This is a genomic window from Streptomyces sp. NBC_01171, assembly GCF_045039805.1.
Lineage (GTDB): Bacteria > Actinomycetota > Actinomycetes > Streptomycetales > Streptomycetaceae > Streptomyces.
Genome location: NZ_CP108609.1, coordinates 5,702,233 through 5,814,168, shown reverse-complemented (window position 1 = coordinate 5,814,168; position 111,936 = coordinate 5,702,233). Strand labels below are relative to the sequence as shown.

109 protein-coding genes, 1 pseudogene and 1 riboswitch (1 of these 111 only partly in view) are annotated in these 111,936 nt (G+C 72.6%); of the genes and pseudogenes, 59 read left to right on the top strand and 51 right to left on the bottom strand.

Annotation, left to right across the window (positions count from 1 at the left end; translation table 11 throughout):
- Nucleotides 1-53 precede the first annotated feature (53 nt).
- Nucleotides 54-563 (top strand): SRPBCC family protein, encoded by a 510-nt coding sequence (locus tag OG448_RS26865; RefSeq protein WP_405557547.1) that lies wholly within the window; start codon nt 54-56, stop codon nt 561-563.
- The gene (locus tag OG448_RS26860) at nt 556-2,187 is read left to right on the top strand and encodes a phytoene desaturase family protein (protein ID WP_405557545.1); all 1,632 of its coding nucleotides are present in this window, start codon (nt 556-558) and stop codon (nt 2,185-2,187) included. Before OG448_RS26865 ends, OG448_RS26860 begins: the two co-directional genes overlap by 8 nt.
- Nucleotides 2,188-2,208: 21 nt before the next feature.
- On the opposite strand, the gene OG448_RS26855 is transcribed toward OG448_RS26860, so the two are convergent.
- The 7 genes from OG448_RS26855 to OG448_RS26825 form a co-directional block, all read right to left on the bottom strand.
- Nucleotides 2,209-2,769 carry a type 1 glutamine amidotransferase domain-containing protein gene (locus tag OG448_RS26855; protein WP_405557543.1) on the bottom strand — a complete coding sequence of 187 codons (561 nt, stop codon included), beginning with the start codon at nt 2,767-2,769 and terminating at the stop codon, nt 2,209-2,211.
- A gap of 103 nt (nt 2,770-2,872) precedes the next feature.
- A complete protein-coding gene (locus OG448_RS26850) occupies nt 2,873-3,721 on the bottom strand; it encodes an STM4011 family radical SAM protein (RefSeq protein WP_405557542.1) in 849 nt (282 codons plus the stop codon).
- Between the two features lie 10 nt (nt 3,722-3,731).
- Nucleotides 3,732-5,072: an STM4012 family radical SAM protein gene (locus OG448_RS26845; RefSeq protein ID WP_405557540.1), complete on the bottom strand. Its 1,341-nt coding sequence runs from the start codon at nt 5,070-5,072 to the stop codon at nt 3,732-3,734.
- Nucleotides 5,069-5,881, bottom strand: a complete 813-nt coding sequence (locus tag OG448_RS26840; protein ID WP_405558982.1) for an STM4013/SEN3800 family hydrolase — start codon at nt 5,879-5,881, stop codon at nt 5,069-5,071. The genes OG448_RS26845 and OG448_RS26840 overlap by 4 nt, the downstream gene beginning before the upstream one ends.
- A gap of 46 nt (nt 5,882-5,927) precedes the next feature.
- Nucleotides 5,928-7,073 (bottom strand): STM4014 family protein, encoded by a 1,146-nt coding sequence (locus OG448_RS26835; protein WP_405557538.1) that lies wholly within the window; start codon nt 7,071-7,073, stop codon nt 5,928-5,930.
- 10 nt (nt 7,074-7,083) lie between these two features.
- Nucleotides 7,084-8,040 carry an STM4015 family protein gene (locus tag OG448_RS26830; RefSeq protein ID WP_405557537.1) on the bottom strand — a complete coding sequence of 319 codons (957 nt, stop codon included), beginning with the start codon at nt 8,038-8,040 and terminating at the stop codon, nt 7,084-7,086.
- 113 nt (nt 8,041-8,153) lie between these two features.
- Entirely contained in the window at nt 8,154-8,501 is a 348-nt protein-coding gene (locus OG448_RS26825; RefSeq protein WP_405557535.1) for a DUF1330 domain-containing protein, read from the bottom strand.
- 275 nt (nt 8,502-8,776) lie between these two features.
- Here OG448_RS26825 and OG448_RS26820 point away from each other — a divergent pair, with 275 nt between their 5' ends.
- On the top strand, nt 8,777-8,980 hold the full coding sequence (locus tag OG448_RS26820; RefSeq protein WP_007502648.1) for a cold-shock protein: 204 nt from the start codon (nt 8,777-8,779) through the stop codon (nt 8,978-8,980).
- An 87-nt stretch (nt 8,981-9,067) separates the two neighbouring features.
- Nucleotides 9,068-10,738, top strand: a complete 1,671-nt coding sequence (locus tag OG448_RS26815) for a DEAD/DEAH box helicase (RefSeq protein ID WP_405557532.1) — start codon at nt 9,068-9,070, stop codon at nt 10,736-10,738.
- A gap of 62 nt (nt 10,739-10,800) precedes the next feature.
- Here the strand turns inward: OG448_RS26815 and OG448_RS26810 are convergent, their stop codons facing one another.
- From OG448_RS26810 to kdpF, 8 genes are all read right to left on the bottom strand, one after another.
- Nucleotides 10,801-11,247, bottom strand: a complete 447-nt coding sequence (locus OG448_RS26810) for a response regulator (RefSeq protein WP_405557530.1) — start codon at nt 11,245-11,247, stop codon at nt 10,801-10,803.
- Nucleotides 11,244-12,785 (bottom strand): CHASE3 domain-containing protein, encoded by a 1,542-nt coding sequence (locus tag OG448_RS26805; RefSeq protein WP_405558980.1) that lies wholly within the window; start codon nt 12,783-12,785, stop codon nt 11,244-11,246. The genes OG448_RS26810 and OG448_RS26805 overlap by 4 nt, the downstream gene beginning before the upstream one ends.
- A gap of 138 nt (nt 12,786-12,923) precedes the next feature.
- Entirely contained in the window at nt 12,924-14,147 is a 1,224-nt protein-coding gene (locus OG448_RS26800; protein WP_405557528.1) for a PP2C family protein-serine/threonine phosphatase, read from the bottom strand.
- 165 nt (nt 14,148-14,312) lie between these two features.
- Nucleotides 14,313-14,999, bottom strand: a complete 687-nt coding sequence (locus OG448_RS26795) for a response regulator (protein ID WP_405557527.1) — start codon at nt 14,997-14,999, stop codon at nt 14,313-14,315.
- A gap of 109 nt (nt 15,000-15,108) precedes the next feature.
- The gene (locus tag OG448_RS26790; RefSeq protein WP_405557525.1) at nt 15,109-15,777 is read right to left on the bottom strand and encodes a potassium-transporting ATPase subunit C; all 669 of its coding nucleotides are present in this window, start codon (nt 15,775-15,777) and stop codon (nt 15,109-15,111) included.
- 2 nt (nt 15,778-15,779) lie between these two features.
- The gene (kdpB, locus tag OG448_RS26785) at nt 15,780-17,879 is read right to left on the bottom strand and encodes a potassium-transporting ATPase subunit KdpB (RefSeq protein WP_405558978.1); all 2,100 of its coding nucleotides are present in this window, start codon (nt 17,877-17,879) and stop codon (nt 15,780-15,782) included.
- Between the two features lie 53 nt (nt 17,880-17,932).
- Nucleotides 17,933-19,594, bottom strand: coding sequence for a potassium-transporting ATPase subunit KdpA (gene kdpA / locus OG448_RS26780; protein ID WP_405557523.1), 1,662 nt, complete (start codon nt 19,592-19,594; stop codon nt 17,933-17,935).
- 8 nt (nt 19,595-19,602) lie between these two features.
- Complete coding sequence (gene kdpF / locus OG448_RS26775; RefSeq protein WP_055523315.1) at nt 19,603-19,692, bottom strand: K(+)-transporting ATPase subunit F; 90 nt, start codon at nt 19,690-19,692, stop codon at nt 19,603-19,605.
- Between the two features lie 637 nt (nt 19,693-20,329).
- Between kdpF and OG448_RS26770 the strand changes: the two genes are divergently transcribed.
- The 8 genes and pseudogenes from OG448_RS26770 to OG448_RS26735 form a co-directional block, all read left to right on the top strand.
- A complete protein-coding gene (locus OG448_RS26770) occupies nt 20,330-21,622 on the top strand; it encodes an NUDIX domain-containing protein (RefSeq protein ID WP_405557521.1) in 1,293 nt (430 codons plus the stop codon).
- Nucleotides 21,619-22,203 (top strand): NUDIX domain-containing protein, encoded by a 585-nt coding sequence (locus tag OG448_RS26765; RefSeq protein WP_405557519.1) that lies wholly within the window; start codon nt 21,619-21,621, stop codon nt 22,201-22,203. The genes OG448_RS26770 and OG448_RS26765 overlap by 4 nt, the downstream gene beginning before the upstream one ends.
- Nucleotides 22,193-23,227 carry a bifunctional GNAT family N-acetyltransferase/NUDIX hydrolase gene (locus OG448_RS26760; RefSeq protein WP_405557517.1) on the top strand — a complete coding sequence of 345 codons (1,035 nt, stop codon included), beginning with the start codon at nt 22,193-22,195 and terminating at the stop codon, nt 23,225-23,227. Before OG448_RS26765 ends, OG448_RS26760 begins: the two co-directional genes overlap by 11 nt.
- On the top strand, nt 23,224-23,880 hold the full coding sequence (locus OG448_RS26755) for a M15 family metallopeptidase (protein ID WP_405557515.1): 657 nt from the start codon (nt 23,224-23,226) through the stop codon (nt 23,878-23,880). The genes OG448_RS26760 and OG448_RS26755 overlap by 4 nt, the downstream gene beginning before the upstream one ends.
- A gap of 36 nt (nt 23,881-23,916) precedes the next feature.
- Entirely contained in the window at nt 23,917-25,467 is a 1,551-nt protein-coding gene (locus OG448_RS26750; RefSeq protein WP_405557513.1) for a M1 family metallopeptidase, read from the top strand.
- A gap of 212 nt (nt 25,468-25,679) precedes the next feature.
- Nucleotides 25,680-27,665, top strand: coding sequence for an N-acetylmuramoyl-L-alanine amidase (locus OG448_RS26745; protein WP_405557511.1), 1,986 nt, complete (start codon nt 25,680-25,682; stop codon nt 27,663-27,665).
- 76 nt (nt 27,666-27,741) lie between these two features.
- The gene (locus tag OG448_RS26740; protein ID WP_405557509.1) at nt 27,742-28,089 is read left to right on the top strand and encodes a VOC family protein; all 348 of its coding nucleotides are present in this window, start codon (nt 27,742-27,744) and stop codon (nt 28,087-28,089) included.
- A gap of 71 nt (nt 28,090-28,160) precedes the next feature.
- Nucleotides 28,161-28,520 (top strand): annotated as a pseudogene (locus OG448_RS26735) (DUF779 domain-containing protein); the annotation flags it as partial.
- Between the two features lie 30 nt (nt 28,521-28,550).
- On the opposite strand, the gene OG448_RS26730 reads toward OG448_RS26735, so the two are convergent.
- The 5 genes from OG448_RS26730 to OG448_RS26710 all read right to left on the bottom strand — a co-directional run bounded on the left by OG448_RS26730 (nt 28,551) and on the right by OG448_RS26710 (nt 32,809).
- The gene (locus tag OG448_RS26730) at nt 28,551-28,745 is read right to left on the bottom strand and encodes a hypothetical protein (protein WP_030809112.1); all 195 of its coding nucleotides are present in this window, start codon (nt 28,743-28,745) and stop codon (nt 28,551-28,553) included.
- A 101-nt stretch (nt 28,746-28,846) separates the two neighbouring features.
- Complete coding sequence (locus OG448_RS26725; RefSeq protein ID WP_405557506.1) at nt 28,847-29,947, bottom strand: acyl-CoA dehydrogenase family protein; 1,101 nt, start codon at nt 29,945-29,947, stop codon at nt 28,847-28,849.
- Nucleotides 29,944-31,128 carry an acyl-CoA dehydrogenase family protein gene (locus tag OG448_RS26720; protein ID WP_405557504.1) on the bottom strand — a complete coding sequence of 395 codons (1,185 nt, stop codon included), beginning with the start codon at nt 31,126-31,128 and terminating at the stop codon, nt 29,944-29,946. The genes OG448_RS26725 and OG448_RS26720 overlap by 4 nt, the downstream gene beginning before the upstream one ends.
- On the bottom strand, nt 31,125-32,096 hold the full coding sequence (locus OG448_RS26715; RefSeq protein ID WP_405557502.1) for an NADPH:quinone oxidoreductase family protein: 972 nt from the start codon (nt 32,094-32,096) through the stop codon (nt 31,125-31,127). The genes OG448_RS26720 and OG448_RS26715 overlap by 4 nt, the downstream gene beginning before the upstream one ends.
- Nucleotides 32,097-32,194: 98 nt before the next feature.
- Entirely contained in the window at nt 32,195-32,809 is a 615-nt protein-coding gene (locus OG448_RS26710) for a helix-turn-helix domain-containing protein (protein WP_405557500.1), read from the bottom strand.
- A gap of 78 nt (nt 32,810-32,887) precedes the next feature.
- Between OG448_RS26710 and OG448_RS26705 the strand changes: the two genes are divergently transcribed.
- From OG448_RS26705 to OG448_RS26675, 7 genes are all read left to right on the top strand, one after another.
- Nucleotides 32,888-34,426, top strand: a complete 1,539-nt coding sequence (locus tag OG448_RS26705) for an ATP-dependent DNA ligase (protein WP_405557498.1) — start codon at nt 32,888-32,890, stop codon at nt 34,424-34,426.
- The gene (locus OG448_RS26700) at nt 34,423-34,896 is read left to right on the top strand and encodes an NUDIX domain-containing protein (RefSeq protein WP_405557496.1); all 474 of its coding nucleotides are present in this window, start codon (nt 34,423-34,425) and stop codon (nt 34,894-34,896) included. Before OG448_RS26705 ends, OG448_RS26700 begins: the two co-directional genes overlap by 4 nt.
- Before the next feature lie 75 nt (nt 34,897-34,971).
- Nucleotides 34,972-36,357, top strand: a complete 1,386-nt coding sequence (locus tag OG448_RS26695) for an NADP-dependent succinic semialdehyde dehydrogenase (protein ID WP_405557494.1) — start codon at nt 34,972-34,974, stop codon at nt 36,355-36,357.
- 25 nt (nt 36,358-36,382) lie between these two features.
- Entirely contained in the window at nt 36,383-36,616 is a 234-nt protein-coding gene (locus OG448_RS26690; protein WP_031181873.1) for a DUF6213 family protein, read from the top strand.
- Between the two features lie 250 nt (nt 36,617-36,866).
- Nucleotides 36,867-37,931 carry a type III polyketide synthase gene (locus OG448_RS26685; protein WP_405557492.1) on the top strand — a complete coding sequence of 355 codons (1,065 nt, stop codon included), beginning with the start codon at nt 36,867-36,869 and terminating at the stop codon, nt 37,929-37,931.
- Nucleotides 37,928-39,142 (top strand): cytochrome P450, encoded by a 1,215-nt coding sequence (locus OG448_RS26680; RefSeq protein WP_405557490.1) that lies wholly within the window; start codon nt 37,928-37,930, stop codon nt 39,140-39,142. Before OG448_RS26685 ends, OG448_RS26680 begins: the two co-directional genes overlap by 4 nt.
- A gap of 7 nt (nt 39,143-39,149) precedes the next feature.
- Entirely contained in the window at nt 39,150-39,671 is a 522-nt protein-coding gene (locus tag OG448_RS26675; RefSeq protein WP_405557488.1) for a cupin domain-containing protein, read from the top strand.
- Between the two features lie 110 nt (nt 39,672-39,781).
- Here OG448_RS26675 and OG448_RS26670 read toward each other — a convergent pair whose 3' ends face one another.
- Nucleotides 39,782-41,008 (bottom strand): acyl-CoA dehydrogenase family protein, encoded by a 1,227-nt coding sequence (locus tag OG448_RS26670; RefSeq protein WP_405557486.1) that lies wholly within the window; start codon nt 41,006-41,008, stop codon nt 39,782-39,784.
- Between the two features lie 169 nt (nt 41,009-41,177).
- On the opposite strand from OG448_RS26670, the gene OG448_RS26665 reads away from it, so the two are divergent.
- Nucleotides 41,178-41,822: a TetR family transcriptional regulator gene (locus OG448_RS26665; protein ID WP_405557484.1), complete on the top strand. Its 645-nt coding sequence runs from the start codon at nt 41,178-41,180 to the stop codon at nt 41,820-41,822.
- A 10-nt stretch (nt 41,823-41,832) separates the two neighbouring features.
- Here OG448_RS26665 and def read toward each other — a convergent pair whose 3' ends face one another.
- Nucleotides 41,833-42,372, bottom strand: coding sequence for a peptide deformylase (gene def / locus OG448_RS26660; protein ID WP_405557482.1), 540 nt, complete (start codon nt 42,370-42,372; stop codon nt 41,833-41,835).
- 160 nt (nt 42,373-42,532) lie between these two features.
- Here def and OG448_RS26655 point away from each other — a divergent pair, with 160 nt between their 5' ends.
- The 8 genes from OG448_RS26655 to rocD all read left to right on the top strand — a co-directional run bounded on the left by OG448_RS26655 (nt 42,533) and on the right by rocD (nt 49,854).
- Nucleotides 42,533-43,771 (top strand): MurT ligase domain-containing protein, encoded by a 1,239-nt coding sequence (locus OG448_RS26655; RefSeq protein ID WP_135791091.1) that lies wholly within the window; start codon nt 42,533-42,535, stop codon nt 43,769-43,771.
- Between the two features lie 23 nt (nt 43,772-43,794).
- Nucleotides 43,795-44,523 carry a type 1 glutamine amidotransferase gene (locus tag OG448_RS26650; protein WP_030809066.1) on the top strand — a complete coding sequence of 243 codons (729 nt, stop codon included), beginning with the start codon at nt 43,795-43,797 and terminating at the stop codon, nt 44,521-44,523.
- Nucleotides 44,524-44,735: 212 nt separating this feature from the next.
- A complete protein-coding gene (locus tag OG448_RS26645; protein WP_391297998.1) occupies nt 44,736-45,761 on the top strand; it encodes an ATP-dependent 6-phosphofructokinase in 1,026 nt (341 codons plus the stop codon).
- 105 nt (nt 45,762-45,866) lie between these two features.
- Nucleotides 45,867-46,817 (top strand): cytochrome c oxidase assembly protein, encoded by a 951-nt coding sequence (locus OG448_RS26640; protein WP_405557479.1) that lies wholly within the window; start codon nt 45,867-45,869, stop codon nt 46,815-46,817.
- A gap of 90 nt (nt 46,818-46,907) precedes the next feature.
- Entirely contained in the window at nt 46,908-47,093 is a 186-nt protein-coding gene (locus tag OG448_RS26635; protein WP_030809057.1) for a hypothetical protein, read from the top strand.
- 72 nt (nt 47,094-47,165) lie between these two features.
- Entirely contained in the window at nt 47,166-47,651 is a 486-nt protein-coding gene (locus tag OG448_RS26630) for an AsnC family transcriptional regulator (protein WP_391297994.1), read from the top strand.
- 167 nt (nt 47,652-47,818) lie between these two features.
- Nucleotides 47,819-48,631, top strand: coding sequence for a dimethylargininase (gene ddaH, locus OG448_RS26625; protein WP_405557477.1), 813 nt, complete (start codon nt 47,819-47,821; stop codon nt 48,629-48,631).
- Nucleotides 48,628-49,854 carry an ornithine--oxo-acid transaminase gene (gene rocD, locus OG448_RS26620; protein WP_405557475.1) on the top strand — a complete coding sequence of 409 codons (1,227 nt, stop codon included), beginning with the start codon at nt 48,628-48,630 and terminating at the stop codon, nt 49,852-49,854. The genes ddaH and rocD overlap by 4 nt, the downstream gene beginning before the upstream one ends.
- Nucleotides 49,855-49,905: 51 nt before the next feature.
- On the opposite strand, the gene OG448_RS26615 is transcribed toward rocD, so the two are convergent.
- From OG448_RS26615 to OG448_RS26600, 4 genes are all read right to left on the bottom strand, one after another.
- A complete protein-coding gene (locus OG448_RS26615) occupies nt 49,906-50,523 on the bottom strand; it encodes a DUF305 domain-containing protein (protein ID WP_405557473.1) in 618 nt (205 codons plus the stop codon).
- 81 nt (nt 50,524-50,604) lie between these two features.
- Complete coding sequence (locus tag OG448_RS26610; RefSeq protein ID WP_405557471.1) at nt 50,605-51,003, bottom strand: DUF6153 family protein; 399 nt, start codon at nt 51,001-51,003, stop codon at nt 50,605-50,607.
- 51 nt (nt 51,004-51,054) lie between these two features.
- Nucleotides 51,055-52,767: a cytochrome d ubiquinol oxidase subunit II gene (locus tag OG448_RS26605; RefSeq protein ID WP_405557469.1), complete on the bottom strand. Its 1,713-nt coding sequence runs from the start codon at nt 52,765-52,767 to the stop codon at nt 51,055-51,057.
- Complete coding sequence (locus OG448_RS26600) at nt 52,768-54,207, bottom strand: cytochrome ubiquinol oxidase subunit I (RefSeq protein WP_405557467.1); 1,440 nt, start codon at nt 54,205-54,207, stop codon at nt 52,768-52,770.
- A gap of 198 nt (nt 54,208-54,405) precedes the next feature.
- Here OG448_RS26600 and OG448_RS26595 point away from each other — a divergent pair, with 198 nt between their 5' ends.
- A complete protein-coding gene (locus tag OG448_RS26595) occupies nt 54,406-55,116 on the top strand; it encodes a lysophospholipid acyltransferase family protein (protein ID WP_405557466.1) in 711 nt (236 codons plus the stop codon).
- Nucleotides 55,117-55,184: 68 nt separating this feature from the next.
- On the opposite strand, the gene OG448_RS26590 is transcribed toward OG448_RS26595, so the two are convergent.
- The 8 genes from OG448_RS26590 to OG448_RS26555 form a co-directional block, all read right to left on the bottom strand.
- Nucleotides 55,185-56,780 (bottom strand): alpha/beta hydrolase, encoded by a 1,596-nt coding sequence (locus OG448_RS26590; protein ID WP_405557464.1) that lies wholly within the window; start codon nt 56,778-56,780, stop codon nt 55,185-55,187.
- A 114-nt stretch (nt 56,781-56,894) separates the two neighbouring features.
- Nucleotides 56,895-57,698, bottom strand: a complete 804-nt coding sequence (locus tag OG448_RS26585) for an urease accessory protein UreD (protein ID WP_405557462.1) — start codon at nt 57,696-57,698, stop codon at nt 56,895-56,897.
- The gene (gene ureG / locus OG448_RS26580; RefSeq protein WP_405557460.1) at nt 57,662-58,339 is read right to left on the bottom strand and encodes an urease accessory protein UreG; all 678 of its coding nucleotides are present in this window, start codon (nt 58,337-58,339) and stop codon (nt 57,662-57,664) included. Before ureG ends, OG448_RS26585 begins: the two co-directional genes overlap by 37 nt.
- Nucleotides 58,340-58,371: 32 nt before the next feature.
- Nucleotides 58,372-59,046 (bottom strand): urease accessory protein UreF, encoded by a 675-nt coding sequence (locus OG448_RS26575; protein ID WP_405557458.1) that lies wholly within the window; start codon nt 59,044-59,046, stop codon nt 58,372-58,374.
- Nucleotides 59,046-60,767 carry an urease subunit alpha gene (locus tag OG448_RS26570; RefSeq protein WP_405557457.1) on the bottom strand — a complete coding sequence of 574 codons (1,722 nt, stop codon included), beginning with the start codon at nt 60,765-60,767 and terminating at the stop codon, nt 59,046-59,048. Before OG448_RS26570 ends, OG448_RS26575 begins: the two co-directional genes overlap by 1 nt.
- Nucleotides 60,760-61,071: an urease subunit beta gene (locus tag OG448_RS26565; RefSeq protein WP_391297971.1), complete on the bottom strand. Its 312-nt coding sequence runs from the start codon at nt 61,069-61,071 to the stop codon at nt 60,760-60,762. The genes OG448_RS26570 and OG448_RS26565 overlap by 8 nt, the downstream gene beginning before the upstream one ends.
- Before the next feature lie 10 nt (nt 61,072-61,081).
- Nucleotides 61,082-61,384, bottom strand: coding sequence for an urease subunit gamma (locus OG448_RS26560; protein ID WP_031181897.1), 303 nt, complete (start codon nt 61,382-61,384; stop codon nt 61,082-61,084).
- A 162-nt stretch (nt 61,385-61,546) separates the two neighbouring features.
- The gene (locus OG448_RS26555) at nt 61,547-61,837 is read right to left on the bottom strand and encodes a type II toxin-antitoxin system Phd/YefM family antitoxin (RefSeq protein WP_405557454.1); all 291 of its coding nucleotides are present in this window, start codon (nt 61,835-61,837) and stop codon (nt 61,547-61,549) included.
- Between the two features lie 86 nt (nt 61,838-61,923).
- Here OG448_RS26555 and OG448_RS26550 point away from each other — a divergent pair, with 86 nt between their 5' ends.
- The 3 genes from OG448_RS26550 (at nt 61,924) to OG448_RS26540 (ending at nt 63,899) form a co-directional block, all read left to right on the top strand.
- A complete protein-coding gene (locus OG448_RS26550; protein ID WP_405557452.1) occupies nt 61,924-62,550 on the top strand; it encodes an ATP-dependent Clp protease proteolytic subunit in 627 nt (208 codons plus the stop codon).
- A gap of 7 nt (nt 62,551-62,557) precedes the next feature.
- Nucleotides 62,558-62,866, top strand: coding sequence for a hypothetical protein (locus OG448_RS26545; RefSeq protein ID WP_405557451.1), 309 nt, complete (start codon nt 62,558-62,560; stop codon nt 62,864-62,866).
- Nucleotides 62,867-63,198: 332 nt separating this feature from the next.
- A riboswitch (cyclic di-AMP (ydaO/yuaA leader) is annotated at nt 63,199-63,422 on the top strand.
- Nucleotides 63,423-63,425: 3 nt separating this feature from the next.
- Nucleotides 63,426-63,899, top strand: coding sequence for a C40 family peptidase (locus tag OG448_RS26540; RefSeq protein ID WP_030808998.1), 474 nt, complete (start codon nt 63,426-63,428; stop codon nt 63,897-63,899).
- A 60-nt stretch (nt 63,900-63,959) separates the two neighbouring features.
- Here OG448_RS26540 and OG448_RS26535 read toward each other — a convergent pair whose 3' ends face one another.
- Both OG448_RS26535 and OG448_RS26530 read right to left on the bottom strand, forming a co-directional pair.
- On the bottom strand, nt 63,960-64,430 hold the full coding sequence (locus OG448_RS26535) for an ATP-binding protein (RefSeq protein ID WP_405557449.1): 471 nt from the start codon (nt 64,428-64,430) through the stop codon (nt 63,960-63,962).
- Between the two features lie 222 nt (nt 64,431-64,652).
- Nucleotides 64,653-65,783, bottom strand: a complete 1,131-nt coding sequence (locus OG448_RS26530; RefSeq protein WP_405557447.1) for an 8-amino-7-oxononanoate synthase — start codon at nt 65,781-65,783, stop codon at nt 64,653-64,655.
- A gap of 164 nt (nt 65,784-65,947) precedes the next feature.
- On the opposite strand from OG448_RS26530, the gene bioB reads away from it, so the two are divergent.
- The 3 genes from bioB to bioD are packed head-to-tail and all read left to right on the top strand — an operon-like array spanning nt 65,948 to nt 69,150.
- Nucleotides 65,948-67,159: a biotin synthase BioB gene (bioB, locus tag OG448_RS26525; RefSeq protein WP_405557445.1), complete on the top strand. Its 1,212-nt coding sequence runs from the start codon at nt 65,948-65,950 to the stop codon at nt 67,157-67,159.
- On the top strand, nt 67,152-68,429 hold the full coding sequence (locus OG448_RS26520; protein ID WP_405557443.1) for an adenosylmethionine--8-amino-7-oxononanoate transaminase: 1,278 nt from the start codon (nt 67,152-67,154) through the stop codon (nt 68,427-68,429). Before bioB ends, OG448_RS26520 begins: the two co-directional genes overlap by 8 nt.
- 1 nt (nt 68,430) lies before the next feature.
- Nucleotides 68,431-69,150 (top strand): dethiobiotin synthase, encoded by a 720-nt coding sequence (bioD, locus tag OG448_RS26515; RefSeq protein WP_405557441.1) that lies wholly within the window; start codon nt 68,431-68,433, stop codon nt 69,148-69,150.
- Nucleotides 69,151-69,177: 27 nt separating this feature from the next.
- Here the strand turns inward: bioD and OG448_RS26510 are convergent, their stop codons facing one another.
- On the bottom strand, nt 69,178-70,392 hold the full coding sequence (locus OG448_RS26510; protein WP_405557439.1) for a hypothetical protein: 1,215 nt from the start codon (nt 70,390-70,392) through the stop codon (nt 69,178-69,180).
- A 298-nt stretch (nt 70,393-70,690) separates the two neighbouring features.
- On the opposite strand from OG448_RS26510, the gene OG448_RS26505 reads away from it, so the two are divergent.
- The 7 genes from OG448_RS26505 to OG448_RS26475 all read left to right on the top strand — a co-directional run bounded on the left by OG448_RS26505 (nt 70,691) and on the right by OG448_RS26475 (nt 79,847).
- Nucleotides 70,691-71,503: an ATP-binding cassette domain-containing protein gene (locus OG448_RS26505; protein WP_391297956.1), complete on the top strand. Its 813-nt coding sequence runs from the start codon at nt 70,691-70,693 to the stop codon at nt 71,501-71,503.
- A gap of 6 nt (nt 71,504-71,509) precedes the next feature.
- A complete protein-coding gene (locus tag OG448_RS26500; protein ID WP_405557437.1) occupies nt 71,510-74,077 on the top strand; it encodes an ABC transporter permease in 2,568 nt (855 codons plus the stop codon).
- A gap of 182 nt (nt 74,078-74,259) precedes the next feature.
- Entirely contained in the window at nt 74,260-75,957 is a 1,698-nt protein-coding gene (locus tag OG448_RS26495) for a DEAD/DEAH box helicase (RefSeq protein WP_405557436.1), read from the top strand.
- 72 nt (nt 75,958-76,029) lie between these two features.
- Nucleotides 76,030-76,455 carry a GNAT family N-acetyltransferase gene (locus OG448_RS26490; protein ID WP_405557434.1) on the top strand — a complete coding sequence of 142 codons (426 nt, stop codon included), beginning with the start codon at nt 76,030-76,032 and terminating at the stop codon, nt 76,453-76,455.
- 160 nt (nt 76,456-76,615) lie between these two features.
- Nucleotides 76,616-77,968 carry a hemolysin family protein gene (locus OG448_RS26485; RefSeq protein ID WP_405557432.1) on the top strand — a complete coding sequence of 451 codons (1,353 nt, stop codon included), beginning with the start codon at nt 76,616-76,618 and terminating at the stop codon, nt 77,966-77,968.
- Nucleotides 77,965-78,978 carry a hemolysin family protein gene (locus OG448_RS26480; RefSeq protein ID WP_405557430.1) on the top strand — a complete coding sequence of 338 codons (1,014 nt, stop codon included), beginning with the start codon at nt 77,965-77,967 and terminating at the stop codon, nt 78,976-78,978. The genes OG448_RS26485 and OG448_RS26480 overlap by 4 nt, the downstream gene beginning before the upstream one ends.
- A gap of 68 nt (nt 78,979-79,046) precedes the next feature.
- Entirely contained in the window at nt 79,047-79,847 is an 801-nt protein-coding gene (locus tag OG448_RS26475) for an SGNH/GDSL hydrolase family protein (RefSeq protein ID WP_405557428.1), read from the top strand.
- 19 nt (nt 79,848-79,866) lie between these two features.
- Here the strand turns inward: OG448_RS26475 and OG448_RS26470 are convergent, their stop codons facing one another.
- Complete coding sequence (locus tag OG448_RS26470; RefSeq protein ID WP_405557426.1) at nt 79,867-80,772, bottom strand: NAD-dependent protein deacetylase; 906 nt, start codon at nt 80,770-80,772, stop codon at nt 79,867-79,869.
- 110 nt (nt 80,773-80,882) lie between these two features.
- Here OG448_RS26470 and purB point away from each other — a divergent pair, with 110 nt between their 5' ends.
- Together purB and mug are read left to right on the top strand one after the other, a co-directional pair.
- Nucleotides 80,883-82,325: an adenylosuccinate lyase gene (purB, locus tag OG448_RS26465; protein WP_030808965.1), complete on the top strand. Its 1,443-nt coding sequence runs from the start codon at nt 80,883-80,885 to the stop codon at nt 82,323-82,325.
- Entirely contained in the window at nt 82,322-82,864 is a 543-nt protein-coding gene (gene mug, locus OG448_RS26460) for a G/U mismatch-specific DNA glycosylase (RefSeq protein ID WP_405558975.1), read from the top strand. Before purB ends, mug begins: the two co-directional genes overlap by 4 nt.
- Here the strand turns inward: mug and OG448_RS26455 are convergent.
- The 3 genes from OG448_RS26455 to OG448_RS26445 are packed head-to-tail and all read right to left on the bottom strand — an operon-like array spanning nt 82,861 to nt 84,922.
- On the bottom strand, nt 82,861-83,247 hold the full coding sequence (locus OG448_RS26455) for a hypothetical protein (protein WP_405557424.1): 387 nt from the start codon (nt 83,245-83,247) through the stop codon (nt 82,861-82,863). The two genes, mug and OG448_RS26455, sit on opposite strands and share 4 nt — an antisense overlap.
- 41 nt (nt 83,248-83,288) lie before the next feature.
- The gene (locus OG448_RS26450; RefSeq protein ID WP_405557422.1) at nt 83,289-83,999 is read right to left on the bottom strand and encodes an ABC transporter permease; all 711 of its coding nucleotides are present in this window, start codon (nt 83,997-83,999) and stop codon (nt 83,289-83,291) included.
- Nucleotides 84,000-84,001: 2 nt separating this feature from the next.
- Nucleotides 84,002-84,922, bottom strand: a complete 921-nt coding sequence (locus OG448_RS26445) for an ATP-binding cassette domain-containing protein (protein WP_405557421.1) — start codon at nt 84,920-84,922, stop codon at nt 84,002-84,004.
- 106 nt (nt 84,923-85,028) lie between these two features.
- Here OG448_RS26445 and OG448_RS26440 point away from each other — a divergent pair, with 106 nt between their 5' ends.
- The 3 genes from OG448_RS26440 to OG448_RS26430 all read left to right on the top strand — a co-directional run bounded on the left by OG448_RS26440 (nt 85,029) and on the right by OG448_RS26430 (nt 88,153).
- The gene (locus OG448_RS26440; RefSeq protein ID WP_405558973.1) at nt 85,029-86,174 is read left to right on the top strand and encodes a sensor histidine kinase; all 1,146 of its coding nucleotides are present in this window, start codon (nt 85,029-85,031) and stop codon (nt 86,172-86,174) included.
- 96 nt (nt 86,175-86,270) lie between these two features.
- Nucleotides 86,271-86,924: a response regulator gene (locus OG448_RS26435; RefSeq protein WP_405557419.1), complete on the top strand. Its 654-nt coding sequence runs from the start codon at nt 86,271-86,273 to the stop codon at nt 86,922-86,924.
- Between the two features lie 77 nt (nt 86,925-87,001).
- Complete coding sequence (locus tag OG448_RS26430; RefSeq protein ID WP_405557417.1) at nt 87,002-88,153, top strand: ROK family protein; 1,152 nt, start codon at nt 87,002-87,004, stop codon at nt 88,151-88,153.
- A gap of 85 nt (nt 88,154-88,238) precedes the next feature.
- Here OG448_RS26430 and OG448_RS26425 read toward each other — a convergent pair whose 3' ends face one another.
- Both OG448_RS26425 and OG448_RS26420 read right to left on the bottom strand, forming a co-directional pair.
- Complete coding sequence (locus OG448_RS26425) at nt 88,239-88,997, bottom strand: GntR family transcriptional regulator (RefSeq protein WP_405557415.1); 759 nt, start codon at nt 88,995-88,997, stop codon at nt 88,239-88,241.
- 155 nt (nt 88,998-89,152) lie between these two features.
- The gene (locus tag OG448_RS26420; protein WP_405557413.1) at nt 89,153-90,067 is read right to left on the bottom strand and encodes an RNA polymerase sigma-70 factor; all 915 of its coding nucleotides are present in this window, start codon (nt 90,065-90,067) and stop codon (nt 89,153-89,155) included.
- A 155-nt stretch (nt 90,068-90,222) separates the two neighbouring features.
- Between OG448_RS26420 and OG448_RS26415 the strand changes: the two genes are divergently transcribed.
- The 3 genes from OG448_RS26415 to OG448_RS26405 all read left to right on the top strand — a co-directional run bounded on the left by OG448_RS26415 (nt 90,223) and on the right by OG448_RS26405 (nt 93,588).
- A complete protein-coding gene (locus tag OG448_RS26415) occupies nt 90,223-90,990 on the top strand; it encodes an alpha/beta fold hydrolase (protein ID WP_405558971.1) in 768 nt (255 codons plus the stop codon).
- Between the two features lie 132 nt (nt 90,991-91,122).
- Nucleotides 91,123-91,968, top strand: a complete 846-nt coding sequence (locus OG448_RS26410) for an alpha/beta fold hydrolase (protein WP_405557411.1) — start codon at nt 91,123-91,125, stop codon at nt 91,966-91,968.
- A 198-nt stretch (nt 91,969-92,166) separates the two neighbouring features.
- The gene (locus OG448_RS26405; protein WP_405557409.1) at nt 92,167-93,588 is read left to right on the top strand and encodes a GNAT family N-acetyltransferase; all 1,422 of its coding nucleotides are present in this window, start codon (nt 92,167-92,169) and stop codon (nt 93,586-93,588) included.
- A 75-nt stretch (nt 93,589-93,663) separates the two neighbouring features.
- Here OG448_RS26405 and OG448_RS26400 read toward each other — a convergent pair whose 3' ends face one another.
- On the bottom strand, nt 93,664-94,854 hold the full coding sequence (locus OG448_RS26400; RefSeq protein WP_405557408.1) for a trans-sulfuration enzyme family protein: 1,191 nt from the start codon (nt 94,852-94,854) through the stop codon (nt 93,664-93,666).
- Nucleotides 94,855-94,913: 59 nt separating this feature from the next.
- Between OG448_RS26400 and OG448_RS26395 the strand changes: the two genes are divergently transcribed.
- From OG448_RS26395 to OG448_RS26370, 6 genes are all read left to right on the top strand, one after another.
- Nucleotides 94,914-95,399: an Lrp/AsnC family transcriptional regulator gene (locus tag OG448_RS26395; protein WP_376115083.1), complete on the top strand. Its 486-nt coding sequence runs from the start codon at nt 94,914-94,916 to the stop codon at nt 95,397-95,399.
- Nucleotides 95,400-95,452: 53 nt separating this feature from the next.
- Nucleotides 95,453-97,141 carry a DUF885 domain-containing protein gene (locus OG448_RS26390; protein WP_405557406.1) on the top strand — a complete coding sequence of 563 codons (1,689 nt, stop codon included), beginning with the start codon at nt 95,453-95,455 and terminating at the stop codon, nt 97,139-97,141.
- A gap of 90 nt (nt 97,142-97,231) precedes the next feature.
- Nucleotides 97,232-97,903: a hypothetical protein gene (locus OG448_RS26385; protein WP_405557404.1), complete on the top strand. Its 672-nt coding sequence runs from the start codon at nt 97,232-97,234 to the stop codon at nt 97,901-97,903.
- 107 nt (nt 97,904-98,010) lie between these two features.
- Nucleotides 98,011-98,271: a ferredoxin gene (locus OG448_RS26380; protein ID WP_405557403.1), complete on the top strand. Its 261-nt coding sequence runs from the start codon at nt 98,011-98,013 to the stop codon at nt 98,269-98,271.
- Nucleotides 98,261-99,652 carry an NAD(P)/FAD-dependent oxidoreductase gene (locus OG448_RS26375; protein ID WP_405557401.1) on the top strand — a complete coding sequence of 464 codons (1,392 nt, stop codon included), beginning with the start codon at nt 98,261-98,263 and terminating at the stop codon, nt 99,650-99,652. The genes OG448_RS26380 and OG448_RS26375 overlap by 11 nt, the downstream gene beginning before the upstream one ends.
- A gap of 43 nt (nt 99,653-99,695) precedes the next feature.
- Nucleotides 99,696-100,934 carry a cytochrome P450 gene (locus OG448_RS26370; RefSeq protein WP_405557399.1) on the top strand — a complete coding sequence of 413 codons (1,239 nt, stop codon included), beginning with the start codon at nt 99,696-99,698 and terminating at the stop codon, nt 100,932-100,934.
- Nucleotides 100,935-100,938: 4 nt separating this feature from the next.
- On the opposite strand, the gene OG448_RS26365 is transcribed toward OG448_RS26370, so the two are convergent.
- The 3 genes from OG448_RS26365 to OG448_RS26355 form a co-directional block, all read right to left on the bottom strand.
- Nucleotides 100,939-103,929, bottom strand: a complete 2,991-nt coding sequence (locus OG448_RS26365; RefSeq protein ID WP_405557397.1) for an AAA family ATPase — start codon at nt 103,927-103,929, stop codon at nt 100,939-100,941.
- On the bottom strand, nt 103,926-105,089 hold the full coding sequence (locus OG448_RS26360; RefSeq protein ID WP_405557395.1) for an exonuclease SbcCD subunit D: 1,164 nt from the start codon (nt 105,087-105,089) through the stop codon (nt 103,926-103,928). The genes OG448_RS26365 and OG448_RS26360 overlap by 4 nt, the downstream gene beginning before the upstream one ends.
- Before the next feature lie 79 nt (nt 105,090-105,168).
- Nucleotides 105,169-105,795, bottom strand: coding sequence for a YigZ family protein (locus OG448_RS26355; RefSeq protein ID WP_405557393.1), 627 nt, complete (start codon nt 105,793-105,795; stop codon nt 105,169-105,171).
- A 123-nt stretch (nt 105,796-105,918) separates the two neighbouring features.
- Between OG448_RS26355 and OG448_RS26350 the strand changes: the two genes are divergently transcribed.
- Nucleotides 105,919-107,901 carry an amino acid transporter gene (locus tag OG448_RS26350; protein WP_405557392.1) on the top strand — a complete coding sequence of 661 codons (1,983 nt, stop codon included), beginning with the start codon at nt 105,919-105,921 and terminating at the stop codon, nt 107,899-107,901.
- 4 nt (nt 107,902-107,905) lie between these two features.
- Here the strand turns inward: OG448_RS26350 and OG448_RS26345 are convergent, their stop codons facing one another.
- Nucleotides 107,906-108,643 carry a hypothetical protein gene (locus OG448_RS26345; protein WP_405557391.1) on the bottom strand — a complete coding sequence of 246 codons (738 nt, stop codon included), beginning with the start codon at nt 108,641-108,643 and terminating at the stop codon, nt 107,906-107,908.
- Between the two features lie 140 nt (nt 108,644-108,783).
- On the opposite strand from OG448_RS26345, the gene OG448_RS26340 reads away from it, so the two are divergent.
- Nucleotides 108,784-109,191: a CoA-binding protein gene (locus OG448_RS26340; protein ID WP_405558969.1), complete on the top strand. Its 408-nt coding sequence runs from the start codon at nt 108,784-108,786 to the stop codon at nt 109,189-109,191.
- On the opposite strand, the gene OG448_RS26335 is transcribed toward OG448_RS26340, so the two are convergent.
- From OG448_RS26335 to OG448_RS26325, 3 genes are all read right to left on the bottom strand, one after another.
- Nucleotides 109,188-109,742 carry a YbaK/EbsC family protein gene (locus OG448_RS26335; protein WP_405557390.1) on the bottom strand — a complete coding sequence of 185 codons (555 nt, stop codon included), beginning with the start codon at nt 109,740-109,742 and terminating at the stop codon, nt 109,188-109,190. The genes OG448_RS26340 and OG448_RS26335 overlap by 4 nt on opposite strands.
- 34 nt (nt 109,743-109,776) lie before the next feature.
- Nucleotides 109,777-110,349, bottom strand: a complete 573-nt coding sequence (locus OG448_RS26330; protein ID WP_405557388.1) for a helix-turn-helix domain-containing protein — start codon at nt 110,347-110,349, stop codon at nt 109,777-109,779.
- 163 nt (nt 110,350-110,512) lie between these two features.
- Entirely contained in the window at nt 110,513-111,277 is a 765-nt protein-coding gene (locus OG448_RS26325; RefSeq protein ID WP_405557386.1) for an acyltransferase, read from the bottom strand.
- Nucleotides 111,278-111,431: 154 nt separating this feature from the next.
- Here OG448_RS26325 and OG448_RS26320 point away from each other — a divergent pair, with 154 nt between their 5' ends.
- Nucleotides 111,432-111,936, top strand: partial view of a gamma carbonic anhydrase family protein gene (locus OG448_RS26320; RefSeq protein ID WP_376115059.1) — the 5' portion only. 23 nt of this gene lie beyond the right edge of the window; 505 of the gene's 528 nt are visible here — the first part of the coding sequence; the start codon lies at nt 111,432-111,434; its stop codon lies beyond the right edge, outside the window.

Below are 111,936 nucleotides of genomic sequence, written 5' to 3'. Positions count from 1 at the left end.
GCAGTGCGCGGGCGCTCCCGGCCCGCGCCGGGTGCTGCGCGAAGGAGGAAACCGTGGCCATCCGGTACCAGCTCATCCGGCGTCCGCCGGCTGCCGTGTGGAAGATTCTGAAGCGGCCTTCCAGCTATGCGGACTGGGTCGTCGGAACCCACGAGTCCGCTCCCCGCGAGGGCCGCTGGCCCGAGCTCGGTTCGTCGCTCACCTACACGATCAAGGTCGGCCCGAAGCAGTTCGAAGGCTGGACCGTGGTGCGCCGTTACGAGCCGCCCCGCTACCTGGAACTGGAGGCCCACGCCCCGTTCGGCACCGCGCGCATCGCCATCGACGTGCGCGAATGGGGTGACGAGAGCCTCGTCATCGTGGACGAGCACCCGCTGCGCGGGCTGGGCGGGAAGCTGCACAACGTCGCGCTCGACGCCGTGATCCAGCTCCGGCACCGGGACATGCTGGCCCGCCTGGCCCGGGTGGTCGAGGGGGAGACACCACGGAAGCCCACCGGCGGTGGAGCCCGGCGGGGGTCCAAGCCGGCGAAGTCGGCCCCAAAGGAGGCGAACCGTGAGTGATGCGGTGGTCATCGGGGCGGGCCCGAACGGGCTCGTCGCGGCCAATCTCCTCGCCGACCAGGGCTGGAGCGTGGAGGTGCTGGAGGCCCAGGAGCGGCCCGGCGGCGCCGTGTACAGCGACCGCGGGGTCCACCCCGACTTCGTCAACGACGTCTTCAGCTCCTTCTACCCCTTGGCCGCCGCCTCCCCGGTGATCGACGGACTCCGGCTGGAGGACGACGGGCTGCGCTGGACGCACGCCCCGCAGGTACTGGCCCACCCGCTGGCCGACGACCGCTGCGCGGTGATCGACCGGGACCTGGACGTCACCGCCGAGGGCCTGGAGAGACTCTGCCCCGGGGACGGCCGCTCCTGGCGCGCCCAGTACGGGACCTGGGACCGGGTCGGCCACGACCTGCTCCAGGCGCTGTTCACCACGATGCCTCCGGTCCGGGCGCTCGCCGGACTCGGTCTGAAGCTGCGCGGCGGCGGCGCCCTGCGTCTCGCCCGCTCCATGCTGCTGCCGGTGCGCCGCCTGGGCGAGGAGGAGTTCGACGGCGAGGGAGCCAGGCTGCTGCTCGCGGGCAACGCCCTGCACGCGGACCTGGGCCCGGAGTCGGCGGTCGGCGGCGGCTTCGGCTGGATCATGTCGATGCTCGGCCAGCAGTTCGGCTTTCCCGTGCCGGTGGGCGGCGCGGTGGGCCTCACGGACGCGCTGGTCAGGCGTCTACAGCGGCGGGGCGGCGTGATCCGCTGCGGGGAGCCGGTGACGGAGATCGTGGTCGAGCGCGGCCGGGCCGTCGCGGTCCGTACGGCGGGCGGCGACACGGTCCCGGCCCGGCGTGCCGTGCTCGCGGACGTCTCCGCGCCCGCCCTCTACGGCCATCTGGTCGCCCCCGAGCATCTGCCCTCGCAGGTCCTCGACGACATGCGGCGCTTCCAGTGGGACTTCGCCACCTTCAAGGTCGACTGGGCGCTGGATTCCACCATCCCGTGGCGGGCCGGTGCGGCGAGCGGCGCGGGCACCGTGCATCTGGCCGACAGCGTGGACGACCTCACCCGGTTCGCCGCCCAGATCGCCATGGGGCAGATCCCCGACAACCCGTTCCTGCTGGTGGGACAGATGACCACCGCCGACCCGACCCGGTCGCCCGTGGGCACCGAGTCCGCCTGGGCCTACACCCATCTGCCCCGCGTGGTGCGCGGCGACGCCGGGGACGCCGGGCTCACCGGCTCCTGGGACGCGGCCGAGCGGGAGATCATGGCGGACCGGATGGAGCAGCGGGTGGAGCAGTTCGCGCCCGGCTTCCGCGCCCGGATTCTGAGCCGGCGCGTGCTGTCGCCACTCACGCTCCAGTCCGAGGACGCCAATCTCAGCGTGGGCGCCCTCAACGGCGGCACCACCGCCCTGCACCAGCAGGCGGTGTTCCGGCCGATCCCCGGCACAGGCCGTCCCGAGACGCCGGTCCGGGGGCTGTATCTCGCGTCCGCCTCCGCGCATCCCGGCGGCGGGGTGCACGGCGCGCCCGGTGCCAACGCGGCGCGGGCCGCGCTGGGCATCCGCCGGTCCTTCGCGGACGTGATGTCCCTGGTGCAGCGGACCCTGACACGCGGAAGCGGGGCGGCCGCGGTGGGAAACCGCTGACCGCCCCGCTTCCGGCCGGGCTCAGTTCTTGTCGCCGCCCAGGCTGCGGATGATCGCGGAGGAGAAGGCGTCGAGATCACCGGGGTTGCGCGAGGTGATCAGGGTGTGGCTCCCCTCGGTGTCGACCACGACCTCCTGGTCCGTCCAGTTGGCGCCCGCGTTGACCAGGTCGTCCAGCAGCGACGGGTAGGAGGTCATGTCGCGGCCGTCGGTGAGTTCGCTGTTCACCAGCAGCCAGGGGCCGTGGCAGATCGCCGCCACCGGCTTGCCCTCCCGGGCGAACGCGGTGACCAGGCGCTGCGCGTCCTCGTCGATGCGGAGCTGGTCGGCGTTGAGGGTGCCGCCGGGGACCACCACCGCGTCGTAGCCGTCCGAGGTCGCCTCGGCGAGCGTGGTGTCCGGCTCGACCTTGTCGCCGGGGTCCTTGTCGGAGACGAGGGTGGCGATGACCTCCGGTTTCTGCGCGGCGACCACCACGCGGGCACCCGCGTCGCGCAGGGCGGCCACCGGCTTCGTCAGTTCGTCTTGTTCCGTCCCGTAGTTCGTCGTGAGGACGAGGACGCTCTTTCCGTCGAGAGCCATGGGTTCGTACTCCTCCCGTCTCCCCCTGTTTCCCGGTGCGGACCCGCTCGCGGCGGCGTCCGGCGCCGGTCTTACCTGCACCGGCTGCCCCTTTGGCCCCGGTTCATTCGACGGCGGCCGGAATCCTTTCCAGCACCCCGCCCGCGAACACGTCGTACAGCGGCAGGGTCTCCAGATGGACGTAGCCGATGTGGCAGTCGCAGCTCGTCAGCGGGCAGGGGCGGGGGCGGAGCGCGGCCCGGTAGGAGCCGTCGTAGAGGTTGCCGAGTTCCGCCGGCACGAAGTGGCAGCGCCGGACCGTGCCGTCGCCGTCCACCGAGATCACGGACTCACCGGTACGGCACGGCAGCCCGGCGCTGGCGTGCGGGTGCCGGCTGTAGGGGAAGAGCGGGTCCAGCCCGGTCCACACCTCGGCCTCCGCGTCGGCGTAGGTGTGCCCCTCGGCCGCGTTCACCCACAGGTACACCCGCTCCGGCAGCTCGGCCCGCAGCCGCCGGGCCGCCTGAAGGTGCTCGGGCAACCCGACGATGCCGACGCTGTACCGGACACCGAGCCGGTCCAGCTCCCGGCACTTGCCGAGGAACCGGTCGTACGGGGTCTGGCCTGGGTGGTACGTGCACCAGAGCGCCAGGGTGTCGCGGTCGGCGTCGGCCAGCCAGTCGGTGCGGCAGCTCAGGTTGGTCTGGATGGCGACGCGGCGGATGTGCGGCCGGTGGGAGAGGTCGGTCAGGGCGCGCCGGTACCAGGACCGCACCAGCCCCTCGCCCCAGGGCGTGAACAGCACCGAGAGCCGGTCCTCGGTCCGGTCTGCGGCCCAGGCGGCGAACCGCTCCAGGCTCGCCCGGTCGGCCCGCAACTGCTCCCGGCTGTCCCGGCGCTTGGCGAACGGGCAGTACGGACAGTCGTAGTCACAGGAGGCCAGCGGGCCCCGGTACAGCAGGGTCAGGTCCATGACGGGTGGCTCACTTGCGCTCGTAGGCGGCCATCGCGGCCCGCACGGCCGGGGAGAACAGCTCAGGGCCCAGCGCGTCGGAGTGGGCCAGCCCGTCCGGGGTCAGCCGCAGCACCGGGCCGGGCTCCAGCCAGCCCCGGTCCGCGAACCGCGCCAGCTCGGCCGGGAAGTCCTCGGCCGGGGTACGGCCGCCGAACCGCTCGCGGTAGTCGGCGACCGCCAGCCCGTCCGCCTGAAGGAGCGACTGGAGCAGATGGCGACGGCGCGCCTCGTCCCCGGTCATCCGGCGCCCGTACTCGGCGTGCGCGAAGTCGGCGGCGGGGCGGACGGTGTAGTCGTCGATGATCGCGCGGATCTCGTGCATGCCGACGGCGTAGTCGAAGGAGTAGTGCAGCCCGGAGGTGTACGAGCGGGCCCCGCAGCCCAGGCCGATCATGCCGTCGGTCTGGCAGGCGTAGTCGTCGGCGCCCTCGGCCGGGGCGTCGGCGCGGCGGAACATCCGCATGGACCGCTGCTCGTAGCCGTGCGCGAGGAGATGGTCGCGTCCGGCGCGGTACAGCCGGAGCCGCTGCTCGTCCCACTCCGGGTCGGCGGCGTCGGCACGCCGTCCGAGGCTGGTGAGCGGGCGTATGTAGAGCGGGTAGAGGTACAGCTCCTCGGGCCGCCAGGCGAGGGCGGCGTCCAGCGAGCGCAGCCAGGTGTGCTCGGTCTGCCCGTCGATGCCGTAGATCAGGTCGATGTTCAGCACGGGTATCCCCGCCTCCCGCACCCGCCCGAGCGCCGCCTCCACGTCGGCCCGGCGCTGCGGGCGTACGGCGGCCCGTGCCTCGGTGTCGTCGAAGCTCTGCACGCCGAGGCTGAGGCGGGTGGCGCCGCGCTCGGCGAGGACTTCGAGCCGGTCTGCGGTGGCCGTGGCCGGGGACGCCTCCACGGAGAGCGGGACGGCGCGCAGGTCGGCGCCCATCCGGTGCTCGGCGATGTCGCAGAGCCGGGTCAGCTCGGCGGCGGTGAGGAAGGTCGGCGTGCCGCCCCCGAAGGCGGCGGTGGCGAACCGGACCGGCTCCCGCTCCCCCAGCGCCTCCCGCACCGCGCCCGCCTGCCGCTCCAGCGCGTCGAGATAGGCGCCGGTGAGACCGTCCGGGGCGCCGATGCGGGTGAAGAGGTTGCAGAACCCGCAGCGCACCTCGCAGAACGGGATGTGCAGATAGAGCGAGAGCGCGTCCTTGGGCTCGCCCGCCCACAGCTCGCTCAGCCGCGGCCGGTCGGTGAGCTTCCGGTACGCGGTCTTGTGCGGGTAGGCGTACACGTAGCTCTGGTACGGGGCCGGGGCGGTCACGGTGGCCGAAGTCATCGGGCGGCCGCCTGGTCGAGCAGGAAGTGGGCGTACGGCACGGTCCACACCGACTCGTGGCCGATGCGGTGGCCGGTCCAGCCGTCGTCGCCGTAGGCGGTGCCGTGGTCGGAGCAGACGACGGCGAGGCAGGGCCGGCGGCTGCTCATGGCGGTGAAGAGGCGGCCGATGTGCCGGTCCACGTACTCCAGCGCGGCGGCGTGGGTGGCGCGGGAGTCGCCGTCCTCCCTGCGCGCGCCGGGCAGATGGAACCAGTTGGGCTGGTGCAGCGCGGAGACGTTGACGAAGAGGAACAGCGGCTGCTCCGGTGCCGTCCGGGCGGCGATCTCCTCGGCGCGGGCCACCTGGGACTCGAAGGAGGTCGGGGAGGCGACCCCGAACTCCGGCTCCCAGTGCGACTCCTCGAAGAGTCCGGGCAGCACCGAGCCGAGCGCGCCCTGCTTGTTGAAGAAGCCCACTCCCCCGACGCACGCCGTGCGGTAGCCCGCCTTGGTGAGGCCGGAGACCAGGTCGGGGGTGTCGTAGACGAAGGTGCCGCCGGCCGTGGTCTCGCTGCCCGCGAAGTCGGCGGCGAACAGGCGCGGGTGGCGGCCGGGTTCGGCCGGGGTGGGCAGGAAGCCCGCGAAGATGGCCTGGTGGGAGGCGTAGGTGAAGCTGCCCGGCGCGTGCCGCTTCTCCCAGCGGCCGCCGGGGAGATGGCGGGCGAGGTTCGGGATACGGCCGGCCGCCGCGAGTTCCGCGGCCACGTCGAAGCGGAGCGTGTCGAGGGTGACCAGCAGGATGTCGTGGCTGCCGACGATGCGGTTCATGTCCGGTACGCCGGGGGCCACTTCGGGCAGTCGGGCGGTGGCCGGGTCAGGCGCTGACATGGGTGGTTCCTGTTCTGTGCGGGTGGTGCGGGCCGGGCCGCCCGGTGAGCGGGGCCCGGCGCAGGGCGGCGGCGACCTGCGCCGCGTAGGTGTCGAGGCCCTCGGCGCCGCCGCCGGGCAGGCCGGTGAGCCGGGGCAGCAGATCGCCGAAGGCGTTGACCTCGCCGACGAAGGCGCGCCGCCAGCCGACGGCGGGCAGCAGGTCGACGCCGACGCAGAGGGTGTCCGGGAAGCAGGCCGCGGCCCGCTCGCAGATCCCGAGCACCTCCGGCCAGCGCAGGCCCGCGCTCTCGGCCGCCTGCCGGGCCCCGGCGAGGTCGCCCCTGCGGCCGCCGAGGTGGAGGTTGGTGAGCGGCCCGGCGCTGGTGCGGACCACGGCGTGGGTGGCACGGCCGTCCACCACGACCACCCTGAGGTCGGCGGCACGGCCGTCCTGGGACGCCTTGGGCACCCAGCGCTCCAGGTGCAGGCCGTCCGGGGCGAGCGCGTCCACGATGGCGGCGATGTCCCGCTCCCGCTGGTAGCGGCGCACCTTGAGGGAGTTGAACAGCCGCCCCTCGGGGTCGAGTTCGACGGAGGTGGTGGCCCTGATCCGGCCGCCCCCGGCCGAGTCGACGGCGAGCACTCCGGAGGCCGACGAGCCGTGCGCGGGCTTGACGAACAGCCGGGGCATCCGGTGCTCCCGCATCAGCGCCCGCACGTCGTCCCAGCCGCGCACCGGGGCACCGGCCGCGCCGGACGTGGGCGACTCCGGCACCGGTACGCCCGCCGCCGCGAGGACCGCGTGACAGCGCCGCTTGTCGAACATGACCGCCACGTCGTCGGCGCCGTCCAGCCGGATGCCGCCGCGCAGCGTGCCCAGGGCCGCGATGAAGCGCTCGTACCAGCGGGCCGTCCCCTCCACGCGGGTCGGGTCGGGCATACCCCGCAGGAGGAGGTCGACCTCGGGGTCCTCGCCGGGCGAGTCCACGCGGACGATCTCCTCCGCGCCGAACTCGGCCCCGCCCGCGCGCAGTACGTCCAGCCAGGGCACCACGCGGGGCGCCGGCAGCCCGGCGGCCCGGACGGCCTGGGCGAACAGGGTGATCCTGCGGCCCGCGGGGTTGCCGACCACCGCGAAACACCGGTTCATGGCAGGACGCTCACTCGCCGATGGCCACGAAGCGCTGCACGGTGCCGTCCTCGTTCTCGTAGGAGTCCGCGTCGTCCTCGTTCAGGTCGAGCCGGACGCCCGCCGGTTCCAGGGTCTCCCGGAGGCGCTGCTGGAGGGGCTCGGTGATGTAGTGGTGGTGCAGGTCGAGGAACGTGAGGTGGGTCAGCGGCCGGCCGGCGAGCAGCGCGGCGGCGCCCTCGTCGCCCAGGGTGCCCATGGAGAGGTCCAGCGTCTCCAGCCGGGCCACGACGGGTGCGGAGGCGACGGCGGCCGCGATCTCGTCCTGTATCTCGCTGTTGCGCAGCCCCAGATGACGCAGGGCGGGCAGCCGGGTGCCGGAGAGGATCGGCTCCAGGTCGGACACCGTGGTGTCGGCGCCGTACATCGAGTCGCCGAGCCACAGTTCGAGGTGCTCCAGCGCGGGGAGGTCGCTGCCCCCGACACCCCGGACGACCTCCACGGGCAGGCCGCCGGTCTCCACGACCAGCTTGCGCAGCGCGGCGTGCTCCAGCGCGGGGAACTCCAGCCCGGTGCCCCCGCGCACGCCGAACTCGGCCAGCTCCGGGAAACCGGTGAGCAGTCCGGTGACGTCGGTCTGCTGAATCCAGGAGAGTTCGGCCTCCTCCATCACGAGGTCGCCGAGGAACAGCGCGCGCAGGGCGGGCAGCCGGTCGCGGGCGGCGAGCAGCGCCGCTATGACCGCCGAGGAGTCCGTCTCGTACGCCTCCGTCCAGGCGCCGACGATCAGCGCCCGCACCCGCGTGGTGTCCACGGTGGCGAGGAAGCGGGCGAAGGCGTCCTCCCATTCCTCGTCCGCGTCGTACACGTCCCCGGCGACCCGCCAGGCCACGGCGTCGGGCTCGGGCAGCTCGGCCTTCGCGTCGGGGCCGGGAAAGGCGAACGCGGGGAGGCCGTACAGCTCCTCCAGGTGGTGACCGATGGTCATGCGGGCTGCTCCTGACGTGCGAGGGGCGCGAACGTGTGCGGTCCACGGCGTACGCAGGAAGTTCTACCAACTCGCACTGACAACCGGTCACGCGGTCGTGGACGACTACTCGGCTACTCCGCGGCCAGTGCGTCACGCAGCGTCTTCGCGGTGGTGCCCGGGTCGTATCCCTCGGGGACGCCGTCGACCAGGATGATGTCGCCCGCGATGTGCCGGGAGCGCAGCGGGGCGATCTCCTGGTAGGCGGGCGAGTCCCACCAGGCCCGCGCCTCGGTGATCCCCGGGAACCCGATGATCACGACGTGCCCGGCCCACTCCCCCTCCTTCACCTCGTGCTGGGTGCCGTGGACGAGGAAGCGGCCGCCGTACGGCTCGAACGTGGCGGTGATGCGCTCGATGTACTCCGCGATGTCGGGGTGCGGCGCGGCCTCACGGAGATGGGCTACGGCGTAGGCGGTCATACGTCCTCCACGGCGTCGGCGATCGTCGGATCTTCGCACCGGCGATGCTCCCACCCCCGCCGACCGGCGTCGATGGTCCGTCGAAGGTTCGACCCCCGACACGCCCGAAGATCACACCGACCCCCACCGACCCGCAGGTGTGCTAGTCTTTCCCTTGTTGCAGTTGTGGTACCCATGAACTTTATGTGCGCCTGACGGGAAATGTTTTCTCTTTGGGCGCATTTTGTTTTCCGGCATATTCCGGATGGGGCCTCTGCCATCAGAAGGAGAAAGTCATGGCACAGGGAACCGTCAAGTGGTTCAACTCTGAAAAGGGTTTCGGCTTCATCGAGCAGGACGGTGGCGGTCCGGACGTCTTCGCCCACTACTCGAACATCGCCACCCAGGGCTTCCGTGAGCTCCAGGAGGGCCAGCGGGTCAGCTTCGACGTCACGCAGGGCCAGAAGGGCCCGCAGGCCGAGAACATCGTTCCCGCCTAATTGCGGGACGCGTATTCCGCTCACCGGGGTCCGCACCGTCATGGTGCGGACCCCGGTTTGTGCTGTGTTGAGGAAGGCAGTAACCGCATGCCCCGCAGGTATCAGAAGCCGAACCGCGGCTCGTCGCCGTCCAGGCCCTCGTCTGCTCCCCAGGCTCCCCAGGAATTCCGCCTGCCGGAGAGCACGACGCCCGCACTGCCCGCCGTCGCTGAGTTCGCCGACCTCGACATGCCCGCGGCACTGCTGAAGACGCTCACCGCGCAAGGGGTGACCACCCCCTTCCCCATCCAGGCCGCCACGCTGCCCAACTCCCTGGCCGGCCGGGACCTCCTGGGCCGCGGCCGCACCGGCTCCGGCAAGACCCTCGCCTTCGGCCTCGCCCTCCTCGCCCGTACGGCGGGACAGCGCGCCGAGCCCAAGGCCCCCCTCTCCCTGGTCCTGGTGCCCACCCGTGAGCTGGCCCAGCAGGTGACCGACGCGCTGACCCCCTACGCGACGGCGGTCAACCTTCGAATGGCCACCGTGGTCGGCGGTCTGTCGATCACCAAGCAGGCCGCCACGCTCCGGCGCGGCGTCGAGGTGCTGGTGGCCAGCCCCGGCCGCCTCAACGACCTGGTGGAGCGCGGCGACTGCGTGCTGCACGACGTCCGCATCACGGTGCTGGACGAGGCCGACCAGATGACAGACATGGGCTTCCTGCCGCAGATCACCAGGCTGATCCAGCAGGTGCACCCCGACGGCCAGCGGATGCTGTTCTCGGCCACCCTGGACCGGAACATCGACAAACTGGTGCAGCGGTTCCTGACCGACCCCGTGGTGCACTCGGTGGACCCGTCCGCCGGTGCGGTCACCACGATGGAGCACCATCTGCTCCACCTCCAGGACGAGACCGACAAGAAGGCCGTCACCACGCGCATCGCGGCCCGTGACGGCCGGGTCATCCTGTTCCTGGACACCAAGCGCTCCGCCGACCGGCTCGCCAAGCGGCTGCTGTCGGTCGGCGTCCGCGCCGCCGCCCTGCACGGCGGCCGCTCCCAGCCGCAGCGCAACCGTGCCCTGGAGCAGTTCAAGACCGGTGAGATCACCGCGCTGGTGGCGACGAACGTCGCGGCGCGCGGTATACACATCGACGATCTCGACCTCGTCGTGAACGTCGACCCGCCGACCGACCACAAGGACTACCTCCACCGCGGCGGCCGCACCGCCCGCGCGGGTGGTTCCGGCAGCGTGGTCACGCTGGTGCTGCCCGAGCAGAAGCGGGAGGTCAACCAGCTCATGTCGGCCGCCGGCATCCGCCCGAAGACGGCCCGCGTCACGTCCAGCGCCCCGGAGCTGGCCACCATCACCGGCGCCCGCGAGCCCTCCGGCGTGGCCGTGGTCATCGCGGCCCCGGAGCCCACGCCGCCGAAGGCGCGTCCGGCCCGCAGGTCCGGTGCCGAAGGCGCCGGCCGTTCCGACCGCCGACGCCGTCCGGCTGGTGGCGGCGAGGGCAGCGGCGGTCAGAGCCGCAAGCCCGAGGGCCGGTCCAAGCCGGGCGCTGCGAGCGGCGGCACCGGTACATCCGGCGGGCGCGGTACGGGGCGCCGTACCAGCGCGGAGGGTGTCAAGGGCGGGGGCGCGTCCGGCCGCCGTACCGCCGGGGGCGCGGCTCCCGGCAAGGCGGCCGCGCGCGGCACCGCCCGCAGGGCGCCGGGTGAGCGCACGGCCGGCACCGGTGGCTCCGACCGCCGTGGCGGGCGCCGCCCGGCCGCGAGCTGAGCACAGCGCAACAGAACACCCCCCGACCGGGCCGGTCGGGGGGTGTTCTCGCGTACGGGGGCTTACCGCCGCCGGGGCAGGCGGACCACCTGGACGAAGAAGTCGTCGATCTGGCGGACGGCGGCGATGAACTGGTCGAGGTCGACCGGCTTGGTGACATACGCGTTGGCGTGCAGCCTGTAACTGCGGAGGATGTCCTCCTCGGCCGCCGACGTGGTGAGGACGACCACCGGGATGTCCGCGAGGTCCTGGTCGGACTTGATCTGCTCCAGCACCTGCCGCCCGTCGTACTTGGGCAGGTTCAGGTCCAGCAGGATCAGGTCGGGCCGGGGCGCGCCGGTGTGGTCGCCGCGCCGGTAGAGGAAGTCGAGCGCCTCCTCGCCGTCGCGGACCACGTGCAGCGTGTTGCCGATCTTGTTGTCCTCGAACGCTTCCCGGGTCATCAGCTCGTCACCGGGGTCGTCCTCCACCAGGAGGACGTCGATCGGGGTGGCGTCGGGAGTCGTCATGTGAGGGCCTTTTCCTCGCAGTGGGTTCCGGTCTCGTCCGGGGCGGTGGCCACGGGCAGGGTGAAGCGGAAACGGGTGCCGTCGGTGTACTCGGTGTCCAGCCAGATCCTGCCGCCGTGATGTTCCACGATCTTCTTGCAGAGTGCCAGACCGATCCCCGTACCGCCGTAGGCATCCCGGCTGTGCAGTCGCTGGAAGATGACGAAGACCTTGTCGGCGAACTCGCCGGGGATGCCGATGCCGTTGTCCGCGACGCTCACCTGGAGGCTGCCGGGCTCGTCCGGGTCGGGTTCGCAGGTGACGGTGACCTGCGGGGCGCGGTCGGGGTGGCGGAACTTCAGGGCGTTGCCGATCAGGTTCTGCCAGAGCATGGTGAACAGGGTCGGGTCGCCCACCACCTCGGGCATCTCCTGCGGCCGTTCGACGCGGGCGCCGGACTCCTCCACGGCGGCGGCGAGGTTCATCATCGCCTTCTCCAGGGCCTCGTCCAGACCGACGGGCACGCGGTCGTCGGTGAGACGGCCGACGCGGGAGAAGGTGAGCAGGTCGTTGATGAGCACCTGCATGCGCTTGGCGCCGTCCACCGCGAAGTCGATGTACTGCCGGCCGCGGTCGTCCAGCTTGTCGTAGTACCGCTTCTCCAGGAGCTGGCAGAAGGAGGCGACCTTGCGCAGCGGTTCCTGGAGGTCGTGGGACGCGACGTAGGCGAACTGTTCCAGCTCCACGTTGGAGCGGCGCAGTTCGACCGCCTGGGCGTCCAGGTCGGCGGCCTGGGTGGTGAGGATGCGGTGCTGGGCGTGGGAGGCGTCCAGCTCGGCCACGATCCGTTTGCGCATGCCCTCCACGTCGTCGGCCACGGCGGTCAGGTCGGCCGGGCCGCCGCCGGTGATGACGTGCTCGAAGTCGCCGGCGGCGACCCGGCGGGACGCGGTGCGCAGCCGCTCCAGGGGCCGGGTGACGAGCAGACGCACGAAGACGGCGAGGACCACGCCGGTCAGCAGGAACGCGGCGACCATGGCGACGAGCACCGAGTTGCGCAGGGTGCGCTCGTGGGCGATGCGCGCGCGGCCGTCGGCGACCGTACGCGTCATGTCGCCGTTCTGCTTGATCCAGCTCCTGCGCAGCTTGTCGAAGTCCGCCTTGCCGCCCTCCACCGTCCGCAGATCGACGGCCTTCGGCGCTCCGGGGGTGACGGAGGCGACGAGCGGTTCGGCGTAGTTGAGGCGCCACTGGGTCGCCTGACGCTCCACCGCGGTCAGGTCGTCGCGCAGCTGGGGCCGGTCCGCGATCAGGCGACGCAGCCGGGCGGCGGACTCCGCCTCGTTCTTCTTGCCCTCGGTGTACGGCTTGAGGAAGCGCTTGTCGGCGGTGATGGCGTAGCCCCGGATGCCGGTCTCCTGATTGACCATGGCGGACTGGAGCCGGTACGCCTCGGTCTGGGCGGGCTGTACGCCCTTCAGCAGGGAGTCGTTCGCCTCGGCCGTGCGATTGAGGAGGTTGGCGCCGACCACGGTGCCGACCAGCACCAGGAGACTCATGAGCGACAGCACCAGGTAGAACCAGCCCTGCACGGTCAGGCTGCGCCCGCTCCACGGCTTGCCCGCGAGGTTCCTCACCTTGTGCTCCGAACCGACTCGTCACTCACGCGTCCACTCGTTTCTCTCGTCCTACGTTTCTCAGTTCCAGCTCACATGGACGACGGCGACGTCGTCCGCGAGCCCGCCCTGTTCCTCGGCCAGCCCCTCGGCCTCGCCGATGAGCCGGTCCACGAACTCGTCGGGCGCCAGTCCGGCGGCCTCCCGGGCGAGTTCGAGCAGCCCTTCCTCGCCGAGGCGCTGCGGACCCCGGCTGACGTGCCCCTCGAAGAGCCCGTCGGTGAAGAGGACGACGGAGGCGCCCGGCGGCACCGGGAGTTCCGCGGTGGGCCAGCGGGCGCCGCCGGGGATGAGGCCCAGCGCGGGCCCGCCCGGCACCTCGACCCAGTCCACTTCCCGGGTGCCGCGCCGGAGCAGTCCGTGGTGCCCGGCCCGCACCACGGTGGCCCGCTGCTCACCGGGGACGGCGGACAGGCTGACCAGGGTGGCGAAGACCTCGTCCCGGGCGCGCTCGGCGACCAGGATCTCCTCCAGGCGGGCCACCTGCTCGACGCCGGTGATACCGCTGAGGACCAGTGTGCGCCAGGCTATCCGCAGGGCGACACCGAGGGCGGCCTCGTCCGGGCCGTGCCCGGAGACGTCCCCGACCACGGCGTGCACGGTGCCGTCCGCGCTCTGCACGATGTCGTAGAAGTCGCCGCCGAGCAGGGCCTGGGCGCGGCCGGGGCGGTAGCGGGCGACGACCTGGACACCGTCGGCGCGCAGCAGCGGGCGGGGCAGCAGGCCGCGTTCCAGGCGGGCGTTCTCCTGGGCCTGCATCAGGCTGGCCTGGAGCGCCACGGCCGACTGCTCCGCCTGCTTGCGCTGGATCGCGTAGCGGACCGCGCGGCCGAAGAGTTCGGGTTCGACCCGGCCCTTGACCAGGTAGTCCTGGGCGCCGGCGGTGACCGCGGCGAGCCCGGTCTGCTCCTCGGCGAGGCCGGTGAGGACGACGATGGCCACCCGGTCGGCGTGCGCCTTGACCAGGGAGACCGCTTCGAGGCCGCTCGCGTCCGGCAGGTGCAGGTCGAGCAGGACGCAGTCCGGGCGCTCGGTGGCGAGCACCCCTGCGGCCTCGGACATCGAACGCACCCAGCGCAGCCGCATCTTCAGGGCGCTGTCGGCGACCAGTTCCTCGACCAGCAGCGCGTCGCCAGGATCGTCCTCGACCAGGAGGACCGACGGCTGTCGCTCGTCCCACTCCGCGTCGATCCCGTCCACGGTCACCGGCATCAGCTCATCGGCATCAGCCCGCGACGTCACCATGGTCCCGCCCTTTCCGCTCCGCTCGTGCCGCCCGCCGTCAGAAGTTGTCGACCGACAACATTGGATGAGCATACTCAGTGCGAAGATCCGGGCGTGACCAGTCCGGGTGACATCATTCACCCATCCGGACTCGAACGCGACGACGCGGTGCTTGTCGTCGAGGGTTCAGCCCTCGAAGCGGTAGCCCATCCCCGGCTCGGTGATGAGGTGGCGCGGGTGGGAGGGGTCCGCCTCCAGCTTGCGGCGGAGCTGGGCCATGTAGACGCGCAGATAGTTCGTCCGGTCGCTCAGGGAGACTCCCCAGACCTCGCGCAGCAGGTGTGTCCGGCTCACCAGGCGGCCGGGGCTGGTGACAAGAATCTCCAGCAGATGCCACTCGGTCGGGGTGAGGCGGATGTCACGCCCGTCGCGCACGGCCTTCTTGGCGGCGAGGTCCAGGGTGAAGTCCGCCGTCCGCACCAGGGTGGTCTCCGGGGCCGCCCGGCCGGCCTCGGTGCGGCGGACGGCGGCGCGGAGCCGGGCCAGCAGCTCGTCCATGCTGAACGGCTTGGTGACGTAGTCGTCGGCCCCGGCGTCCAGCGCGGCGACCTTCTCCTCGGACGCCTGCCGGGCGGAGAGGACGAGGATCGGCACCCGGCTCCGGCCGCCGCACAGGGACCGTATGACGTCGGCGCCGTCCATGTCGGGCAGCCCGAGGTCGAGCACCACCACGTCCGGCCTGCGGTCGGCCGCGAGCCGGAGCGCGGTGGCGCCGTCCGGGGCCGCGTCGACGGCGTACCGGCGGGCCTGGAGGTTGATCACGAGGGCCCGCACGAGCTGCGGGTCGTCCTCCACCACGAGCACCCGTGTCATGGACGCGCGCCCTCCTGTCGTACGCCTCAGTGGATCGACGGCAGCAACCTACGGCATCGGGGCGGGAGTCGGCGGTCCAGGTGCGGCTTCCGGACATCGCTACGGCGGGTCAGTGCCGGGCCACCAGGTCCTTGAGGGCGATGTTCAGCTCCAGCACGTTGACGCGGGGCTCGCCCAGGAAGCCCAGGGTGCGGCCCTCGGTGTGGTCGCGGACGAGCCGGGCGACCTCGGTCACGGGCAGGTGGTGCCGGGCGGCGACACGGCGGATCTGGAGCCGGGCGTACGCCGGGGAGATGTCCGGGTCGAGGCCGGAGCCGGAGGAGGTGACCGCGTCGGCGGGGACGTCGGCCGGGCTCACCGGACGGCCGGGTACGGAGTTGTCCCGGACGACCGCGGCCTTGGCGGCCTGCACCCGCTGGACCAGGACCTTGTTGTCGGCGGCGAGATTGGTGGCGCCGGACAGCAGCAGTGAGTAGCGGGTGTTCTCGCTGTTGGTGCCGAGTCCGGCCGCCGGACGCCCCTGGAACCACCTGAGATCCGGGTCCGGCGTCTCCTGGCCCTTCTTCAGGGGCAGCGTGTACGACTGCCCGATGAGGGAGGAGCCGACGACCCGCCCGTCCGCCCGGACCTCGGAGCCTCCTGCCCGGCCGGGAAGGAGGAGCTGGGACACGCCGGTCACGGCGAGGGGGTAGAGCACGCCGGTGACGAGGGTGAGCACGAGCAGGGCGCGCAGACCCGCGCCCAGTGACCGGATCTTGCCGGTGAGGAAGTTGTTCATGGTCAGCCGATCCCGGGGATCAAGGAGATGAGCAGGTCGATGAGTTTGATGCCGACGAAGGGCGCGACAAGGCCGCCGAGGCCGTAGACGGCGAGGTTGCGCCGCAGCAGGCGGTCGGCGCTGACCGGCCGGTACCGCACCCCGCGCAGGGAGAGCGGGACCAGCGCGATGATGATCAGCGCGTTGAAGACGACGGCCGAGAGGATCGCGGAGTCGGGCGAGGCCAGCCGCATGATGTTCAGCCGGTCGAGCCCCGGATACACGGCGGCGAACAGCGCCGGAATGATGGCGAAGTACTTGGCCACGTCGTTGGCGATGGAGAACGTGGTCAGCGCGCCCCGGGTGATGAGGAGCTGCTTGCCGATCCCGACGATCTCGATGAGCTTGGTCGGGTCGGAGTCCAGGTCGACCATGTTGCCGGCCTCCTTGGCGGCCGACGTGCCGGTGTTCATGGCCACGCCCACGTCCGCCTGGGCCAGCGCGGGGGCGTCGTTGGTGCCGTCCCCGGTCATGGCGACGAGCTTGCCGCCCGCCTGCTCCCGCTTGATGAGGGCCATCTTGTCCTCGGGGGTGGCCTCCGCGAGGAAGTCGTCGACGCCGGCCTCCTCCGCGATGGCCTTGGCGGTCAGCGGGTTGTCCCCGGTGATCATGACGGTCCTGATGCCCATCCGGCGCAGCTCGGCGAACCGTTCCCGCATGCCGTCCTTGACGATGTCCTTGAGGTGGACGACACCGAGTACGCGGGCACCCCGGCCGTCCCGCACCGCGACCAGCAGCGGGGTGCCGCCCGCGCGGGAGATCCGGTCGGCGGCGCCTTCCGTGTCCTCGGCGACCGTGCCGCCCTGCTCCCGCACCCAGCGCAGCACCGAGGCCGCCGCGCCCTTGCGGACGCTGCGACCGTCCACGTCGACGCCGGACATCCGGGTCTGCGCGGTGAACGCGACCCACTCGGCACCGGCCAGCTCACCCTGATGGCGTTCGCGCAGGCCGTACACCTCCTTGGCCAGGACGACGACGGAGCGGCCCTCGGGGGTCTCGTCTGCCAGCGAGGAGAGCTGGGCCGCGTCCGCGAGCTCGGCCTCGCTCACGCCGCCGACCTGCACGAACTCCGCCGCCCGGCGGTTGCCGAGGGTGATGGTGCCGGTCTTGTCCAGCAGGAGGGTCGAGACATCACCGGCCGCCTCCACAGCCCGGCCCGACATGGCCAGCACATTGCGCTGGACCAGGCGGTCCATGCCCGCGATACCGATGGCGGAGAGCAGGGCGCCGATGGTGGTGGGGATCAGGCACACCAGCAGGGCGACCAGCACGACCAGCGTGAGATGGGTGCCCGCGTGGGCGGCGAACGGCGGCAGCGTGGCGCAGGCCAGCAGGAAGACGATGGTGAGCGAGGCCAGCAGGATGTTCAGCGCGATCTCGTTGGGCGTGCGCTGCCGGGCCGCGCCCTCCACCAGTCCGATCATCCGGTCGATGAAGGTCTCCCCGGGCCGGGTGGTGATCCGCACGACGATCCGGTCGGAGAGCACCTTGGTGCCCCCCGTCACGGCGCTGCGGTCACCCCCGGACTCCCGGATGACCGGCGCCGACTCGCCGGTGATCGCGGACTCGTCCACCGAGGCGACGCCCTCCACGACATCGCCGTCGCCGGGGATCACCTCGCCGGACTCGCAGACGACCAGGTCACCGACGCGCAGCTCGGTGCCGGAGACCTGCTCCTCGGTGGCCCCGGTCAGCCTGCGGGCGACGGTGTCCGCCCTGGCCTTGCGAAGGGTGTCGGCCTGCGCCTTGCCCCGGCCCTCGGCGACCGCCTCCGCGAGGTTGGCGAAGAGCACGGTCAGCCACAGCCAGACGCTGATCGTCCAGCCGAACCGGTCGGTGGGGTCGGTGAAGGAGAACGCCGTGGTCAGCACGGAGCCGATCCACACCACGAACATCACGGGCGACTTGACCATGACCCGCGGATCGAGCTTGCGGAAGGCGTCGGGCAGCGATCTCAGCAACTGCCGGGGATCGAACAGGCCCGCGCCGACCCGGCCCCCGCCGGACGCGACCCCGGCCGCCGCCTCGTCGTGCGGCGCGCGGGTGGGAGTGGCTGTGGACATGGCGGCCTCTGAGTGGTCGGTACGGGTGGTCGGCGCGTCGGTAGGGGGATGCGTCATGCCAGCCCCTCCGCGAGCGGTCCCAGCGCCAGCGCCGGGAAGTACGTCAGGCCGGTGATGATGAGGATCGCCCCGACCAGCAGGCCCGCGAACAGGGGTTTCTCGGTGCGGAGGGTGCCCGCGCTCTCGGGGACGGGCCGCTGCGCGGCGAGCGAGCCGGCCAGCGCGAGGACGAACACCATGGGCAGGAAGCGGCCCAGCAGCATGGCGAGCCCCGTCGTGGTGTTGAACCAGTCGGTGTCGGCGTTCAGCCCGGCGAAGGCCGAGCCGTTGTTGTTGGCGGCGGAGGTGAAGGCGTACAGCACCTCGGAGAACCCGTGCGCGCCCGGATTGAGCAGGGAGTGCGGCGGGGTCGGCAGGGCCAGCGAGGCCGCGGTGAAGACGAGGACCAGCGCGGGGGTGACCAGGATGTAGCAGGCGGCGAGCTTCATCTCGCGCGCGCCGATCTTCTTGCCCAGGTACTCGGGGGTGCGGCCGACCATCAGACCGGCGAGGAACACCGCGATCACGGCCATGATCAGCATGCCGTACAGCCCGGAGCCGGTGCCGCCGGGCGCTATCTCGCCCAGCATCATCCCGAGCATGGCGACACCGCCGCCGAGCCCGGTGAAGGAGGAGTGGAAGGAGTCCACGGCGCCGGTGGAGGTGAGCGTGGTGGACACCGCGAAGAGTGCCGAGCCGCCGACGCCGAAGCGGACCTCCTTGCCCTCCATGGCGCCGCCCGCGGCCTGGAGCGCCGGGCCGGGGTGGCTGAACTCGGCCGCCGCCATCAGGGCGGTGAAGCCCAGCCAGATGGTGGCCATGGTGGCGAGGATCGCGTAGCCCTGCCGGACGCTGCCGACCATCAGGCCGAAGGTGCGGGTCAGCGAGAACGGGATGACGAGGATCAGGAAGATCTCGAAGAGGTTGGTGAAGGGGGTCGGGTTCTCGAAGGGGTGGGCGCTGTTGGCGTTGAAGTAGCCGCCGCCGTTGGTGCCCAGCTCCTTGATGGCCTCCTGGGAGGCGACCGCGCCGCCGTTCCACTGCTGGGTGCCGCCCACGAACTGGCCGACCTCGTGGATACCGGAGAAGTTCTGGATGGCGCCGCACGCGACGAGGACCAATGCGCCGAGCACGGCCGCCGGGACCAGGACGCGCAGCGTGCCGCGCACCAGGTCGGCCCAGAAGTTGCCCAGTTCGCCGGAGCGGGACCGGGCGAAGCCGCGCACCAGGGCGACCGCGACGGCCATGCCCACGGCGGCGGACACGAAGTTCTGCACCGCGAGCCCTGCCGTCTGCACGACATGGCCCATGGTCTGTTCGCCGTAGTACGACTGCCAGTTGGTGTTGGTGACGAAGGAGACGGCCGTGTTGAAGGACTGCGCCGGGTTCACCGAGGAGAACCCGAGTGAGCCGGGCAGCACCCCCTGGAGCCGCTGGAGCAGGTAGAGGAGGAGGACACCGGCGAGGGAGAAGGCGAGCACCCCGCGCAGATACGCCGGCCAGCGCATCTCGGTGTCGGGGTCGGCGCCGATGACCCGGTAGATCCACCGCTCGACGCGCAGATGACGGCGCGAGGAGTACACCCTGGCCAAGTAGCTGCCGGCGGGCACGTGGACGAGGGCCAGCGCGCCTATGAGGGCGAGGAGCTGGAGCACGCCCGCGAGTACGGAACCCATGTCTGCTCTCAGAACCTCTCCGGGAAGATCAGGGCGAGGACGAGATAGCCCAGCAGGGCGACGGCCACGACCAGGCCGACGGCGTTCTCGGCGGTCACAGCTTCGTCACCCCCTTGGCGACGAGTGCCACCAGCGCGAACGCGGCGAGCACGGTGACGACGAAGGCCAGGTCGGCCATCTTGGGACTCCTGAACGGACTCGGGGTCGAAAGGGGAACCCTTCGAGGAAACCCCTGCTCCAAGGGGTCGGAGCCCCGCGTTGACGCCCCCCATACGGCTCGGGCGGCGGCCTTGACGGGACTCTGACGCCGGTGGGTCCCGTCCGGTACGCCGGTGGGTGTCACGGGCGTCGGTCAGGGGGCGCGAAAAGGCAGCCGCCGGAAAGCGGCTGCCTTTCGGGTGCGGGGCGTCGAGTCGGCGCCCAGGCACACCCCGGTACTCCAGCAGGCCGATGCCAACGGTGTCACCGTTTGCGGCGCCACTGAGGCCGAAGTTCCGGATGTCGTAGCAGAGGATGTTGTAGTCGGCGTCGTGCAGGGCCCTGAACTCGGGGAGGAAACTCACCTCGAATCCCTCGATCGAACGAGTTTGGGAACGGCGGCCCTTGGCGCGCCGGGGCGAGCGGGGGACGGGAACACGCGTTCCGGAAGTTGCCTCGCCGGAGCCGTAACAAGGCCGGTGTCCGGCGCGTTTTTAGAGCACCAGTTCACTTCCCACCCGCATGGAGGCCGACGACATGAGGACGTTCGCCCCCGGTTCCGCCCACCTCACCTGCCGTGCGCTCGTCGTCGACCGCGCGGGACGCGTCCTGCATGTGCGGGACCCTGCCGGGCTGCCCGGCGCGCGTGCCGAGGAGGGCGACCGCACCTTGCTGGGGACCGCGCTGCGAGCGGTGACCGAGCGGACCCGGCTCGCGCGGGGCGACCTGTGCCTGACCCCGGAGCTGCTGACCACCCCGGTCCATGTCGAGGCGATCGGACCGTCCCACTACGAGTTCACCTTCGCCCTGTACCTGGCCCGCGTCCTGCCCGAACCGCTGCCCGACGCGGAGTGGTTACCGGTCGAGCACCTCAAGTCGGTCTCATTGAAAGCCAAGTTGAGGGCCCTGAAGCTGGACGGGAGACCGGCGCCGGTGAACGCCTCGGCGCTGATCCACGACGGCGACGGCCGCTACCTCCTCCACCTGCGCGACAACATCCCCGGCATCTGGGAGCCGGGAACCTTCGCCCTGCTCGGCGGCGGCCGGGAGCCAGGGGACCGCACGCTGGAGGACACCCTCCGGCGTGAGCTGGCCGAGGAGGTGCCGGGACTCGACCCGGCCGGCCTGGAGCCGTACGCGGTCGAGGAGGCCACCGGTGCCGACGGGCTGTGCGTACCGGTGCAGGTCTTCTCCGGCCGCTGGACCGGCGATCCGGACGGGGTGGGGCTGGCGGAGGGGGTGCTGCTGCGCTGGTTCCGGCCGGAGACGCTGCACCGGCTGCGGCTCAGTCCCGGGACGCGTGAACTCATCCTGCGTCACGCGGCGGGCCCGGCGGCGCCGGCCCCGGTGATCCCCCGCCCGGCGAAGGCACCGGACGCGGGCGGCACGGAGCTGAACATCGTCGGCGTCCATCTGTACGCCGAGGACGATGACGGCCGCGTGCTGCTCGGGCTGCGCCATCCCGACGCGGCCTTCGCGGGCTCCACCTGGCACTTCCTGGCCGGGCACTGTGAGCGGGAGTCCGCCGTCGCGTGCCTGGTGCGGGAGGCGTACGAGGAGGCCGGGCTGGTCGTCGACCCCGCCGACCTGGAACTGGCCCATGTGGTGCACGTGCTGCACGGACCGAGCGCGCGGCCACGCATGCAACTGGTCTTCCGCGCCCGCCGCTTGCGGGGAACACCGCGGCTGAGGGAGCCGGACAAGTGCCTCGCCTGGCGCTGGTGGGACCCGGACAGGCTGCCGGAGCCGCTCGTGCCCTACGCCCGTACGGCCATCGACGGCATCCGCACGGGCCGGACCTATTCCGAGATGGGCTGGTGCCCGGCATGAGCGCGCGGCAGCGTCACACCGTGCCGGTGGATGTCCACCTGATCCTGCGCCGGGAGGGCAGGACCGGTCCGGAAGTGCTGGTGTCACGCCGGGCCGGGGCGGTGTACGCGGCCGGGCTCTGGCACCTGCCCTCCGGGCACCTGGACGGCCCGCACGAGGACGTGGTCGGCGCGCTGATCCGGGAGGCGCGGGAGGAGACCGGTGTCGTCGTCGACCGGGCCGATGTGCGCGCCGCCGTCACCGTCCACCACCGCGCCCCCGGCGGTTCGGCCCGCGTCGGCTTCTTCTTCGAGGTGCGGCGGTGGGTGGGCGAGCCCCACGTCATGGAACCGGACCTCTGCGACGCCATGACCTGGGCCCCCCTGGACGCGCTGCCCGCCGCGACGGTGGCGTACTGCCGGGCCGGTCTGGACGCGTACCGGGCCGGGGAGCACCTGGCCGTGCACTTCCAGCGGCCGGTCGACCCGATCGCCCACGCCCCGGCGGCCGACCGGCTCCAGTTCGTCCCCGGCGTCAACCCACTGCCCGCTCAGCGGAGTCCGGCCCCGCCACACCCCTTGGAGACGCATCGTGAGCGGTGAGGCCCTGCACACCCGCCCCCAGCACCCCGGCACCGCGCACGCCGCACGGCTCGCCACGCCGGCCGACGCGGAGGGCATCGTCCGGCTCCGGTCCGCCTTCGTCCTCGCCGAGCCGCTGCCGGAGGAGTGGATCGTCCGCTCCGGCGCCGAACTGGCCGCGCGACTGGCCCCGGGTGGCGACGCCCGGGCCTGTGTCGTCGACGCCCCGGACGGCTCCCTCGCCTCCTGCGCCCTCGCGCTGGTCCACCCCGTGCTGCCCGAACCGGCGTCTCCCAGCGGGCGGGCGGCGCGGGTGCACACGGTCGCCACGCACCCCTCGTCGCGCCGCCGGGGACTCGCCAGGTCGGCCCTGACCGCGCTGCTCGACCGGCTCCGGGCGGAGGGGGTGGCCCCCGTCGAGGCCGACACGCCCGGCGCCGCTGGGGCGCTCTTCCGTGCCTCGGGATTCTGCGGCAGCCTGGCGCCCATGCGGATGACATGGCCGGAGCCGGCGGTCCGGGGGCGGGTGGACGAGAAGACCGGCCGGGTCTGGCTGCCGCTGGAGCAGTACGCCGAGACCGTCATGAAGGCCACCGGCTTCGCCTGCGTTCTCTTCACCGACGTCCACGACCGGCCCGTGCAGCTCCACGGGGTCTACAGCGCGACCCACCCCTGGCAGTTGGCCGGCGGCACGATGGACCCCGGTGAGCGGCCGTGGGAGACGGCCGTGCGGGAGTGCCGGGAGGAGACCGGCATCGAACTCGACGGCCCGCCCCGGCTGCTGGCCACGGTGTACGGGCTGCCCGGCGCCGAGTGGCCGTACAGCACGATGGGGCTCGTCTTCGACGGCGGGCGGCTGGACGAGGGGCGGCTGCGGGACATCGTGCTGGACCCGCGTGAGCACGACGAGGTGCGGGTGCTGCCGCTTCCCGAGTGGCGGCCGCTGATGCCGCCGCGGGACTTCGCGCGGCTCAGCGCGGTGATGGAGGCCCGCCGCACCGGTGTGGCCGCCTACTTCGACACCTGGGACTGGGGGACGGAATGAGCGTCGTACTGATGTCGGACCGGCGGGTGGCGGCCGTCCCGGTGCGGGAGTGCGGTGAGCCGCTGGTCGACGTCCGGGCGCACGGCGCCCTGCGGGTCGACCAGCGCAAGGAGGATGCCTCGGGTGCCTTCGCGTATCTGCGCCAAGGAGTCCTGCACCGGCTGCTGCACGCCCAGTCGCTCCTGCCCCACGGCCTGCGGCTGCTGTATGTCGAGGGATACCGGCCGCCCGGCCTCCAGCGCCGGTACTTCGAGGAGTACGCCGGCGCGCTCGGCCGGGACAACCCCGGCTGGCCCCCGGCCCGCGTCCGGGACGAGGCCAGCCGGTTCGTCTCCCCGCCGGAGATAGCTCCGCACAGCGCGGGCGCCGCCGTGGATCTCACTCTGATGGACGCCGACGGCAACGAACTGGACCTGGGCACCCGGATGAACGCCGACCCGGTGGAGAGCGAGGGCGCCTGCTACACCTCGGCCACGAACATCGGCGCCGAGGCCGCGGCCAACCGGAACACCCTGGCCACCGTCCTCTCCGAGGCGGGGCTGGTGAACTACGCGACGGAGTGGTGGCACTGGAGCTGGGGCGACCGTTACTGGGCGCTCCAGACGAACAACCCGACCGCGCTGTACGGCCCCACCGAACCGGGAGCCATATAAGCCGCATATCGCCCAACCGCTGGCATAGTGCCGCCCATGACCCTCACGCCCGGTAAGAACGGCTCGCGGCGGGGCGGCGGCCGTCGTCGCGCGGTGCTCGCGCTGGCCTGTGTCCTCGGGATCACGGGCGGCGTCGTCCTCGCGCTGGACCTGTCCGAGGACGAGCCCCGCTCCCCCGCCGCTCTCCCCGGCCACCCCGCCCCCGGCCCCTCGGACGTCCCCTCCCCCGGCGCGCCCGGCCTCGGCGATCCCCTCATGCCTCTGGACGGGAACGGCGGTTACACGGTCCGCCGCTACACGCTGGACTTCGACTGGCAGGCACCGAGGACGCCGTTCGCCGCCGCCACCACGATCAACGCCACCGCCACCCAGCCCCTCTCCCGCTTCGACCTCGACTTCGCGGGCAACACCCTGCGCGGTGTCACGGTCGACGGCGTACCGGCGAGAACCGCACGCCGGGGCGACGAACTGGTCGTCACCCCGGCGAAGCCGCTGGCGCGGGGTCGTGCCTTCACCGTGCGCGTCGCCTACACCGCCGACCCCACGCAGCGGCGCCACCGCACCGACGCGATCCAGGACTACGGCTGGGTGCCCACGGCGGACGGTACGGTGCTCTCCCCGCAGCCGAACGGCGCCCGGATGATCTTCCCGGCGGACGACCACCCGAGCCTGCGCGCGCCGTTCACCTTCCACATCACCACGCCGCCCGGCCTGACGGCGGTGGCCAACGGACGGCTCGTCACCCGCGCGCCCCAGCGCGACGGCCGGGTCCGGTGGACGTACGACTCGGAGCATCCGGTCGCCCCGCAGTTGGTCCAGTTGGCCATCGGCAGGTTCGACGTGGTGGACGGCACCGGCCCGCACGGGCTCCCCCTGCGGGACGTGGTGCCTCAAGGGCTGGTGGCGGAGACGAAGGCGTACCGGGCGCTGACGCCGGACCACCTCGCGTGGCTGGAGCAGCGGCTCGGCCCGTACCCGTTCCGGCGCTACGGCGTGCTGGTGGGCGACACCGAGCTGCCGGTGGCGCTGGAGACGCAGTCCCTGTCGGTGGTGCCGAGCGCGGACCTGCTGGGGGATCAGGTCGCCGCAGAACGTAATCTCGTGCACGAGCTGACCCACCACTGGACCGGCGACAGCGTGGCGATCCGCCGCTGGTCGGACCTGTGGCTGAGCGAGGGTCACGCCCGGTTCTACGAGCTGCTGTACGCCGACACGCGGGGCGGTCCGAGCCTGGAAGAGATGATGCGTTCGGCCTACGAGCAGCACGACCAGTGGCGGCACGACGACGGCGCCCCCGCCGAGCCGCGCGAGGAGGGCCTGTTCCGGCAGATGCGCTACGACGGCTCGGCGCTGGTGCTGTACGCGCTGCGGGAGAAGGTCGGCGCGGAGACCTTCGAGCGCATCGAGAAAGCCTGGGTGACGACGTATCGGGGACGGGTGGCCGGGACCCGGGACTTCGTCAGCCTCGCCTCCGAAGTGGCCGGCGAGGACCTGACGGGCTTTCTGACCCCGTGGCTGTACGGGTCGCACACCCCGTCCATGCCGGGCCGGCCGGACTGGCGGGTGGACCCGGTGGAGGAGGAGTGAAACCGGCAGGGGTGAAGCGCTGCCCCCACCCGGCGGGGTCCGCTGCCGCCGACCGGGTGGCCTGAGCGCGGGGGCTGGTCCACGCCAGTGACGCTCGGCGCGACGCGGCGCGCGAGGCAAGGAAACGTGAGCGGGGTGACATGCGGGGCGCGCCCTGGTTCGCGCCCTGGCCGCATGTCCCGGCCGCGCCGAACCTCGTTGGAGTCACCCGTATGAGAAAACGCGTCGCCCCCCGCCTGTCCAGTGCCATGCGCGGGCATCGGCGGATCGTCTGCGTGACCGCCGCGTCGGCGGCGCTCCTGGTGCCCTTGCTGATCGACCGCTCGGAGGACTCCGGCGGTCCCACCGACCAACGCCTGCAGGACGACTACACCGCGGCGGCGAAGGAGTTCCATGTCCCCCGCAGTGTCCTGATGGGGGTGTCCTACCTGCAGTCGCGGTGGGACTCCCACCAGGGCGCGCCGAGCGTCATCGGCGGCTACGGGCCGATGCACCTGGTGGACTCCGCCGGGCCGCCGGCCGCCACCCCGCCGCACCATGTGACACCCCATCCGAAGGTCCAGAAGGCCAGTCCGTCCCCGGCGCAGAAGGCGGCCGAGGACGCCCAGCGCTCCGCCGACCTGCGGCGGGCGGCCGATCTGGTCGGTCTCCCGGTGGAGCGGCTGCGCACGGACGACGCCGCCAACGTGCGCGGCGGCGCGGCCCTCCTCGCGGCCGCGCAGAAGAAGCTCGGCAAGCCGCTCAGCACCGACCCGGCCGACTGGTGGGACGCGGTCTCGCGCTTCCCCGGCTCCACTGACGCGGGCTCGGCGGCCACCTACGCCAACGATGTCTTCGACATCATCCGCAAGGGCGCGAACCGCGTCACGGACGCCGGTCAGCACGTCGTCCTGGCCGCGAGCCCCCAGGTGCGCCCGCGCGCCGGGGCGGCGGGCGCGGCCCGCTCGAAGAACGTGGAGTGCCCGGCGGAGCTGTCGTGCTCCTGGCTGAGCGCGCCGTACGTACGGATCGACGACGATGCGTACGGCAACCACGACCTGGCCGACCGGCCCAAGGACCAGCGGATCGAGTACATCGTCATCCATGACACCGAGGCGCCGCTGGCCTCGATGCTGCTGACCGTCCAGGACCCGACGGAGGCGTCCTGGCACTACTCGATCCGGTCCAGCGACGGCAGTGTCACCCAGCACGTCAAGACCAAGGACGCGGCCTGGCACTCGGGCAGCCAGTTCGTGAACGGCCGCTCGATCGGCATCGAGCACGAGGGCTTCCTGCGGCAGCCGGACGCCTGGTACACGGAGCAGATGTACCGTTCCTCCGCCCGGCTGGTGAAGTACCTGACCAAGAAGTACGACATCCCGCTGGACCGTCAGCACATCTTCGGCCACGACAATGTGCCGGCGCCGACCGAGGACACCATCCCGGACATGCACGACGATCCGGGCCCGTTCTGGGACTGGCGGCACTACTTCGACCTGCTCGGCGCACCGCTGAAGGCGACGGCGGGGCCGGACAGCGACACGGTGATGATCCTTCCGGAGTACGCCAAGCACAGGCCGGTGTTCACCGGGTGCGTGGAGAGCGGCGAGAAGTGCGCGCCGCACGGGTCCAGCGCGGTCCGGCTGCACACCGAGCCGAGCGAGGACTCCGGGCTGATCCAGGACCCGGGCCGCAAGCCGGACGGCGACGACACCACGGTGGACATCAACGACCTGGGGTCGCGGGTGTCGGCGGGCCAGACGTTCGCGGTGGCGGGCCGCCAGGGTGACTGGACGGCGATCTGGTTCCAGGGACACAAGGCGTGGTTCAAGAACCCGAAGGACCAGCCGACCGCGGTGGGCGAGCGGGCCCGGACCATCACGCCGAAGGAGGGCCGCCACGAGATCCCGGTGTTCGGCCGGGCGCTCCCGGAGGAGTCGGCGTACCCCGACGGGATGGACGAGCAGCAGGAGGCGCCGCTGCCGTACACGATCGAGGAGGGTCAGCGGTATGTGACGCAGTCCGTGGTGCACGGCACCTACGTCGACCGGTCCTCGTTCGGCGACGCCCCGGCGCCGGTGGTGAAGGGGGAGGAGGAGTACTACGAGATCCAGCTCGACCACCGGCTCGCCTATGTGCGGGCGAGCGACGTGGATGTGAAGGAGCCTCCGGCGGCCGCCGGTGCACCGAAACCGGCCAAGCCGAAGGCCAAGAGCTGACACACTGCGGCCGGGACCGAGCTCTGAGGGCCGGCCCCGGCCGTTGGCGTGCCCCGACCGATGCAGGAGACGTGTGATGTCCGTACGGCGTGTGGTGCCCACCGTCCCGGCGGCCGCGCGGGAGCAGAGCGTGGCGTTCTACGGGGTGCTGGGGCTGGAGCAGGTCATGGACCACGGCTGGGTCACCACGCTGGGCTCCCCCGCGAACCCCACGGCGCAACTGAGCCTGATGGACGAGGACCGCACGGCTCCGGTGGCACCGGATCTGAGCATCGAGGTGGACGACGTGGACGCGGTGTACGCGGCGCTGCGGGAGCGGGGCGCGGAGATCGTGCATCCGCTGACCGACGAGGCGTGGGGTGTGCGCCGCTTCTTCGTCCGGGACCCCGGCGGCCGTGTGGTGAACGTCCTGAGCCATCGCTGACCGCTGGACTGCCTCCCGGCGAGCGCCCAGACTGAGGGTGTCGGACGCCCCGCTCTTCCTGGACGGTGACCGTGGAAACGCAAGAGAGTCAGCGTGTCGAGTTCACGCCCGAGGCGGCCGCACTGGTGCGGAAGCTGCGCGAGCAGCACGGTCCACTGATGTTCCACCAGTCCGGCGGCTGCTGCGACGGCAGCGCCCCCATGTGCTACCCCGAGGGCGAGTTCCGCACCGGCGCCTCCGACGTACTCCTGGCCGAACTGGCCCTGGACGGCGTCCCGGAACCCGTCGGCTTCTGGATGTCCAAGTCCCAGCACGACCTTTGGAGCCACACCCGCCTGATCGTGGACGTCGTCCCCGGCCGAGGCGGCGGCTTCTCCCTGGAAGCCCCGGAGGGCGTCCGTTTCCTGATCCGCTCCCGCGTGATCGGCGCCTGGCCCGAAGCAAGCCCTAGTGCGCGCGCCTCACGGCCGCAGCCCGCTCACCAGGTCCGCCGTGGCCGTGAGGCCGCTGCTGATGGTGGGGGCCATGCTGGTGCTGGCCAGGTAGAAGCCGAGCAGCATGCAGACCAGGGCGTGGGAGATCTTCAGTGCGCCGTTGCGCATGAAGACCACCGCCAGGATCAGGAGCAGCAGCACCACTGAGATGGAAACAGCCATCGGAACCTCCTCCGCCACGCCCGGTGTGCGGCGTTCGGCCGCAAGTGTGGCGTAGCGGAGGGTTGTTCCGGGGCGCTGACGTGTCCCCCGTAAGGGTGGTGTCAGCCCGACGTGGGACCCGGGAGGTCCGCCAGGCCGGCGAGGGCCTCGCGGTGGGCGCCCGCGCTGCCGTACGCGAGCGAGTCGGCCTTGGCCCGCTTGAGGTACAGGTGGACGGGGTGTTCCCAGGTCATGCCGAGCCCGCCGTGGAGTTGCAGTGCCTCCTCGGTGGCGTGGACGGCGACGGGAGAGGCGTAGGACTGCGCCACCGCGACGGTGAGGTCGGTGTCGTGGCCCGTGGTGAGCGCGTCGGCGGCGGCGCGGGCGGCCGCGCGGAGGTTGACCACCTCCAGCCAGAGCTGGGCGAGCCGGTGCTTGAGCGCCTGGAATCCGCCGACCGGCCGGTTGAACTGCTTGCGCTCCTTCAGATAGCGCACGGTCTCGGTCAACGCCCAGTCGGCAACGCCCAGTTGCTCGGAGGCGAGCAGCCCCGCACCGGCCCGCAGGGCGCGCCGTACGGCGGGTTCGGCGGGGCCTAGGCGGCGGCCGGGGGCGCCGTCGAGGGTGACGGTGGCGAGCGGACGGGTGAGGTCGAGCGGGATCTGCGGGGTGAGGGTGACCGCGTCGGCGGCAACCGCGTACAGGTCGCCGTCGTCGGCCGGGACGAGCAGTACCCCGGCCGCGACCGCGTCCGCCACGGAGGTCAACTCACCGTGCAGCGAGCCGTTCTCGACCCGGGCGGTGGCGAAGGCGGCGCCGGGCGCGGTGGTCAGGGAGACCGCGAGGGCGCCCACCGTGCGGCCGGAGGCGAGTCGCTCCAGCAGTTCGGCGTCGTCGCAGGCGAGCAGCGCCTCGGTGGCGACGACAGCACTGGTGAGGTAGGGCACCGGTGCCACGGCCCGGCCCAACTCCTCCAGCACGACGGCGGCTTCGCGATGCGTGGCGCCCTGACCGCCCTGCGCCTCGGGGATCAGCAGGCCCGCCAGGCCCATGCCCTCGGCGAGCTGCTTCCACAGGGCGGGGTCGTGCGGGGTGTCCGACTCGGTGCGGGCGATCACGGCGGCGGGCCCGCAGTGGTCGGTGAGCAGGTCGCGGACGGCGGCGCGCAGCGCCTCCTCCTCCTCGGAGTAGAGGAGGTCGGGCTCGGCGTTCGGCGTGCTCATCGGGCCAGGTCCTTCCAGGGGACGTCCTTGTCGGTGCGCGGTTCGGCGGGCAGGCCGAGGACGCGCTCGGCGACGATGTTCAGCAGGACCTCGCTGGTCCCGCCCTCGATGCTGTTGCCCTTGGAGCGCAGGTAGCGGTACCCGGCGTCGCGCCCGGTGAAGTCGACCAGCTCCGGGCGGCGCATGGTCCAGTCGTCGTAGAGCAGCCCCTCCTCGCCCCGGAGTTCGACCTCCAGGCCGCTGATCTCCTGGTTGAGGCGGGCGAAGGCGAGCTTCATGCCGGAGCCCTCGTAGCCGGGCTGGCCGGCGTTGAGCTGCTGGCGCAGCCGTTCGGCGGTGAGGCGGGACACCTCGGCCTCGACCCAGAGCTTGAGCAGCCGCTGGTGCAGGTCGTGGCTGCGCAGTTCGGGGCGTTCCCGCCAGGTGCCGGCGACCGGGCCGATCATGCCGCCCTCGCGGGGCAGGCGCATACCGCCGATGGAGACGCGTTCGTTCATCAGCGTGGTCTGGGCGACCCGCCAGCCGTCGCCGACCTCGCCGAGGCGGTGGCTGTCGGGGATGCGGACGCCGGTGAGGAAGACCTCGTTGAACTCGGCCTCGCCGGTGATCTGGCGCAGCGGCCGGACCTCCACGCCGGGGTCGGTCATGTCGCAGATGAAGTAGGTGATGCCCGCATGCTTGGGCGCGTCCGGGTCGGTGCGGGCGATGAGGATGGCCCAGCGGGCCAGATGGGCGCTGGAGGTCCACACCTTCTGCCCGTCGACCACCCAGTCTCCCCCATCGTCCCGGACGGCACGGGTGCCGAGGGCGGCGAGGTCGGACCCGGCGCCGGGCTCGCTGAACAACTGGCACCACACCTCCTCGCCGGTCCACAGCGGGCGCAGGAAGCGGGCCTTCTGCTCGTCGGTGCCGTAGCGCAGCACGGTCGGGGCGGCCATGCCGAGGCCGATGCCGATGCGGCGGGGGTCGTTGTCGGGGGCGCCGGCGGCGGCCAGCTCCTCGTCCACGACGACCTGGAGGGAGCGCGGGGCGCCGAGTCCGCCGAGGCCCTCGGGGTAGTGCACCCAGGCGAGCCCGGCGTCGAAGCGGGCCCGGAGGAAGTCGAGGCGGTCGGTGGTGGCGGGCGGGTGCGCGGCCAGCAACTCGTGGGTGCGGCGGCGCAGTTCCCCGGCGTCGGTCATGCGGTGGCTCCGTTCTGCGGCAGGACGGCGATCCGGCCGGTGGTCACGCCGTCGGCGACCCGCTGCACGGCGTCGGCCGCCCCGGCGAGCGGTACGCGCTCGCTGACCAGCGGCTTGATCGCGCCGCGCGCGGCCAGCTCGGTCAGCTCCTCGTGGCAGCGCAGCACCAGCTTGGGGTTCTTGGTGTTGTACAGGCCCCAGTGCAGGCCCATGATCGAGTAGTTCTTCACCAGGGCGTGGTTGAGCGCGGGGCTCGGGATGCTGCCGCTGGCGAAGCCGACGACCACGATCCGCCCCTCGAAGGCGACGAGCTTGGCGGACTGCGCGTACGCCTCTCCGCCGACGGGGTCGTAGATCACGTCGGCGCCCTTGCCGCCGGTGGCCTCCTTGACGGCGGCGACCACGTCCTCGGTGCGGCGGTCCACGACGACGTCGCAGCCCAGCTCGCGGGCGACGGCGGCCTTGCCGGCGCCGCCCACGACACCGATGACCCGAGCCCCGGCGGCCTTGCCGAGCTGGACGGCGGCACTGCCCACACCACCCGCGGCGGCGTGCACCAGCAGAGTCTCCTCCGCCTCCAGATACGCCCGGCGGTGCAGGCCGAACCAGCCGGTCTGGTAGCCGATGTGCAGCGCGGCCGCCTCGGCGTCGTCCAGCGCCTCGGGCGCGGGCAGCAGCGCGCGGGCGTCGGCGAGCGCGTACTCGGCGAAACCGCCGTAGGGCAGCGCCGGGTTGGCGATGACGCGGCGGCCGTCCTCGGTCTCGCCGCAGATCTCCACGCCGGGCGTGAAGGGCAGCGGGGGCCGGATCTGGTACTGGCCCCGGCAGAGCAGGGCGTCCGGGAAGTTGACGTTGGCGGCACGCACGCGGAGCAGCACCTGGCCCTCGCCGGGCGTGGGGCGCTCCACCTCCGCCAGGCGCATCACCTCGCGCGGCTCGCCGTTCTCGTGCACTTGCCATGCCTGCATGCCGGGCCTCCACGGGACTGCGTCGTCTGAACCGGGGTCCTGGGCATACTAAGCGGTCGCTTGCCGATCAGGGAACAGTCCACCGGCTCCGGAAACACTCAGCCGTCCCCCTCGGACCGCCGCCCCGCCCGCGCCCGCAGATGCATCCGCTCCCCCTGCGGCCCGAACAGGCTCAGGAACTCCACCGGACCGTCCCACGCCGACCCGAACCAGTGCGGCACCCGGGTGTCGAACTCGGCGGCCTCCCCCGGCCCCAGCACCACGTCGTGGTCCCCGAGCACCAGCCTGAGGCGCCCGGAGAGGACGTACAGCCACTCGTACCCCTCGTGCGTGCGCGGGTCCGGCTGCCGGTCGCGGCGCGGTTCGAGCACCTTGTACGCCTGGAGGCCACCGGGACGCCGGGTCAGGGGGTAGAAGGTACGCCCGTCGCGCTTGACCGGCTCGGTCCGCACCCTGGGGTCTCCGACCGGCGGGGCGCCGACCAGCTCGTCCAGCGGGACCCGGTGGGCCTGCGCGATGGGCAGCAGCAGCTCCAGGCTGGGGCGGCGCAGGCCCGACTCCAGCCGGGAGAGGGTACTGACCGAGATGCCGGTCGTCTCCGACAGCGCGGCCAGGGTCACGTCCCGTTCCTTGCGGATGCGGCGCAGTCTCGGGCCCACGGCGGCCAGCACCTCGTCGGTGCTCTCCGCGCCCGCGTCGCTCGTCCCACTCATGCCTGTATTGCAGATTCGGCAATGGCATTTGTCAATCCGGCAGGTGTGAGCGGGGCCTTCGCGGTGCACCATTGCTGCATGCTGCTCACCCGGCTCGCGGAGGTGTCGGGTCAGGTCGCCGCTACGGCGTCCCGGACCCGCAAGACGGATCTACTCGCGGAACTCTTCCGGGACGCGGGACCCGACGACGTGCCCGTGGTCATCCCGTATCTCGCGGGACGACTGCCGCAGGGCCGGATCGGCGTCGGCTGGAAGGTGCTGGGCCGCGAGGTCCCGCCCGCCGCCGAACCCACGCTCACCGTGCGGGGGGTGGACGCCCTGCTGACCGAGCTGGCCACGGTGTCCGGGGCCGGTTCGCAGGCCGAGCGGGCGCGGATCGTCGACGAGCTGATGGGCGCGGCCACCGAGGACGAACAGCGGTTCCTGCGGGGCCTGCTGACCGGCGAGGTCCGCCAGGGCGCCCTGGACGCGCTCGCCGTGGAGGGGCTGGCCCGCGCCACGGACGCCGACCCGGCCGCGGTACGGCGGGCGGTGATGCTGGCCGGCTCGCTCCAGACGGTCGCCCAGGCCCTGCTCGCCGAGGGCCCCGGCGCGCTGGACGCGTTCCGGCTCACGGTGGGCCGCCCGGTGCTGCCGATGCTGGCCCGCAGCGCCTCCTCGGTCGCGGAGGCGGTGGAGAAGCTCGGGGCGTGCGCGGTGGAGGAGAAGCTCGACGGCATCCGCGTACAGGTGCACCGGGACGGTGACGAGGTGCGCGTGTACACCCGGACGCTGGACGACATCACCGACCGGTTGCCGGAGGTGACCTCGGCGGCGCTGGAACTGCCGCGCGAGCGGTTCGTGCTGGACGGCGAGGTGATCTCCTTCGGGCCGGACGGCCGGCCCCGGTCCTTCCAGGAGACGGCCGGCCGGGTCGGCTCGCGGGTGGACGTGGCCAGGGCGGCCGAGGAGGTGCCGGTCTCCCCGGTGTTCTTCGACGCGCTCTCGGTGGACGACCGGGACCTGCTGGACCTGCCCTTCGCCGAACGGCACGCGGAGCTGGCCCGGCTGGTGCCGGAGCCGATGCGGGTGCGCCGCGCTCTGGTGCGCGGGCCGGAGGACGCCGCGGCGGCGGAGGAGTTCTCGGCCGGGACCCTGGCGCGCGGGCACGAGGGCATCGTGGCCAAGGGGCTCGGCGCCCCGTACAGCGCGGGCCGGCGCGGCGCGTCCTGGCTGAAGGTCAAGCCCGTGCACACCCTCGATCTGGTGGTGCTGGCCGCCGAGTGGGGGCACGGCCGCCGCACCGGCAAGCTCTCCAACCTCCACCTGGCCGCGCGCACGGCCGACGGGGGTTACGCGATGCTCGGCAAGACCTTCAAGGGCATGACGGACGTGATGCTCGCCTGGCAGACCGAACGGCTCGGCGAACTCGCGGTGGAGGAGAAGAGCTGGGGCGTGACCGTACGCCCCGAACTCGTCGTGGAGATCGCCTACGACGGTCTCCAGCGCTCCACCCGCTACCCGGCCGGGGTCACCCTGCGGTTCGCGCGGGTGATCCGCTATCGCGAGGACAAGCGGCCCGAGGACGCCGATACGGTGGAGGACCTGCTCGCGGCCCACCCGGAGGTCAAGGCATGACAGTGCGTGCGACGAAGCGCAGCGCGGGACTGCTGTTGTTCCGCCACACCAGCCGAGGGCTGGAGGTGTTGCTCGGCCATATGGGCGGCCCGTTCTGGGCCACGAAGGACGAGGGAGCCTGGTCGGTACCCAAGGGCGAGTACGAGGCGGACGAACCCGCCTGGGAGGCGGCCCGCCGGGAGTTCCAGGAAGAGCTGGGCATCGCCCCGCCGGACGGCCCGGCGCTGCCGCTGGGCGAGATCGCCCAGCGCAACGGCAAGATCGTCACCGCCTGGGCGGTGGAGGCCGACCTCGACCCGGCGACCATCACGCCCGGCACCTTCACCATGGAGTGGCCGCCCCACTCGGGCCGTATCCAGGAGTTCCCGGAGCTGGACCGGGTGGCCTGGTTCACCCCGAAGGAGGCCAGGGGGCTGATGGTCTCCGGACAGGGCACGTTTCTGGACCGTCTGGCGGAGCACTCGGGCTGAACAGGGGACCGAAGCGTTGCGGCACCGCATGCCCCGCGCGAAGGTCGACGCACACCCCGCACCAGGAGGTCAGCCATGCCCATCGCCACGGTGAACCCGGCGAACGGCGAGACGGTCAAGACGTACGAGCCGATGGACGACGCCGAGGTGGAGCGCCGGCTCCAGCTCGCCGAGGCCACCTTCCGGACCTACCGGACGACGTCCTTCGACGAGCGCGCCGAGCATCTGAACCGGGCCGCCGACCTGCTGGAGTCGGACAACGACGAGGTCGCCCGGATCATGACGACCGAGATGGGCAAGCCGCTCGCGCAGGCCCGCGCGGAGGCCGCCAAGTGCGTCAAGGCGATGCGCTGGTACGCCGAGCGGGCCGAGACGCTGCTCGCCGACGAGGTGCCGGACGAGGCGGACGTGAAGGACTCCGGCGCCTCACGGGTCCGCGTGGTCTACCGGCCGCTGGGCCCGGTGCTCGCGGTGATGCCGTGGAACTTCCCGCTCTGGCAGGTGATCCGGTTCGCCGCGCCCGCGCTGATGGCCGGCAACGTCGGCCTGCTCAAGCACGCCTCGAACGTGCCGCAGACCGCCCTCTACCTGGAGGACCTGTTCCAGCGGGCCGGGTTCCCGGTGGGTTGCTTCCAGACGCTGCTGGTCGGCTCGGCCGCCGTCGACGAGATCCTCCGGGACGAGCGGGTCAAGGCCGCCACCCTCACCGGCAGCGAGCCGGCCGGGCGCGCGGTCGCGTCCACGGCGGGCGAGATGATCAAGAAGACGGTGCTGGAACTGGGCGGCAGCGACCCCTACCTCGTGATGCCCTCCGCCGACCTCGACCGGGCGGCCGAGGTCGCGGTGACCGCGCGGGTGCAGAACAACGGGCAGTCCTGCATCGCCGCCAAGCGGTTCATCGTGCACACGGACGTCTACGACACCTTCCTGGAGAAGTTCGTCGCCGGGATGAAGGACCTGACCGTCGGCGACCCCATGGACGACCACACCGACGTCGGGCCGCTCGCCACCGAGCAGGGCCGGACGGACGTGGAGGAACTCGTGGACGACGCGCGCCACAGCGGGGCCGACATTCTGTGCGGGGGCGAGCGGCCCGGCGGCGTCGGCTGGTACTACCCGCCGACCGTGATCGCGGACGTCACCCGCGAGATGCGCATCCACCGCGAGGAGGCGTTCGGGCCGGTGGCGACCGTGTACCGGGCGGAGGACCTGGAGGACGCGATCCTGATCGCCAACGACTCCCCGTTCGGGCTGAGTTCGAACGTGTGGACGCGGGACGAGGACGAGATGGCGCACTGCGCGCGGGACCTGGAGGCCGGGGGCGTGTTCATCAACGGCATGACCGCTTCACACCCGGCGTTGCCCTTCGGCGGGGTGAAGCGGTCGGGGTACGGGCGTGAACTGTCGGCGCAGGGAATCCGGGAGTTCTGCAACATCACCACCGTTTGGCAGGGAGCGTGAGGATCGCACGGATACGATCCGCTCTGTGAACGGCGAAGTGACTCTGCCTCTGATCGTGGACGAGCGTGGTGCGCTGCGGGTTTCGGCGGGTGACGTCAGCAAGTTGCTGCGCAGCGTCGGGGCGCGGTGGGTGCATCTGGTGGAGGCTGGGGAGCGGGGGCTTGATGAGGACACCGTTGCCGAGTTGACCATCGAGTTGGCGAAGTTGGCAGATCGGATCGATGTGGCGTGCATTGCTCATAGCAGTGGGGCGCCATAGGGGTTCGGGGTGCGCTGTGGGTGCTGCGCCGTCGTGGTTTGTCGCGCAGTTCCCCGCGCCCCTTGGGTCGGAGCAGCCGGCCGGCGACTTACAGGGGGCCTGAGCTGCTGAAATCTGCTTTTGTCACTCTCTGTTCTCGCCGGTTCGGAGTAATTCGGCGCGAGATCGTCGGCCTTCCGGGTGAGTGTGGGTGGACCACCTTCTGACCGGCGGACGAAGGCCCGCCGGACGGCGAAAGCAGGGACCGCTCATGGCGACTTTGTGCAGACCCTCGGTGTCCGTGCCGGAACACGTGATCACCATGGAGGAGACCCTGGAGCTGGCCCGCACGCACCACGCGGACAACCCACAGCTCCCGCTGGCCCTCCGCCTGATCGAGAACACCGGAGTGCGCACCCGGCACATCGTGCAGCCCATCGAGGAGACCCTGAAGCACCCGGGCTTCCAGCAGCGCAACAAGCTGTACGAGTCCGAGGCCAAGGCCCGGGTTCCCGCGGTGATCCAGCAGGCGCTCGACTCGGCCGAACTCCTCACCTCTGACATCGATGTCATCGTCTACGTGTCGTGCACCGGCTTCATGATGCCGTCGCTCACCGCGTGGCTGATCAACGAGATGGACTTCTCCAGCACCACCCGGCAGCTCCCCATCGCCCAGTTGGGCTGTGCGGCCGGCGGTGCGGCCATCAACCGGGCGCACGACTTCTGTTCGGCCTACCCGGAGGCCAACGCCCTCATCGTTGCCTGCGAGTTCTGCTCGCTGTGCTACCAGCCCACCGACCTCGGCGTCGGCTCCCTGCTCTCCAACGGCCTGTTCGGCGACGGCATCGCGGCCGCCGTGGTGCGCGGCCGGGGCGGCACGGGTGTGCAGCTCGAGCGCAACGGCTCGTACCTGATCCCGAAGACCGAGGACTGGATCTCGTACGACGTCCGGGACACCGGGTTCCACTTCCTGCTGGACAAGCGGGTGCCGACCACGATGGAGCCGCTGGCCCCGGCGCTCCAGGAGCTCGCGGGCACCCACGGCTGGAACGCCTCCGACCTGGACTTCTACATCATCCACGCCGGCGGTCCGCGAATACTCGACGACCTCAGCAAGTTCCTGAAGGTCGAGCCGCACGCGTTCCGGTTCAGCCGGGCCACGCTCACCGAGTACGGCAACATCGCCAGCGCCGTCGTCCTGGACGCGCTGCGCCGGCTGTTCGACGACGGCGGTGCCGAGCACCGGGCGCGCGGGCTGCTGGCCGGCTTCGGGCCCGGTATCACCGCCGAGATGACCGTCGGCCGGTGGGTCGCCCGGGACCAGGAGGGGCGATGACCGACGAGACGCTCACCGGGACCCCACCACCCGTCCGGCAGTGGCCGGTCACCGACCTGGCGGGCACCGACTTCGACCCGGTGCTGACCGAGCTGATGAACGAGGGCCCGGTCTCCCGCATCCAACTGCCCAACGGTGAGGGCTGGGCGTGGCTGGTCACCGGGTACGACGACGTACGCATGGTGACCAACGACCCGCGTTTCGGCCGGGAAGCCGTGATGGACAAGCAGGTCACCCGGCTCGCCCCGCACTTCATCCCGGACCGGGGCGCGGTCGGCTTCCTCGACCCGCCCGACCACACCCGGCTGCGCCGCTCGGTGGCCGCCGCGTTCACCGCGAAGGGCGTGGAGCGGGTCCGGGAGCGCTCGCGGATCATGCTGGAGGAGCTGGTGGACGAACTCCTCCAGGACGGGCCGCCGGCCGACCTGACCAGGGCGGTGCTCAGCCCGTTCCCCATCGCGGTGATCTGCGAGCTGATGGGCGTGCCCGCCGCCGACCGGCACTCCATGCACGACTGGACCCAGCTCATCCTGTCCTCCGCGCACGGCAAGGAGGTCAGCGAGCGGGCCAAGCGCGAGATGAGCGCCTACTTCACGGACCTCATCGGGCACGGCGTACACGGCCCCGAGGGCTCGGTCTGCTCGCTGCTGAGCGCGGCCGTCGACGGGGACGAGATCACGCTGGTGGAGGCGGTCGGCCTCGCCGTACTGCTCCAGATCGGCGGCGAGGCGGTCACCAACAACAGCGGGCAGATGTTCTATCTGCTGCTGACCCGGCCGGAGCTCATGGAGCGGCTGCGCTCGGACCGGGAGATCCGGCCGAAAGCGATCGACGAGCTGCTGCGGTACATCCCGCACCGCAACGCGGTCGGCCTCTCCCGGATCGCCCTGGAGGACGTGGAGATCAGGGGCGTCCGCATCCGTGCGGGCGACGCGGTCTACATCTCCTACCTGTCCGCCAACCGGGACCCGGAGGTGTTCCCCGACCCGGACACCATCGACGTCGAGCGCAGCCCCAACCCGCATGTGGCGTTCGGCTTCGGCCCGCACTACTGCCCGGGCGGGATGCTCGCCCGGCTGGAGTCCGAGCTGCTGGTGGACGTCCTGCTGGACCAGGTGCCGGGGCTGAAGCTCGCGGTGCCGCCGGAGGAAGTCCCCTTCCGCAAGGGCGCGTTGATCCGGGGCCCCGAGTCCCTGCCGGTGACCTGGTGAGCCGGTCATGACGACGCCCGAGGGACTGCTCGTACCGCCGGGACACGGACGGGTCGTGGCGACGGCCGCCCAGCGGGTCACCTTCAAGGTCACCGGCACCCACTCGCGGACGGCCTCCACCTTCGAGGTGGAGGTCCCGCCGGGTTTCGACGTGGGCGCCCATGTGCACACACGCAGCGAGGAGTTGTTCTACGTCCTCGACGGAGAACTCGACGTCCTCGCCTTCGAGCCCCGCATCCGTACCCCCGACAACTGGCAGAAGTGGGAGTCGAGTTCGGGCACCAGGGTGGTACGGGCGACGCCGGGCACGGTCATCGTCGTCCCGCCCGGCTGCCCCCACGCCTTCGCCAACCCCACCGACGCCCCGGCCCGCATGTTCTTCCAGGCCTCTCCCCCACCGGACCACGAGCGCTACTTCGAAGAACTCCTGGAAATCCTGGACGCGGGGGGTCCGCCGGACCAGGCGGCCATAGAGGACCTGAGGAAGCGCTACGACATAGACCAACTCACCCCTCTGAAACACCGGTGAGCGAGTTGGCCTGAAGGGGCGCGGGATGTGTCCATATGCGGCTCCGCCGCGCGGGCGCGACAAGCCACGACGAACCGTGAGTCGCACAGCACCCCGCGCCCCCGAAGCGGCTAGCGTATGGGCACCCCGGCCAAGGTCCGAGCAATCACCAGCCGCTGGATCTCACTGGTCCCCTCGAAGATCGTGTAGATCGCCGCGTCCCGATGCATCCGCTCGACGGGATACTCCCGCGTATACCCGTTCCCCCCGAGAATCTGAATCGCCTGGCCGGTGACCTTCTTCGCCGTCTCACTGGCGAACAGCTTGGACATCGACCCCTCGGCCGCGGTGAACCGCTTCCCGTTGACCGCCATCCACGACGCCCGCCACACCAGCAGCCGAGCCGCGTCGATGGACGTCCGCATGTCGGCGAGCTGGAAGGCAACCCCCTGGTTGTCAACGATGGGGCGCCCGAACTGCTCACGCGTAGTGGCGTATTCGAGCGCGACCTCGTAGGCGGCGCGCGCCGTACCCACAGCCATCGCCCCCACGGCGGGCCGCGACGCCTCGAACGTGGCCATCGCCGCGTTCTTCACACGCTCGCCCCCGGTACGGGCCCGCTCCCGCGCCCGCGCCAGCCGCTCGTCCAGCTTCTCCTTGCCGCCGAGCAGGCAGGAGCCGGGCACCCGCACGTTCTCCAGGACGACCTCGGCGGTGTGCGAGGCGCGGATGCCGTGCTTCTTGAACTTCTGGCCCTGGCTGAGACCGGGCGTGCCCGGCGGGACGATGAAGGAGGCGTGGCCCTTGGAGCCCAGCTCCGGGTCGACCACGGCGACGACGACATGGACGTTGGCGATGCCGCCGTTGGTTGCCCAGGTCTTGGTGCCGTTGAGCACCCACTCGTCCTTGGCCTCGTCGTACACCGCACGCGTGCGCATGGAGGCCACGTCGGAGCCGGCGTCGGGCTCGGAGGAGCAGAAGGCGGCGACCTTGACGTCGTTCACATCGCCGTACATCTGCGGAATCCAGGTGCCGATCTGCTCCTCGGTGCCGTTGGCGAGGACGCCCACGGCCGCGAGGCCGGTACCGACGATGGAGAGGGCGATGCCCGCGTCACCCCAGAACAGCTCCTCCATGACCATCGGTATGCCGAGGCCGGTGGGGTCGAAGTACTGCTGGGCGTAGAAGTCCAGGGAGTAGACGCCGATCTTCGCGGCCTCCTGGATGACCGGCCAGGGAGTCTCCTCGCGCTCGTCCCATTCGGCGGCCGCGGGCCGGATCACATCGGCTGCGAAGCCGTGCAGCCAGTCCCGGACCTCCTGCTGTTCGTCGTTGAGCTCCATGGTGAACTCGGCCATGTCCCCTCCAGCGGCGCACGTACGATGTTACTAGCGGTAACCAGAGTATGTTACCGACCGGTAGGAAAGTCAACTCCGGATGACGGCTCGGTATCCCGTTCGATGTCAAGGCCGCGGTGAGTGTTAGTTTGCGCAGGCGTCACCGAATCAGCACGGGTGGGGAGACCACATGGACACCACACAGCGGACCGATCAGCAGCGGTCCGCCGACCGACGACGGCGGGAGCTGCTGGAGGCCGCCGACCGGGTGGTGCTGCGCGACGGCCCGCAGGCGTCGATGAACGCCATCGCCGCGGAGGCGGGCATCACCAAGCCGATCCTCTACCGCCACTTCGGCGACAAGGGCGGCCTCTACGCGGCCCTCGCCATGCGGCACACCGACGCCCTGCTCGACTCGCTGCGCGCCGCGCTGGACGCCCCGGCCGAACGCCGGGAGCGGGTGGAGTCCACGCTCGACACCTACCTCGCCGCCATCGAGGCCCGGCCACAGGTGTACCGGTTCCTCATGCACCCCTCCGAGGGCGGCCAGGGCGGCGAGGCCGGCTTCGACGTCGGCAAGCACAGCGCCCCGCTGCTGCGCCGGATGGGCGAGGAGCTGGCCCAGGTCATCGAGGAGCGGGTGGACCTCGGTCCGGGCAGTCAGCAGTTGGCCCGGGTCTGGGGGCACGGGATCGTCGGCATGATGCACGCCGCCGGGGACTGGTGGCTGGGCGAGCGCCCCTGTTCGCGGGCCGAACTGGTGCGCTCCCTGGCCGACTTGCTGTGGGGACGGCTCGCGGCCGCCGGTGACCGGGTGGGCGGTCCGGGCTTCTGAGCCGCCCGCCTCACCGGTGCCAGGGGGCCTTCCGTACCTGGCGGTCCAGCTTGCGCCGGCGGCGGCCCGTCACGCGGTCGGCGTAGACCGTGCCGGCCAGATGGTCGCACTCGTGCTGAAGGCAGCGGGCGAAGAATCCGGTGCCGTCGACGGTGACCGGCTCCCCCGTCATCGTGACGCCCTCGACCACCGCGTGGTCGTACCGCTCCGTGCCCGCCTCCAGGCCCGGCAGCGACAGACAGCCCTCGGGGCCCAGGAACTCGAGCCCGTCGGCGGTCACCAGCCGGGGGTTGACCACATGGCCGAGGTGGCGGACCTCGTCGTCGTCCGGGCAGTCGTACACGAACACCCTTAGGTTCACGCCGATCTGGTTGGCGGCCAGACCCACGCCCTCGTTGGCGTACATGGTGGCGAACAAGTCCGCCACGAGTGCCGCGAGTTCCGGGCCGAAGTCGGTGACGTCCCCGCAGGGTGCGTGCAGCACGGGGTCGCCGAGGAGGGTGAGGGGCCGGACGCGCCCGTGGGCGCCCGGTATCGAGCGGTGTCGCATGGCGGCAAGGGTACGGTTCGTTCGGCCCGCGCCGAGCGCGCGAGGGCGGGCCGGGCGGACCGGGATTCGGGTGTGCGAACGGTTCTCGATAGGCTGAGGCCCCCACCACGCTGCCGGATGGCCCCAGGCGCGGCGCGTACGCAAGGAGGATCGAGGACTGATGGCAGGCAACTCGGACCCGCTCTCGCCGCGGGCCAAGCTGGCCGTGACCGCGGGCAAGGCGGTCGCGGCGGCATCGCGCGCCGCGGGACGCGGCAGCGGGTCGGTGATCGGCGGGAAGGTCGCCCTGCGGCTCGACCCCGACCTGCTCGCCCGGCTCGCCACCCACCTGGACGTGGTCCTGGTGTCGGCGACCAACGGCAAGACCACCACCACCCGGCTGATCGCGGAGGCCCTGCGCGCCGCCGGTCCGGTCGTGTCCAACGCGCTCGGCGCCAACATGCCGGCCGGTATCACCTCCGCCCTCGCGGGCGGCTCGGACGCCAAGTTCGGCGTCATCGAGGTCGACGAGAAGTACCTGGCCGGTGTGGCACGTGACACCAGCCCGAAGTGCATCGCGCTGCTGAACCTCTCCCGCGACCAGTTGGACCGCGCGGCCGAGACCCGGATGCTCGCGGAGAACTGGCGCGAGGGCCTGTCCGGCTCCAAGGCCGTCGTCGTCGCCAACTGCGACGACCCGCTGGTGGTGTGGGCGGCCTCGTCCTCCCCGAACGTGGTCTGGGTCGCGGCCGGCCAGATGTGGAAGGACGACGCCTGGTCCTGCCCGTCCTGCGGCGGTGTGATGCAGCGCCCCGGCGACGACTGGTTCTGCGGCGAGTGCGGCTTCCGCCGTCCGACGCCGACCTGGGCGCTCTCCGGCGACCACGTCCTCGACCCGCACGGCTCGGCCTGGCCGATCCACCTCCAGTTGCCGGGCCGCGCCAACAAGGCGAACGCGGCCAGCTCGGCCGCCGTCGCCGCCGTGTTCGGGGTGCCGCCGCAGGTGGCGCTGGAGCGCATGTACCAGGTGCAGGCGGTCGCCGGACGCTACGACGTGGTCCAGTTCCAGAACCGCGACCTGCGTCTGCTGCTGGCGAAGAACCCGGCCGGCTGGCTGGAGACCTTCTCCCTGATCGACCCGCCGCCCACCCCGGTGATCCTCTCCGTGAACGCGCGCGGGGCGGACGGCACCGACACCTCCTGGCTGTGGGACGTGGACTACACCCGGCTCACCGGCCACCCGATCTTCGTCATCGGTGACCGGAAGCTGGACCTCGCCGTCCGTCTGGAAGTGGCGAACCAGCACTTCCAGGTGTGCGAGAACCTCGACGAGGCCGTCGCCGCGGCCCCGCCGGGCCGTATCGAGGTCATCGCCAACTACACCGCGTTCCAGGACCTGCGCCGCCGCGTCGGCAACTGAGCCAGAAGGGCGAACACCTCCCCATGAGCGACAACCAACTGCGGCTGGTGTGGATCTATCCCGACCTGCTGAGCACCTACGGCGACCAGGGCAACGCCCTCGTCGTGGAGCGCCGGGCGCGTCAGCGCGGCCTGGACGTGGCCCGTCTCGACGTGCGCAGCGACCAGCCGATCCCCACCTCGGGCGACATCTACCTGATCGGCGGCGGTGAGGACCGTCCGCAGCGGCTGGCGGCCGAGCGGCTGCGCCGCGACGGGCACCTCCAGCGTGCGGTGGAGAACGGCGCGATCGTGTTCTCCGTGTGCGCCGGCTACCAGATCCTCGGCCACGAGTTCATCAACGACCTCGGCCAGCGCGAGCCGGGCCTCGGCCTGCTCGACGTGATGTCGACGCGCGGCGAGGGCGAGCGGTGCGTGGGCGATGTGCTCGGCGACATCGACCCGCGCCTCGGTCTGCCTCCGCTGACCGGGTTCGAGAACCACCAGGGGGTCACCCATCTGGGCCCCACCGCCCGTGCCTTCGCCCAGGTCACCATGGGCCGGGGCAACGGCACCGGGGACGGCACGGAGGGCGCCTACAACGGGACCGTGTTCGGCACGTACATGCACGGCCCCGTGCTGGCCCGCAACCCGCAGATCGCGGACCTGCTGCTGAAGCTGGCGCTGGACGTGAACGCGCTGCCGCCGATCGACGACCGCTGGTACGAGGCGCTGCGCGACGAGCGCATCGCCGCGGCGCAGCAGCCGGCCTGATCGGCGCGTACCACCCCATATCAGTACACCCGTCAGGCGGGCCCGTGAGCTGTCGCGGGCCCGCCTGACGCGTCGTCCGCTCACCTGTGCGGGTGCGTCCAGCAGGCGGACGCCCGCTGGGTGAGGGGCCCCTGCCGCCGGTAGTCTGGCCGGGAACCCGCCGGACAACGTGGTCCGGCCTCCCGGCCCACGTCGAGAAGGTAACTCGGGCTATGCGCATTGGTGTCCTCACCTCCGGCGGCGACTGCCCCGGCCTGAACGCCGTCATCCGGTCCGTCGTGCACCGAGCCCTGGTCGACCACGGCGACGAGGTCATCGGCTTCCGCGACGGCTGGAAGGGTCTGCTGGAGTGCGACTACTTGAAGCTCGACCTGGACGCCGTCAGCGGCATCCTGGCGCGCGGAGGCACGATCCTCGGCTCCTCCCGCGTCCGTCCGGAGCACCTGCGCGGCGGGGTGGAGCGGGTCAAGGGCCATGTCGAGGAACTCGGGCTGGACGCGATCATCCCGATCGGCGGTGAGGGCACGCTGAAGGCGGCCCGGCTGCTGTCGGACAGCGGGCTGCCCATCGTGGGCGTGCCCAAGACCATCGACAACGACATCTCGGCGACCGACGTCACCTTCGGCTTCGACACGGCCGTGGGGGTCGCCACCGAGGCGCTGGACCGGCTGAAGACCACCGCCGAGTCCCACCAGCGGGTGCTGATCGTGGAGGTCATGGGCCGCCACACCGGCTGGATAGCGCTGAACTCGGGCACGGCGGCCGGCGCACACGCCATCGTGGTCCCGGAACGGCCTTTCGACATCGACGAGTTGACCCGTCGCGTCGGTGCCCGGTTCGAGGCGGGCAAGCGGTTCGCCATCGTGGTGGCCGCCGAGGGCGCCAAGCCGCGCGCCGGTTCCATGGAGTTCGACGAGGGCGGCCGGGACATCTACGGCCACGAGCGCTTCGCCGGGATCGCCCGCCAGCTCTCCGTCGAGCTGGAGCAGCGGCTCGGCAAGGAGGCCCGGCCGGTGATCCTCGGCCATGTGCAGCGCGGCGGCACCCCGACGGCGTACGACAGGGTGCTGGCCACCCGCTTCGGCTGGCACGCGGTGGAGGCGGTCCACCGCGAGGAGTTCGGCCGGATGACCGCGCTGCACGGCACGGACATCGTGATGGTGCCGCTGGCCGAGGCGGTCAGCGCCCTGAAGACGGTCCCGGCGGAGCGGTACGCCGAGGCGGAGTGCGTGCTGTAGGGACGCGCGGGGCTGGGCGGACCCCCCTCACGGCCGGGCGCGGGGGCGCCCGTACCCTGAGTGCGGACAGAAACCGCTCAACCCCCACGAACCAGGAGCCGCCGGATGGACCACAGCGGGCACGGCATGATGCCGGATCTGCCACCGTTCACGCTGGGACGGGGGCTCGTGTGGTCGACGGACCCCTTCTTCCTGATCGCCTGCCTGGCCGGGCTCGCCCTGTACGGCTGGGGGGTGCTGCGGCTGCGGCGGCGTGGGGACGCGTGGCCGGTCTCGCGGACGCTGTCGTACGTCGTCGGTGTGCTGACCATCGCTCTGGTGATGTGCACCCGGCTGAACGACTACGGCATGGTCATGTTCAGTGTGCACATGGTGCAGCACATGGTGATCAGCATGCTGTCGCCGATCCTGATCCTGCTGGGCGCGCCGGTGACACTGGCGCTCAGGGCGCTGCCGACGGCGGGGCGGGGCCGCACGGGCCCGCGTGAGCTGCTGCTGGCGCTGCTGCACAGCCGGTACATGCGGTTCATCACGCATCCGGCGTTCACGATCCCGCTGTTCATCGCCAGTCTCTACGCGCTGTACTTCTCGCCGGTCTTCGACTTCCTGATGGGGTCCAAGGCCGGGCACATCGCGATGATGGTGCACTTCCTGGCGGTGGGCGTGGTGTTCTTCTGGCCGATCATCGGCGTCGACCCGGGCCCGCACCGGCCGAACCACCTGATGCGGATGCTGGAGCTGTTCGCGGGCATGCCGTTCCACGCCTTCTTCGGCATCGCGCTGATGATGGCGTCCGAGCCGATGGTGGAGACCTTCAAGAACCCGCCCGCCTCGCTCGGCATCGACGCGCTCTCCGACCAGGGCGCGGCCGGCGGTATCGCGTGGGCGTTCAGCGAGATCCCCTCGGTGCTGGTGCTGATCGCGCTGCTGTTCCAGTGGTACCGCTCCGAGCAGCGGCAGGCCCGCCGCAAGGACCGGGCGGCGGACCGGGACGGCGACCAGGAGCTGGAGGCGTACAACGCCTATCTGGCCTCGCTGAGCGCGCGTAAGGGCTGACCCCGCGCGGATCGGCTAGGCCATCGGAGTGCCGGTGGCGGCGGAACCGGGGCAGGATGGTGGTGGACGGACCACGAGGAGGGTGTCGCGATGCCCGGTTCCATGCGAGGTTCCAGCAAGGCGGACGGTTCCACCAGGGCGATGGGGGCGCTGACCGTGGGCGGTCTGGTCGTCGTCACCGCGTACACGGTCGCGCTCGGCGGCAACGGCTGGCTGTGGTTCGGCTGGGTGGTGCTGGGGCTGCTGACGGTGGCACTGGCGGTCACGCAGTCGTGAGAACTCCGGGTCACCGGGGCTGAGCCGCGTCAGCGGTGCCGAGGCGCGGCCGGGGCTGATTACAGTGGCCGCGTGAACAGCAGGGCCGCGTCCTTCGACGACCTCGACCGCAAGATCATCACCGCGCTGATGGCGAACGCCCGCAGCAGCTTCGCCGAGATCGGCGCGGCCGTCGGGCTGTCGGCCACGGCGGTCAAGCGGCGGGTGGACCGGCTGCGGGAGACCGGGGTGATCACGGGGTTCACGGCGACCGTCAAGCCCGCCGCGCTCGGCTGGCGCACGGAGGCGTACGTCGAGGTCTACTGCGAGGGCGCGGCGCCGCCCCGGCGGCTGGCGGAGGTGGTCAGCAACCATCCGGAGATCACGGCCGCCATGACGGTGACCGGGGGCGCGGACGCCCTGCTGCACGTGCGGGCACGGGACGTGGAGCACTTCGAGGAAGTGCTGGAGCGCATCCGCGCCGAGCCGTTCATCCGGAAGACGATCAGCGTGATGGTGCTGTCCCACCTCCTCCCGGAAAGCCCGGAGGCGGGCGCCACCCAGGCCGCTCCGGAGTGATCGCCGCCCAAACCCGCCGAGCGCGCATGTGTCGTGCGTTCTTGCCGGTGAACACGCAACGATGGTGCGCGAGCACGCAGCTTTCGTCGCTTGTCGCGCCTCGCCCGGAGTTTCTACCGTGGTGTCACCCCCGTGAGTAACACAGTGGAAAGCGGAGGAAACCCTCTGTGGCCGAAACCCGTGTGCAGCGCCCCCGGCGCTTCCTGGTCTGCGAACCCAGGCACTTCACCGTGCAGTACGCGATCAACCCCTGGATGCGCCCCGACTCCCCCGTGGACGTCGACCTCGCCCAGTCCCAGTGGCGGGCGCTGATCGACGCCTACCGCGCCCACGGGCACACCGTGGACGCCGTCGACCCGGTGCCGGGCCTGCCCGACATGGTCTTCGCGGCCAACGCCGCCTTCGTGGTCGGCGGCCGCGTCTTCGGCTCGCTGTTCCACGCCCCGGAACGCCGCCCGGAGTCGCTCCACTACGACTCCTGGTTCAAGACGGCGGGGTACGACGTGTACCGCCCGCTGGCGGTGACCGAGGGCGAGGGCGACCTGGTGTGGACCGGCCGGTACGTGCTGGCCGGCACCGGGTTCCGCACCACCCGCGACGCCCACCGGGAGGCGCAGGAGTTCTTCGGCCACCCGGTGATCGCGCTGACCCTGGTGGACCCGTACTTCTACCACCTGGACACGGCGCTGTTCGTGCTGGACGACGACAACATCGCCTACTACCCGGAAGCCTTCTCGGCGGGCAGCCGCGAGGTGCTCCAGCGGCTGTACCCGGACGCGGTGCTCGCCACCCGTGACGACGCGATGGCCTTCGGCCTGAACTCCGTGTCCGACGGCCGGCACGTCTTCATCGCCCCTCAGGCCGAGGTGCTCGCCGAGCGCCTGGCGACCCATGGCTACGACCCCGTGCCCGTCGATCTGTCGGAGCTGCACAAGGCAGGCGGCGGCATCAAGTGCTGCACTCAGGAGATCCGCTCATGACCGCACCCGCGCACGCGCGCACGTCCGCCGACCTGATCCGGGCGGAGGAGCCGGTGCTCGCGCACAACTACCACCCGCTGCCCGTCGTCGTGGCACGGGCCGAGGGCGCCTGGGTGGAGGACGTCGAGGGCCGCCGGTACCTCGACATGCTGGCGGGCTACTCGGCCCTCAACTTCGGCCACCGCCACCCGGCGCTGATCCAGGCCGCGCACGACCAGCTCGACCGGCTGACCCTGACCTCCCGCGCCTTCCACAACGACCGGCTGGCGGAGTTCGCCGAGCGGCTCGCCGCGCTGACCGGCCTGGACATGGTGCTGCCGATGAACACCGGCGCCGAGGCGGTGGAGAGCGGCATCAAGGTGGCCCGCAAATGGGCGTACGACGTGAAGGGCGTCCCCGACGGGCAGGCCACGATCGTGGTCGCGGCGGACAATTTCCACGGCCGTACGACGACCATCGTCAGCTTCTCCACGGACGAGTCGGCGCGCGCGGGCTTCGGCCCCTTCACGCCCGGTTTCAAGATCGTGCCGTACAACGACCTGGCCGCGCTGGAGGAGGCGGTCGACGAGACCACGGCCGCGGTGCTGATCGAGCCCATCCAGGGCGAGGCCGGGGTGATCATCCCGGACGCGGGCTATCTGACCGGGGTCCGGGAGCTGACCCGGCGCAAGGGGTGCCTGTTCGTCGCGGACGAGATCCAGTCCGGCCTCGGCCGAACCGGGCGCACCCTCGCCGTCGAGCACGAGTCGGTCGTGCCGGACGTGCTGCTGCTGGGCAAGGCGCTGGGCGGCGGCATCGTGCCGGTCTCCGCGGTGGTGGCCCGGCGCGAGGTGATGGGCGTACTGGGTCCGGGCGAGCACGGCTCCACCTTCGGCGGCAATCCGCTGGCGGCCGCGGTGGGCACGGCGGTCGTCGGGCTGCTGGAGACGGGCGAGTTCCAGCGCCGGGCCGACGAGCTGGGCCTGGTCCTGCGCGAGGGGCTGGAGGCGCTGCGCGGGCGCGGGGTGACCGGGTTCCGGGCGCGCGGTCTGTGGGCGGGCGTGGACGTGGACCCGGCGCTGGGCACGGGCCGGGAGATCAGCGAGCGGCTGATGCGCGAGGGCATCCTGGTCAAGGACACCCACGGCTCCACGATCCGGCTCGCTCCCCCGCTGACGGTCACGGCCGACGAGCTGCGCTCCGCGCTGGGCACGCTGGAGAAGGTGCTGGAGCAGGCGGGCTGAGCCCGTGCGGGCGGGGCCGGGGCATTTCCAGCCTCGGCCCCGCCCGTCTGCTCAGTTCTCGCCGAGCAGGCCCTTCATCTGCTTGATCTCGGCGCTCTGCGCGGCGATCACGTCGTCCGCCATCCTGGTGGCCCGACTGTCCCGGCCCTTGGCCTTCTCCGTGTTCGCCATCTCGACCGCGCCCTGGTGGTGGGCGATCATCAGGGTCAGGAACTTCTTGTCGAAGTCGGCGCCCTCGCTCTTCTCCAGCGCGGTCATGTCGTCGGCGCTCATCATCCCGGACATGCCCGCCATGCCGCCGTGGCGCGAGTGGTCCATGCCGGCCATCGGGGGCTCCTCGCCCCAGGACTTCAGCCAGCCGGTCATGGTGCGGATCTCGGGGTCCTGGGCCTTCTCGATCCGGGCGGCGAGGGCCTTCACCGCGACGGAGGAGGCGTGGCCGGGGGCCAGCCGGGCCATCTCCAGGGCCTGCTGGTGGTGCGGGATCATGCCCTGCGCGAAGGTGACGTCCTGCGCGTTGTAGGCGTCCGCCGTGGCCGACGCTGCGGGGGCGCCGTGGGCCGCGTGGGCGCCGGTGTGCTTCTCCCCGCCGCAGGCGGCGAGGAGGACGACGGCGGAGACGGTGGCGACACCGAGCGCGGCACGGCGGATCGCGTGGGAGGTGGTCATGCTTGAACTCCTGCTGGTGAAAGGGGGTCTGGGCACACGTGGGGACGGCCGCGCTTCTCGGGCGCGCGGTCGTGGGTGCCTCTAGATCCGCAGGAGTTGGAGTTCTGCCAGGGAGGGCGGTGCGCGGCCGCCGTCCGGCGCGGTGGCGATACGGGTGCGGGGATCGCCGCACGGTTCCGGTGCGCCGCCCGGGCCCGCGAGCGGTTCCGGCAGCGTGGGCCCGTCGTTCACGGCACCGGAGGCGCAGGTCGGGTCGGCGTGATGGAGATGGTGGCCGCCGCAGTGGCCGTCGGGGCAGTCGTCGGGCGCGTCGATGACGACGCCCGCGTGGACGGCGTGGGCGTGCTCCGGGTGCCCGGTGCCGCCGACGGGTGCCAGCGCGTGCATCCCGAGCAGCCCGGCCAGCACCGCGAGCACGAGCAGCGTCAGCGAGCGCCGCAGGGGCGGTCGTGAGGTGCGCTGGTGGGCGGTGCCGGGCATGCCGGTCATCCTACGAGCGCCCCTCGCGCGGGCCGCGGCGGGACTCGCCGTTCAGCTCTTGGCCGGCCCCCGGTGCCGGGGTTCGTGGTTGCGGGCGACGATCGAGGCGTTCAGGCAGGTGGCGTACGCACACCAGGCCGCGTAGGGCAGCAGGGTGGCGGCCGCTTTGCGGTCCGTACGGGCGACGCGGGCGAGGAGGCGGATGTTGCTCGCGTCCAGCAGGAGGGTGCCCGCGAGGCCGGCGAGGGGGCTGCGGAGCCGGAAGAAGAGGTTGCTCCAGCCGGCGTTCAGGGCGAGGTTGGCGGCGAACTCCCCGGCGAGGGCCTTCCGTTCGGGGCCGCGAGCCGCGTTCAGGGCGCGGCCGCCCGCCACGGCGACGGAGGCGTACAGCGGGGTCCAGACCGCGCCGAACGCCCAGGGCGGCGGCTGCCAGTCGGGGGTGTTCAGCTCGCGGTACCAGCGGGCGTCCGGCCGCGTGGCCCGCGCCCCGGCGACCGCCGTCGCGGTGACGGCCCCGGCGCAGAGCGCGTAGGGCACCCAGCGGTGGCGGGGCGCGCTCTGAACTGCGGTCGGGTCGAGCGGTACGGCGGGGGTGCGGTCGGACCTCGCGCCGGCACTCCGGGTGCCCTTGGTCAACGCGGCTCCGGCACCCCGGCCCGCCTTGCCCGTGCCGCTCCGGCCGGCCTTGCTCGCGGCACTGCGGTCGCCCTCGGTCATGCCCTCCCCGCTACCCCGCTCCCCCTCCGTCACGCCGCCCCGAAAGGGCCGTTCGCCCACGCCCACGACGCCCCGGCCGCTGAGCCGGAACAGCAGCACCAGGGACGGCACGATCAGCAGGCCCGCGACGATGGCGACGCCGACGACGACGGCCAGGGTGGCGTTCGGTGCGGCGGCCTCGGTGATCGAGAGGTGGGTGCCGAGGAGGTACGGCGTCTGGGCCACGCCCCAGCCGATGACGACCAGCGCGACCGCGCCCGCCGCCGCCACCCGGGTCCCGACGGTCCGCCTGGCCCACAGCAGCGCCAGTCCGACCAGGCCCCCGACGGCCGCGAGGACCACCAGGGGCAGCGCCGGACCGCTGAGGCGGTCGAAGAGCCGCGGCGAGTCGGCCTGGAGGACGAAGATGCCGGCGATGCTGACCGCGCCGGTGACCGCGCCGGCGGCCATCGCCCGGTCGCGGTAGTACCGGTAGAGCTTGTGGTCGTCGCGGTGCAGCGCCTCGACGGTCAGATAGGTGGCGGCGAGATAGGAGCAGGCCAGGACGGCGAGGACGCCGCCGAGGATGCTGGAGGGGTTGACCCAGCTCGAGATCGCGTCGCCGTTGCCCGCCGTGGGCACGCGCCCGGAGGCGAGGCCGCCCGCGATGGCGCCGAAGCAGTACGGCGTCAGGATCGAGGACAGCGCGAAGGCGGCGCCGTACAGGCGTTGCTCCTCGGTGCGGACGGTGGCCTTGCGGAAGGCGAATCCGGCGCCGCGCAGGACGATGCCGAGCAGGGCGAGGACCAGCGGGATGTAGAGGGTGGTGGTGATGGCGGCGAAGGCGGAGGGGAAGCCGGTCCACAGGACGACGAGGCAGTAGATCAGCCAGGTGTGGTTGGCCTCCCAGACCGGAGCGAGGGAGACGTCGATCAGGTGGCGTGGCTCGCGGCCGCGTTTGGCGCCGCCCGCGATCAGGTCCCAGAAGCCCGCGCCGAAGTCCGCCCCGCCGAGCACCGCGTAGGCGACGACGCCGATGAAGAGGAATACCGCGACCAGCTCGGCCATTTACAGCACCTTTCCCTCGGAACGCTCGCGCCGGGAGCCGGGGGTGGCATCGGGGCCGTAGGGCACGTGGACGTTCTCGTCGCCCTGTTTCCGCCAGCGTCGCTTCATCGACAGCAGGACCCAGATGGCGCCCGTGCCGACCGCCGCGTAGAGCACCAGCACCCCGGCGAAGGTGGGCCAGAGGTTGCCCTGGGTGGTCACCGCGTCTCTGGTGCGCAAGAGCCCGACGACGATCCACGGCTGGCGGCCGACCTCGGTGACCACCCAGCCGCTCTCCAGGCTGAGGATGGAGACGATGCCGCACAGGGAGGCGGCGCCCAGGAACCAGCGGTTGGTCTGGAGGGTGTTCCGGCGCTTCCACCACAGCCACACGAACCAGGCGGCGACGGCCAGCATCAGCATGGAGGTGCCGACCATGATGTCGAACGCCCAGTGCACGATGTTGACCTGTGCGGTGGTGGGTCTGATGTCGGCGGGAATGGCGTCGAGCCCCTGGATGCGGGTCGAGGGTTTGAATCCGGCCAGGAGGGAGGCCACCCAGGGCACAGAGATGCCGTAGCGCGCCTCACCGTCGATGAGGACGCCGCCGAGGGTCTCGGGGACGTGGGTGCCGGTGGTGGGCAGCAGCTCGATGGCGGCGAACTTGGCGGGTTCGTCGTCGAAGACCTGCCGGGCGATGGTGTCCCCGACGAAGATCTGCACCGGCAGGGCGACGGCGGCGGTGATGAAGCTGATCAGGAAGCCGAGCTTCTGGTAGTGGCCGCGCCGGCCCCGGATCATGCCCACCGCGTAGACACTCGCCACCACGAATCCGGCCACGATGTAGGCGGCGAGCAGCATGTGCCAGAACTGGAGCCAGAAGGCGTTGTTGAAGAAGACCTCGCCCGGCCGGACGTCAACCACCTTGCCGTTGCGCATGGTGATGCCGCCGGGCTGGTTCATCCAACTGTTGGCGGCGATGACGGCGCCCGCTCCCCCGATGCTGGCCAGCGCCACCGGCACGCCCGACCAGAAGTGGGCCCAGGGGGGCATGCGGTCCCAGCCGTAGATGTAGATGGCCACGAAGATGGCCTCGAGGAAGAAGAACAGGCCCTCGATGGCGAAGGGGAAGCCGAACGCGGCGCCGTAGGTCCCCATCAGTCCCGGCCACAGCAGACCCAGTTCGAAGGACAGGACCGTTCCGGTGATGGCGCCGACCGCGAAGAGCAGGGCGGCCACCTTCGACCAGCGCCGGGCCAGGACCAGAGCGGCCTCGTCGCCCTTCCGCAGCCCCCGGTAGTTGGCGATGAGCATCAGGGAGGTCAGCGCCACGCCGAAGGGCACCAGGATGATGTGGAAGCCCAGCGTGAAGGCCATCTGCTCCCTGGCGGGCAAGAGCTGGTCCGGCTCCGCGGCTGCGGCCAGGAGCATGGGATACCTGGCCAGGTCGACCGTCAACATGGACGGGCCCTCCTCTTCGCCGGTTCAGCCGCTCTCAGGCTGATCTGTCACTATTTCGCCCAATGTAACGATTGCGGATGCAGCGCGTTCTCGCCTGTGGACAGAGCCGCTTCCGCTAATTCGCCGCGTGCTGAGCATGAGCCCGGTGTCCGGCGGTAACAGGTGTCTGCACAGGCCGCTGCGAGCGAGGGGGAGCCGTTGTTCTACCACTTGCTGAAGTACGTACTGCTGGGCCCGGTACTCCGACTGGTCTTCCGCCCCCGCATCGAGGGCCTGGACCATGTGCCGGAGTCGGGCGCGGCGATCATCGCCGGGAACCATCTCTCATTCTCCGACCACTTCCTGATGCCCGCCATCCTGAAGCGCCGGATCACCTTCCTCGCCAAGGCGGAGTACTTCACCGGGCCGGGGCTCAAGGGCCGGCTGACGGCGTTCTTCTTCCGTAGTGCGGGCCAGATCCCGGTGGACCGTTCGGGCAAGGAGGCCGGGCAGGCGGCCGTCCGCGAGGGTCTGAAGGTGCTGGGCCGGGGCGAGCTGCTGGGGATCTATCCCGAGGGCACCCGCTCGCACGACGGGCGGCTGTACAAGGGGAAGGTCGGGGTCGCCGTGATGGCGCTGAAGGCCGGGGCTCCGGTCGTGCCCTGCGCCATGATCGGCACCTTCGAGGCCCAGCCGCCCGGCCGGAAGATCCCGAAGCTGCGCCCGATCACGATCCGCTTCGGCGAGCCGCTGGAGTTCTCCCGCTACGAGGGGATGGAGGACGAGAAGGCGGTCCTGCGGGCCGTCACCGACGAGATCATGTACGCCGTGCTGGAACTTTCGGGCCAGGAGTACGTGGACCGCTACGCCGCCGAGGTGAAGGCGGAGGCGGAGGCGGCGAAGACCCGCCGGTTCGCCCGGCGGCACTGAGCCACGCGGGAACGCCGGAAGGGGCGGCCGGAGATCTCCGGCCGCCCCTTCCTTGTCGCTGCCAGCCGTTACGGCTTGGGCGTGGCGTGCGGAGCGCAGGTGACGTCGGAGCTGTCCAGCTCACCGGTCAGCAGGTAGGCGTCGACCCGCTCGTTGACGCACGGGTTGACCAGGCCGGTCACACCGTGGGAGCCGGCGCCCTCCTCGGTGATCAGGCGCGAGCCCTTGAACCGCTGGTGCAGCGATACGGCGCCCTCGTAGGGAGTGGCCGCGTCCCGCGTGGACTGCACGATCAGCACGGGCGGCAGGCCCTTGTGGGTGCCGACCTCGACCGGGTTCTGCTGCTTGGCGGGCCAGGTGGCGCAGGGCAGGTTCATCCAGGCGTTCGCCCAGGTCATGAACGGGTAGTCCTTGTTGAGCCGGGTGTTGTCCCGGTCCCAGGTCTGCCAGCTCGTGGGCCACTTGGCGTCGGCGCACTCGACGGCGGTGTAGACCGCGTTGCCGTTCTCCGCGGAGATGTTGCCCGCGGTGTCCGACAGGTCCGGCGCGGCCGCGTCCACGAGGGCCTGGGTGTCACCGGCGACGTACTTGCTGAACGCCGTGGCGACCGGCACCCACGAGGAGTCGTAGTACGGGGCGCTCTGGAAGAAGGAGATCAGCTCGGCCGGGCCGACGACTCCGCCGAGCGGGCTCTTCGCGGCGGCGGCGCGCAGCTTCAGCCACTGCTCCTGCACGGCGGCGCGGGTGGTGCCGAGGTGGAAGGCGGCGTCGTTGGCGGCGACCCAGTACTGCCAGTCCTTCCAGCGGCGCTCGAAGGCGATGTCCTGGTTGAGGTTGGCCTGGTACCAGATGTTCTCGCGCGCCGGGTCGACCACGCTGTCGACGATCATCCGGCGGATGTGGCCCGGGAAGAGGGTGCCGTAGACGGCGCCGAGGTAGGTGCCGTAGGAGACGCCCAGGTAGTTGAGCTTCTTCTCGCCGAGCGCGGCCCGGATGACGTCCAGGTCTCGGGCGGTGTTCGGCGTGGTCATGTGCGGCAGCATCGCGCCGCTGCGCTCGGCACAGCCCTCGGCGTACTCGCGGGCGATCTTGCGCTGGGCGCGCTTGTCGGCCTCGTCGCGGGGCACCGGGTCGGCCTTGGGCGCCTTGACGAACTCCTGCGGGTCGATGCAGGAGATGGGGGCGGAGTGGCCGACGCCGCGCGGGTCGAAGCCCACGAAGTCGTACGCCTTGGCGGTGTTGGTCCACAGCGCGCTCTTGGTGGTGACCCGGCGCGGGAAGCGCAGGCCGGAGCCACCGGGGCCGCCGGGGTTGTAGATGAGAGCGCCCTGGCGCTCCTGCTTGGTGCCGGTGTTGCCGATCCGGTCGACGGCGAGCTTGATCTGCTTGCCGTTCGGCTTGGCGTAGTCCAGCGGTACGGAGACCCAGCCGCACTGGATGGGCTTCTCCAGCCCCCAGTCGGCGGGGCAGTCCTGCCAGTCGATGCCGGCCTTGGCGGCGCGGGCGGCGGCCGTGGCGGCGCCGAGGGCCTCGCGGTCCTGGCCGTGGCGGCTGTCGGCGCTGGCCGCGGGCGCGGTCACCGCGCCGGCTATCAGCGTGGCGGTGACGAGCGCACCGGCCGAACTCAGCGCCAGCAGACGGCTCTTCGGCTTGTTCTCCCTCAAGGGGTCCCCTCCCCGTGACTTCACTGCGAGTGGTCAGGCGGGGAATCCTCTCGGCTGTGAGCCGTCTGAGAACAGGGTTGGTCGACCTTCTTTACCAATCCGATAAACGGATGGTCAGTTCCGATCGGCGGTCAGTAGCGTCAGCGCCTCGTCCAGGCGGCGCCGCAGGGCGAGCGCGTCGGGCGCCACGGCACTGACGAGGACCGCCGGCCCGGCGAGCGGCATCAGGGCGGTGCCCTCCCCCAGCATCCGGGCTTCCGCCGGGCGTTCCAGCAGCTCAGGTGCCACGAGCACCAGTTGGCCGACCGAGCGATGCCCCCCGAGCACAGCAGGGCCGTCCCAGCCGCCCGGTGCTCCGGGGCCGCAGCACAGCTCCTGGTCGAGCAGCGTGGCGCCCGCGAGGCGGACGGTGAGCCTGCTGGTCAGCCGCCCCGGCTCCTCCCCGGCCCGCCCCAGCACCTGCTCCTCGCGCAGCAGAAGCCGTGCACCGGGCGCGAGTTCAGCGCGCGTGGTGACCCGCAGGTCGCTGCCCCGGGCCGAGATGAGCTGCTCGGGCAGCCAGTGGAGCTCTCCCCCGGCGGCCACGTCGAGCCGTACGTCGTAGCGGGCCTCGCCCTTGGCCTGGCCGGGCAGCGCAAGGGTGGCGGCGGCCGAGCCGAGGTGCAGCCGGGCGCCCTCCCCCACCCGGACCTCGATGGAGAAGTGGTCGCCGCCCAGCGGGCCGCTCATGGCGCCGACCAGCAGGACGCGGGCCTCGGTGCCGTGGGCGCGGGTGCGGCGCGGGGCCAGCGGGCCGTCGCCCTCCAGCACCGGGAGCGCGGTGCCGCCCCGGCCGTCGGCGCGGGCCTCGATCCGGGCGCGGGCGCGGACGCCGGTCGCGGTCACGCCGTCCACGCGGCGAGCCGCTCGCGCACCCATCCGGCCACCTCGCCGACCCCGTTCTCGACGCGCAATGTCTGGAACACCACGGGGAGTTCGGCCCGCTGTGCCTTGGCGTCGGCGGCCATCCGGGCGAGGTCGGAGCCGACGTAGGGAGCGAGGTCGGTCTTGTTGACCACGAGCAGGTCGGCGGTGGTGACGCCGGGGCCGCCCTTGCGCGGGATGTCGTCGCCGCCGGCCACGTCGATCACGAAGATCTGGGCGTCAACCAGGCCCTTGGAGAAGGTCGCGGTGAGGTTGTCGCCACCGGACTCCACCAGGATCAGGTCGAGCGGACCGACGGCGTCCTCCAGGTCCTCCACGGCTTCGAGGTTGGCCGAGATGTCGTCGCGGATGGCGGTGTGCGGGCAGGCGCCGGTCTCCACGGCCGTGATCCGCTCGGGCGGCAACACGGCTTCGCGCAGCAGGAATGCGGCGTCCTCGCGGGTGTAGATGTCGTTGGTGACGACGGCGAGGGAGAGTTCGTCGCGCAGCGCCCGGCACAGCGCGGCGACGGTGGCGGTCTTCCCCGAGCCGACCGGGCCGCCGAGCCCGATGCGCAGGGCGCGCCGGTCGCCGTCGGGGCGGTGCGCGTCGGCGCTGACGGCTTCCGGGCCGGTGTGAGTGTGGTCGAGATGCATGTGCGGCTCCAAGTGCGTTGCGTTCGGGGCCTCTAGGAGGCGAAGAGGCGGACCGGCCAGGCGGCGTGCGCCTGTGCGCCGATCTCCAGCAGGGGGGCGGACGCGGCGGGCAGGGCGTCCACTCCCTCGGTCACTGCGCGCCGGGCGGCGTCCACGGCACGGTCCGCCACCTGGTCCAGCTCGGGCGCCAGCCGGGCGAGGACACCGGTGGCGTCGAACGGGTCGAGGCTGAGCAGCCGTACGGTGGCCGTCGCGGGGCCGCTCACGCTCTCGTACAGCGCGCAGTACGCGGCGTCCAGCGGCTCGAGACCGGCCGCCCGGGCGGTGAGGCCCACGACGACGGGCTGGTGGGCCCCCTTGGGGAACTCACGTGTCAGCGCGTCCAGTTCGGGCGACGGCCAGGTGGCGCGCGCCGCCCGTACCCATTGGCGGCCCAGCCGCCGGGCGGCGGTGCGCAGGGCGGGTGACGGGGTACGGGCGTCGGCGGCCGCGTCCAACTCCCTTGCGGGCATGCCGAGTACGGCCGCTGCCGCGAGGGAGGCGGCGACCAGGCCGGTGGTGTGCAGGCGCCCTCGGCAGAAGTGCTCCAGGGTCGCGGCGTCGGTGATGCGGCCCGCCTTGACGGCCGCCTCCGCCCCGCCGGAGTGGGCGTGCCCTCCGGCGGGGAAGCGGCCGTCGGCCAGGACGAGCAGTGCGGCCCTGGACATCAGAAGAGGAAGTAACGCTGGGTCATGGGCAGTTCGGCCGCCGGTACCGCCTCGACCAGCTCGCCGTCGATATGTACGGCGAAGCTGTCCGGGTCGATCCGTACGTCCGGCATGGCGTCGTTCTCGCGCAGATCGGCCTTGGTGACCGCGCGGGTGGACTGGATCGCCACGAACTCCTTGCCCAGGCCGAGTCGTTCGGGCAGACCGTCCTCGATCGCCAACTGCGAGACGAAGTTGAGGGAGTTGGCGGCCGGGGCCCGGCCGATCGCGCCGAACATCGGGCGGGGCAGGATCGGTTGCGGGGTGGGGATGGAGGCGTTGGCGTCGCCCATCTGCGCGTAGGCGATCTGGCCGCCCTTGAGCACGAGCAGCGGTTTCACTCCGAAGAACGCGGGCTCCCAGAGCACCAGGTCGGCCAGCTTGCCGGTCTCCACCGAGCCGATCTCGGCGGCGAGGCCCTGGGCGAGCGCCGGATTGATCGTGTACTTGGCGACATAGCGCCGTACCCGGTGGTTGTCGGCGCGGCCGTCGCCGGGGAGCGCGCCCCGGCGGCCCTTCATCACATGGGCGGTCTGCCAGGTGCGCAGGATGACCTCGCCGACGCGGCCCATGGCCTGGGAGTCGGAGGAGATGATCGAGATCGCACCGAGGTCGTGGAGGATGTCCTCCGCGCCGATGGTGGACGGCCGGATGCGGGACTCCGCGAAGGCGAGGTCCTCGGGCACGGCCGGGTTGAGGTGGTGGCAGACCATCAGCATGTCGAGGTGTTCCTCGGCGGTGTTGACGGTGAACGGCCGGGTCGGATTGGTCGAGCTGGGCAGCACGTTGGGCTGCGAGACGACCGTCATGATGTCCGGCGCGTGCCCGCCCCCGGCACCCTCGGTGTGGTACGAGTGGATACCCCGCCCGGCGATGGCCGCGAGGGTGTCGCCCACGAAACCGGCCTCGTTGAGGGTGTCGGTGTGGATGGCGACCTGGATGCCGGTGCGGTCGGCGACGGTGAGGGCCGCGTCGATGACGGCCGGGGTGGAGCCCCAGTCCTCGTGCAGCTTCAGACCGACGGCGCCGCCCCTGATCTGGGACAGCATCGCCTCCTGCGAGACGGTGTTGCCCTTGCCCAGGAAGCCGACGTTGACCGGGTACGCCTCCATCGCCTCCAGCATCCGGGCGAGGTGCCACGGGCCCGGTGTGACAGTGGTGGCCTTGGAGCCCTCGGCCGGGCCGGTGCCGCCGCCGACCAGGGTGGTGACCCCCGAGGACAGCGCCTCGTCGGCGATCTGCGGGCAGATGAAGTGCACATGGGCGTCGATCGCACCCGCCGTGAGGATGCGCCCGTTGCCCGCGATGACCTCCGTCTCGGGGCCGATGACGAGGTCGGGGTGGACGCCGTCCATGGTGTCGGGGTTGCCGGCCTTGCCGATGCCGGTGATCCGGCCGTCGCGGATGCCGACGTCGGCCTTGATCACGCCCCAGTGGTCCACGATGACGACACCGGTGATCACGGTGTCCGGGGTGCCCTCGGCGCGGGTGGCGCGGGACTGGCCCATGGACTCGCGGATGACCTTGCCGCCACCGAACACCGCCTCGTCACCGGAGGCGCCGGGGCCGCCGGAGCGGTCCTCCTCGATCTCGATGAGGAGGTCGGTGTCGGCGAGCCGGATGCGGTCGCCGGTGGTGGGGCCGAACAGGTCGGCGTAGGCGGCGCGGGAGATCTCAGGCATCGAGGGCGCCTCCGGTCTCACCGCGCAGTCCGGGCACGATCCGGGCGCCGCCGAGCGGGACCAGTTCGACCTCGACGGGGATGCCGGGCTCGAAGCGGACGGCCGTACCGGCGGCGATGTTCAGCCGCTTGCCGTGCGCGGCGGACCGGTCGAAGTCCAGGCCGGGGTTGGCCTCGGCGAAGTGGTAGTGGGAGCCGACCTGGACGGGCCGGTCGGCGGCGTTGAGGACGGTGAGCCGGGTCGACTCGCGGCCCTCGTTGCAGACGACCGGGCCGTCCGCGAACAGCACCTCTCCGGGAATCATCGCGGGCCCCTCAGACGATCGGCTCGTGGACGGTGACCAGCTTGGTGCCGTCCGGGAAGGTGGCCTCCACCTGGACGTCGTGGATCATCTCGGGAATCCCGTCCATCACGTCGTCCCTGGTCAGCACCTTGCGGCCGGAGGACATCAGCTCGGCGACGGTCCGGCCGTCGCGGGCGCCCTCCAGGATGTGCGACGTGATGAGCGCGACCGCCTCCGGGTGATTGAGCTTCACGCCGCGGGCCCGGCGCCGCTCGGCCACGTCGGCCGCCACATGGATCAGCAGTCGCTCTTGCTCGTGCGGGGTCAGTTGCACGTCCCACCTCACAGTCCTCGCTCCGGACCGTGCGGGGCCCGGTTGCCGCAGCCACGACTCGGGGCCGGCTCGTGGCGAAAACCCCTGGTGGCGTGGGAGCGAAGGCTAGTTCGCCGGCGTTTCGGCGACGTTAACCGGCGGGCGCTCGGCGCGCCTCGGCCGTCAGGTGGTGCCGCGCCCGCGGTGCTCGGCGGCGATACCGAAGCGCTGCCGCTCCTGCGGCGCGGAGGCGGAGACCTCACGGACGCCCGAGACGGAGCTGATCACCTGCTCGTCCTGCTCCGCCGCCTGGGCGTCGAGCGCTTCGAGACGCTCCAGGTCGGCGGCGGACACCAGTGCGACGAGCGGCTTGCCGTGCCGGGTCACCACGACCCGCTCACTGCCGTAGACCACCCGGTTGATCAGGTCGGCGAGCTCAGCCCTGGCTTGTGTCACCGGAATCTCGTAGGCCATGGCCCCATTCTAACGTGACGTACGTCCTGTACATTTTTTACAGAAGCGGGGTCGCCAGTGGTCCCGCCGCTCAGGAGGGGTGTGCCATGACCCGATCGAACGCCCGACAGGTCCTGCCCGAGTTCACCGAGCACGACGGAGGCGTCCGTCGCACTCTCGACCCGTACTCGAAGCTGTTCGAACACCGGATCGTGCTGCTGGGCACGCCGCTGGACGACGCGGCGGCCACGGATGTGATCGCCCAGCTCATGCAGCTCGAACACGCCGCGCCGGACCGGGACATCACGCTGTACCTGAACTGCCCCGGCGGCGACTTCCACGCCATGACGGCGGTGTACGACACGATGCGCTACGTCGGCTGCGACGTGGAGACCTACTGCCTGGGCCAGGCCGTCTCGATGGCCGCCGTGCTGCTCGCGGCCGGGGCGCCCGGCAAGCGGTTCGCACTGCCCGGCTCACGCGTGGTGCTGCGTCAGCCGGAGCTGGCCGAGCCGGTGCAGGGACAGCCCAGCGACCTGGAGATCAAGGCGGCGGAACTGGTCCGGACGCGGGAGCTGATGGAGGAGCTGCTCGTCCGGCACACCGGCCGGGACGCCGCCACCGTCCACGCCGACCTGGAGCGTGAGCGGGTGCTGGACGCCACCGGCGCCCTGGAGCACGGCCTGGTCGACGGGATCGTGGGCGCCCGCGAGAACCTGCCCGGCGCCCGCTGAGCCGGCCGTGCTGCCTGAGGAGCTGCCGCCGCTGCCCGCGCTGACCCGGGCCGAGGGCGAGCTGATCGACCGTTACCTGGAGGCGGCCGACCTGCTGGGCCGGATCAACCCGGCCCGGCACGGGGACACGTACCGGGCCCTGAGGGCCGCGCAGGCGCTGGTGCGCACGACGGCCGCGCTCCGCGACGCGCTCGCACTGATGCACGCACGGGGCGAACGGGAGCTGTACGGGGGCACGCTGGCCCACGCGCTGCGGGTGCTGGACGGCGAGCGCCGGACCGCGCGCGTCGCGCTCCCGCCCGATGGTGTCGGCTGACCCGGACACCCGCGCCGGCCGGACAGCGCCCGGCGTGTCGTCCGCCCGAGCCGAAACGGGCCGAACGTGCTACCGCCGACCGGTGTATCTCCGGAGCCGTTTCCGGGCCCGCCGAGTTGCGCGCGATGCGCCCGGCGGGCCGCCGCGCGACGATCGAAGCCCAGGTCCGGGGCTGTGCACGGGAACTGACGGCGACTCGGACACACCCCTGTCCACCCGAACGGGTGAGTGGTGAGTAACACCACAAACCCCCGATTCCATTGGGATTTTCGGACAGGAGTGGGCCAAGATCCCTGTCTGACGACAAGCCCCCGCCACACCGGCGGGGCGCATCCAGGCGGACGCCGAGTCCTGCCGCCGCCCGGATGACCGGTCGACAGAAGTGCATCGGCAGGAGTGGAGGACCCGAGCAAGCCGGGTCGCCGGGACGGATGTCCGCGAGATGCGGACGATCGTGCCGAGCAACCCTTGGGGTGAAGCCGTGGTGACACGGCCGGGCAACTTCGCCAGCCCGAATCCGACAGGTCATCCTTCACAGGCGGCTGACGAAGGGTTGCGCATGACTGCGCTCAATCGTGTCCCGTCGCTGATGGCCCGGGCCGGTACGGCCTCCGCCCTCACCCTGGCCGCCGTCGGCGGGTCCATCATGGTGCCGGGGCTGGCCACCGACGCCTCCGCCGCGACCACCGCGTCGAAGGCACTGAAGGTCGCGGCGTCCAAGAAGGGCGCCCCCTACCGCTACGGAGCCACCGGGCCGGGCCGGTTCGACTGCTCGGGCCTGACGCTGTACTCGTTCAAGAAGGCCGGCAAGAAGCTGCCGCGCACGGCCGCGCAGCAGTACAACAAGACGCACCACATTTCCTCGGGCCACCGCAAGGCCGGCGACCTGGTCTTCTTCCACTCGGGTTCCAGCGTCTACCACGTCGGCATCTACGCCGGTAAGGGCAAGATCTGGCACGCGCCGAAGACCGGGGACGTGGTGCGGCTCCAGAAGATCTGGACCAAGAGCGTCTGGTACGGCCGGGTCAACTAGCGGCGACGGCCGGGGAACGGTCTCCACGGGCGTACACGCGCCCCGAGGTCGTTCCCCGGCTCAGCGGGCCGGAGAGGGTTCCGGACGGGCCGTGGTGGGCCGCGGCCGGCTCGGCACGCACCAGGGCAGCTCGACGAAGACCGTCTTGCCGCCCTCGCGGGTCGGCCGGACGCGCAGCTTGCCGCCGCACTCGACGGTGAGACACCGGATGATGGCCATGCCGCGCCCGTTGTCCTGGGCGACGGCGGCCGGGAGTCTCTTCGGCAGCCGGGGATGGCTGTCCGTCACGCCGATGAGCAGCAGCTCGTCCCGGGCCAGTACGACGTCCACGGTGAAGGTGGGCGACTGGCCCAGGGTGTGCTGGACGGCGTTGGTGGCCAGTTCGGAGACGATGAGGCGCACGGTGTCGATGACCTCGTCGTCCGCGGGGAGCCCCCAGCTCGCCAGGGTGCCCACCACGTAGGACCTGGCCGCCCGGACCGACGCGGGATCGCTCGGCAGAGTGACGGATGCTTCCAGATGGTCTGCCATGGCGAAGTCGTCCCTTTCCCACGGGCGGCCCGCCGTCCTCCCACGGGCCGCGCGAGGACGCGGGGCGGAGGCTTCGGACACGGTCCCGCTCTGGTGCCTGCACGTCAGACTGCCATCACGGAAGCGGTCCGGTGGACCAACCCCCCAGATACGCGGACATCTGTCGCTCAACGGGGTGAACTCTGCGACGCGAGACCGTATTTGACGGGGTTTTTCCCGGCCTCAGCAGGGCCGAACAGCGGTGATGACCCGTACGGCCCGTTCGATCTCCGCCTCCGACAGGTCCGCGCGGGCGGTCAGCCGCAGCCGGGAGACGCCGTCCGGGACGGACGGCGGGCGGAAGCAGCCGACCGACAGACCCTCGGCACGGCAGTCGGCGGCCCAGCGGACGGCGGCGTCGGGGGACGGCGCCCGTACGGAGACCACGGCCGCGTCCGGGCGTACCGCCGCGAGGCCCTCGGCGGTCAGCCGGGTGTGCAGTTCGGCGGCGACCGCGCGGACGCGCGCCGGGCGCGCCGGTTCGCGCCGGAGCAGGCGCAGCGCGGCGAGCGCGGCCCCCGCGGCGGCGGGGGCGAGGCCGGTGTCGAAGATGAACGTCCGCGCGGTGTTGACCAGATGGCCGATCACCCGCGCCGGGCCCAGCACCACCCCGCCCTGGCTGCCCAGCGACTTGGACAGCGTCGCCGTGGTGACCACGTCGGCCGCGCCCGCGAGCCCGGCGGCGTGGGCCGCGCCCCGGCCGCCCTCCCCCAGGACGCCGAGGCCGTGGGCGTCGTCCACGACCAGCCCGGCGCCGTGTTCCCGGCAGGCGTCGGCGAGCCGGCGCAGGGGGGCCGCGTCGCCGTCGACGGAGAACACCGTGTCGGAGACGGTGATGGCCTCCCCCTGATGGGTCGCCAGGGCCTTGGCCACGGCCTCCGGGTCGGCGTGCCCGACGACCTGGGTGGTGCCGCGCGCGAGGCGGCAGCCGTCGATCAGGGAGGCGTGGTTGCCCGCGTCGGAGACGATCAGCGAGCCGTGCGGGCCGAGCGCGGTGACGGCGGCCAGGTTGGCCGCGTAGCCGGAGGACAGGACGAGAGCCGCCTCGAAGCCGCAGAACGCGGCGAGTTCGGCCTCCAGGCGGGCGTGCAGCTCGGTGGTGCCGGTGACCAGCCGGGAACCGGTGGCGCCTCCGCCCCAGGTCCGGGCCGCTTCGGCGGCGCCCTCGACGACCTCCGGATGGCGGGCCAGGCCCAGATAGTCGTTGCTCGCCAGGTCCAGCAGGGGCGAGTCGGCGGGGCGGGGACGCAGGGTCCGCAGGAGTCCGGCGCGGCGGCGCGCCTCGGCCTGCTCGTCGATCCAGCCGAACGCCATGGCTCCTCCGGGGGCTTGCTCTGGTGGACGCTTTTGTAGACAACAGACAGACACTAGCGGCGCGAAGAGCCGCCCATGATGTGGCAATACCCACACGGTGAACCTCGGTCGTTGTGCGAAGTCTCCTTGGCCCGGGGCGGTCGGGTAGGACAGGATCAAGCCTCATGGACCTGCTGAACACGCTGGTGGACAAGGGACTGCGGCGCGAGACGCCGACGCGCGAGGAAGCGCTCGCCGTGCTCGCCACCTCCGACGACGACCTGCTCGATGTGGTGGCCGCGGCCGGCAAGGTGCGGCGGCACTGGTTCGGCCGCAGGGTGAAACTCAACTATCTGGTCAACCTCAAGTCGGGCCTGTGCCCGGAGGACTGCTCCTACTGCTCGCAGCGGCTGGGCTCCACGGCGGGCATCCTCAAGTACACCTGGCTCAAGCCCGACCAGGCGTCCGAGGCGGCGGCCGCCGGGCTCGCCGGGGGCGCCAAGCGGGTGTGCCTTGTGGCGTCCGGGCGCGGGCCCACCGACCGGGATGTGGACCGGGTCTCCGACACCATCAAGGCCATCAAGGAACAGAACGACGGTGTCGAGGTGTGCGCCTGCCTGGGCCTGCTGTCGGACGGCCAGGCGGAGCGGCTGCGCGCGGCGGGCGCCGACGCCTACAACCACAACCTCAACACCTCCGAGGCGACCTACGGCGACATCACCACGACCCACACCTACGCCGACCGGGTGGACACGGTGCACAAGGCGCACGCGGCCGGGCTGTCCGCCTGCTCGGGTCTGATCGCGGGCATGGGTGAGCGCGACGAGGACCTGGTGGACGTGGTGTTCGCGCTGCGCGAGCTGGACCCGGACTCCGTTCCGGTGAACTTCCTCATCCCGTTCGAGGGCACCCCGCTCGCCAAGGAGTGGAACCTCACCCCGCAGCGGTGTCTGCGCATCCTCGCGATGGTCCGCTTCGTCTGCCCGGACGTGGAGGTACGGATCGCGGGCGGCCGGGAGGTGCACCTGCGCTCGCTCCAGCCCCTCGCGCTGCACCTGGCCAACTCGATCTTCCTCGGGGACTACCTGACCAGCGAGGGCCAGGCGGGCAAGGCCGACCTGGAGATGATCGCGGACGCCGGGTTCGAAGTGGAGGGCGCGGACGAGGTGACGCTGCCTGAGCACCGGGCGGCGGCCGGGGGTGGCTGCGGGTCGCATGCGGCGGCGGGCGGATGCGGCACGGACGCCGAGCCGGTCGGGTGCGGGTCGCACACCGACGGCGGGGTCTGCGGTACGGCCTCGGTCGCGGCCGAGGCGCCCGCGTCCGCCGAGCCGCGTACCGATCTGGTCGCCGTGCGCCGCCGGGGTGCCGGGACGGACCTCGCGCCCAATGCCTGACCTGGGTACGGCCGAGCTGCTGGAGCTGGACCGGCGGCATGTGTGGCATCCGTACGGTCCGATGCCGGGCCGGAGCGAACCGCTCGTCGTGGAGTCGGCGAGCGGGGTCCGGCTGCGGCTGGCGGACGGCGCGGAGCTGGTCGACGGGATGTCGTCCTGGTGGTCGGCGATCCACGGGTACCGGCACCCGGTGCTGGACGAGGCGGCGCGCGAGCAGTTGGGCCGGATGAGCCATGTGATGTTCGGCGGGCTCACCCATGAGCCCGCCGTACGGCTGGCGAAGCTCCTTGTCGACATGTCGCCCGAGGGCCTCGAGCACGTCTTCCTCGCGGACTCCGGGTCGGTGTCCGTCGAGGTGGCCGTCAAGATGTGTCTCCAGTACTGGCGTTCGCTCGGCCGCCCCGGCAAGCGGCGCCTGCTGACCTGGCGCGGCGGGTACCACGGCGACACCTGGCACCCCATGTCGGTGTGCGACCCCGAGGGCGGCATGCACGGGCTGTGGTCCGGCGCCCTGCCCCGCCAGGTCTTCGCGGACGCGCCGCCCGCCGCCTACGAGGAGGCGTACGCGGAGCATCTGCGGTCGATGATCGAACGGCATGCGGACGAACTGGCCGCCGTGCTCGTGGAGCCGGTGGTGCAGGGCGCGGGCGGGATGCGGTTCCACTCCCCCGCGTATCTGCGGGTGCTGCGCGAGGCGTGCGACGCGCACGACGTGCTGCTGGTGTTCGACGAGATCGCCACCGGCTTCGGGCGTACGGGCGCGCTGTTCGCGGCGGAGCATGCCGCGGTCCCGCCCGATGTGATGTGTGTGGGCAAGGCGCTGACCGGCGGCTATCTGACGCTGGCGGCGACCTTGTGCACCGCGCGGGTGGCCGACGGCATCTCGCGCGGCGAGGTGCCGGTGCTCGCGCACGGGCCGACCTTCATGGGCAACCCGCTGGCCGCCAACGTTGCCTGCGCCTCCGTCGAGCTGCTGCTCGGGCAGGACTGGCGGGGCGAGGTCAAGCGGATCGAGACCGGCCTGCGGGAGGGTCTCGCCGGGGCTGCGGAGCTGCCCGGGGTCCGGGACGTGCGCGTGCTGGGCGCCATCGGGGTGGTCCAGCTCGACCACGAGGTGGACATGGCGGCCGCTACGCGGGCCGCCGTGCGGGAGGGCGTGTGGCTGCGCCCCTTCCGCGACCTGCTCTACACGATGCCGCCGTACGTCACGGACGACGCGGACGTGGCACGGATCGCGCGCGCGGTGTGCGCCGCGGCGCGGGAGGGATGACATGCCGGTACTGGTGATCACGGGCACGGGCACGGAGATCGGCAAGACGATGGTGACGGCCGCCGTGGCGGCCGCCGCCCTCGCGGCCGGCCGCTCGGTGGCCGTCCTGAAGCCCGCGCAGACGGGCGTACGTCCGGACGAGCGCGGCGACGCCGACGAGGTGGCCCGCCTGGCGGGCCCGGTCACGGCCCGCGAACTGGCCCGCTACCCCGACCCGTTGGCCCCCGCCACCGCCGCCCGTCGCTCCGGCCTCCCCCCGGTCCACCCCCACGACGTGGCGGAAGCCGCCGCCAAGCTCGCCACCGACCACGACCTGGTCCTGGTGGAGGGCGCGGGCGGCCTCCTGGTCCGCTTCGACCCCACGGGCGGCACCCTGGCCGACGCGGCGTCCCTCTTGAACGCCCCGGTCCTCCTGGTCGCCCCGGCGGGCCTGGGCACCCTCAACTCCACAGAACTCACCGCCCGCGAACTCCGGTCCCGCCACCTGGAGTTGACCGGCGTGGTGATCGGCTCCTGGCCCCCCTCCCCCGACCTGGCCACCCGCTGCAACGTCACCGACCTCCCGGAGGTGGCCGGAGCACCCCTCCTGGGCGCGCTACCCCAGGGCACGGGCGCCCTGACCCCGGCGGAGTTCCGCAAGGAGGCACCGGCCTGGCTGTCCCCCCGCCTGTGGGGGACGTGGGACGCGGACGGATTCCGGGGGCGTGAGGGGATGGGGTAGGGACGCCGGCCCGTCCGCCTGCCGGCCCTAGTCCCGGTACATGCTCAACGCGTAGATCATGCGGCGCAGCCGTGACTTCTTGGCTGCCGAGGAATAGGCGTACAGGAACGGCCATTGCGGCCCGTCGAAGCTGCTGGGCAGCCAGCCCATCTGCTGAGCCAGGCCGTTGCCGATACCGAAGACCCCGGCCGCCATGCCCACGGTGTTCAGCGCCTGTCCAGGGGAGAGGATGAAGTCGGCCGCGGTGGCCACGAGATCGACGACCCCCACGATGGTCGGCAGCGACCTGCGCGCGCTCAGCCGGCCGAAGGGTCCGCTCAGACGGGCACGGCTCATCTGCTCGCGGAGTTCGCGGATGACGAGGCCGTCGATGTCACGGCTGGGGTGGTACCGGTACTGCTCGCACACGGCGTTGATCCAGGCGACCAGTTCCTGACGCCCCTCGCCCGCGATGAAGGCGTCGAGGCTTCGTGGTCCGGCATGGATGTCCAGGTGATGAAGGACTTGGATCAGTTGCCCCGCCAGATCCGCCATGCGTTGCTGCGAGGGTTCGGCGGTGCGAGCCGGAGGGTGCCCGCCCGGCCCTTCGCCGGCGGCCGGGGCTTGGTTGATGAGCCGCATGAAGCGTGGGTCGGATGGGCTCAGAAAGAGCGGGAGCGTGGCTCCCGAAAGATCGAACGCCGCCCCATGGTTGTACCCGGCGCGAAGAATCCACTTCGCGATCTCGAACTCCCCGCCGTCGGCATGGCGCCTGGCGGCTGTCAGGGTGCCCACCGGTATCTTCCGTTCGGCGTCCTTGCTGCGGAATGCCTTGTTCCAGTAGGCGACCTGACGGGGGTTGGCCGTCAGGGACTGGATCGCTGCCGCCTCTCCTTCCTCGGGAGGGGCGGAGAGCACACGGCGGAAGGACTCCTCCTGCGCCTCGTCATTGCGCAGGATCGACAGCAGCGCGTCGTCGATCTCCGGGTCCCAGGTCGCGTGCGGCCAGGGATGCGAGTCACGGAATCTGCGGTCCCGTAGCCACTCGTCGCGCGCGATCACACGGATGAAGCCTTGATCGACGTAGCGGATGAACTCCCCGGGCGTGATCCGGCTGAACTGCCTGATCAGCACGCTGGACGGTGCCCACAGATTGAGCGGCTGGCTCAGCGCCACGAGATGGTGAAGATCCTGATATCCGCGTTCCCCGTAATCGCTGATGTGACAGAACGTGGGGAATATGGCGCCCGGAGAGTCGGTCACGTATGCGAGACCTTTCGCGGCAGCGGTCCTGCGAGGGGACGGGAAGGCCGCGGCCCCGTGAGTCACCGGAATCCTCGACGACGCAGAATTCGGCGGACGCAGACTTCATGGGCCCTTCCTGCCCGCCTGATTGGTTCCCCAATCGCGGCCAGTGACCGATTTTCCCGGGGGTGTAAAGCTCTCTCTCCTGCATCCGCCGCTCCACCGATTGCCGAACACCGTTTCAGGTGTGGTTCGGGTCACACTAGGCTCGGCCGTGGCCGAGGAGTCGGGATGTCGAGGCGATGGGGAGTGCATCTTGTTCACATCTGCTGCTCAGGACGCGCCGGGTGCGGTGCCGGGCCGGGGGACGGTGGCGCGGGCCCGGGGGCTGACGAAGGCGTACGGGACCGGGGAGACGGCCGTGATCGCGCTGGACTCGGTGGACGTGGACATCGCGCGCGGGCGGTTCACCGCCGTGATGGGGCCCTCCGGGTCGGGGAAGTCGACGCTGATGCACTGCCTGGCCGGGCTGGACACGGTCTCGGCCGGGCAGGTGTGGCTCGGGGACACCGAGATCACGGGGCTGAAGGACGGCGAGCTGACCAGGCTGCGCCGGGACCGGATCGGGTTCGTCTTCCAGTCGTTCAATCTGATCCCCACCCTGACGGCGGCCGAGAACATCACCCTGCCGATGGACATCGCGGGCCGCAGGCCCGAGCCCGGCTGGGTGGACCAGGTGATCGACCGGCTGGGGCTGCGGGACCGGCTCGGTCATCGCCCCGCCCAGTTGTCCGGCGGACAGCAGCAGCGTGTCGCCTGCGCGCGGGCGCTGGCCTCGCAGCCGGAGCTGATCTTCGCGGACGAGCCCACCGGCAACCTGGACTCCCGCTCGGGTCTGGAGGTGCTGGGCTTCCTGCGCAGCGCGGTGGACGACCTCGGGCAGAGCGTGGTCATGGTGACGCACGACCCGGGCGCCGCCGCCCACTCCGACCTGGTGCTCTTCCTGGGCGACGGCCGGATCGTGGACCGCATGGAGCGGCCCACGGCGGACACCGTGCTGGAGCGGATGAAGGCGTTCGACGTGGTCCGGGGCCGGCTCGGCGACGACGCCGTGGCGCGGGAGGACTGAACCCCCGTGCTCAAGGCGACCCTGAGAAGTTTTCTCGCGCACAAGGGGCGGCTGGCGCTCTCCGCGCTGGCCGTCGTGCTGTCCGTGGCCTTCGTCTCGGGGAGCCTGATCTTCTCCGACACGGTGACCCGTACCTTCGACCGGCTGTTCGCCTCCACCGCGGCGGACGTGACGGTCGGCCCGAAGCAGGACCTCCGCTCCCCGGTACCGGGCGGCGCGACGCAGACGGTGCCCGCCGACCTCGCGCGCCGGGTGGCGAAGGTTCCCGGGGTCGCGTCGGCGCACGCGGACGTGTCGGTGCAGAACGTCACGGTGATCGACGACCGGAACCGGTCCGTCGGCCCGACCACCGGCGCCCCGACCATCGCCACCTCCTGGCACCTGACCGACCGCAGCCCGGTGGAGCTGACCTCCGGTCACGCCCCGCGCGGCGCGGACCAGGCGCTGCTGGACGCCGACACCGCGAGCAAGAAGCACGTGGGCATCGGCGACACGCTGACCGTCCAGGCCCAGCCAGGGACGTTCCGGGTGCGGGTCGTGGGCATCGCCACCTTCCGCACCACCAACCCCGGCGCGGCCCTGGTCTTCATGGACCAGGCCACGGCAGGGAAGCAGTTGCTGGGCTCGGCGAACAAGGCCACCGCCATCTCGGTGGAGGCGGCGCCGGGGGTCACCGACCCGGAGCTGAAGAACCGGGTCGCCGCCGCGATCGGCAGCGGCGGCTACGAGCTGAGGACCGCCGCCGAGCAGGCCAAGTCGGCGGCGGCGAACCTCGGCGGATTCCTCGACGTGATCAAGTACGTGATGCTGGGCTTCGCCGGGATCGCGGTGCTCGTCGGCATCTTCCTGATCGTCAACACCTTCTCCATGCTGATCGCCCAGCGCACCCGTGAGCTGGGCCTGCTGCGGGCGCTGGGCGCGGACCGGCGTCAGGTCCGGCGCTCGGTGCTGCTGGAGGCGCTGCTGCTCGGGGTGGTGGGCTCCACGCTGGGGCTCGCGGCCGGGATCGGGATGGCGTACGGGCTGATCCGGCTGATGAGCCTGTTCGGGATGAACCTGAAGGCCACCGAGATGGTGATCGGCTGGGGCACGCCGGTCGCGGCGTACGTGGTCGGCGTGGGCGTCACCTTCGTCGCCGCGTACCTCCCCGCGCGGCGGGCGGCGACGGTGTCGCCGATGGCCGCGCTGTCGGACGCGGAGATCGCCGGGGTGGACAAGCCGCTGACCGGCCGGGCGATCGCCGGCGCGGTCATGGGCGTGGCCGGGGCGGCGGCGCTGGCCGGGTGCGTGGCGGCGACGAAGGCGGCGCCGGCGGCCGCGCTGCTGGGGCTGGGCGTGGTGCTCACGCTGATCGCCATGGTGATCGCCGGGCCGCTGCTGGTGCGGCCGGTGATCCGGGTGCTGGGCGGCGCGTTCCCCGCGCTGTTCGGTTCGGTGGGCCGGATGAGCCAGCGCAACGCGCTGCGCAACCCGCGCCGTACGGGTGCCACGGCGGCGGCGCTGATGGTGGGCCTCGCGCTGGTCGGCGGGATGTCGGTGGCGAGCGCCTCGATGTCGGCCTCGTTCGACCGGCAGATCGACCGCACCCTGGGCGCGGACTTCATCGTGCAGAGCGCCAACTTCACCCCGTTCAGCGCCGACGTGCGGCGCACGGTGCGGGGCACGCAGGGCGTCGGGCTGGTCGTACCGCAGCGGATCACGCCGCTCGCGGTGCGGATGCCGGACGGCAGGCGGGTGCAGACGGCCGCCTCCGCCTACGGCCCGCGTCTGGACGACGTCGTGCACCTCACCTACGCGAGCGGCGGCACCGGGGCCGCGCTGGCGGACGGCCGGCTGGCGATGGACGCCAAGTTCGCGCGGGACCACGGGGCGCGGCGGGGCAGCGTGCTGCCGGTCGAGTTCCCCGGTGGCAAGGTGGCCCGGCTGACGGTCGGCGCGCTCACCAACCTGGAGTCGCCGGAGGGCTTCGGCACCCAGGGCGGCATCTTCCTGGGCCTCGGCACGGCGGACAAGTACGTCCCGGGCGGCCAGGATTCGGTGCTCTACGTCAACGCCGCGCCCGGCACCGACGCGGCCGGGCTGCGGTCCGGCCTGACGTCGGCGCTCAAGCCGTACCCGCAGCTCCAGGTCCGCGACCAGGCCGACTACAAGAAGCTGGTGCACGACCAGATCTCGGTGCTGTTGTACCTGGTGTACGCGCTGCTCGGGCTGGCGATCGTCATCGCCGTGCTCGGGGTGGTCAACACCCTGGCGCTGTCGGTGGTGGAGCGTACCCGGGAGATCGGACTGCTGCGGGCGATCGGGCTGAGCCGGCGGCAACTGCGCCGGATGATCCGGCTGGAGTCGGTGGTGATCGCGGTGTTCGGCGCGGTCCTCGGGCTGGCGCTGGGGCTGGTGTGGGGAGTGTGCGGTCAGCAGGTGCTGGCGCTGCGCGGGATGAAGGAGCTGCAGGTGCCCTGGGGCACCATCGTCGCCGTGATGATCGGCTCGGCGGTGGTGGGCGTGGTCGCGGCCCTCCTCCCCGCGCTGCGGGCCTCACGGATGAACGTGCTGGCCGCGATCGCCCACGAGTGAGGGCCCGGTCGGGTGGCGGGTTTCTCCCCGGCACGGCACGGTATAGATGGTCCGTACCGCGTGATCTGCAAGGGGGCGCGTCCCGGCGCGGACTTCGGGCTCGCTCGCGGGTCCGCGTCTTCAGGGCCGGGCCCGGCCGGCCACCCAGGTACCGCGTCCCCCAGCCGGAAAAGGGATGCGCCATGACGACCACCTCCAGCGACGGGCAGGTCGGCTTCGCCGATCTCGACCTGGCCCCCGAGATCCAGCGGGCGCTGACCGCGCTCGGCTACGAGGAGCCCACCCCCATCCAGCAGGAGGCCATCCCGCCCCTGCTGGAGGGCAACGACCTGCTGGGGCAGGCGGCCACGGGCACCGGCAAGACCGCCGCCTTCGCACTGCCGGTGATCCAGCGCATCGCCCGCGAGGGCAAGGGCAAGGGCAAGGGGCCCAGCGCGCTGGTGCTGGTGCCGACCCGCGAGCTGGCCATCCAGGTCTCGGAGGCCGTGCACCGCTATGGCACCGACCTCGGCGTCCGCGTACTGCCGGTCTACGGCGGGCAGCCCATCGGCCGGCAGCTCCGCGAACTCCAGCGCGGGGTGGACGTGGTGGTGGCGACGCCGGGCCGGGCCCTGGATCACATCGCGCGCGGCACGCTCCCCCTGGGCGGCCTGCGCACGGTCGTGCTGGACGAGGCCGACGAGATGCTGGACATGGGCTTCGCGGAGGACATCGACTCGATCCTGGAGAACATGCCGGAGGAGCGGCAGACGGTGCTGTTCTCGGCGACGATGCCCTCGCGGATCGACTCCATGGCGCGCAAGCACCTGAGCGACCCGGTGCGGGTGCGGATCGAGCGGGAGGCTCCGGCGCCCGGCGAGGCACCGCGCATCCGGGAGTCGGCGTACATCGTGGGGCGCTCGCAGAAGGCGGCCGCGCTGGGGCGGCTGCTGGACGTGGAATCCCCGGACGCGGCGATCGTGTTCTGCCGCACCCGTGACCAGGTCGACCAGCTCTCCGAGACCCTGAACGGCCGCGGCTACCGCGCCGAGGCGCTGCACGGCGGGCTGAGCCAGGAGCAGCGGGACCGGGTGATGGGCAGGCTGCGCGGCGGCACGGCGGATCTGCTGGTCGCCACCGATGTCGCGGCGCGCGGTATCGACGTCGAGCACCTCACGCATGTGATCAATTACGACGTGCCCTCGGCGCCGGAGTCGTACGTGCACCGCATCGGCCGGGTGGGGCGCGCGGGCCGCGAGGGTGTGGCGATCACGCTCGCGGAGCCCCGTGAGTCGCGGATGCTCAAGGCGATCGAGCGGGCGACCGGCCGCAAGGTGCCGCTGGAGAAGGTGCCCTCGGTCGCGGATCTGCGGGCCAGGCGGCTGGAGCTGACGCGGGCGGCGCTGTACGAGAGCCTGCTGGAGGACGAGGACCTGGAGCGGTTCCGGGTGGTGGTGGAGACCCTCGGGGACGAGTTCGACGTGATGGACGTGGCGCTGGCGGCGGTGAAGCTGGCCCACGAGTCGGGCGGCGCGGCGTTCGACGAGGAGGAGATCCCGGAACTGGCGCCCCGGGACCGTGACCGGGACCGCGGCGACCGGGGCCGGGACCGGGACAGGGGTCCGCGCGGGCGGCGGCCCCAGCGGACCTCGCCGGGGATGACACGGCTGTTCATCGGCGCCGGCCGCAGTTCGGGCGTACGGCCGCAGGACCTCGTCGGCGCCATCGCCGGGGAGACCCGGCTGAGCGGGCGGGACATCGGGGCGATCGAGATCGCGGACCGCTTCTCCCTGGTGGAGGTCCCCGAAGAGTCCGCGGACGACGTGGTACGGGCGATGCGCGGCGCCAACGTCAAGGGGCGCCGCGCCCAGGTGCGCCGGGAGCGGGACCAGTCCCGCTGACGCTCCGGCCGCCGGTCTCGCATGCCGGAAACTCCCTGGCCCGGCGGCCGGGCGCTCTGCTTGGCTCGGATCATGAGCGATCCGCGCATCCGCCACGCCACCCCTGCGGACATCGACGCCGTGCTGGCGTTCTGGGGTGAGGCCGCCGAGGGCACGAGCATCAGCGACGACCACGCCGGTGTGGCCCGGCTCATCGAACGGGACCCGGAGGCCCTGCTCCTGGCGGAGTTGGACGGGGTGCTGGTCGGCACGGTCATCGCGGGCTTCGACGGCTGGCGGTGCTCGGCCTACCGGCTCGCGGTGCACCCCGGGCACCGGCGCCGGGGCATCTCGCGGGTGCTGCTGGCGGCGGCCGAGGACCGGTTCGCGGCACTGGGCGGGCGCCGGGTGGACGCGATGGTGCTGGTGCGCAACGAGATGGCTCATCATGCCTGGAGCGCGGCGGGGTACGGGCCGGAGGAGAGGTGGCGTCGCTGGGTCAAGCCGCTGAACGGCTGAACCCACGGGGGCCGCTTTGCTGATCCTTTACCATTGAGGCAGCACCTCGGCACTCGATGAAAGGTTGTGAGCGTCCACCCATGGGCGACCCTGCCGGTCCGCGTCACCGACATCGCGCGGTCCTCCCCGTCCTGACCGATCCTGGGACGGAGGTGACCCGATGACCGAAGTGCTCCTCCTGCTGGTGGCGATCCTGCTGTCACTCGCCTGTGGCGCCTTCGTGGCGGCCGAGTTCTCACTGACCACGGTCGAGCGCGGCGAACTGGAGCGGGCCGCGGCGCGCGGCGAGACCGGCGCATCCGGCGCGCTGAAGGCCGTACGCAACCTCACCTTCCAGCTCTCCGGCGCGCAGCTCGGCATCACCGTCACCAACCTGGTCGTCGGCATGCTGGCCGAGCCGTCCATCGCGGCGCTGCTCTCCGGGCCGTTCCGGGCGATGGGCCTGTCCGACACCACGGCCCGCTCGGCCGCGCTGGTGCTGGGCACCGCCCTGTCGACGGTGTTCCTGATGGTCGTCGGCGAACTGGTGCCGAAGAACTGGGCGATCTCCTCCCCGCTGGCCGTGGCCAAGCGGGTGGGCACCCCGCAGCGCTGGTTCAGCCTGGCCTTCCGCCCCTTCATCACCCACCTCAACAACACGGCCAACCGGGTCGTACGCCGCTTGGGCCTGGAGCCCGCCGAGGAACTGGCCTCCGCACGCGGCCCCCAGGAACTGGTGGCGCTCGCCCGGCACTCCGCCAAGGCGGGCGCGCTGGAGCCGGACACCGCCGAACTGTTCGTGCGCACGCTGAACCTGGCGGACCTGTCGGCGGAGAACGTGATGACCCCGCGCGTCCAGGTCGTCGCCCTCGACACCCTCGCCACCTGCGAGGACGTGGCGAACGCGACCCGGGCCACCGGCCTCTCCCGCTTCCCGGTCTACCGGGGCAACCTGGACTCGGTCGTCGGCGTCGCCCACATCAAGGACGTGCTGGCGCTGCCCGCCGAGGACCGTCCGGTCCGCTCGGTCACCCAGATCATGCGCGAGCCCCTGCTGGTCCCGGAGTCCCTGACCGTGGACCGGCTGCTGGACCGGTTGTCGGGCAGGCGCACCATGGCCGTCGTCATAGACGAGTACGGCGGCACGGCGGGCGTGGCGACGCTGGAGGACATCGTCGAGGAGGTCGTCGGCGAGGTCCGCGACGAGCACGACCCGCACGAGACCCCCGACCTGGCCCCGGCCGGCACCGACGACCAGGGCCGCGCCCTGTACTCGGCGGACGGCGCGGCCCGCACCGACCAACTGGCGCGGGTGGGGCTGAGGGTGCCCGACGGCCCGTACGAGACGCTGGCCGGGCTGGTCGCCACCGAGCTGGGCCGTATCCCGGAGGTCGGGGACCGCGTGGACGCCGGCGGCTGGCGGCTGGACGTGGTGGACGCCTCCGGGCACCGGGCCGCGCGGGTGCTGCTGCACGCGCCGGCCAACGGGTCGCACGGCGGACACGCCGACGAGTCGGCGGGGAGGGCGCGATGACCGCCGTACAGATCCTGATCGGTCTGGCGACCCTGGTCGTCAACGCCTTCTTCGTGGGCGCCGAGTTCGCGCTGATCTCGGTCCGCCGCTCGCAGGTGGAGCCGCTGGCCCAGGAGGGCGACAGGCGGGCCCGGCGGGTGGTGTGGGGGCTGGAGCACGTGTCGGCGCTGATGGCGGCCGCGCAGCTCGGTATCACCCTGTGCACGCTGGTGCTCGGTGTGGTCGCGGAGCCGGCCATCGCGCATCTGCTGGAGCCGGTGTTCCATGCGGCCGGGGTGCCCTCGGGCGCCGGGCACGCGGTGTCGTTCGTGATCGCGCTGACCCTGGCCACCTATCTGCACATGCTGCTGGGCGAGATGGTGCCGAAGAACATCGCGCTGGCCGAGCCGGTGCGCACCGCGCTGCTGCTCGGCCCGCCGCTGGTGGCGCTGGCCCGCGCGCTGCGCCCGGTGATCTTCACCATCAACGCCTTCGCCAACGGCCTGCTGAAGCTGCTGCGGGTGGAGGCGAAGAGCGAGGTGTCCGCGACGTTCACCGACACCCAGCTGGCCGAGATCGTCAAGGACGCCACCGAGGCGGGCCTGATCGACGACCGGGCGCAGGAGCGCCTACACGACGCGCTGGAGCTGGGCAGCCGCCCGGTCCGGGACGTGATCGTGCCGCTGGAGCGGGTGGTCTACACGAGCGTCGGTGTCACCCCGGAGGAGTTGGAGCGGCTGTCGGCCGAGTCGGGGTTCTCCCGGTTCCCGGTGGTCGACGTGGGGCGCCGGATCGTGGGCTACCTGCATGTGAAGGACGCGCTGGACGCCTCTCCGCGCGATGTGCCGTTCCGGCTGCGCGACATGCGGCCGATCGCGCGGGTGCGGGAGACCTCCCCGCTGGACGACGTGCTCACCGCGATGCGCGGCAGCCGTACGCATGTGGCGGCGGTGACCGGCGCGGACGGGAAGCTGGCCGGGCTGGTGACCATGGAGGACGTGCTGCGGGAGCTGTTCGGGCAGCCCGCCTGAGCCGTGCCGGGGCTGCGCACGGGGGCACCGACCGGTGGGTATGGCGCCGGGATACCATCTCTGTCGCCATGCAGACGAATCCCACACCTCCCGCGTACACCAGCCTCGTCGCCGTCGGCGACTCCTTCACCGAGGGCATGTCGGACCTACTGCCCGACGGCTCCTACCGGGGCTGGGCGGATCTCCTCGCGGCCCGGATGGCCGCCCGCACGCCCGGCTTCCGGTACGCCAACCTGGCGGTGCGCGGGAAGCTGATCCAGCAGATCGTGGACGAGCAGGTCGGCCTGGCGGCCGCGATGCGCCCCGACGTGATCACGCTGGTCGGCGGGCTCAACGACACCCTGCGCCCCAAGTGCGACATGGTGCGGGTGCGGGACCTGCTCACCGAGGCCGTGGAACGGCTGGCGCCCAACTGCGAGCGGCTGGTGCTGATGCACAGCCCCGGCCGCCAGGGCCCGGTGCTGGACCGGTTCCGGCCGCGCATGGAGGAGCTGTTCGCCTGCGTGGACGAGCTGGCCGCCAAGCACGACGCGGTCGTGGTCGACCTGTACGGGGCGCCCTCGCTGGGCGACCCGCGCCTGTGGGACGTAGACCGGCTGCACCTGACCCACGAGGGGCACCGCAGGGTGGCGGAGGCGGTCTGGCAGGCGCTCGGCCACGACGCGGAGGACGCCGAGTGGCGCACCCCGCTGGCAGCCACCCCGCCGCCCGGCTGGCGGGCCCGCCGGGTCGCCGACGTCCGCTTCACCCGGCAGTACCTGCTGCCCTGGATAGCCCGCCGCCTCACCGGCCGCTCCTCCGGCGACGGCCTCCCGGCCAAGCGCCCGGACCTGCTGCCGTACGAGCTGACGCACCAGGACCGGGCGTAGCACCTGGCCGGTGCGCCGGTCACCCGACCGGAGCGTCGGCACCGTCCAGGGGAACGCCGAGTCGGCCGGCGACCGTCGTCAGGGCCGGGCCCAACGGGAGGGCGACGCGCGCGCGGGCGTGGACGTCGCCTCGCGTGGGGGCCAGGTTGACGACGAGCACCGGCTTACCGGCCTCGGCCGCCTGGCGGACGAAGCGGAGACCGGACATCACCGTCAGCGAGGAGCCCAGGACCAGCACCGTGGTCGCCCCGCGGACCAGGGCGCGGCAGTGCTCGACCCGGGCGGGCGGGACCGCCTCGCCGAAGAAGACCACGTCCGGCTTGAGGATGCCGCCGCAGACCGTGCAGGGCACCACGCGGAAGTCGCCGACCTGGTCGTCGGTGAGGTCGGCGTCACCGTCCGGGTTGATGCCGACGGCCACCGGGTCGAACCCCGGATTCGCCTCCTCCAGGCGTGCGGCGAGGACGCGGCGGGCGCTGAGGTCGCCGCAGGAGAGGCAGACGACACGGTCGAGGCTGCCGTGGAGTTCCACGACGTCCTCGCTCCCGGCCGCCTGGTGCAGGCCGTCGACGTTCTGGGTGATCACGCCGGAGAGCAGGCCGTGCCGGCCGAACGCGGCCACCGCCCGGTGCCCGGCGTTGGGGCGGGCGCGGCCGAAGGTGCGCCAGCCGAGGTGGCTGCGGGCCCAGTACCGGCGCCGGGCCTGGGCTCCGGCGGTGAAGTCCTGGTAGGTCATCGGGGTGTGCCGGCTCAGGCTGCCGCCCTCGCCCCGGTAGTCGGGGATACCGGACTCCGTGGAGATGCCCGCCCCGCTGAGCACGAGCACTCCGCCCGCGCTCAGTGCCTCGGCGACCGGCTCCGGATCGGTGATGCCCGGCGGGAGTTCCCCGCTCGGGGTCCAGCTCAACGTAGGACGCATGCGCATACTGCAAGAGTAGGGAACCCGTCTTCGGCGGCCGCCGCGCACACCTTGTAGCTTCCTCCGAGCCACCCCACGGCGCTGGCCTGCACGAATCGCCAGTACAATCCGTACACGTGACTTCAGCGCCCGCCAAGCCCCGCATCCCCAACGTCCTCGCCGGACGCTACGCCTCCGCCGAGCTCGCCACGCTCTGGTCGCCCGAGCAGAAGGTGAGGCTGGAGCGGCAGCTCTGGCTCGCCGTGCTGCGCGCCCAGAAGGACCTGGGCATCGAGGTGCCGGACGAGGCCATCGCCGACTACGAGCGCGTCCTCGACACCGTGGACCTGGCCTCCATCGCCGAGCGCGAGAAGGTCACCCGGCACGACGTGAAGGCGCGGATCGAGGAGTTCAACGACCTCGCCGGACACGAGCACGTCCACAAGGGCATGACCTCGCGCGACCTCACCGAGAACGTCGAGCAGCTCCAGATCCGGCTCTCCCTGGAGCTGGTCCGCGACCGCACGGTGGCCGTGCTGGCCCGCCTCGGCAGGCTGTCGGGCGAGTACGCGGAGCTGGTCATGGCCGGGCGCTCGCACAACGTGGCCGCGCAGGCCACCACCCTGGGCAAGCGCTTCGCCACCGCCGCCGACGAGCTGCTGGTGGCCTACGGCCGGGTGGACGAGTTGCTGGGCCGCTACCCGCTGCGCGGCATCAAGGGTCCGGTCGGCACCGCGCAGGACATGCTGGACCTGCTGGGCGGGGACGCGGCCAAGCTGGCCGAGCTGGAGCAGCGCATCGCCCACCACCTGGGCTTCGGCCAGGCGTTCACCTCGGTCGGCCAGGTCTACCCGCGCTCGCTGGACTACGAGGTCGTCACCGCGCTGGTGCAGTTGGCGGCGGCGCCCTCCTCGCTGGCCAAGACCATCCGGCTGATGGCGGGGCACGAGCTGGTCACCGAGGGCTTCAAGCCCGGCCAGGTCGGCTCGTCCGCGATGCCGCACAAGATGAACACCCGCTCCTGCGAGCGCGTCAACGGCCTGATGGTGATCCTGCGCGGCTACGCCTCGATGACCGGCGAGCTGGCGGGCGACCAGTGGAACGAGGGCGACGTGTCCTGCTCGGTGGTGCGCCGGGTCGCGCTGCCCGACGCGTTCTTCGCGCTGGACGGCCTGCTGGAGACGTTCCTGACCGTGCTGGACGAGTTCGGCGCCTTCCCGGCCGTCGTCGCCCGCGAGCTGGACCGCTACCTGCCGTTCCTCGCCACCACCAAGGTGCTGATGGGCGCGGTGCGCGCGGGCGTGGGCCGCGAGGTCGCGCACGAGGCGATCAAGGAGAACGCGGTGGCCACCGCGCTCGCCATGCGGGAGCAGGGCGCCGAGCGCAACGACCTGCTGGACAAGCTCGCCGCCGACGACCGGCTTCCGCTCGACCGTGAGCAGTTGGCCGCGCTGATGGCCGACAAGCTGTCCTTCACCGGTGCGGCCGCCGACCAGGTCGGCGTGGTCGTGGGCCGGATCGAGGAGATCGCCAAGCAGCGCCCGGAGGCGGCCGGTTACACCCCCGGAGCGATCCTCTGACCTCCTTCACCCAGGCGGAACTGGAGGCCGCCCGCGACCGTCTCGTCCCCGACGTGCTCGCGGAGGGCCTCCATGTCCTGTTCTGCGGCATCAATCCGGGCCTGATGTCGGCGGCCACCGGCCACCACTTCGCCCGCCCCGGCAACCGCTTCTGGCCGGTGTTGCACCGCTCGGGCTTCACCCCACGCCAACTGAAGCCCGCCGAGGAGCGCGAACTGCTCTCCTACGGCCTCGGCATCACCAACGTGGTGGCCCGGGCGTCGGCCCGCGCGGACGAACTCTCGCCCGAGGAGTACGTCGAGGGCGGCCGGGTGCTGGCCGCCAAGGTGGAGCGTTACGCGCCCCGCTGGCTGGCCGTGGTGGGCGTGACCGCCTACCGGGCGGCCTTCGGTGACCGCAAGGCCCAAGTGGGCCCGCAGGAGCGCACGTTCGGCAACACCCGCGTCTGGGTGCTGCCCAACCCGAGCGGCCTGAACGCCCACTGGACGGTGGCGGGCATGGCGGAGGAGTTCGGCCGGCTGCGCGAGGCGGCGGACTAGGGCGGGGCCGTACGGGTGACCGTGGCGAGAAGGCGTATCTCGTCCGCCTCGTCCCGGTCGGCCACGCCGACCGCCAGCCACACCTCTCCCGCCTGCCATACGTCGAGTTCGTCGGTGCGCAGGCAGAGGGTGGCCCAGGGCTCGGGTATCTCTTCGCCGCGGGCGAGCCGGAGGCGGAGGGTGAGCTGGCCCCAGGGAGGTGCTTCGCCCCAGCGGGCGCCGAGGCGCCGGGCCATCGCTTCGCGCAGGGCGTGGAAGTCGTCCGAAGCCGTTCCCGGCCGGCCCGTCTCCAGTTCCACGGTGTGGTGCCCGGCCACGCCCGCCGGGAGGTCCCGCGTGCGGAGCCGGTCGATGGCGGCGAGATGCCGAGCGACGACGTCCATGTGTTCCAGTAAAGCCGCCGCCACTGACAATTGGCGGCGCGTCAGGCGTCCCGCCGCCGCACGCACCAGGCGCCCGCGCCCAGCGCCGCTCCCGCCCACAGCGCGGTCACCGCGAGCCCGGTCCAGGGACCGAGCGGGCCCTCGGGGGCGCTGTGCAGGGCGAGTTGGCCCGCCCGGTCGGGCAGGTAGCCGGCGGCGCCGGAGGCGAGGTCCCCGACGACGAAGGACACGGTCAGCAGGAACGGGATCAGCAGCCCGAGCGTGCCGACCCCGCTGCGCAGCACGGCCGCGAGTCCGGCGGCGAACAGCGCCATCAGCGTCAGGTACAGCGCGCAGCCGACCACCCCGCGCAGCCCCTCGGCCCAGGTGGGTCCCGGCTCCCCCGCCGTCGCCCTGCCCACCGCGAGTGTCGCCAGACCGGTTAGCAGCCCCACCGCGAGCACCGGCAGCGCGACGGCGACGGCCTTCGCGGCGAACCACCGCGCCCGGTCCGGCACCGCGGCCAGCGTCAGCCGCAGCGCACCGCCCCGGTACTCGCCGGACACCGCCAGCGCGCCGAACACCACGGCCGCGACCTGGCCGAGACTGACGCCGAAGAACACCGCGTACAGCGGGTCGGAACGGTCCGCCTGGGCGGCGGTGACCGCCGAGAAGGCCACGGTGACGACGAGCACCGCCGCCAGCGCGCCGAGCAGCGACCGCAGCGTCCGGATCTTGATCCACTCGGCGTGCAGTACGGGAACGAACGGCATGGTCAGACCTCCTGCGGCTGTGCGGTGAACTCGGCCTCGCCGGACGTCAGATCGAGGTACGCCTCCTCCAGGCTCGCCTCCTGAACGGCGAGTTCGAGTACGGGCAGCCCCTCCTCGGACAACAGCCGCCCGAGTTCCTCCACGCGCGCGTGCCGCACGGTCCACGTGCCGTCGGCCGCCCGCTCCCCCTCGTGCCCGTGCCGGGCGAGGAGCGCCCCGAGCGCGTCGGCGTCGGTGCTGCGGACCCGGACCCGGGGGCGCACGCGGGCGTCGATGAAGTCCCGCACCGGGGTGTCGGCGAGCAGGCGGCCCCGGCCGAGGACGACGAGGTGGTCCGCGAAGGCGGCCGTCTCCCCCATCAGATGGCTGGACACCAGGACCGTACGGCCCTCGGCCGCGAGCCCGCGCAGCAGTGTGCGGACCCAGACGATGCCCTCGGGGTCGAGGCCGTTGGCGGGTTCGTCGAGCAGGATCACCTCGGGGTCGCCGAGCAGCGCGGCGGCGATGCCGAGCCGCTGGCGCATGCCGAGGGAGAAGGTGCGCACCCGGCGCCGGGCCACGGAGGCGAGGCCGGTCCGCTCCAGGACCTCGCCGACGCGGGCGGCGGGGAGGCGGTTGCTCACGGCGAGGGCCAGCAGATGGTCGTGGGCGGTGCGGGAGCCGTGGGCGGCGCGGGCGTCCAGCAGGGCACCCACCCGGCGCAGCGGGTCGCGGAGTTCGGCGTAAGGTCGTCCGTCGAGGGTGGCGGTGCCGGAGGTGGGGCGGTCGAGGCCGAGGACGAGGCGCATGGTGGTGGACTTGCCCGCGCCGTTGGGGCCGAGGAAGCCGGTCACCCGGCCGGGGCGGACGGTGAGGGTCAGGCGGTCGACGGCGCGTCTGCCGCCGTACTCCTTGGTGACGTCGCGGAGTTCGATACTGGTCATGGCACGAGCCTCGCCGGGCGGGCGGCCGTGCGCCTCCCCCGCGAGCGGGGACCCGCTCCCCCGTGCGGGGGAGGCCGGGGCGGGCGCCGGCTGCGACGATGACGGCATGGTCCGCTTCCTGCGCCCGCTGCTGCGCGGGACGACGTACACGCGCCTGCTGCACCTGTGGGTGCCCATGCTGAGCGTGGCGTTCTGGATGTTCATCGACCCGCGCACACCGTGGGCGCCCGCGCTGATCCTCGTTCCCCTCGGACTGATTCCGGCCGTGCGGCGGGGCGAGGGTGTGCAGGCGCGGCTGCTGCTGACGCCCGGCGAGGCGGAGCCCGGCATCTCCGAGGCACCCGCGCGGAGTTGGCGGGACCGGGGACGCACGCTGCTCTGGCTGGAGTTGCGGATGCTGCTCGGCGCGGTCGCCGTGTTCGCCTGCGTGCGACTGCCGGTCCTCACCCTCGACTTGGCGAAGTGCGCCTGGGGGCTGCCGCCCTCCTTCCTGGACGGTGTGGCGCCGCACCGGGCGTACGCCCTGCTGGCCCCGCTCCCCCTGCTCGCGCTGTACGGCGTGGCGCTCGGGCTCGGTGCGCTGATCACCCGGTGTGCGCGATGGCTGCTGGGGCCGTCGGCGGCCGAGCGGCTGGCCGCGCTGGAGGAGCGGACCGAGCAGCTCCTCGAACGCACCCGGATCGCGCGGGAGTTGCACGACTCGATCGGTCATGCGCTGACCGTGGCCGTGGTCCAGGCGGGGGCCGCGCGGGCGGCCGGGGACCCGGAGTTCACCGGGCGGGCGCTGACGGCCATCGAGGAGACGGGCCGGGCCGCGCTGGAGGATCTGGAGCGGGTGCTCGGGGTGCTGCGCGAGGCGGAGCGGCCGGTGAGCGCCCGTCCGACGCTGGCGGACGCGGACCGCCTGCTGGAGTCGGCGCGGGCGTCCGGCGCGGAGGTGGATTTCACGGTGACCGGCGCGGTGGAGTCGCTGCCCGGCCCGGTGTCCCGCGAGGGCTACCGCATCCTCCAGGAGTCCCTGACGAACGTCCTGCGGCACGCGGGCGCCGTTCCGGTACGGGTACGGGTGACGGCCGGCGGCCGCCAACTCGCTCTGGAGATAAGCAATCCGCTCCCGCCGGGACTGCCCGGAAGCAGCGGCGGCAGCGGGCTGCGCGGGATACGGGAGCGGGCCGCCCTCCTCGGCGGCAGCGCCCGCACCGGCCCGGAGGCGGGCGACTGGCTGGTGCGGGCCGAGCTGCCGCTGATCTGATTCAGGGCCTGTCTTCGGGATCTTGCTGGGGTCGGCCGCAGGGGCACCGTCGGCCCGAGCCGGCCAGAACCGGAAGACAGGCCCTACGCTGGCCGGATGCCGGTCACCGTACTCCTCGTCGACGACGAACCCCTGGTCCGTGCCGGTCTGCGGGCCGTGCTGGCGGCGCAGCCCGACATCGAGGTGGTCGGCGAGGCGGCCGACGGGGCCGCCGTCATCCCGCTGGTGCGGAGCCTGCGGCCGGACGTGGTGGCGATGGACGTCCGGATGCCGCTGCTGGACGGCATCGAGGCCACCCGCGCGGTGCTGCGTACGGTGGCCGAGCCGCCGAAGATCCTGGTGGTCACCACCTTCGAGGACGACGAGTACGTCTACGAGGCGCTGCGCGCGGGTGCGGACGGGTTCCTGCTGAAGCGGTCCCGCCCCGAGGAGATCGTGCACGCGGTACGGCTGGTCGCGGCGGGCGACTCGCTGCTCTTCCCGGCCTCGGTACGGCAGTTGGCGGCCCGGTACGGCACCGGCCGGGCGACCGCCGAACCGCTGGCGGGGGCGCGGCTGACCGAGCGGGAGGCGGAGGTGCTGCGGCTGATGGCGCGTGGGCTGACCAACGCGGAGATCGCCGCCGGGCTGGTCGTCGGGGCGGAGACGGTGAAGTCGCATGTGAGCGCCGTACTCGCCAAGTTGGGCGCGCGGGACCGTACCCAGGCGGTGATCGCGGCCTACGAGTCGGGGTTCGTCGCGCCCCGGTGACCGCCCGGCCCTCGCCGGGGTGGTCCGGGCCGAGTACGATCCGCCCCACACACGCCCGCGAGCTGGGAGGACGGACCGTGGGGCAGTTGACCGGTGGTGATCCCTCGCTGCTGCGGAGGATCAATTCCGCGGTGGTGCTGCGCGCGCTGCGCGACAGCGACTGCGCGACGCTCACGGAGATCACCCGGGCCACGGGGCTGTCCCGGCCGACCGTCGAGGGGGTCGTGGAGGGCCTGGCCGAGGCGGGCCTGGTGGTGGAGCGGGCGGCCGAGGAGGGCACCGCGCGCCGTCAGGGGCGGCCCGCGCGCCGGTTCCGGTTCCGGGCCGAGGCGGGGCATCTGCTGGGGCTGGAGATCGGCGCGCACCGGGTGGTGGCGGTCGTCTCCGACCTGGACGGGCGGGTACTGGGCACGCAGACCCGGGACGTGGACGAGAAGGCGCCGGCCGACGAGCGGCTGGAGAAGCTGCGCGGCACGGTCGCCGAGCTGCTGCGCCGCACCGGCGTCCCGCGGGGCTCGCTGCGCGCGGTGGGCGTCGGCACTCCGGGCATCGTGGAGGCCGACGGAACGGTTCGCCTGGGCACCGCGCTGCCCCAGTGGACCGGGCTCCACCTGGGCGAGCGGCTCAGCCGTTCCTTCCGGTGCCCGGTGCTGGTGGAGAACGACGCCAACGCGGCCGCGGTGGCCGAGCACTGGCAGGGCGCCGCGAAGGACACCGACGACGTGGTGTTCGTGCTGGCCGGGCTGAGTCCGGGCGCGGGCTCGCTGATCGGCGGCCGGCTGCACCGGGGGCACGGCGGGGCGGCCGGGGAGATCGGCGCGCTGCATCTGCTGGGCCGGGAGGCGACCCCGGAGGCCCTGCTGTCCACCACGGACGAGCCGCTGCCGCCGCTGGACGAGCAGGCGGTCACCCAGGTCTTCGCACTGGCGCGGGAGGGCGACGGCTCGGCGCTGGCGGCGGTGGAACGGTTCATCCAGCGGCTGGTGCACGACGTGGCCGCGCTGGTGCTGGCGCTCGACCCGGAGCTGGTGGTGGTCGGCGGCTGGGCGGCAGGTCTGGACGGGGTCCTGGAACCGCTCCGCCGCGAGCTGGCCCGCTACTGTCTGCGGCCCCCGTCGGTGGCGCTGTCCCTGCTGGGCGAGGCGGTGGTGGCCACGGGCGCGCTGCGGCTGGCGCTGGACCATGTGGAGCGGCAGTTGTTCGCGGTCGAGGGCGCCGTCGGGGCGTGAGGCGTCGAGGGCGCCGTCGGGGCGTGCGGCCCACATGCCGCGCGCCCCGGTGGGATTCCGGGGCGCGGCGGGGTGTGCGGTGCGCTCAGGAGGCGCGTCGTTCGGGGTCGTGGTGTATCTCGACGTCCGGGGTGTCGCCGAAGGTGAGGCGGCAGGTGTCGGCGCGGTAGGTGGCCACGCCGAGCGCGGCGGTGCGGCCCTGGGCCGTGAACCGGGTGGTGACGACGAGGACGGGCGAGCCGGGCAGCCGGTCGAGTTCCTTCGCGTCCTCCGCGCCGGCCGAGCCGAGCTCCACCGCGCGGTCCTGGCCGTCGAGTTTGAGCCGCTGGAGTTCGCGCAGCACCGCACGGGCGCGGGCCGGCCCGGAGGGCGCGTCGATCGCGCTCAGGTCGGGCACCGAGGCGGTCGGGACGTACAGCAGCTCGGTGGCGACGCGCCGGCCCTGCGACAGCCGGAACCGGCGTACGAGGTGGACCTCGGCGGAGCCGGTGTCCAGGGCGGCCGCGACCGGGGCGGGCGGTACGGCCCGCTCGCAGTCCATCGGCTGCCAGGCGTCGTCACCGGTGCCGGGCCACGTCTGCCGCCCGGTGCCGAGGGCGACGCCGACGCGCGGTGGCGCGACGGTCGTACCGACACCCCGGCGGCGCTGCAGCCGTCCCTCCAGCTCGAGTTGCTCCAGCGCCTGCCGGAGCGTGGCGCGGGCGACGCCGAACCGGGCGGCGAGATCGCGCTCGTTCGGCAGGATCTCGCCCACCGAGAACTCGGAGTCCAGTGCCTCGCTCAGTACGGTCTTGAGGTGCAAGTACTTCGGCTCCGGCACCGTTTCCAGTTGCGTGGTCCCCACCCTGTCCTCCGCAAGTGCCGTGCTCCGGCGATTTTGGCGCCCTTGTTTATTAAAGGTTGTTGCAGTTCTTTGCGACCATAGGGCGGCCCTGATGCTTGGTCAAGACCAATTGTCCCATCCCGGCCCACTCGCCCGGCGCCCGGGTGACCGAGCGTTCACATGGAGTTCGCACTCCCTTGGGGCCGGTCCCCGGTGAGGCCGCGCAGCTTGTCGGGGTTGCGGATGATGTAGACGGCGCTGATCGCGCCGTCGGTGATGCCGAGCTGGAAGAGGGTGTCCGGCCTGCCCTCGGACAGCACGAGCACCGCGACACCGCCGTTGACCTCGATGAACCGGTGTGTCATGCCGGGCAGCAGGTTCTTCGAGGCCACCCCGGCCAGGAAGCGCCCCACCTTGTCGGCGGTGACCAGCACCCGCACCGGAGCCTTGGCCTTGCCGCCGCTGTCGCCGACCAGACGGGCGTCCGGCGCGAGCAGGGACATCAGCCCGTCGAGGTCACCCTCCGTGGCCGCCGCGAGGAACCGCTCGGTGAGTTTCCGGCGCTGGGCGGGGTCCACGTCGTAGCGCGGCCGGCGTTCCTCGACATGTCTGCGGGCCCGCCCGGCCAACTGCCGTACCGCGGGCTCGCCCCGGTCCAGCAGCTCCGCGATCTCGGCGTACGGATAGCCGAACGCCTCCCGCAGCACGAACACCGCGCGCTCCAGCGGGGACAGCGACTCCAGCACGACGAGCACGGCCACGGACACGGAGTCGGCGAGCAGGGCCCGGTCGGCGGTGTCGGGGACGGTGTCGCCGAAGTCGGTGGTGTACGGCTCGGGCAGCCAGGGGCCGACGTACGCCTCGCCGCGCGACTTGACCTGGCGGAGCCGGTCCAGGGCCAGCCGGGTGGTGATGCGGACCAGGTAGGCGCGGGGTTCGCGGACCTCGGCGCGATCGGCGCGGGACCAGCGCAGCCAGGCGTCCTGCACCACGTCCTCGGCGTCCGCGACGCGGCCCAGCATGCGGTAGGCGACGCCGGTCAGCAGCGGCCGGTTCTCTTCGAAGACATCGATCGCGGTCTCGGTCGTCACGGTTCCCATCCCATCCCGGCGCACCCCCCGGTGTCCAGACGAATTCGGTCGTTCCTGGCGCGTTGTGGAGCCCGGCGGGGCGGCGCGGGGCGGGGCGGGCGAAGGTTTGAGATCATCCGCTCGTACGCCGTCGATCAGGGGGAATTGCCGTGAGCATCCGGGACGCCGTCGTCACCGCCGAGGGTGACCGCATCCGCTGGGTGGAGCTGCCGGGGAGCGACGCGCCGCGGGTCTATCTGCACGGTCTGGGCGCCACGGCGGCCGCCTACTTCGCCGAGGCGGCCGCCCATCCGCTGGTCGCCGGGCACCGCACGCTCATGGTCGACCTGCTGGGGCACGGCCTGAGCGACCGGCCGCAGGACTTCGACTACAGCCTCGAGTCGCATGCCGAGGCGCTGGCCGCCGCGCTGACCGGGGCCGGGGTGACGGGGGCCGAGGTGATCGCGCACAGCATGGGCGGTTCCGTCGCGATCGTGCTGGCCGACCGCCACCCGGAGCTGGTGTCCCGGCTGGTGCTGATCGACGCCAACCTCGACCCGGTCGAGCCCGCCAGGGGCGCCCTCGGCAGCGGCGGTATCGCGGCCTTCTCCGAGGCGGAGTTCATGGACGGCGGGTGGGAGGAGGTCCGGGACCGGGCGGGCGCGTTCTGGTGGGCCACCATGCGGCTGACCGATCGTACGGCCCTGCACCGCAGTGCCACCGGACTCGCTCGTGGCACGGTCCCGACCATGCGGGAGTTGCTGGTGCGCTCGCCCGTCCCGCGCGCCTTCCTCTACCCCGAGGCCGACGGGCCGCTGCCCGGCGAGGACGGGCTGCGGGAGGCGGGGGTGTCCGTGGTCGCGGTCGCGGACTGCGGGCACAACGTCATGCTGGACGCCCCCGAAGCCTTCGCCAGCCTGGTCGCGGCGGCGCTCGCGGCGTGAAAGCACCTGAAGGCGCCGGACTTCCACGACACGACGCCGGGGGCTACCCGTCGGTAGCAATCGCTGACAAGCTGTCTAGGGCGTCCGTCGGCAGTCCGCCGGCAGTCCGGCAGTGCGATCGAGGAGCTTCGTATGTCCGCCACCGTCTCCTTCAAGGTTCCCGCCCCGGCCGGGACGAGGGATGTGACCGTCTCGTACCAGCGGGTGGGGCGGGGTGATCCGCTGGTGCTGCTGCACGGCATCGGGCACCACCGGCAGGCATGGGACCCGGTGGTGGACATCCTGGCGACCGAGCGCGAGGTGATCGCCGTGGACCTGCCCGGTTTCGGCGCCTCGCCGGACCTGCCGAGCGGCCTTGACCACGATCTTCCGACGATCAACTCCGTGCTGGGCTCGCTGTTCGAGGCACTGGACCTGGACCGCCCGCACGTGGCCGGGAACTCCCTCGGCGGGTTGCTGGCGCTCGAGCTGGGCCGGGAGAAGACCGCCCGGTCCGTCACCGCGCTGGCCCCGGCCGGGTTCTGGACCGAGGCCGAGCGGCGGTACGCCTTCGGGGTGCTGCTCACCATGCGCGGGCTGGCCCAGCGGCTGCCGCTGCCGGTGGTGGAGCGGTTGTCCCGCAGCGCGGTCGGCCGCACCGCGCTGACCAGCACCATCTACCGGCGCCCCGCGCGCCGGGCTCCGGAGGCGGTGGTCGCGGAGACGCTGGCGCTGGCCGGGGCCACCGCGTTCGAGGCGACGCTGCGCACCGGCACCGCCGTGCGGTTCACCGACGCGCTGCCCGGTGTTCCGGTCACCGTGGCCTGGGGCGCGCACGACCGGATTCTGCTGCGCCGCCAAGGTGTGCGGGCCAAGCGGATCATCCCGCACGCCCGGCTGATCCGGCTGCCCGGCTGCGGGCACGTCCCGATGAACGACGACCCGGCGCTCGTCGCCCGCGTCATCCTCGACGGCAGCAGCCGCCCGGCCGGGGTCTGACGTCCCGTACCCTCGAAGGCGTGTCGCGCACCGGCGTCATCCCCCGGAGCGCGGCACGCCAACTGCTTTGCCCAGCAGCGACTTTGACGGGACGTCCACTGATGGTAGAAAGTGCGACGAACTCGGGCACAACCATGCTTTACCCATCGGTCACAGAGCGTTCGTGATCACGCAACACCATTCCTGCACAGTGGCCGCATGACTGCGGACATCTCTCGAACGACACGGAAATCGGCGCGGAGCGCGATCCGGACCCGGCACGGGCGGCCCGTGCACCACTGGCGGCGGGACCTCGTCGAACTCGCGGCGCTGTTCACGGCCGTCGCGGTGGCCGACGCGGTGGCGAACCTGATCGGGCACGGCCCCGACGGCCCCGCCCTGCTGCTGATCTCGGCGCTCGCCCTGGCCGCGACGGCCGGGTTCCACACCTGGTGGGCCCGGCGCCATGTGCACGCACCGCCCACCGGTGAGGCAGGCGATACCGGCGCCCGGCCGAGCGCGTCCGCGCACCCGGCCGGGCCGTCCCCGCAGGCCGGCCCCGGCGCCCTGTGGCGGATGCGGACGACCGTACGGGACGAACCCGGCTCGCTGGCCGCCCTCTGCACGGCGCTGGCCACGTACCGGGTCGACATCCTGAGCCTCCAGACGCACCCCCTGGCCGACGGCACGGTGGACGAGTTCCTGCTGCGGGCACCGGACTCCCTGGCGGCCGCCGAACTGACCCGCGTCATCGCGGAGTCGGGCGGCAGCTCCACCTGGATCGAGCGGGCCGACGCCCATGATCTGGTCGACGCCCCCACCCGCGTCCTGAGCCTCGCCACCCGCACCGCGCTGGACGCGGCGGAACTCCCGCTGGCGCTGCGCCAGTTGCTCGGCCGGTGCACGATCCGCTCGCTGCCCGCCGGCACGGGCGGCGAGCCGGTGCCCGCCGAAGGGGTGCTGGAGGACACCGTCCTGCGGCTGCGGGCACCGGGCGGTGGCGTGCTGAGCGTGGAGCGGCCGTATCTGCCGTTCACCCCGACCGAGTTCGCGCGGGCGCGGGCGCTGGTGGAGCTGGACAGCCGCCTCGGCCCGCGCATCCCGCGCGCGCACGACGTGCTGACGCTGCCCGAGGGCAACGCGATCACCGTGCGCCGGGTGGACACCGGCGACCTGGACGCGGCCAGGGCGATGCACGAACGCTGCTCGGACCGCACCCTCGACCTGCGCTACCACGGCCCGGTGCGCGACGCCGACCGGTACCTGAACCACCTGCTCAGCCCGCGCTTCGGCCGCACCCTGGCCGCGCAGACCGCCTCGGGCCGCCTGGTCGGCCTCGGCCATCTGCTGTGGGACGGCGAGGAGACCGAGGTCGCCCTGCTGGTCGAGGACGACTGGCAGCGGCGCGGTGTCGGCACCGAGCTGCTGGAGCGGCTGGTGCGGATGGCGGTGGAGGCGGGCTGCGCGAGCGTGTACGCGGTCACCCGGTCCGCCAACACCGGCATGGTCGCGGCGATGCGCGGACTCGGGCTGCCCCTGGACTACCAGGTCGAGGAGGGCACCCTCGTGATCACCGCCCGCCTGGACCCGGCCCGCTCCGGCGCCCCGGCGAAGAGCGACGGCGAGCAGCTCCGGCTCTGACCTCCCGGTACGGCGGACGGCCCGGCGGTGACCAGCCGCCGGGCCGTCGTCATGGGAACTACCGACGCACGTGCCTCAGTTGACGGCCTCGTGCAGCGGCACCGGCACCCGGACCTGCTCCCCCAGAGCACCGGACAGGTCCGCCCACAGGTCGTCGGCGTCCTCCAGGCCGACCGAGAGCCGCAGCAGCCGGTCGCCCACCCCGGCGCCGTGCCGGTCGGCGGTGTCCACGATGCGATGGCTGATGGAGGCCGGGTGCTGGATGAGGGTGTCGACGCTGCCCAGGCTGACCGCCGGCGTGATCAGCCGGACGCGGGCGATCACCTCGTGCGGGTCGCCGTGCACCTCGAAGGCGACCATGGTCCCGCCCAGCCGTGGATAGTGGACGCGGGCCACGCGAGGGTCGCCGGCGAGCCTGCGGACCAGCTCGGCGGCGGTCGCGGAGGCCGCGCGCACCCGGACCGGCAGCGTGGCCAGACCGCGCAACAGCAGGTAGCCGGCCAGCGGATGCAGCACCCCGCCGGTGGCGAACCGTATCCGCCGCAGTTGCCCCGCGAACTCCTCGTCGCAGGCCACCACCCCGGCCATCACGTCACCGTGCCCGCCGAGGTACTTGGTGGCGCTGTGCAGCACCAGGCGCGCGCCGTGCTCGGCGGGGCGTTGCAGCACGGGCGTGGCGAAGGTGTTGTCGACGAGCAGCGGCACGGTCCCGCAGGAGTGGGCGACGGCCCGGATGTCGACCTCGGCGAGGGTGGGATTGGCCGGGGACTCGACCAGCACAAGACCGGTGTCGGGGCGCAGCGCGTCCGCGATCCCGGCCGGGTCGGTCCAGGTGACCTCGGTGCCCAGCAGCCCGGCGGTCAGCAGGTGGTCGCTGCATCCGTACAGCGGCCGGACGGCGACCACATGGCGCAACCCGGCGGCCGACCGGGCCAGCAGCACGGCACTGAGCGCGGCCATGCCGCTGGCGAACGCGACGGCGGACTCGGTGCCTTCGAGACGGGCCAGGCCGGTCTCGAAGCGGGCCACGGTCGGGTTGCCCAGGCGGGCGTAGACGGGCGGTCCCTCGGGGATGATGCCCTCGGCCGCGAAGGCGTCGATGCGGGCGGCCTCGTCCCGGCTGTCGTGGGAGGGGTAGGTGGTGGACAGGTCGATGGGCGGGGTGTGCAGGCCCTGCGCGGTCAGGTCCTCCCGGCCGGCGTGCACGGCCTCGGTGGCGAGTGCCCTGCGTACGGTGTCGGCGGCGCCGTTGCTGCTCGATTCCATGACCGAAGGGTGAACACCGGACGGGTTCAGGGGGCTGAAAGCCGTGTTACGTTCGGCCGATGGACGCCTCCGTCGTACTGGACCCGGTGGATCTGCATCTGCTCCGGCTGCTGCAGAACGACGCCCGGACCACGTACCGCGACCTCGCCGCGCGGGTGGGGGTGGCGCCGTCGACCTGTCTGGACCGGGTGGCCCGGCTGCGCCGGTCGGGCGTGATCCTCGGCCATCAGCTCCGGCTGGACCCGGCGAAGCTGGGCCGGGGCCTGCAGGCGCTGCTGTCGGTGCAGGTCAGGCCGCACCGGCGGGAGCTGGTCGGGCCGTTCGTGGAGCGGGTGCGGGCGCTGCCGGAGGCGCGGACGGTGTTCCATCTGACCGGCCCGGACGACTACCTGGTGCAGGTGGCGGTCGCCGACATGGCCGACCTCCAGCGGCTGGTGCTGGACGAGTTCACCTCCCGGCGTGAAGTGGCGCGGGTGGAGACCCGGTTGATCTTCCAGCAGTGGGAGTGCGGGCCGCTGCTGCCGCCGGGTCATGCCGAGAGCTGAAAACGCCGGTGCACGGGTGACGCGGACGCGACTCCGGTATCAGGATGGGCGCCATGTCCGACACCAAGAGCTTGCTGCCCCGTCAGGTCGCCGACGCCTATGTGGACGACCTCATCGCCCTCGACCCGGTCACCGGCACCTATCTCGGTGTGCGGGAGAGTTCCAGCCGGTTGCCCGACTACTCCCCCACCGGCCAGGAGGCGCTGGCCGATCTGGCGCGTACGACGCTCGCCCGGCTGGACGAGGCCGAGCGCCTGCCCGGCGCGGAATCTGACGCCGAGCGCCGCTGCGGGCGGCTGCTGCGGGAGCGGCTGACCGCCGAACTGGCCATGCACGACGCGCACGAACACCTGCGCGCGGTCGGCAACATGCACACGCCGGGCCACTCGGTGCGGGACATCTTCAGCGTGACCCCGCAGGAGACGGAGGAGGACTGGGCGGCCCTCGCCGAGCGGCTGCGCGCGGTCCCGGCCGCCTACGAGGGCTACCGCGCCTCCCTCGCCCTCGGTCTGGAGCGCGGCCTGTACGCGGCGCCCCGGCCGACGGCCACCTTCGTCGAGCAGCTCACCGAGTGGGCGGACACCGGCGAGGGGCGCGGCTGGTTCGAGGACTTCGCCGCGGCCGGTCCCGAGGCGCTGCGCGCGGAGCTGGACGAGGCGGCCCGCGCGGCGACGGCCTCGGTGGCGGCCCTGCGCGACTGGATGCGGGACGTCTACGCCCCGGCCGTCGCGGACGCCCCGAACACGGTGGGCCGCGAGCGGTACGCCCGCAGCGCCCGCTACTTCAACGGCACCGACCTGGACCTGGACGAGGCGTACGCCTACGGCTGGGCGGAGTTCCACCGGTTGCTCGGCGAGATGGAGAAGGAGGCGCAGAAGGTGTTGCCGGGCGCCCAGACGCCGTGGGCGGCGCTGGCGCACCTGGACGAGCACGGCCGGCACATCGAGGGCGTGGACGAGGTCCGGGAGTGGCTCCAGGGCCTGATGGACCGGGCCATCGCGGACCTGGACGGCACCCACTTCGAACTCGCCGAGCGGGTACGGCGGGTGGAGTCCCGTATCGCCCCACCGGGCGGCGCAGCGGCCCCGTACTACACGGGTCCCTCGGAGGACTTCTCCCGGCCGGGCCGGACCTGGCTGCCGACGATGGGCGAGACCCGGTTCCCGGTGTACGACCTGGTGTCCACCTGGTACCACGAGGGGGTGCCCGGCCATCACCTCCAGCTCGCGCAGTGGGCGCACGTCGCGGCCGACCTGTCCCGCTACCAGGCCACGGTGGGCATGGTCAGCGCCAACGCCGAGGGCTGGGCGCTGTACGCGGAGCGGCTGATGGACGAGCTGGGCTATCTCACGGACGCGGAGGAGCGGCTCGGTTATCTGGACGCGCAGATGATGCGCGCGGTCCGGGTGATCATCGACATCGGCATGCACCTGGAGCTGGAGATCCCGGCGGACTCGCCGTTCCACCCCGGTGAGCGGTGGACGCCGGAGCTGGCGGAGGAGTTCTTCCGGGCGCACAGCAGCCGTCCGGCGGACTTCGTGGTGAGCGAGCTGACCCGCTATCTGACGATGCCGGGCCAGGCGATCGGCTACAAGCTGGGCGAGCGGGCCTGGCTGCTGGGCCGGGAGCGGGCGCGGGAGCGGCACGGCGACTCCTTCGACCCCAAGGCCTGGCACATGGCGGCGCTGTCCCAGGGATCGCTGGGCCTGGACGACCTGGTGGACGAGCTGTCCCGGCTCTGACTCGGCCGTACGGCCCTGCCCGGGTGGCGTGGCCCCCGTACCGGCTGCTTGCTGGTGCGGGGGCCGTCGCACGATGGAGGTGGGCCGCTCATGCAGCGCAACGGGCCTGGTCAGGGAGCGCTCGAGACGCCCCGGGCGGCCGGGCTGGCCGGGGTGGTGTTCGCGCTGCTGCTGGCGGCGACGATCGTGCTGATGCGGCTCGGCATCCCCGAGGGGGCGAACGCCGTCGGCGCCGCGGGGTTCACGGACTCCGCGCGGCGGGACGCGGTACGGGCGGCGCTGGCACTGATCCCGTTCGCCGGCATCTTCTTCCTGTGGTTCCTGGGCGCGGTGCGCGCGCACGTGGGCGACGTGGAGGACCGGTTCCTGGCGACCGTGCTGCTGGGCAGCGGGCTGGTCTTCACCGCGATGCTGTTCGGCGCGGCCGCCTCCGCCACGGCGGTGCTGGCCGTGGCCCACCCCGCCGGCACCACGCCGTCGCTCGCCACCTGGGACTTCGGCCGCCATTTCGCGTACACGCTGATGACGGACTACGCGATGCGGATGGCGGCCGTCTTCGTGTCGTCCATGTCGGTGATCGGCAAGCGGATGGGCGTGCTGCCGCGCTGGCTGACGGTGGTGGGCGCGGTCACCGCGCTGCTGTTGCTCTTCGTCTCCTCCAACGTGCCCTGGGCGGAACTGGTCTTCCCCGCCTGGTCGCTGCTGCTGAGCGTGCACATCCTGCTGGTCGGCGGGCGCCGGCGGCGGGTGACCCTGACCTGACCGGCTCACCCGATCGGCACGTCCCGGCGCGCGGGCCACGCACCGGCACGCCGATGCTTGCGGTCGGGGGACGACCGGAGCGGGCCACCGGAAAGGGCGCAGCGTCGATGCGGATCGTCGTCGATCTCAACAAGTGCCAGGGATACGCCCAGTGCGCGTTCCTCGCCCCCGACGTGTTCACCATGCACGGCGAGGAGGCGCTGCTCTACAACCCGCTCGCCGCCGAGGAACACCGTGACGCGGTCGCCCGCGCGGCCGCCGCCTGCCCGGTGCAGGCGATCACGGTGGAGGGTCTGCACGAGGGCGCCCCCGTCGAACCTGCGCCGGTCTTCTCCGGTGCCCCCTGGGAGCCGCGCGATGGCCGCTGACTACGTGGACTGGCTGCGCCGCGAGGGCCGCATCGTGATCGTCGGCGCCTCGCTGGCCGGGCTGCGGGCGGCCGAGACGCTGCGCGCGGAGGGCTTCACCGGCTCCCTCACCCTGATCGGCGACGAACCGTACGAGCCGTACGACCGGCCGCCGCTGTCCAAGGCGGTGCTGCTGGGCAAGGCGTCCCCGCAGCACACGGAGCTGCCCCGGCGCCGGCATCTGGACGCCGAGTGGCGGCTCGGGGTCCCGGCGGCGGGGCTGGACCTGACGGGCAAGCGGGTGCTGCTCGCCGACGGCGAGGAGGTGGAGTACGACCGGCTGCTGATCGCCACCGGCGTGCGCGCCCGCCCCTGGCCGGTGCCGGAGGAGGCCGAGCTGGACGGCGTCTTCGTGCTGCGCACCCGCGACGACGCGACCGCCCTCACCGAGCGGCTGCGGGCCGGGGCGAAGCGGGTCGTGGTGATCGGCGCCGGGTTCGCCGGGTCGGAAGTGGCCTCCGCCTGCCGGGAGATGGGCCTGGAGGTCACGGTCGCGGAGCGCGCGGGCGCCCCGCTGGTGGGCGCGCTCGGCGGGGTGATCGGGGAGGTCGCCGCCGACCTCCATCAGGAGAACGGCGTCGACCTGCGCACCCATGTCACCGTCACCGCGCTGGAGGGCGACCCGATGGGCCGGGTGCGGGCGGTGCACCTGTCCGACGAGAGCGTGGTCGAGGCCGACGTCGTGGTGGTCTCGCTGGGCTCGCTGCGCAACACCGAGTGGCTGACCGGCTCGGGGCTCGGCGCGGGGCCGCGCGGCATCGCCAGCGACGCGGGGTGCCGGGCGTTCGACTTCCGGGGGATCGTCACGGACGACGTGTTCGTCGCCGGTGACGTGGCCCGCTCCCCGCACGCGCTGTTCGGCTACCAGTTCCTGTCGCTGGAGCACTGGGGCAACGCGGTGGCGCAGGCGGAGACGGCCGCGCACAACATGATCTGCCCCGCCTCCGACCGGCGCCCGCACATGTGGATGCCCGCCTTCTGGTCCTCGCAGTTCGGGGTGAACATCAAGTCGGTGGGCGTGCCGCCCATGGGCGACGAGCTGATGATCATCCAGGGGTCCACGGCCGAGCGCCGGTTCGTCGGCGTGTACGGGTACAAGGGCCGGATCGTGGCCGCCGTGACCTTCGACAACGCCCGCTGGCTGGAGTACTGCCAGCGGCAGATCGAGCAGGGCGCGCCCTTCCCGGTGGAGTACCCCACGGTGGACCGGCGCCCGGAGGGGCGCCGGCCGGTCGCGGCGGACTTCCCCGACCCGGCCCTGCCGACCCACGGCCCGACCGTGACCCTCAGCGGTTACTCACCGGCCGACCGCCGGCTGGTCTTCACCCCCGGCCACCACTGACCGCCGTCCGGCCCCGCCGCCCCCGACGCTCCAAGGACCTGTCATGACCGAACCCTCGCTGGTGGCCCGGATCACCGACTTCGCCAACCGCGCCGACCCCTACCCGCTCTACGCCGAGTTGCGCCGCACACCGGTACTGCACGAGGAGGAGGACGGCCCGTACGTCATCTCCTCGTACTGGGACATCGAGAGCCTGCTGCACGACCCCCGGATCAGCTCGGACGCGGCGAACCTGGCGGCGGCGGGCGCGGACGAGCTGAACCAGGCGGAGAACACCGGGCTGCCGCCGTCGTTCATCCGGCTGGACCCGCCGGAGCACGACCGGCTGCGGCGCATCGCCAACAGCGCGTTCGGGCCGCCGCACGAGCCGCGCCGGATCGACGACATGCGGGGCGAGCTGCACGGGATCGTCGCCGAGCTGATCGACGGGCTCGCGGACGAGACCGAGATCGACCTGGTGGACCAGTTCGCCTATCCGTTCCCGGTGACGGTGATCTGCCGGCTGCTCGGGGTCCCCCGCGAGGACGAGCCCCGGTTCCGGTCCTGGGTCGACCCGCTGGTGGCGAGCCTCGACCCGGAGACCCGGCAGGGCGCGGACCCCGAGTTCGTGCGGAAGACGCAGGAGGCGCGGACCCAGCTCGGCATGTATCTGGCCGGACTGGTGGAGGAGCGCACCAAGGACCCGCGCGACGACATGCTGTCCGACCTGGCCGCCGGGAAGGGGCCGGACGGTGCCATGACCATGATGGAGGTGCTCAGCACGGCCGTCCTGCTGCTGATCGCCGGTCATGAGACCACCGTCAACCTGATCGCCAACGGCATGCTCACCCTGCTGCGACATCCCGAGTACCTCCAGCGGCTGCGGGAAGAACCGGAGTTGGCGGTCAACATCGTGGAGGAGCTGCTGCGCTACGAGCCTCCGGTGCAGCTCGTGCCGCAGCGCACCTGCATCACCGACATCGAGGTGCGCGGGGTGACGATCCCCAAGGGCTCCCGGATCTGGCTGATGCTGGCCGCGGGCAACCGGGACCCGGAGCGCTTCAAGGACCCCGAGCGCTTCGACCCCGACCGGGACGACCTCCAGCACCTCGGCTTCGGCAGCGGCATCCACACGTGTTTCGGCGCGCCACTGGCCCGGCTGGAGGCGCAGATCGCGCTGGCCGAGCTGGCGCGGCGGCTGGACAACCCCCGGCTGGTGGCGGACCCGCCGCCGTACCGGCCGAACGCGGTGCTGCGCGGGCCGCGCCATCTGCCCCTCGCCATCGACGGGGTGCTGCCCTGATCTCTCAGGTCCCGCGCCGGCGCAGCGACGACCCGGTCCGGTCCTTGACGACCTCCAACTGGGCGTGGATGCGGCGGCGCAGGTCGCCGACGTGGCTGACGATGCCGACGCTGCGGTCGCGTTCGCGCAGCGAGTCCAGCACGTCGAGCACCTCGTCGAGGGTCTGGTCGTCCAGGCTGCCGAAGCCCTCGTCGATGAAGAGGGTGTCGAGCCGGACCCCGCCCGCCTCGTCGGTGACCACGTCGGCGAGGCCGAGGGCGAGCGCGAGCGAGGCGAAGAAGGTCTCACCGCCGGACAGGGTCGCGGTGTCCCGCTCCCGCCCCGTCCACGCGTCCACGACGTGCAGCCCGAGCCCGCTGCGCCCGCGTCCGCTGCGGTCGTCGGAGTGGACGAGGGTGTAGCGCCCGGCGGACATCAGCCTCAGGCGCGCGGTCGCGGCGGCGGCGACCTGTTCGAGGCGGGCGGCCAGGACGTACGACTCCAGGCGCATACGGCGCTCGTTGTCCGCGCTGGTGCCGGCCGCGAGGGCGGCGAGCCGGGCCACCCGGTCGTACTCCTCGCGCAGCGGGGCGAGGCGCCGGGCGCCGTCCCCGGCGCGGGCGGAGAGCCGGTCCAGCTCGGTGGTGCGGCGGGCGGCCTCGTCGCGGGCGGAGGCTGCTTCCCGCAGCCGTCGCTCGGCCCCGGCGGCGCGCTCCCCCGCCGCGACGAGGTCGGCGGGGGCCTGCCGGGAGGCCGCCACCGTCTCGGGCTCGGCGAGGACGGCGCGTACGGCGGACTCCTCCGACTGCCGTTCGTCCAAGCGGTGTTGGAGGGCGCGGTGGGTGGCCGGGTCCAGCAGGGCCCCGGCCGCCGCGCCGGGGGTGTCGAAGCCCGCGCGGTAGGCGGCGTCGGCGAGTCGGGCGTCGGCGTCCTTCAGGCGTACGGCCGCCTCCTCGGCCGTACGAGCGGCTTCGGCGGCCTCGGTGAGCACGGCCGCCAGCCGCTCCAGTTGGGCGGCGCGGGCGGCGACGCTCTCGGCGGTTCCGCGCGCCCGCGTCAACTCAGCTTCGAGGGTGGTCTGTTCACGGTCGAGGGTGTCGCGCCTCGTCAGCCGGGCGGCGGCCCGTACGGCGGACTGCTGGCGCGCCTGGAGCCGCTGCTCGCGCTCCGCCTCGGCCCGGCGCAGCTCCTCGTGCGCGGCGTGCAGTGCGGAGGCGTCCCGGCGGGCCTGCTCGAACTCGCGCTCCAGCTCCGTGACTTCGGCGGCGATGCGGTCGGCGGGGGTGTCTCCGACCTCGGCGGTGACGGCGTCCAGCGCGGCTTGCAGCTCGGCACCGCGCTGCTTGTGCTCAGCGTGGCCCCGCTCGGCCTCCTGGTGCTCGTCGAAGGCGCGCTGCTCGGCGTCGCGGTCCACGTGTCCGGCGTCCTTGCCGGCCGGGGCGGGGTGCTCGGTGGCCCCGCAGACGGCGCAGGGGACGCCGTCGGTGAGGTGGGCGGCCAGCTCGGCGGCGATGCCGGTCAGGCGCTGTTCCTTGAGGTCGAGCCAGCGTCCGCGCAGGTCGTGGGCGCGCTGCCCGGAGTCCAGCGCCTGGCGTTCGGCGGCCGCGACGTCCGAGGTCAGCCGGTCGCGGCGGCGGGCCGCGTCGAGCCGCCGCCGGGCGGGGTCGCGCCGGACGGCGAGGGCCTCGGCGCGGGAGGCGGCCTCCTGGGCGAAGTCGATACGGGCCTGGAGGGCCGCGCGGGCGGGCTCCCAGCCGTCGAGCCAGGCGTCCGCCTCGCGGGCGGCGTCCTCGTCAGCGCGCTCCTCCCGGTCGAGCCCGGCGCGCTCGGCGAGCAGTTCGGTGAGCCGGCGCTCGGCGCGGCGGGCGGAGGCGAGACCGCCCAGCTCCTCGGCGGTCCGCCGGGCGGCGGCCGCGAGGCCGGGGGCGCCGGAGTCGGCCTGGTCCTCGGGCAGGGCCCGCCGGGCGTTCTCCTCGGCCCGGGCGGCCCGCCGGTGCGCGTTCTCGGCGTCCTCGCGCAGCTCCAGCGCGGGCGCCACGGTCTCGGCCTTACGGCCGCGCTCCATGCGGGCCCGCGTCTCCTCGTACTCCCCCGCCCGCTCCGCGAGGCGCGTGGCGCGGGCCTGGGCCTCGGTGAACCGGCGCTGGAGCGTGGCCAGTTCGCGGGCGCCGGCCAGTTCCTCCTGGGCGCGGGTGTGGGCGGACTCGGCGGCGGTGAGCCCGCAGTGGGCGACGGTGAGGCGTTCGCGGGCGGTGCTGCGGGCGACGGCCGCCGCCGCGAGGACGGCGCCGGCGAGCCCCGGATCACCGGGCGCGAGGTCCGGCAGCTCCATGGCGTCACCGGCCGCCTGCTGCATGCGGTGGGCGTCGGCGAGCAGCGCGGTGTCGCCCTCGCGCACCCGTGCCTCGGTGGCGCGCCTGCGCTCCGCGAGCCGCTTCTCCACGTCGGCGAAGCGCTGGGTGTCGAAGAGGCGGCCGAGCAGCTTGCCGCGCGCCTCGGCGTCGGCGCGCAGGAAGCGGGCGAAGTCGCCCTGGGGCAGCAGGACCACCTGGCAGAACTGCTCGCGGCTCATGCCGAGGAGCTGGGTGATCTCCTCGCCGATCTCGTTGTGCGAGCGGCTGAGGTCCTTCCAGGTGCCGCGCACGGCGTCGTACTCGCGCAGCCACGTCTGGGCCTTGTCCAGGGTGGTGCCGGTGCCGCGCTTCTTGGGACGCTCCCACGGCGGCTGCCGGGTGATCTCCAGCCGCCGTCCGGCCACGGTGAGCTCGAGCCGGACCTCGGTGCGGGTGCCCGGTTCGGCGTGGTCGCTGCGCAGGTGGGTGCCCTGGCCGCCCTGCCGGGCGCCGGGGACGGAGCCGTAGAGGGCGTAGCAGACGGCGTCGAGGACGGAGGTCTTCCCCGCGCCGGTCGGGCCGTGCAGCAGGAAGAGGCCGGCGGCGGAGAGCGCGTCGAAGTCGACGCTCTGGGCGCCACCGAAGGGGCCGAAGGCGGTGATGTCGAGCCGGTGCAGTCTCATCTGGCGACCTCCCGCACCGCGTCGTCGGCGCGCGCGGCGTCGAAGGCGTCGCGCAGCACTTCGGTCTCCCGGTCGTCGGGGGCGGCGCCGCGCACATGGGCGACGAAGTCCTCCGCGATCTGCTGGTCGCTGCGTCCCGCGAGGCGGCGGGCGTAGGAGACGGCCGGGTCGTCCGGGGCGCGGTCGGGGGCGAAGACGAGGCTGAGGGTGTGCGGGAAGCGGGCGGCGATCCGGGCCATGGGGTCGGCGGGCCGGACGGCGTCGGTCAGGGTGGCCTCGACCCAGGCGTCCTCGTGGCGGCTCAGCGCGGGGTCTTCGAGCAGCTCTTCCAGCGGGCCCCGGATACGGGCGAGCGGGCGCGGCACCGGGCAGTCGAGGCGCTCGGCGGTGACGGCGCCCTGGGCGTCCAGGTCGACGAGCCACATGCTCTTGCGGTGGTCGGTCTCGGAGAAGGAGTAGGCGAGCGGGGAGCCGGAGTAGCGGACGCGGTCAGTGATCCGCTGGCAGCCGTGCAGATGGCCCAGGGCGACATAGTCGACGCCGGCGAAGACCCCGGCGGGCACGGCGGCCACTCCACCGACGGTGATGTCCCGTTCGCTGTCGCTGGCCTCGCCGCCGGTGACGAAGGCGTGGGCGAGGACGACGGAGCGGGTGCCGGGGGCGCGGGCGGCGAGGTCGGCGCGGACGCGGTCCATGGCGGCGGCGAGCACGGCCTCGTGTCCGGCCTTCGGTACGGCGAACTCGTCCTTCACCAGGGCGGGTTCGAGGTAGGGCAGCCCGTAGAAGGCGACATCGCCGTGGTCGTCGGTGAGGACGACCGGGGTGCCGACGGCGGCCGGGTCGGTGCGCAGGTGGATGCCCGCGCGGTCGATGAGACCGGCGCCGACGCCCAGCCGGCGGGCCGAGTCGTGGTTGCCGGAGATCATCACGGTGGGCACGCCCAGCTCGGCGAGCCGGTGCAGGGCGTCGTCGAACAGCTCGACCGCGGCCAGCGGGGGCACCGCGCGGTCGTACACGTCTCCCGACACCACGACGGCGTCCACGGCCTTCTCGCGCACGGTGGCGACGAGGTGACCGATGAACTCGGTCTGGGCGCCGAGCATGTTCACCCGGTGGAAGGCCCGGCCGAGATGCCAGTCGGAGGTGTGCAGGAGTCTCATGGACCCCGAGACTAACGGGAGGGTCGGACAACGCGCCCCGGTCGCTTCGGATTTGAACGTTATGCCCGATTGGCCCGGTTCAGGCGTCCCCGTACGCCTCGCCACCCAGCTCCAGGCTCGCCGAGCCGGCCGTGGCGTCCGCGAGCCAGCCGCGGAAGGCGTCCACGTCGGCGTCCGGCAGGGCGATGTCGATGGCGACCGCCTCGCCGTAGCGGACGTCACGGACCTCGCGGCCGGTGGAGCGGAGGTCGTTCTGCACCCTGCCCGCGCGCTGGTGGTCGACGGTCACCGTGGCCAGCCGGTAGCGGCGCCGGGTGCGGGTGCCGACCGCGTCCAGCGCCTCGCCGACCGAGCCGCCGTAGGCCCGGATCAGCCCGCCCGCGCCGAGCTTCACCCCGCCGTAGTACCGGGTGACGACGGCGACCACGTACCGCATGTCGCGGCGCAGCAGCATCTGGAGCATGGGCACCCCGGCGGTGCCGCCGGGCTCGCCGTCGTCGCTGGCCTTCTGGGTGGAGGCGTCGGCGCCGATGACGTACGCCCAGCAGTTGTGCGTGGCGTCCGCGTGCTCCTTGCGGACACCGGCGATGAACTCCTGCGCCTCCCGCTCGGTGGCGGCCGGGGCGAGCGCGCACAGGAAGCGGGAGCGGTTGATCTCGGTCTCGTGCACACCCGCGCGGGCCACTGTGCGGTACTCGTCCTGCATCCCGCCAGCCTATGCGGAGCGCCGCGCACCGACGCGGTCGGTGTGCGGGGGAGGATGCGGGGCAGACGCGCTCAGCGATCGGGCGGCCCGCGAGGTGGGCCGCGGGTGAGGAGGCAGCAGCGTATGACCAGCGTCCCCGTGCAGCCCGCGGACCCCGGCGGACCCGCCCCGGACTCCGTGCGGGCCCGCTGCCGAGGCTGGCTGCTGGAGGGCCTGAGCGAGCGCACCGCCCGCCATCCGGGGCCGCACCGCACCCCGCGCCCGGACCAGGAGGGGCACCACTGGTGGCGGGTGATGTGCCTGACCGGCGTCGACTACTTCTCCACGCTCGGCTACCAGCCCGGCATCGCCGCCCTCGCGGCCGGCGCCCTCTCCCCGCTGGCCACCCTGGTGCTGATCGCGCTGACCCTGTTCGGCGCGCTCCCGGTGTACCGCAGGGTCGCGCACGAGAGCCCGCACGGCGAGGGCTCGATCGCCATGCTGGAGCGGCTGCTGTCCTGGTGGTCGGGGAAGATCCTGGTGCTGGTGCTGCTGGGGTTCGCCGCCACCGACTTCATGATCACCATGACGCTGTCCTCGGCGGACGCCGCCGCGCACGTGATGGAGAACCCGTTCGCCCCGCACTGGACCGAGGGCAGGGGCGTCTGGATCACCCTGGTCCTGCTCGGACTGCTCGGCGCGGTCTTCCTGAAGGGTTTCCAGGAGGCCATCGGGATCGCCGTCGTCCTGGTCGCCACCTATCTCGCGCTCAACGTGGTGGTCCTCGCGGTCTGCGCCTACGAGATCCTCACCCACCCGGTGCGGATCGAGGACTGGACGCACCTGATGACGGCGGAGCACTCCTCCCCGCTCGCCATGGTCGGCGTGGCCCTGCTGGTCTTCCCCAAGCTCGCGCTCGGCATGTCCGGCTTCGAGACCGGCGTCGCGGTGATGCCTCAGATCAAGGGCGGCGCCGAGGACACCTACGAGCACCCGGCGGGCCGTATCCGGGGCGCCCGCAAGCTGCTCACCACCGCCGCGCTGATCATGAGCTGCCTGCTGCTGCTCTCCAGCCTGGCGACGACGATCCTGATCCCCGAGAAGGACTTCAAGACCGGCGGCCCGGCCAACGGACGCGCCCTCGCCTATCTCGCCCACCAGTACCTCGGCGAGATCTTCGGCACGGTGTACGACCTCTCCACCATCACCATCCTGTGGTTCGCGGGCGCCTCCGCCATGGCCGGGCTGCTCAACCTGGTCCCGCGCTATCTGCCCCGCTACGGCATGGCCCCGGAGTGGACACGGGCGGTGCGGCCCCTGGTGCTGGTGTTCCTGGTGGCGGCCGTGCTGATCACCCTGTGGTTCCACGCCAGCGTGGACGCGCAGAGCGGGGCGTACGCGACCGGCGTGCTGGTGCTGATACTGTCGGCGGCCTTCGCCTCCACGGTCGCCGTGCACCGGCGCGGGCACCGGGCGGCCACGATCGGTTTCGGCATGATCACCGCCGCCTTCGCCTACACCCTGGTCGACAACGTGATCGAGCGGCCCGACGGCATCAAGATCGCGTCCATCTTCATCGTGCTGATCGTGCTGACCTCGATCGGCTCGCGGGTGCACCGGGCCTTCGAACTCCGCGCCACCGACGTGGTGTTCGACGATGCCGCACTCCGCATCATCGACGAGGCCGCCGAGCACGGCCCCCTCCAGCTCATCGCCAACGAGCCGCAGGAGCACAGCAAGCGGGAGTACCGGGAGAAGGAGCGGGAGCAGCGCCAGCACACCCGGCTCCCCAAGGGCGCCTCCGTGGTGTTCCTGGAGGTGTTCGTCCAGGACTCCTCCGAGTTCACCGGCGAGATCACGGTCCACGGCGACGAGAAGCACGGGGTACGACGGCTGCGCGCGGACGGGCCCACGGTGCCCAACACCATCGCCGCCGTGCTGCTGGCCCTGCGCGACCGTACCGGGCAGGTGCCGCACGTCTACTTCAACTGGACCGAGGGCAACCCGGTCGGCCATCTGCTCCAGTTCCTGGTCTTCGGCAACGGCGAGGCGGCGCCGGTCACCCGCGAGGTGCTGCGCCGCGCGGAACCGGACCCGGAGCGGCGGCCGTGGGTACACGTCGGCTGACGGCTCACACGGGGTTGCCCAGCTCCCCCGCGAGGTCGAGGGCGAGGAGCCGGTCGGCGTAGAGGAAGGTCTCGAAGCGGGCGCCGTCGGGGAGGTCCGGGGCGTTCGCCACGTCCCGCAGCACCGTCAGCACGCCGGGCAGGTCCAGATCGTCCTCCCAGGCCGCGCGCAGCCGGGCCCGCACCTCGTCCGGCACCGGGCGCGAGGGCTGGTTCGCCCAGCGGGCCACCCCGGTCCGCCACTCGGCAGCGGTCCGCGCGGCCTCCTCCAGCGCGCCCGCGCCCAGTTCGGCGGGCTCGTCACGCGGCACGGAGAGCAGCGCCAGGCGCAGGGCGCCGGGGTCGGCCAGGAGCCCCTGCACGTCCTCGTCGGCCCCGTCCCACCTGGCCGGAGCCACGGCGACCACCACTCCGGCGGCGGGCGGCTCCTCGGTCGCGGCCCGCACATGCACCACCTGGGCCTCCCCCAGGCCCGATGCCACGTCCCGGCTGTCCTCGAAGGGGCGGATGCTCAACGCCGTCGCCGCCGTGCCGAGTTCGGCCTGTTCGTGGGGTGCGGTGAGCATGGTCCAGACGGGGGTGCCGCCCAGCTCCAGGGCACGGACGAGGAGGTCGGCGGTGAGCAGGACCCGCAGCGCCGTCAGGTCGAGGCCGCCCGCGTGGGCCTCCACACGGGTCAGGCCCCGGCGGGCGGGGGTGGCGGGGACGGGCTCACCGGTCCGGGCGTCGAGGATGCGCAGCACGCAGCGAGCGTAGGCGCGCGAAGGCCCGGACGCAGCACCTTGTGCCGATTCCGGACAGCGTGGCGGGCAAGCGGGGGAATCGGCGCGCGGCGCCCGCTGTTCCCCCCACGGCACAGTTCCCGCGCTTGGAGGAGGCCGCCGTGTACGGCGACGAGGCGACGATCCGCACCATCCTGACCGGTCTGGGCGACACCTGGGCGGTGGTCGGCCTCTCCGACAACCGGTCCCGGGCGGCCTACGGGGTCGCGGAGGTGCTGCGCCGGTACGGCAAGCGGGTGGTCCCGGTGCACCCGAAGGCGGAACCGGTGGCGGGCGAGCAGGGGTACGCGAGCCTCGCCGACATCCCGTTCGACGTGGACGTGGTCGACGTGTTCGTCAACAGCGAGCTGGCCGGCGCGATCGCCGACGAGGCGGTGGCCAAGGGCGCCCGGGCGGTCTGGTTCCAGCTCGGCGTGGTGGACGGGGCGGCGTACGAGCGGACGCGGGCGGCGGGCCTGAAGATGGTGATGGACGCCTGCCCGGCGATCGAGATCCCCCGCCTGGGTTAGACGCCCAGCCCCTCGACCACGACCGCGCCGGGGATCTCCGCGAACGCCTTGCCCGGCACCAGGAGTTTGCCGCGCCGGCGGCCGCTGCCGACGAGGACGTAGGGCAGGTCCAGCACGGCAGAGTCGATCAACACCGGCCAGACGGCGGGGAGTCCGAGCGGGGTGATGCCGCCGTACTCCATGCCGGTCTCGCCGGTGGCCAGGTCCATCGGAGCGAACGACGCCTTGCGGGCGCCCAGTTGGCGGCGGACCGTGCCGTTGACGTCGACCTTCGTCCGGGACAGCACCAGGCAGGCGGCGAGCGTGGTCTCGCCGCCCCGCTTGCCCGCGACCACCACGCAGTTGGCGCTCACCTCGGGCAGGTCGGCGCCGTAGTGCTGGACGAAGACGGCGGTGTCCGCGAGGTCCGGGTCGGTGTCGACGTACAGGATCTGCTCGGCGGGGACGGACCCCTGCCAGTTCCGTACCGCCTCCGCGACCGGTGCGGTCAGTTCGGCCAGGGCCTCGGGGGCGGGGAGGGCGTTGTCGAAGTCTCCGATGGGGGCGCGCATGGCGGCACCGTAACAGCCCGCGCGGGAGCGCCCGTCAGCGCACCGGCGGCACGGAGACCGCCATCACCATCCGCATCGGTAGGTCGCCCTCGTTGCCGTAGGTGTGCGGGGTGTCGGCCTCGAAGGTGGCGCTCGCCCCGGCCGGGACCGCGTGCCGTACCCCGTCGACCTCCAGGGTGAGTTCGCCGGAGGTGACGTGGACCAGCTCGACCGTGCCGGAGGGGTGCGGGTCGGCGCTGCTGTGCTCGCCCGGCATCAGCTTCCAGTCCCACAGCTCCAGCGGGCCGGGCGCCTCGGTGCCGGCCAGCAGCCGGTTGTAGCTGCCCCCCTCGGTGTGCCAGAGCCGGACCGCCTGGTCGGCGGGGACGACCCGGACGCGGGGCCCCTGTTCGTAGTCGAGCAGGGTGGTGACGCTGATGCCGAGCGCGTCGCCGATCTTGACGACGGTGCCGATGCTGGGGTTGGTGCGGGCCTGCTCGATCTGGATGAGCATGCCCCGGCTGACCCCGGCGCGGGCGGCCAGCGTGTCCAGCGTGAAGCCGCGCTCGGTGCGCCAGCGGCGGACGTTGCGCGCCAGGGACTGGGTCAGCAGGTCGAGGTCCGCCACATCACGTCCATTGCAAGTCACATCGGGAGTCACAGAGGTCACAGGGGCCTCGTCGGTCACGGGAAGGAATGACCGGATCGGGTGCACGGGACCGCGGCGCACCACACCCGGCCGTGCACCGCACTGTACTGCGCGGTCCGGTACGGGGCACGCGCCCGCCCGCTCAGCCCTCCGCGTCCAGCTTGGCGAGCTGCTCGACCTGCTCCTCGTCCAGCCCGGCCAGCGCGCCCAGTTGCGCGGAGGTGACCCCGGCCGGAGGCGGCACCGGGGCGGGCGTGCGCAGCGGCGGCTGCCAGCCCTCCTCAGACGTCCAGCGCCGTACGACACGGGCGGGCGCCCCGGCGACCACGGCGTGGTCCGGGACCGGGCCGCGCACCACCGCGCCGGCCGCGACCACCACGTTCCGGCCGATCCGGGCGCCGGGCAGGATCACCGCGCCGGTGCCGATCCAGCAGCCGGGGCCGATCTCCACGGGCTCCATCCGGGGCCACTGGCGGCCGATGGGCTCGTTCGGGTCGTCATAGGAGTGGTTGGTGGAGGTGACGTAGACGTACGGGCCGAAGTAGCAGTCGCGGCCGATGGTGACCGTGGTGTCCGCGATGACGTGGCTGCCCCGGCCGAGGACCACGCCGTCGCCGATGCGCAGGATCGGGTCGGGGCCGAGGTCGAGGTCGGGCATGAGACCGGCGGTGAGAGTGACCTGCTCGCCGATGATGCAGTGCGAGCCGAGCGTGATCCAGGGCTCGCCGAAGACCGTGCCGAGCGGGAAGGCGAGCCGGGTGGCCTCACCGATCGCACCGAACCGGAAGCGGCCCGGGTGCCCGGCCGTGACCGCCCCGCTGCGCTGCGCCCAGCCCCACACGGCATGGACGGCACGCTGGGCGAGCCCCTGCCGCCAGGAGGAGAACGTGTTCTTGCGCTTCGGCACCCGCCCACGTTACTCAGCGGTCACTCACCGCGAGGCGCCGGGCGCCTGTGATCTTCACCCCATCCGGCCGGCCCCGCGATGCCCTACCGTGCGCGGGGAGACCGCCCGGCGCGGTCCCGCCCGCATTGGCCCGGCAGAGAGACGGTGGACACGGATGACGCACAAGGCCCTGATCGTGGGCATCGGCGGCAGGGAACCGGCGATCGACCCGGAGGCGTTCGTCGCCCCGAACGCCACGGTGATCGGCGAGGTGACGCTGCGGGCCGGCGCGAGCGTCTGGTACGGGGCTGTGGTGCGCGGTGACGTCGAGCGGATCACCGTCGGCGCGGACGCCAACATCCAGGACAACGTCACCCTGCACGCCGACCCCGGCTTCCCGCTGACGATCGGTGAGCGCGTGTCCGTCGGCCACAACGCCGTCGTGCACGGCGCCACGGTCGAGGACGACTGCCTGATCGGGATGGGCGCGACGGTGCTGAACGGCGCGGTGATCGGCGCCGGTTCCCTGGTCGCCGCCCAGGCCCTGGTCCCGCAGGGCATGGTCGTGCCGCCGGGTTCGCTGGTGGCGGGCGTCCCGGCGAAGGTCCGCCGGGAACTGTCGGAGGAGGAGCGGCAGGGCGTCACCCTGAACGGCACGCTGTACGCGGACCTGGCGAAGA

Coding starts and splice junctions, on each gene's coding strand:
- OG448_RS26855 (WP_405557543.1), bottom strand. CDS start 2,769: ATGGCTCTCGACGGAAAGAGCGTCCTCGTCCTCACGACGAACTACGGG.
- OG448_RS26850 (WP_405557542.1), bottom strand. CDS start 3,721: ATGGACCTGACCCTGCTGTACCGGGGCCCGCTGGCCTCCTGTGACTAC.
- OG448_RS26845 (WP_405557540.1), bottom strand. CDS start 5,072: ATGACTTCGGCCACCGTGACCGCCCCGGCCCCGTACCAGAGCTACGTG.
- OG448_RS26840 (WP_405558982.1), bottom strand. CDS start 5,881: ATGAACCGCATCGTCGGCAGCCACGACATCCTGCTGGTCACCCTCGAC.
- OG448_RS26835 (WP_405557538.1), bottom strand. CDS start 7,073: ATGAACCGGTGTTTCGCGGTGGTCGGCAACCCCGCGGGCCGCAGGATC.
- OG448_RS26830 (WP_405557537.1), bottom strand. CDS start 8,040: ATGACCATCGGTCACCACCTGGAGGAGCTGTACGGCCTCCCCGCGTTC.
- OG448_RS26825 (WP_405557535.1), bottom strand. CDS start 8,501: ATGACCGCCTACGCCGTAGCCCATCTCCGTGAGGCCGCGCCGCACCCC.
- OG448_RS26820 (WP_007502648.1), top strand. CDS start 8,777: ATGGCACAGGGAACCGTCAAGTGGTTCAACTCTGAAAAGGGTTTCGGC.
- OG448_RS26815 (WP_405557532.1), top strand. CDS start 9,068: ATGCCCCGCAGGTATCAGAAGCCGAACCGCGGCTCGTCGCCGTCCAGG.
- OG448_RS26810 (WP_405557530.1), bottom strand. CDS start 11,247: ATGACGACTCCCGACGCCACCCCGATCGACGTCCTCCTGGTGGAGGAC.
- OG448_RS26805 (WP_405558980.1), bottom strand. CDS start 12,785: ATGAGTCTCCTGGTGCTGGTCGGCACCGTGGTCGGCGCCAACCTCCTC.
- OG448_RS26800 (WP_405557528.1), bottom strand. CDS start 14,147: ATGGTGACGTCGCGGGCTGATGCCGATGAGCTGATGCCGGTGACCGTG.
- OG448_RS26795 (WP_405557527.1), bottom strand. CDS start 14,999: ATGACACGGGTGCTCGTGGTGGAGGACGACCCGCAGCTCGTGCGGGCC.
- OG448_RS26790 (WP_405557525.1), bottom strand. CDS start 15,777: ATGAACAACTTCCTCACCGGCAAGATCCGGTCACTGGGCGCGGGTCTG.
- kdpB (WP_405558978.1), bottom strand. CDS start 17,879: ATGTCCACAGCCACTCCCACCCGCGCGCCGCACGACGAGGCGGCGGCC.
- kdpA (WP_405557523.1), bottom strand. CDS start 19,594: ATGGGTTCCGTACTCGCGGGCGTGCTCCAGCTCCTCGCCCTCATAGGC.
- OG448_RS26770 (WP_405557521.1), top strand. CDS start 20,330: ATGAGGACGTTCGCCCCCGGTTCCGCCCACCTCACCTGCCGTGCGCTC.
- OG448_RS26765 (WP_405557519.1), top strand. CDS start 21,619: ATGAGCGCGCGGCAGCGTCACACCGTGCCGGTGGATGTCCACCTGATC.
- OG448_RS26755 (WP_405557515.1), top strand. CDS start 23,224: ATGAGCGTCGTACTGATGTCGGACCGGCGGGTGGCGGCCGTCCCGGTG.
- OG448_RS26750 (WP_405557513.1), top strand. CDS start 23,917: ATGACCCTCACGCCCGGTAAGAACGGCTCGCGGCGGGGCGGCGGCCGT.
- OG448_RS26745 (WP_405557511.1), top strand. CDS start 25,680: ATGAGAAAACGCGTCGCCCCCCGCCTGTCCAGTGCCATGCGCGGGCAT.
- OG448_RS26740 (WP_405557509.1), top strand. CDS start 27,742: ATGTCCGTACGGCGTGTGGTGCCCACCGTCCCGGCGGCCGCGCGGGAG.
- OG448_RS26730 (WP_030809112.1), bottom strand. CDS start 28,745: ATGGCTGTTTCCATCTCAGTGGTGCTGCTGCTCCTGATCCTGGCGGTG.
- OG448_RS26725 (WP_405557506.1), bottom strand. CDS start 29,947: ATGAGCACGCCGAACGCCGAGCCCGACCTCCTCTACTCCGAGGAGGAG.
- OG448_RS26720 (WP_405557504.1), bottom strand. CDS start 31,128: ATGACCGACGCCGGGGAACTGCGCCGCCGCACCCACGAGTTGCTGGCC.
- OG448_RS26715 (WP_405557502.1), bottom strand. CDS start 32,096: ATGCAGGCATGGCAAGTGCACGAGAACGGCGAGCCGCGCGAGGTGATG.
- OG448_RS26710 (WP_405557500.1), bottom strand. CDS start 32,809: ATGAGTGGGACGAGCGACGCGGGCGCGGAGAGCACCGACGAGGTGCTG.
- OG448_RS26705 (WP_405557498.1), top strand. CDS start 32,888: ATGCTGCTCACCCGGCTCGCGGAGGTGTCGGGTCAGGTCGCCGCTACG.
- OG448_RS26700 (WP_405557496.1), top strand. CDS start 34,423: ATGACAGTGCGTGCGACGAAGCGCAGCGCGGGACTGCTGTTGTTCCGC.
- OG448_RS26695 (WP_405557494.1), top strand. CDS start 34,972: ATGCCCATCGCCACGGTGAACCCGGCGAACGGCGAGACGGTCAAGACG.
- OG448_RS26685 (WP_405557492.1), top strand. CDS start 36,867: ATGGCGACTTTGTGCAGACCCTCGGTGTCCGTGCCGGAACACGTGATC.
- OG448_RS26680 (WP_405557490.1), top strand. CDS start 37,928: ATGACCGACGAGACGCTCACCGGGACCCCACCACCCGTCCGGCAGTGG.
- OG448_RS26675 (WP_405557488.1), top strand. CDS start 39,150: ATGACGACGCCCGAGGGACTGCTCGTACCGCCGGGACACGGACGGGTC.
- OG448_RS26670 (WP_405557486.1), bottom strand. CDS start 41,008: ATGGCCGAGTTCACCATGGAGCTCAACGACGAACAGCAGGAGGTCCGG.
- OG448_RS26665 (WP_405557484.1), top strand. CDS start 41,178: ATGGACACCACACAGCGGACCGATCAGCAGCGGTCCGCCGACCGACGA.
- def (WP_405557482.1), bottom strand. CDS start 42,372: ATGCGACACCGCTCGATACCGGGCGCCCACGGGCGCGTCCGGCCCCTC.
- OG448_RS26655 (WP_135791091.1), top strand. CDS start 42,533: ATGGCAGGCAACTCGGACCCGCTCTCGCCGCGGGCCAAGCTGGCCGTG.
- OG448_RS26650 (WP_030809066.1), top strand. CDS start 43,795: ATGAGCGACAACCAACTGCGGCTGGTGTGGATCTATCCCGACCTGCTG.
- OG448_RS26645 (WP_391297998.1), top strand. CDS start 44,736: ATGCGCATTGGTGTCCTCACCTCCGGCGGCGACTGCCCCGGCCTGAAC.
- OG448_RS26640 (WP_405557479.1), top strand. CDS start 45,867: ATGGACCACAGCGGGCACGGCATGATGCCGGATCTGCCACCGTTCACG.
- OG448_RS26635 (WP_030809057.1), top strand. CDS start 46,908: ATGCCCGGTTCCATGCGAGGTTCCAGCAAGGCGGACGGTTCCACCAGG.
- rocD (WP_405557475.1), top strand. CDS start 48,628: ATGACCGCACCCGCGCACGCGCGCACGTCCGCCGACCTGATCCGGGCG.
- OG448_RS26615 (WP_405557473.1), bottom strand. CDS start 50,523: ATGACCACCTCCCACGCGATCCGCCGTGCCGCGCTCGGTGTCGCCACC.
- OG448_RS26610 (WP_405557471.1), bottom strand. CDS start 51,003: ATGCCCGGCACCGCCCACCAGCGCACCTCACGACCGCCCCTGCGGCGC.
- OG448_RS26605 (WP_405557469.1), bottom strand. CDS start 52,767: ATGGCCGAGCTGGTCGCGGTATTCCTCTTCATCGGCGTCGTCGCCTAC.
- OG448_RS26600 (WP_405557467.1), bottom strand. CDS start 54,207: ATGTTGACGGTCGACCTGGCCAGGTATCCCATGCTCCTGGCCGCAGCC.
- OG448_RS26585 (WP_405557462.1), bottom strand. CDS start 57,698: ATGGGTGCGCGAGCGGCTCGCCGCGTGGACGGCGTGACCGCGACCGGC.
- ureG (WP_405557460.1), bottom strand. CDS start 58,339: ATGCATCTCGACCACACTCACACCGGCCCGGAAGCCGTCAGCGCCGAC.
- OG448_RS26575 (WP_405557458.1), bottom strand. CDS start 59,046: ATGTCCAGGGCCGCACTGCTCGTCCTGGCCGACGGCCGCTTCCCCGCC.
- OG448_RS26570 (WP_405557457.1), bottom strand. CDS start 60,767: ATGCCTGAGATCTCCCGCGCCGCCTACGCCGACCTGTTCGGCCCCACC.
- OG448_RS26565 (WP_391297971.1), bottom strand. CDS start 61,071: ATGATTCCCGGAGAGGTGCTGTTCGCGGACGGCCCGGTCGTCTGCAAC.
- OG448_RS26555 (WP_405557454.1), bottom strand. CDS start 61,837: ATGGCCTACGAGATTCCGGTGACACAAGCCAGGGCTGAGCTCGCCGAC.
- OG448_RS26550 (WP_405557452.1), top strand. CDS start 61,924: ATGACCCGATCGAACGCCCGACAGGTCCTGCCCGAGTTCACCGAGCAC.
- OG448_RS26540 (WP_030808998.1), top strand. CDS start 63,426: ATGACTGCGCTCAATCGTGTCCCGTCGCTGATGGCCCGGGCCGGTACG.
- OG448_RS26535 (WP_405557449.1), bottom strand. CDS start 64,430: ATGGCAGACCATCTGGAAGCATCCGTCACTCTGCCGAGCGATCCCGCG.
- OG448_RS26530 (WP_405557447.1), bottom strand. CDS start 65,783: ATGGCGTTCGGCTGGATCGACGAGCAGGCCGAGGCGCGCCGCCGCGCC.
- bioB (WP_405557445.1), top strand. CDS start 65,948: ATGGACCTGCTGAACACGCTGGTGGACAAGGGACTGCGGCGCGAGACG.
- OG448_RS26520 (WP_405557443.1), top strand. CDS start 67,152: ATGCCTGACCTGGGTACGGCCGAGCTGCTGGAGCTGGACCGGCGGCAT.
- bioD (WP_405557441.1), top strand. CDS start 68,431: ATGCCGGTACTGGTGATCACGGGCACGGGCACGGAGATCGGCAAGACG.
- OG448_RS26495 (WP_405557436.1), top strand. CDS start 74,260: ATGACGACCACCTCCAGCGACGGGCAGGTCGGCTTCGCCGATCTCGAC.
- OG448_RS26490 (WP_405557434.1), top strand. CDS start 76,030: ATGAGCGATCCGCGCATCCGCCACGCCACCCCTGCGGACATCGACGCC.
- OG448_RS26485 (WP_405557432.1), top strand. CDS start 76,616: ATGACCGAAGTGCTCCTCCTGCTGGTGGCGATCCTGCTGTCACTCGCC.
- OG448_RS26480 (WP_405557430.1), top strand. CDS start 77,965: ATGACCGCCGTACAGATCCTGATCGGTCTGGCGACCCTGGTCGTCAAC.
- OG448_RS26475 (WP_405557428.1), top strand. CDS start 79,047: ATGCAGACGAATCCCACACCTCCCGCGTACACCAGCCTCGTCGCCGTC.
- OG448_RS26470 (WP_405557426.1), bottom strand. CDS start 80,772: ATGCGCATGCGTCCTACGTTGAGCTGGACCCCGAGCGGGGAACTCCCG.
- OG448_RS26455 (WP_405557424.1), bottom strand. CDS start 83,247: ATGGACGTCGTCGCTCGGCATCTCGCCGCCATCGACCGGCTCCGCACG.
- OG448_RS26450 (WP_405557422.1), bottom strand. CDS start 83,999: ATGCCGTTCGTTCCCGTACTGCACGCCGAGTGGATCAAGATCCGGACG.
- OG448_RS26445 (WP_405557421.1), bottom strand. CDS start 84,922: ATGACCAGTATCGAACTCCGCGACGTCACCAAGGAGTACGGCGGCAGA.
- OG448_RS26440 (WP_405558973.1), top strand. CDS start 85,029: ATGGTCCGCTTCCTGCGCCCGCTGCTGCGCGGGACGACGTACACGCGC.
- OG448_RS26435 (WP_405557419.1), top strand. CDS start 86,271: ATGCCGGTCACCGTACTCCTCGTCGACGACGAACCCCTGGTCCGTGCC.
- OG448_RS26410 (WP_405557411.1), top strand. CDS start 91,123: ATGTCCGCCACCGTCTCCTTCAAGGTTCCCGCCCCGGCCGGGACGAGG.
- OG448_RS26405 (WP_405557409.1), top strand. CDS start 92,167: ATGACTGCGGACATCTCTCGAACGACACGGAAATCGGCGCGGAGCGCG.
- OG448_RS26400 (WP_405557408.1), bottom strand. CDS start 94,854: ATGGAATCGAGCAGCAACGGCGCCGCCGACACCGTACGCAGGGCACTC.
- OG448_RS26395 (WP_376115083.1), top strand. CDS start 94,914: ATGGACGCCTCCGTCGTACTGGACCCGGTGGATCTGCATCTGCTCCGG.
- OG448_RS26390 (WP_405557406.1), top strand. CDS start 95,453: ATGTCCGACACCAAGAGCTTGCTGCCCCGTCAGGTCGCCGACGCCTAT.
- OG448_RS26385 (WP_405557404.1), top strand. CDS start 97,232: ATGCAGCGCAACGGGCCTGGTCAGGGAGCGCTCGAGACGCCCCGGGCG.
- OG448_RS26380 (WP_405557403.1), top strand. CDS start 98,011: ATGCGGATCGTCGTCGATCTCAACAAGTGCCAGGGATACGCCCAGTGC.
- OG448_RS26375 (WP_405557401.1), top strand. CDS start 98,261: ATGGCCGCTGACTACGTGGACTGGCTGCGCCGCGAGGGCCGCATCGTG.
- OG448_RS26370 (WP_405557399.1), top strand. CDS start 99,696: ATGACCGAACCCTCGCTGGTGGCCCGGATCACCGACTTCGCCAACCGC.
- OG448_RS26365 (WP_405557397.1), bottom strand. CDS start 103,929: ATGAGACTGCACCGGCTCGACATCACCGCCTTCGGCCCCTTCGGTGGC.
- OG448_RS26360 (WP_405557395.1), bottom strand. CDS start 105,089: ATGAGACTCCTGCACACCTCCGACTGGCATCTCGGCCGGGCCTTCCAC.
- OG448_RS26355 (WP_405557393.1), bottom strand. CDS start 105,795: ATGCAGGACGAGTACCGCACAGTGGCCCGCGCGGGTGTGCACGAGACC.
- OG448_RS26350 (WP_405557392.1), top strand. CDS start 105,919: ATGACCAGCGTCCCCGTGCAGCCCGCGGACCCCGGCGGACCCGCCCCG.
- OG448_RS26335 (WP_405557390.1), bottom strand. CDS start 109,742: ATGCGCGCCCCCATCGGAGACTTCGACAACGCCCTCCCCGCCCCCGAG.